This window comes from Ponticoccus sp. (in: a-proteobacteria) (assembly GCF_048381735.1).
Genome location: NZ_JBLXGL010000008.1, coordinates 54,826 through 165,420, shown reverse-complemented (window position 1 = coordinate 165,420; position 110,595 = coordinate 54,826). Strand labels below are relative to the sequence as shown.

Genomic DNA, 110,595 nt, shown 5'->3' with positions numbered 1-110,595 from the left:
CATGTCCGCCATATCCGGTGTGGCGTCCTTCAGGGCGACCACGCGGATCGCTTCCTCGGCGGTAGAGACGGCGCGGGCGAAGATCACCACCCGCTCCGGCTCGCAGGTCTCGCGCAGGACCACCAGCGTGCGCACGAAACCCTCGGGCCGCGAGGCCGAGCGCGGGTTGTAGAAGCCCATGGCGAAATCGCCCTCAGCCGCCAGCCGCAGGCGCTTCTCGATCAGCGCCCAGGGCTTGAGGTTGTCGGACAGGTTGATCGCGCAGAAGTCGTGGCCCAGCGGCGCCCCCGCCCGCGCCGCCGCCGCCAGCATCGCGGTGATGCCGGGCAGCACGCGGATGTCCAGCGCGGCAAAGGCGGGTTCGGCCTCGACCGCCTCGAAGACCGCCGCAGCCATGGCGAAGACGCCGGGATCACCGGACGAGACCACGACCACGCGCTTGCCGCCCTGCGCCATCTCCAGCGCGTGGCGGGCGCGGTCCAGTTCCACGCGGTTGTCGCTTTCGTGCAGGGTCAGGCCGGGGCGCGGGGTCACGCGGCGGACGTAGGGGATGTAGCCGACGATATCGGTGGCCTGCGCCAGCGCGTCGGAAACCTCGGGCGTCACCAGCGCCTCGGCCCCGGGACCAAGGCCCGCGATCACCACCCAGCCGGTCATGGCCGCAGTCCTTCGGTCGCGGCACAGGACGAACGCTCCGCAGCCTTCACCGCCAGCGCGCGGGCCGAGACAGAAAGGCCCCGCGCCGCCCGGCTGTCCGCCGCGCGGCGCGGCCTGTGCAAGCAAGCTGCCGCTGGCTGGCGCCTATGCAGGAGAGGGCTCATGGCCGCCGCCCCTGCCCGTGCACGATCACGATGGAGAAATAGGGCGACACCCGGTCAGACGCCTGCGCCAGCGGCATGACCGTCTGGCCCTCCATGCTGGCGTATTCCACCAGCCAGGCCCGGTCCATCTTGCCCGCCGCCGTCAGGGCCTCGCGGATCTTGGGCAGGTTGCGCCCGATCTTCATGACCACCAGCGCGTCGGCATCCAGCGCGCCGCGCGTCAGTTCCGCAAGGGGCAGCGTGCCCATCAACACCGACAGGATGTCGTCGCCCCATGTCACCGGCATCCCCGTCGCGGTCCATGCCGCCGACATGCCGGTGATCGCGGGCACGACGCGCACGTCGGTGTCATCCTTGAGCCGCTCGTAGAGGTGCATGAAGGAACCGTAGAAGAACGGGTCGCCCTCGCAGAGCACCACCACCTCTTCGCCCTGCGCGGCCAGCGCCCGAAGATGCGCCACGCAGTCGGCGTAGAAAGCCGAGAGGATTTCGTTGTAGCGCGGATCGGACAGCGGGATTTCCGTCGTCACCGGGTACTCCATGGCGAACTCGACCGCCTCGGGATGCAACATCCCCTCGACGATGCCGCGCGCGCGGCCCGCCCGTCCCGCCTTGCGGAAGAAGGCCACGTGGCGGGCGTTGCGGACCAGCCGGTCGGCGCGCACGCTCATCAGCTCGGGATCGCCGGGGCCAAGGCCGACGCCGTGGATCACGCCGCTCATTCCGCGCGGCTCGCGATGGCGTTGATCGCGGCGACGGTGATGGCAGAGCCACCCAGCCGCCCCCGCACGATCAGCGAAGGGACCGGCAGCGCCTCCCACAGGGCGTCCTTGGATTCGCGCGCGCCGACGAAGCCGACCGGGCAGCCGATGATCGCCGCCGGGCGCGGGCAGTCCGGGTCCTCCAGCATCTCCAGCAGGTGAAACAGCGCGGTGGGCGCATTGCCGATGGCAACCAGCGCGCCCTCCAGCCGGGGCCGCCACAATTCCAGCGCGGCGGCAGAGCGGGTGGTGCCCAGAGAGGCCGCGAGATCCGGCACGGAAGGATCGCGCAGCGTGCAGATCACGTCGTTGTCGGCGGGCAGGCGTTTGCGCGTCACGCCTTCCGAAACCATGTAGGCATCGCAGAAGATCGGCGCCCCGGCCTCCAGCGCGGCGCGGGCGGCCCCCACCATGCCGTCAGAGACCGCCACATCGCGTTCCAGCCCGACCAGACCGGCGGCGTGGATCATCCGCACCACCACCTGCTCGGCATCCGGGGCAAAGCGGTCAAGCTCCGCCTCTCGCCGGATCGTGGCAAAGGACTCGGCGTAGATCGCGGCGCCGTTTTTCTCGTATTCGTAGGGCATTCAGAGGGTCCGGAGGTCGAGGGTGTCAGGGTCAAGGCCAGGGTGCGCAGGGTCATCCCACGGGGCGCCGCCCCGGACAAGATCGAATGCACCGTCGCGGCCCGTCAGGGTCAGCGGCGCGGGGCCGGGCAAGGCGCAGCCCTTGGCACAGCCAGAGACATGCAGCGGCAGCGGGGTGACGGCGGCAAGGCGCCGGGCGAGCGGGCGGGTTTCGACGCTGGCCTGCGGGCAGAAGGGCGCCCCGGGACAGGCGGTGACCCGCAAGAGCGGGTCGGCGGGGTCGGTGATCAGGTCGGGGTGCGCCGGGGCCTGCGCCAGCCCGGGAACGAAGAGCATGCGGAAGGGTGTGACGCGGATCGGCTGGCCTGCGTCCAGCGCCCCGGCCAGTGTGCGCAGACCCTCGCCCGTGAACTGGCCGAAGGCGGCGGCGACACAGTGCCCGCCGTGCAGCGCACCCGGGCGCGGCGCGGGCGACGCCTGAACCGGGGCAATCGCTCCGGCCAGATCGGCGGGCAAGGGGTGCGCCGAGACATGCCGCGCCATACGCCCGCGCCCGTCCGCCCCGATACCGCCCGAGGCGATGAACCACCGCGTCAGCGCCAGCGCCGTGCCAAGCGCCGCGTCCATGTCGGCCACGGCGCGCCCCGTCGCACAGCCGTCAGCGCGCAGGATCAGCCCCTCGGCCGCGCGTTCGATCCGGATGTCGCCGCTGACATCGGCCAGCCGCCCCGCCCCGGCATCTATGACGAAGCCGAACTTGCCGGGCAGCGCGGAGAACTCCGCGCCCTGCAGCGCATCGGACAGGGCCATGGCCAGCCCCGCCTGCGCCGGATCGCTGCGGAAGGGGTCCAGCACGATATTGCGATGCGCCTCGGCCTCGGGCGTCTCGTCCAGCAGAGCCAGCGCCGACAGGCCCTCGATCACCGCCGGATGCGCCGCCTCGTCGATGCCGCGCAGTTGCAGGTTCGCCCGGCTGGTGACGTCGATCACGCCCGACCCGTGGCGCTCTGCAAGATCCGCCAGACCCAGCGCCTGCGCCCGGTCGATCTGCCCCAGCCAGGGCCGCACCCGCACCACCAGACCGTCGCCCGAGCGCATGGGCCGCCACGCGCCGGGGCACCAGCCCTTGATCTCGGGCGCGCTCATGGCGTCACCGGGTTCGTGCCGCGCGCCCCGCGCCACGTAGGGCTATATCGACGCGCGCTCATTCCGCCGCCTCCAGCGCCGCGCGGATGGCATTGCGCCGGGTCTGCCACAGGCCCGCCGCGTGCAGGGCGGCAAAGCGATCCTTCATCGCCTGCAGCGCCTCGGGATTGGCCTCTGCCATGAAGGCGCTCAGGTCGTCGTCGCCCAGCGTCGCCTCGTAATAAAGGTCAAAGAGATGCGCGGGCACCACCCCCGCAAGCTGCGCGAAGGCGGCCATGTTCTCCAGCGTCGCGGCGATCTCGGCGGCGCCGCGAAAGCCGTGACGGCGCATGCCCGCCAGCCAGCCCGGATGCGCCGCCCGGGCCTGCACGACGCGGGCGATTTCCTCGGACAGGGCGCGCGCGCGGGGCCGCGCCGGGTCGGTATTGTCCAGATGCCAAAGCCGCGCGCTGCCGCCGGTCACCATCTGCGCGGCGGCAAAGCCCGCCTCGTGGCTGGCGTAATCCTCCGACAACAACAGGTCGGTCTCGGGCAGGTCCTGCGCATGGACAAAGGCCTCGGCCCCGCGCACCCGCGCCCGCAGGCCTTCGGGATCGCGCACCGGGTCGGCGCCGTCCAGCGCCCAGGACGAGGCCGCAAGCCAGGCCTCGCCCGCCGCCTGCCGCGCCTCTGCGGTATAGCTGTCGAGCTGCGCGCCCATGGACACGCCATATTGCCCCGGCGCCGGGCCGAAGACGCGCGCGCCCTGCTGCGCCACATAGGGGTTCCAGTCTGCCGCCTCGTCACGCTCGGACAGCACCCGCACCGCCTGCCCGAAAAGCGCGGAGAGCCCCGGAAAGACGTCGCGGAACAGCCCCGAGACCCGCAGCGTCACGTCCACCCGGGGCCGGTCCAGCTCGGCGATGGGCAGCACCTCGAGGCCCGAAACGCGCTCGGCGCCCTTGTCCCAGACCGGGCGCACGCCCATCAGGTGCAGCGCCATGGCGAAGTCCTCTCCGGCGGTGCGCATGGTCGCCGAGCCCCAGAGGTCGACCACAAGGGACCGGGGCCAGTCGCCCTCGTCCTGCAGGTGGCGGCGCACCAGTTCCTCGCCCAGCCGCACACCCTGCGCATAGGCGCTGCGCGTCGGCACGGCGCGCGGATCGACGGCAAAGAGGTTGCGGCCCGTGGGCAGCACGTCGGACCGCCCGCGATAGGGCGACCCCGCCGGCCCCGGCTCGATCCGGCGACCCTGCAGCGCATCCGGCAGCGCGCGCCTCTCGGCCTCGGCAGAGGCAGCGGCATCGAAGGCGCCCTGCCCCTCGGGCATCCGCCCCCAGACATGCAGCCCGTCGCCGAAAACGCTGTCCTTCACGTCGCAGACAAAGCGGTCGATCCGCGTGATCGCCTCGGCCAGAGAGGTCGCGCCATCGAGCCCCAGATCCCCCTCGACCCCCAGCGCCTGCGCCTCGTCGCGAATGTCCTGTTGCAGCCGGTCGCGCCGCCGCGGGTCCAGCCCGTCGGCGTTCGAGAACTCGTCGAGCAGGCTTTCCAGACGCGCCAGCCGGTCCGGCGTGCCCGAGGTCTTCAGCGGCGGCGGCACATGGCCCAGCGTCACCGCGCCGATGCGGCGCTTGGCCTGCGCGGCCTCGCCGGGATCGTTGACGATGAAGGGGTACAGTACCGGCAGGGCGCCGGTCAGCGCCTCGGGCCAGCAGGTGTCGGACAGGGCGACGGATTTGCCCGGCAGCCACTCCAGCGTGCCATGCGCACCAATATGCACCAGCGCATCCGCATGCCGCTGCAGCCAGAGGTAGAAGGCGACGTAGCCATGGCGCGGCACGCGCGACAGATCGTGGTAATCGTCGTCCCGGCTCGCGGCCTCGCCGCGCTCGGGCTGCAGCGCGACCAGCGCAGTGCCCAGCCGCAGCACCGGCAGGGCGATCCCCTCGGGCGTCGCAGTTGCATCGGCCTCGGGCGCGCCCCATGCGGCCTGCAGATCCGCGCGCAGCATCTGCGGCAGGCGCTCCAGCTCCGCCGCGTAATCCGCCCAGGGCCAGACCAGCCGGGCCGCGGCCAATGTTGCCTCGTCCAGCCCGGTTTCGACCGCATGGCCCGCGGCCCGCAGATCCTCCAGCATTGCCCGGGCCGAGGCCACGGCATCCAGACCCACCGCATGGGCCATCTGCCAGTCGCGCCCCGGGTAGGTCGACAGAACCAGCGCCACCCGCCGCGCGTCAGCCGGGACAGCGGCCAGCCGCCGCCACCCCGCCACCCGGTCACAGAAGGCCGCGACACGGCCCGCATGCACCCTGTGCACAACACGCGAGAACTGCAGGTCCGGGTCGCGCTCGCCCGCTTCCTTGAAGGACAGGACGCCGCCGAAGATCCGCCCGTCCACCTCGGGCAGCACCACGTGCATGGCCAGATCCGCCGGGGACAAGCCGCGCTCCGCCGCGTCCCAGGCCTCGCGGTCCGAGGTCGCCAGCGCCGCCTGGAACACCGGCACGCCGCCAGCGTCCAGCGGCGAGGCCCCGCCGCCCGAACGCCCGGAAAAGGCGGTCAGGTTCACGATCACCTCCGGCGCCAGCGCCGCCACCTGCCGCCGCAGCCAGCCCGTGGCCTCCGGCGCCTTCAGCGAGGGCACGAAGAGCGCCGCCACCTCGAAGCCCCGCGCCCGCAGGCCCTCCATCACCGCCTCGACGGGCTCCAGGTCCGCCGCCACCAGGTAAGACCGGTAGAAGACCACCACCGCCCCGGGTTTCTTCTTGGTCAAAATACCGTCGGGGGGGCTCGGCCTGTCCGAGCGGGGGGCAGACAGCCCCCCTCCGGCAATCGCCCCGAAGGCCACCGCCGGACAGCAGACGCCCTCCTCCGGTGTCCATGCGCCGACCTGCGGCAGGCCCTTGGCGCCTCGCACCGGTCCGGCATAAAGCCCCGAGGCCAGCGCCATCTGCGCCAGCGCCGCCTGCGCCGCCACCGCGCCGCCGCTGTCGCAGAGATGCTGCAACCGGCGCAGCGTGGAGACCGGCAGGGTCGAGACCGCGTCCAGCCGCGCATCCACCCGCCCGTCGGCGGGCAGCACCGCCAGCGCGATGCCCTTCTCGCGGCACAGCGCCTCGACCTGTTGCAACCCATAGGCCCAGTAGGGCACGCCGCCGATCAGCCGGATCAGCACGCCCTTCGCCCCCGCCAAGGTCTGCTCGACATAGGTGTCGACCGACAGCGGGTGCTTCAGCGCCGCAAGGTTCGCCAGCCGCAGCGCGGGCATCCGCTTCGCGCCGCCGCCGCGATGCCAGCCCGCCGCAAAGGCCCCAAGGTCCGAGTCCGAGAAGGACAGCACCACCAGATCGCCCGGGTCCTGCGCAAGGTCCCGGGGGGTGTCGGCCTCGTCCAGCCCGTGGCTTTCGCGAAAGATGACATGCATGGGCGTGCGGCGGGCCCAAGGCCCGCCCTACATCAGGCGGCGACCGGCGCCGCGCCAAGGATCGCGCGGATCGCCTCGGGCTTCACGTCGTCATGTTCGGCGATGACCACCACCTTCGAGACCCGCGCCTCGTCGGGCTTCCACGGGCGGTCGTACTGGTGACGCACCCGCGCGCCCACCGCCTGCACCAGAAGGCGCATCGGCTTGCCCTTCACGCTGGCATAGCCCTTGACCCGCAGGATGTTCAGCTCGTTCGCCAGCCGCTCGATGGCGGTGACCAGCTGCTCGGGGCTGTCGAGTTCCGGCAGCTCCACCACGATCGACTCGAAGTCGTCATGCTCGTGGTCGTCGTGGCCGTCATGATGCGAGGGGCGCGCATCCATGTCGTCCTCAGCGGCGGCCTCCAGCCCGAGGATCACGCGCGGGTCGACCACACCCTCGGCGACCTCGACCACCGGCAGCACGCGCGGCGCCTCGGCGGCGATGATCGCCTTGGCCCTGGCCACACCCTCGGGACCGGCAAGGTCGGGCTTGGTCAGCAGGATGATATCGGCGCAGCTGATCTGGTCCTCGAAGACCTCCGACAGCGGTGTTTCGTGATCGAGGCTGTCGTCGGCCAGCCGCTGCGCGTCCACCCGCGCCACGTCGGGGGCGAAGCGGCCCGAGGCCACGGCCTCGGCATCGGCCAGCGCGATCACGCCGTCGACGGTGATCTTCGAGCGGATATCGGGCCAGTCGAAGGCCTTCAGCAGCGGCTTGGGCAGGGCGAGGCCCGAGGTCTCGATCAGGATGTGATCGGGGCGCGGCTCCAGCGCCATCAGCGCCTCGATGGTGGGGATGAAATCGTCGGCCACGGTGCAGCAGATGCAGCCGTTGGCCAGTTCCATGATGTTCTCGGCGGGGCAGTCGGGGATGGCGCAGCCCTTCAGGATCTCGCCATCCACGCCGACATCGCCGAATTCGTTGACGACGACCGCAAGGCGCTTGCCGCCCGGGTTCTGCATCAGGTGGCGGACCAGCGTCGTCTTGCCGGAGCCGAGGAAGCCCGTGATCACGGTGACGGGCAGTTTCGAAAGGTCGGTCATTCGGCAGGCTCCTGCGTTTGCGGGGTCAGGGGTGGGATGCGCGCAATGCAGTTGCGCTTGAAGTGCTCGGGACGCTGGCGCCACGGGATCAGCCCGTCCGCCGTCTGGTGATAAAGCGACGCGCCTTCCAGCAGCATGTCGGAATGCGACGCCTCGTCGACATTGCCGAACACATAGGTCCAGCGGTCGCCGCCCCGCAGCGCGACGGTGCAGCCGGACTCGCAGTTCTGCAGGCATTCGACAGCGGTGACGCGCACGCCCTCGGGCGCGTCCCGCGCGGTGATCTCGTCATACAGACGCTGTCCGGGGCGGCGGTCGTCGGCGGGGACGTCCATGCCCTTGCGGCATTTCACGCAGACAAGCAGTTCGGTCGGGGCAGTGGGCGCGGTCATCGTCTCTCCTGTCCGGGGGGATGACGGGCGCGGCCCTTCGACAGGGACCAATCCCGACACCGGCACACCCCGTCCGGTCTCAAAAGCTCTTCTCGCTGGCAGGTCTCCCGGCTTGCGGATCTCGGGCCTTGCGGCCCAGCGGTCCCCGACCTTCCCGGCGCGATGCCAGTGGCGATGGGGCCCTTTCCGGTTCACGGTCGCGGGGGCGGCTGCGCCTGACCCCGCACGGGGCTGCACATTCCCTTTTCACCTGTTTACACAGGCACCAGCAGGGTGCGAGATGCGCCCATTCGCCCCGAGTTGTCAAGGAGAAGCGCCATGTCCGACACGGTCACCCCCGAAGAGCAGGCCCGCCACGCCGAGAAGATGAAGAAGATCAAGGCGGCGCGCGATCGGATGATGGCAGGCAAGACCGGCGAGAAGGGGCTGATCATGGTCCACACCGGGCCGGGCAAGGGCAAGTCCTCCTCGGGATTCGGCATGGTGATGCGCTGCATCGCCCATGGCATGCCCTGCGCGGTGGTGCAGTTCATCAAGGGCAACTGGATCACCGGCGAGGCCGAGATGATCCGCGAACGCTTTGCCGAGGAATGCCGGTTCTTCGTCTCGGGCGAGGGCTTTACCTGGGAAACCCAGGACAAGGCCCGCGACATCGCCGCTGCTCAGGCCGGGTGGAAGATCGCGAAGGAACAGATCCTCGACCCCGAGATCCGCTTTGTGCTGCTGGACGAGATCAACATCGCGCTGCGCTACGATTATCTCGACATCGACGAGGTGGTCGATTTCCTGCTGCACCAGAAGCCCGAGATGACCCACGTCTGCCTGACCGGCCGCAACGCCAAGCCCGAGCTGATCGAAGCCGCCGACCTGGTGACCGAGATGACGCTGGTCAAGCACCCCTTCCGCGACGGGATCAAGGCGCAGAAGGGGGTGGAGTTCTAGGCTCCCACCGTTCCTAGTGCGGCGTTTCGCGGGCCGGGCAAGGCCAAGCGGGTCGTCGCGCCCCTGGATCGTTTCGCACCAAGGCGCGCAGGGAATCGTCCCGCGCGATCCGGTGGCCTTGCTCCCGGGTCGGCTCTCCCGGCGGCGCTGCCCAAACGATCCGATGGCAATGCCGGAGCGTTGTCCCTGCCGACAGCCCCGTCCGCCCGTCATCTCTCCCGGCGGCCCTGCCCCTGCGTTGTCTCCCCTGCGCGTCTTCCCGTCCGGCGGCGCTGCGCTTGCGTCGCCCCGTCCGGCGGCGGCTGGACGCTGGAGGCAGTCCCGCCGCCCACCGCGCCCCCGGCCCCATGCCGGGATGCGGTGAAGGGCCCGGGATGCGCGGCGGTCAGATGTCCTTCATCAGCCTCAGCGCATCGTAGATCGCCGCGTGGGTGTTGCGGGCGCTCACCGCGTCGCCGATGCGGTAGAGCGCGAAACCCCCGTCCGGGTTGCGCGTCAGCTCCTGCGGCTGGCCGTCGATCAGCGCGTCGTAATCCACCGCGCCGCCGTTCGAGGACAGCGGCTTCAGCTCGAAATACAGCTCGTCCATCGGCAGGGTGCCGTAGTTCACCACCACCTGATCGTAGGTCTTTTCCGTCTTCAGGGCGCTGTAATCGGTGCCGATCACGGCCTTCAGCCGGTTGCCGTCGCGGGTCACGTCCTTGAGGCGGCGGGTGACAGTGAAGGTCACGTCCTTGTCCTGCAACGCGCGCATGTAGGGCACGAGGTTCATCGCCATGATGTCGGGCGCGAAGGTCCGGTCGGGGGTCATGATCTCGACCGTGCTGCCCGCATTGGCGGCAACCTCGGCGGCCATGACACCGGGATGATCGCCGCTTTCGTCGTAGATCAGGATGTTCTGGCCGGGCTTCACGTCGCCCGCGATGATATCCCAAGCGGTGACGACCAGATCCTGCTCCTTGCCGCTCTCGAAGAGTTCGGTGTTGGGCAGCCCGCCGGTGGCCACGATCACCACGTCGGGGTTCAGGGCGGTGACGTCTTCGGCCTCGGCCCATGTGTTGAAACGGAATTCCACGTCGCGCGCCGCGCATTGCGCCATGCGCCAGTCGATGATGCTGATCATCTCGCGGCGGCGCGGGTTCAGCGCGGTCAGGCGGACCTGTCCGCCGGGATCGGGCTGCGCCTCCAGCACCGTCACGGCATGACCGCGCTCGGCGGCGACGCGCGCCGCCTCGAGCCCGGCGGGACCGGCGCCGACGATCACCACCCGCTTGCGGGTCGCCGCCGGTTCGATGGTATGCGGCATGGTCAGTTCGCGGCCCGTGGCGGCGTTGTGGATGCACAAGGCATCGCCCGCCTGATAGATCCGGTCGAGGCAGTAGGTGGCGCCGACGCAGGGGCGGATATCGTCCTCGCGCCCCTCGACGATCTTCTTGACGATATGCGGGTCGGCCATGTGGGCGCGGGTCATGCCCACCATGTCCAGAAGCCCCGCCGCCACCGCATGGCGCGCCGTCGCCACATCGGGGATCTTGGCGGCGTGGAAGGTGGGCATGCCGGTGGCCTGCTTGACCCGACCGGCGAAATCCAGATGCGGGGCGTTCTTCATGCCCTGGATCGGGATCAGGTCGGTCATCGCCGGGTCGCTGTGGATCCGGCCCCGCACCACGTTGAGGAAATCGACCATGCCCGAGGCGGCAAGCCGCCTGGAAATCTCGATGCCGTCCTCTTCGGTGATGCCGCCTGCCTCGGCCTCGTCCGCCGTGTAGCGCAGCCCGACGATGAAGTCGTCGCCCACCCGCTTGCGGATGCCACCCAGCACATCCATCAGCAATTGCATCCGCGTGTCCAGCGTCTGGCCGCCGTAGGGGCCATCGAGGTCATTGGTCAGCGGCGACCAAAACTGGTCCAGCAGGTGGCCGTAGACCTGCAATTCGATCCCGTCCATGCCACCCGCCTTCATGCGTTCGGTGGCGTCGGCAAAGTCGGTGATGATGCGCTCGATATCCCAGTCTTCGGCCCGCTTGGGAAAGGCCCGGTGGGCCGGTTCGCGGTGCTTGGAGGACGACACCGAGGGCAGCCAGGCCCCTTTGTTCCACGCCGTGCGGCGGCCAAGATGCGTCAGCTGGATCATCACCGCGCAGCCGTGGTCGTGGCAGGCGTCGGTCAGCTGGCGGATCCACGGCACCACCTCGTCGCGATAGGCGAGGATGTTGTTGAAGACCGGCGGGCTGTCCTTGGACACCGCCGCAGACCCCGCCGTCATCGCCAGCGCCACGCCCGCCTTCGCCCGTTCGGCGTGATAGGCGGCGTAACGCGCCTTGGGCATGCCGTCCTCGGGGTAGGCCGGTTCATGGCTGGTGGTCATGATCCGGTTGCGCAGGGTCAGGTGCTTGAGCTGGTAGGGCTGAAGAAGCGGATCGCTGGACATGGCTGTGCCTTCTTGCTGAATGGCGGCACTTTTCGGGAAATGTTCACTTGTGTCAACAAAAAGATCACTAGTGTTTATTTCCTTGTATGGACGCGGCCCGGGGGATAATCATCGCGGCCATGACGACACAGGCAGAGCCCCCACTTCCCGAGGAAAAGACCAGCGGCTGGCGCGGCTCGCGCGAGGTCTGGTTGCAGGCCGCGCAGGCGGCGCTGATCGCCTCGGGGGTCGATGCGGTGAAAATCCAGCCGCTGGCCAATGGCTTGCAGCTGTCGCGCACCAGCTTTTACTGGTTCTTCAAGGATCGAAAGGCCCTCTTGGATGCGCTGCTGGAGGAATGGGACGCCAAGAACACCGGCGCCTTCGTCGAGGCCAGCACCGCCTATGCGGAGACGATCTCCGAGGCGATCCTGAACCTGATCGCCGTGTTCCTGGACGAGACGGTTTTCGAGCCGCAGCTGGACTTCGCGATCCGGGGCTGGGCGCATAAGTCCGAGGTCGCAGCGGCGCGAATCCATGCCGCCGACGAGGTCCGCATCGACGCGATCCGGGCGATGTTCGCGAGGTTCGGCTTTGCCGCCGACGAGGCAGAGGTGCGCGCCCGCACCGTCTACCTGACCCAGATCGGCTATATCTCGATGCAGGTTTCGGAAAGCCTTGCCACCCGGATGCAGCGCACGCCCGGCTACGTGAAGACCTTCTGCGGCACCGCCCCGACCGCCAGCGAGCTGGCCCGCTTCCACGCCCGGCTGAGGTTCGACCCGGCGGCGCCCTGACCACGGCGGGCCATGGGCGCGCAAAGCCTGCGGCCATGGCGCGGACGGGCCAGCGGGGCCTCTGGAAAGGCTTCACGGCCCGACGGCTTGACCAGGCCACCAAAGCGGGACGCCACCCTCGGGCAGCTCGGCGCGGACAGGATGCCAGCAGGCCCGGCAGGCGCGCCCCGGCAGGCGGTTTCCGCCGCGACGCGTGTTGTTCCTCCGCCGCCCTGCCGATGAACCTCCTGCCCCCTTGCCGCAGGTTCCGCAGGGCCCGGAATGACCGCCCCGTCGAAAACCGGGCACCGCTGCGCATCCTTGTGGCCGATGTCCTTCAACAGGCTGCCGTCCCGCGTTATAGATACGACGCATGCCGCCAGCTTCGAAGGATCCGCCCCATGCCCAAACGCCTTCTGACCGAATTCGGCATGGGCACCTCGCTCCGCCGGCAGGACTATACGCAGGCCGCCTGCCGGGGCGTCGAGAACGCGCTCTGGCACAATTCGATCAACCTCGCCGAGCTGTTCGGCAAGGAGAAGGCGGATATGCACATCACCGTCGACGTGGGCGTGCAGCAGCCCGAGCGTGTCGACGTGGCGAAGGTCGCGGCGGTCTTTCCCTACGGCACCGTCTCGGTCACCGTGACGAAGGGCGGGCTGGACGTGCCGCGCCCCGATGGCGACGGGCTGCCGACCGTCATGGCGAATGTCGCGATCTCGGTCGCGCTGGAGGGCATCTGATGCAGCGCTTCATCATCGAGATGGGCATGGGCAACGACCTGCACGGCATGGACTATACCAAGGCGGCCGGCCGCGCGATCGAGGATGCGCTGCGGCACTCGTCGATCCCGCTCTTCGGCGCGCTGGGGCTGGACCATGCCGAGATGCGCGTGCAGGTCACCGTCGCCGTGCAGGAACCCGAGCGTGTCGACTGCGCCGCCCTGACCGCCCGCCTGCCGCGCGGCAGGGCCGAGGTCCGCGCGGTGCACGGCGGGCTGAACGTCACCAACCCCGACAGCAAAGAGGTCACGGTCATCGCGCAGGCCGCCGTCGAGGCCTTTCTGTCCAAGCAGGTCTGAGCCGTGATGCCTGCACTGATCGTCTGGGATTTCGACGGCGTCCTGAACGCCAACCTGCGCGGCGGGCGGACCTTCTGGGCCGACAACATGAAGGCCGATCTGGGCATCGACCCGCGCGGCTTCAGCCACGAGATGTTCACGGCGGGCGACTTTCGCGACATCCTGCGCGGGCGGCGGGACTTGCTGCTGCATGTCTCGGACTGGCTGGCGCGGCACGGGCATGACCTCAGCGGCGAGGATTTCCTTGCCTACTGGTTCGAAAAGGACGCCCATCCCGACGCCGAGGTGCTGGGCTGGCTGAAGGCGCATCCGGCGCGCCATGTCATCGGCACCAACAACGAACACCGGCGCTGCTGCTACATCGAGGAGCAGATGGGCTATGCGGCCCATGTGGACCATGTCTTTTCTTCGGGCCGGATGGGGGCGGCAAAGCCCGACCCCGGCTTCTTCGCACAGATCGAGCACTGGGCCGGTCTGGCGCCCGCGCGCATCCTGCTGGTCGACGATGTCGCCGCCAATATCGCCGCCGCCACGGCCCGGGGCTGGCAGGGGTTCCATTTCACCGACACGACCCGCAAGGCGCTGCCCGAAAGGCTGGGGCTATGAGCGCCCCGGCCCGCGTCACCCGCTACCGAATCACCGCGCGCCGCGATGTGCCCGCGCCGCGCCTCAGCCTCGCGCTTGTCGCCGACCTGCATGCCTGCCGCCCCTTCATGGACCTGCCGCGCATCCGGGCGCTGGTGGCGCAGACCAATGCGCTGGGGGCCGACATGATCCTGCTTCTGGGCGACTACGTGGGCCATGTCTATGGCGGCCGCAGCCTGCCGCCGGAACCGGTGACCGAGGCGCTGGCGCAGCTGAGCGCACCGCTGGGGGTCTTCGCCGTCTTCGGCAACCACGACTGGAAGGACGACCGGCAGGCCCGGGCCACCGGCGACCCGACCATATGGCACCGGGCCTTTGCCGCGCACGGCCTGCCCTGCCTGAACAACGACGCGCTGACCATCGAGGCGCCCGGCGGCGCCTTCACGCTGGCCGGGCTCGATTCGCAGCGCGCCTTCCGCAGCTTTTGGCACCGCGACGCGCCGGGGGCGGACCGGCTGGACCAGGTGCTGCCCAAGCTGGACCCGGCCCGCTTCACCCTGCTGATGGCGCATGAGCCGGACATCTTCCCCGAACTGCCCGGCCATATCGACCTGACGGTTTCCGGCCATACCCACGGCGGCCAGATCCTGCCCTTCGGCCAGCCGCTTGTGGTGCCCTCCCGCTTCGGCACGCGCTATGCCTACGGCCATACCGAGGAAGAGGGGCGGCAACTGGTGGTCTCGGGCGGGCTGGGCTGTTCCGGGCCGCCGTTCCGCTACCGCAGGCCGCCGGAACTGGTGCTGCTGGAGATCGCATGACCGCGCTGATGATACAGGGCACCGGGTCGAACGTCGGCAAGTCGATGCTGGTCGCCGGGCTGTGCCGGGCCGCCCGCCGGCGCGGGCTGTCGGTCGCGCCCTTCAAGCCGCAGAACATGTCGAACAACGCCGCCGTGACCGCGGATGGCGGAGAGATCGGGCGCGCGCAGGCGCTGCAGGCGCTGGCCTGCGGGCTGGCGCCGCATACGGACATGAACCCGGTGCTGCTGAAGCCGGAAACCGATGTCGGCGCGCAGGTCGTGGTGCAGGGGCGGCGCATCGCCACCGTGAAGGCGCGCGACTATGCCCGGCTGAAGCCCGACCTTCTGGCTTCCGTGCTAGAGAGCTTTCGCAGGCTCAGCGCCGCGCATGACCTCGTGATCGTCGAGGGCGCGGGCAGCCCGGCAGAGGTCAACCTGCGCGCGGGCGACATCGCCAACATGGGCTTTGCGCAGGCGGCGGATGTGCCGGTGATCCTCTGCGGCGACATCGACCGGGGCGGGGTGATCGCGCAGATCGTCGGCACGCAGGCGGTCATGGACGCGGCGGACAGCGCCCGCGTGGCGGGATTCCTGATCAACAAGTTCCGGGGCGACCCCTCGCTCTTCGACGACGGCTATGCGCTGATCGAGCAGCGCACCGGCTGGCGCGGCTACGGCGTCGCGCCGTGGTTCCCGCAGGCCTGGAAGCTGCCCGCCGAGGACGCGCTGGACATCGGCGCACCGGTGCGGGCCGGGGGGCTGCACGTGGTCTGCCTGCGGCTCTCGCGGATCGCCAATTTCGACGACATGGACCCGCTGGCGCAGGAGGATGGCCTGCGCCTGACCATGCTGCCGCCCGGAGAGGCCCTGCCCGGCGACACCGACGTGGTGATCCTGCCCGGCAGCAAGTCCACACGCGGCGACCTCGCCTTCCTGCGCGCGCAGGGCTGGGACGTGGATATCGCGGCGCATGTCAGGCGCGGCGGCCATGTGCTGGGCATCTGCGGCGGCTTCCAGATGCTCGGGCAGTGGATCGACGACCCCGAGGGCATCGAAGGCCCCGCCGGGCGCGATGCGGGCCTTGGCCTCTTGCGCATCGGCACGGTGATGACCGGCGACAAGCGCCTGACAGAGGTGCGGGCCGTGCACGCGGCCTCTGGCACCGGGTTCGACGGCTACGAGATCCACATCGGGCGCAGCGAGGGGGCGGATCGCGCGCGGCCCTTCGCGCTGGTCGACGGCGCCCCCGAGGGCGCGGTCAGCGCCGATGGCCGGGTGGCAGGCAGCTACCTGCACGGCATGTTCCGCGACGACGGCTTTCGAGCGGCATGGCTGGCGGGCTTCGGGGTGCAGGCCTCGGGGCGCTACGGCGAAACGGTCGAGGCGACGCTGGACGCGCTGGCCGACCACATGGAACAGCATCTGGACGTGGCGGGCCTGCTGGCGGCGGCGCGCTAGGCCATCGCCCGCGTCAGCCAGCGCCACTCGGCCTCTGTCCCGGGCAGGCCGAGACGCAGCCAACGGTCAGAATAGGGAAAGCGGCGGGTCCAGACACGCGCCTGCGCCAGCCGGTCCTGCGCCCTGGCGGCGTCTGGCGTCGCATAGGTGCGAAACAGCGTCGTGCCCCCCACCAGCGACCAGCCCGCCTGCCCGGCCAGCCGGTCCATGCGCTCGGCATCCTGCGCCAGCCGCGCAACGGTGGCCGCCTGCCAGACGGTGTCCGCATAGGCGGCCTGCCCCGCCGCAAGCGCCGGGCCACAAACCGCCCATGGCCCGGCCATGCGGCGCATGTCGTCGACGAGGGGGCCGTGGGACAGCGCAAAGCCCAGCCGCAGCCCGGCGAGACCGTAGAACTTGCCGAAACTGCGCAGCACCACCGCCCGGGCGCCCTCTGGCAGGCGCCCCCAGTGCGGCAGGATGGACAGTTCGGGCGCGGCATCGGCAAAGCTTTCGTCCACCACCAGAAGCCCGACGCGCCCGGCCACCGCAAGCAGCGCATCGGGATCGTGCCGCTGACCGTCCGGGTTGTTGGGATTGACCACGACCGCGACGCCGCAATCATCTAGTGCGTCCAACGTCGCGACCTCCTCGACCGTCCAGCCCATGGCGCGCAGGGCGGCGGCATGTTCGTTGTAGGTCGGCCCCAGCACGCGGGCCAGCCCCGGCGCCCGCAGGCGCGGGACCAGCTGGATCGCCGCGGAAGCCCCCGCCAGAGCCAGGCACTCACAGCCCTGCGGGGCGCCAAAGGCCGCGCGCGCGGCCTTTTCCACCGCCGCGATGTCGCGCCCCAGCGGCAGGGCGGTCAGGGCCTCTGCCGCAAGATCGGGCATCGGGTAGGGCAGGCGGTTGATGCCGGTGGACAGGTCCAGCCAGTCGCCGCCGCCGTAAACCGCGCGCGCGCGGTCGAGATCGCCTCCGTGATCGCGCATCACCCCTCCGTCACACCATCCAAAGCAGCGCCAGCAGCCCGGCCCCCAGCACCATCGTCCGCCGGTAGAGCGCCAGCCCGCGCCGCAGGTCCTGCGGCTCCGGGTCCGGGGCCGCAGCGTTCACATATGGCTCATCGGCGACGGTATTGCCATAGACGCGCGGACCGGACAGCCGCCGGTGCAGCGCCCCGGCCATCGCCGCCTCGGGCCAGCCCGCGTTGGGCGAGCGGTGCTGCCGCGCATCGCGGCGCATGACGGCAATGGCCCGGCCCGGCCGCCCCGAGGCCAGCGCGAAGAGCAGCCCGGTCAGCCGCGCAGGCAGAAGGTTCACCAGATCGTCCAGCCGCGCGGCGGCCTTGCCGAAGTCCTCGTAGCGCTCGGACCTATGGCCGATCATCGAATCCATCGTATTGATCGCCTTGTAGACGGCCAGCCCCGGCAGCCCCGCCACCACCCCCCAGAACAGCGGCGCCACGATCCCGTCCGAGGTGTTCTCGGCCAGGCTTTCAAGCGCCGCGCGGGCGACACCCCGGGTGTCCAGCCGCGCCGGGTCGCGCCCGACGATCATCGCCACGGCCCGGCGCGCCCCGGCGAGGTCTCCGGCGGCGAGGGGTCGGGCAACAGCTGCGACGTGCTGGTCCATCGACCGCACCGCCAGCAAGGGCCAGGCCGCCAGCGCACCCACCAGCAGGCCCGCCCAGCCCCCGGGCAGGGCCGCCTGCAGCAAGAGCGCGGGCACCATCACCGCCGCGCAGACCAGCGCCACGGTCAGCGCCCCCATGGCGCGGCGGCGCCCCGGCGCGCCCCCGTTCAGTCGCGCCTCGAGCATCGAGATCAGCGCGCCGATCCAGACCACCGGGTGGCCGATGCGCCGGTACAGCCGGTCGGGCCAGCCCACCGCCGCGTCCAGCGCCATGGCCAGCAGCATCATCCCCGCGACGCTCATCCCCGGCCCCCGGTCGTGAAGTGGCACAGGCCCGTCAGGCCCGCCTCTGCCATAGGCTCGAACAGGCCCTCCGGCACCCCCCCGGGGGCGAAAATCAACGCCCGGGCAGAGCCTGTGTGCGCGCGGGCGTGGCCCAGGGCGCCCAGGGCTGCGGCAAGCGCCTCTGTCGGGTCGTCCGAGGGGCCGCGCAGGGCGGTGCAGCGCCGCGCGGACTCTGATGCGATCCCTGCGGCCTCGGCCAGCTCCGGCGCACCGCGCCACGCGGCAACCAGATCGGCGACGTCCGGGAAGGCCAGGTCCGCCGGATCGGTGCGCAGCGGCGGGCCGAAGAAGCCGCCCACCACCTCGGCGCGGGGCGGCGGCGCCACATTCTCCAGCACCCGCGCCTGACGCGGCGCCCAGAGCACCGCGTCGGGCGCGGGCAACATCAGCGGATCGGTGGCGCCCTCGACCGCAAGGCAGGCCTCTGCGAGCCCCTCGGGCACGCCCGCCTCCCGCGCGATGGCCACCAGCGCCGCCGTCGACATGCCCGCGCCGCCGCCGACCGGGAAGGCGGCGCGCAGGTCCCATGCCCCTTCGGCATCGCGACCGATCCGCTGTAGCAGCGCCCGGACCAGCGCCTCCGGCAATACGGGATCGCCGGTCAGGGCAAAGGGCGCCGCCGCGCGCTCTCGGGTCACGCGCACGCCCCGGTCCGGGCAGGCCAGCGTCACCAGTGCCAGCGGCCCCTCCGGACCGAGGCGGCCCTGCAGCCACTCGCCGAAATGTCCGGCAACAAAACTCATCCCGCCGCCCGGTTGGTCTGGACGATCGACCAGCCCCCGGCGTGGCGGCGCAGGCGGGTCAGGGACAGCGGCGCGACCTCGAAGGTCAGGCCCGCCGCGACATCGCCCAGCGCATGGCCCAGCGCGGCGCGCACGGTGCCCGCATGGGCGACGACCGCAACCGGCCCCTCTGGCAGGTCCGCCAGCGCGGGCAGCACCCGAGCGGCCATCTGCACAAAGCTCTCGCCACCCGGATAGGCCTGTCGCGCCAGTGTCTCGCGCGGCATCGGGCCAAGATCCGGCAGGCTGTCGACGGGCCTGCCGTCCATGGTGCCGAAGTCCTGCTCCCACAGGCGCGGATCGGGGACCGGGGACTGCCCGGGCCAAAGCGCGCGTGCCGTCTGCACGCAGCGCAGGGCGGGCGAAACACGGATCTGGCGCACCTCCGCCAGAAGGCTGCGCAGCGCGGCAGTTCCGGCCTCTGGCAGGCATGCGGGCACGTCGGTCCGCCCGCACAGGCGCCCGCCATGGTCGGCGGGGGCGTGGCGGATCAGCAAAAGCTCGTTCGTCGCAAACAGGGCCATGCGGTCTTTCCAATCGCGTCGGAACCTGCTTTTTCACGATCCCATGACAAAGTCGATCCTCATCACCGGCGGCGCCCGGTCCGGCAAGAGCACTCTGGCGGAACGCATGGTCGAGGGTTTCGGCCTGCCCGCCACCTATATCGCCACGGCGCAGGCCTTCGATGCCGAGATGGAACAGCGGATCGCGGACCATCAGGCGCGGCGCGGCGCGGGCTGGCACACGGTGGCCGAACCGCTCGACCTGCCCGGCGCGCTGGAGGCCGCCGACCCCGCGCGCCCGGTGCTGATCGACTGCCTGACGCTCTGGCTGACCAACCTGATGCTGGCAGAGCGCGACTGGCGCGCCCCCGCCGAGGCGCTGGCCGGGTCGCTGGCGCGCGACAGGGCGCCGGTGGTGATCGTCACCAATGAGGTCGGCGCCGGTATCGTGCCGGAAAACGCCCTTGCACGGGCCTTTCGCGATGCCGCGGGAAGCCTGAACCAGACCATCGCGCAGGCCTGTGACGAGCTTTGGCTCTCTGTCGCGGGCCATCCTTTGCAAATCAAGTGAACACGGTGACTTGCCCATGACTGCCCTGCCCCTCAAGCGCCTCGACGACGTGGCGGCGCTGGACCTTCCCGGCTTCGACACCGAGGCGGCCCGCGCCGCCGAGGCCCGCCAGATGACCCTGACGAAGCCGCCCGCCTCGCTGGGCCGCCTCGAAGACCTCGCGGCCTTCATGGCGGGCTGGCGCGGCGTGGCACAGCCGCGGATCGACAAGGCGCAGGCGCTGGTCTTCGCGGGCAACCACGGCATCTGCGCGCGCGGCGTGAACCCCTTCCCGCAAGAGGTGACGACGCAGATGGTCGCCAATTTCAAGGCCGGCGGCGCGGCGATCAACCAGCTGTGCCGGGTCGCCGGCGCGGATCTGGAGGTGGTCGCGCTGGAGCTCGACCGGCCCACGGCGGATTTCACCGCAGGCCCCGCCATGACCGAGGCCGAGACGCTGGAGGCCATGGCCACGGGCGCGGCGGCGGTCGACACCGGCGCCGACATCCTGCTGCTGGGCGAGATGGGCATCGGCAACTCCACCGTCGCGGCGGCGCTGGCTCTGGGCGCTTTCGGCGGCAATGCGCAGGGCTGGGTCGGGCGCGGCACCGGGTCGGACGCCGATGGCATGTCCCTGAAGGCACGGGTGATCGCCGAAGGCGTGGCGCTGCATGACGGCCTGTCCGCCATGGGCAAGCTGGCGGCGCTGGGTGGCCGCGAACAGGCGGCGATCTGCGGCGCGGTGCTGGCGGCGCGGATGGCCCGCATTCCGGTGATGCTGGACGGCTTCATCTGCTCGGCCTCGGTGGCGCCGCTCTTCGCGGCCCGGCCCGAGGCGCTGGACCACTGCCTGATCGCGCATCGCAGCGCCGAGCCGGGGCACCGGCAACTGGCCGAGAAGATAGGCAAGGCGCCGCTTCTCGACCTTGGGATGGCCCTGGGCGAAGGCTCCGGCGCGGCGTTGGCGCTGACGGTCCTGCGCGGCGCGCTGGCCTGCCACAACGGCATGGCCACCTTCGCCGAGGCCGGAGTGGCGGGCGCGTGATCCGGCGCCGCCTGTCAGAGATACAGGTGGCGGTGATGCTGATGTCCCGCCTCCCGGCGGGGCAGCTGGGTGACGGGTTTCCCTCGATGAATGCCGCGCGATGGGCCTTTCCGCTGGTCGGCCTGCCGGTGGGCCTGCTGGTCTGGGCGGTGCTTGCAGCCCTGCCCGATGGCCCGGTGGGCGCGGCGCTGGCCCTTGGCGCGGCGACGCTGGTCACCGGCGGGCTGCACCACGACGGGCTGGCGGATTTCGCCGACGGCATGGGCGGGCAGAACCGGGAGCGACGGCTGGAGATCATGCGCGACAGCCGGGTCGGCAGCTATGGCGTGATCGTCCTGATCTTCACGGTGCTTCTGGGCGGGCTGGCGCTGGCCGAGCTGGGCGCCGACCTCTGGGCGATCCTCTTCGTCAGCCTTCTCAGCCGCCTGCTGATGGTCTGTACGCTGGACCTCCTGCCCCCGGCCCGGACCGAGGGATTGGGGCAACAGGCCTCTGGCACGACCTCCCGCATGGCATGGCTGCCCGGCGCGGCGCTGGCGCTGGCCTGCGGCGCGCTGTCCGGCAGCGCTGCGGTCTGGGGCGCCGGGGCCGTCATGCTGGGCACCGCCGCGCTGGTCGGATGGCAGGCCCGGCGCCAGTTGGGCGGGCAGACCGGCGATGTGCTGGGGGCGGTGCAGCTGGCCTCGGAGACCGCGGGCTGGGTCGCGCTGGCGGCGCTGCTGGGCGCGGGCTGACAGTCCGAACACCTTCGTACCCGGGGGCGCACGGGGGCAGCCCGGACAAAAGGGCCTTGCCGCATCGGTGGCCCCAATCCCCCAAGCTCCGCGAAAGCACGGCCCCCACCCGGCCAGCCAGGAACGCGACCGGTGCGGTGGGGAAAGCGCTTTGCCGCCGCGCTGATCCCCCTCGCCCGCGACCTCAAAAGCGCTTTCGGCGCCCCCGCGGCCACGGGCGCGCGGGGTGCGATGGGGGAGAAGCGATTTGGACCCCGGGGCGGTCCGGTCGACACACAGCCCGGAAAATCGCTTCCCCGCGCCCGGCCTAGAAGGCCTGCGCCGCCTCGACCGCGCGCTTCCAGCCGGCGTATTTCGCGTCGCGGCTTTCCGCCTCCATCGCCGGGACAAAGCTGCGGTCCAGATCCCAGGTTTCCGAGAAACCGGCCATGTCGGGATAAAGCCCGGCCCGCTGGCCCGCCAGCCAGGCGGCGCCCATGGCGGTGGTCTCCAGCACCGTGGGCCGGTCGACGCCCGCGCCGATGATATCCGCCAGGAACTGCATCGCGTAGTCCGAGGCGCTCATGCCGCCATCCACGCGCAAGACCGACTCGGCCTCGGCTTTCCAGTCGGCGCGCATCGCGTCCAGCAGGTCCCGGGTCTGGTAGCCCACCGATTCCAGCGCCGCGCGGGCGAATTCCTCGGGGCCCGAGTTGCGGGTCAGCCCGAAGATGGCGCCCCGGCAATCGGCGTTCCAGTAGGGCGCGCCAAGGCCGGTGAAGGCGGGCACCAGCACCACCTGCTGGGCATCGTCGGCGGCCTCGGCCAGCGGCTGCGTCTCCTTGGCGTCGCGGATGATCTTCAGCCCGTCCCGCAGCCATTGCACCACGGCACCGGCGATGAAGATCGAACCTTCGAGCGCATAGGTCGGCTTGCCGTCCATCTGGTAGGCGATGGTCGTCAGCAGGCGGTTCTGCGAGACCACCGGTTCCGCCCCGGTGTTCATCAGCGCGAAGCACCCGGTGCCATAGGTCGATTTCAGCATGCCCGGCTGGAAACAGGCCTGCCCGATGGTGGCCGCCTGCTGGTCGCCCGCAACGCCGAGGATCGGGATCTCTTCGCCGAAGAGGTCGGCGCGGGCCATGCCGAAGTCGGCGGCGCAATCCTTGACCTCGGGCAGCAGCGATTGCGGGATCCGCAGCATCTCGCACATCTCGTCGGACCATGCGCCGCGCCGGATGTCGTACAGCATCGTGCGCGCCGCATTGGTGGCGTCGGTGACATGTTCGGCGCCGCCGGTCAGGTGCCAGATCAGCCATGTGTCCACGGTGCCGAAGGCCAGCTCTCCGGCCTCGGCCCGGGCGCGCGCGCCCTCGACGTTGTCCAGCAGCCAGGCCAGCTTGGTCCCCGAGAAATAGGGATCGAGCAGCAGGCCGGTGGCCTGTGTCACCGCCGCCTCGAGGCCCCGTTTCTTGAGATCGGCGCAGAAGGCAGAGGTGCGGCGATCCTGCCAGACGATGGCATTGTGCAGGGGCTTGCCGGTCTTGCGGTCCCACAGCAGCGTCGTCTCGCGCTGGTTGGTGATGCCGATCCCGGCGATGTCGCCCGCGCGCACGCCGGCCTTTTCCATCACGCCCCGGCAGGTGGCGGCAACCGTGGTCCAGAGGTCCGAGGCCTCGTGTTCCACCCAGCCGCTGTCGGGATAGTGCTGGGCGAACTCTTCCTGTGCGACGGCCGCGACTTTCATGGCCTCGTCGAAGAGAATGGCGCGACTGGATGTCGTGCCCTGGTCGATCGCCAGGATATAGGGCATGGGGTCTCCTCCCGGTTGCGGGGTCTTGCCGCCCCGACGCGGATCACACAGTGGCCCGGAATGCGCCGAAAGGTCAAACGGATGCGCGGGCGGCGGCCTCGGAATTCTCTGGCCTTGCGGCGCACCGCCGTGTGAAGGTGACGGCGCAGCCGCTGGGGGCGCAGCGCGATCGCGAGGGGAAGCGTGGCCAAGATCCTGATCCTTGAAGACGATACGGTTTTTGCCGGCCTTGTGCGGCGCGATCTCGAAGCCTTCGGCCACACCGTCTCGCTGGCCGCCACCGGGCACGAGGCGCTGGAGCTGGTGATCGCCGAGGCCTTCGATGCCGCCATCGTCGACGTCTACATCAAGGTCGACGGGCGCCTGACCTCGGACGGCGGGGTCCTGTTCATTTCGCGGTTGCGGACGCTTCTGGCGGAAACCCGCAACGCCACGCGCACGGATATCCCGGTGCTGGCCATCTCCGGCGCGGCGCGGGCCGGCATGCCCTACGACATTCTGGGCACCACCCGGAAGCTGGGCGCGGACGATGTGCTGCCCAAGCCCTTCGCGCCCCAGGTCCTGCGCGAGAAGCTGGACGCGCTGCTGTCCGGCCAGGGCGGGGATGGCGGGGCGCCGTGATCGCGCTCTTTCGGCCCCTTGCTTTCGCACTGACCCTGCTTGGCGCGGCGGGGATGGCCACGGCGCAGGACGCGGCGCCGCTGGTCTCGGGCTGGACGCCGACGCCGGGGTTCTTCACGCCGGTCGAAGGGGATGGCCCGCCGTCGGGGTTTTTCGGCGATATCGGGCAGGAGATCGCCGCGCGCAGCGGGATCGACATCGCCTTCCGCAAGCTGCCGGACGTCATCTCGATCATCGAACAACAGGCCAGCGGCGAGGCGCAGATCCTGCCCGGCGCCGCCCGGATTCCGGCCCTGGCGGACAGCAACATCTTCTCGGCGCCGGTGGCGGAAAGCGAGGTGCATCTGTTTGTCCGCGCCGACGCCCCGCCCGAACGCACCCGCGACAGCTTTGACGGCCTCAGCCTTGGCGTGGTGGACCGCACCGCGGGCGCCGACATGGCGCAGGGCATCGGCGCGGATAACACCGTCATCGCCTATCCCGACTTCGGCGCCGCGCTGGGGGCGCTGCTGTTCGGTCAGATCGACGGGCTTGTGGCGGTCTATCCCGGTGTGATGGGCGTGTTGCGCGCCAACGGGCTGGAAGCCGAGGTGCGCCGCCTTGGCCCTGCCCTTGCAACGACCCGCCACGTGGTCGCCCTGCACGACTCCCGCGCCGATCTCATGCCGCGCGTGCAAGAGGCGCTGGACGCGATGGAGGCGGACGGCACGCTGGCGGGGCTGCGCCGGAAGTGGGCCATGGACGTGCCCGCGCCACCGCCGCAGGTCTACGTGGTCGGGGTGCCGGACTTTCCGCCCTACCAGATGCAGGCGGAGAACGGGCGCTTCACCGGCTTCGGCGTCGAGGTGCTGCGCGATCTGGCGGATCGCGCCGGGATGCCGCTGCGCTTCGTCCCGATCACCAACGAGCAATTTGCCGAAGGGCCGCGCAGCGGGCAGATCGACCTGATCTCTCTGGTCGGCTTCAGCGACGACCGGCGCAACCGGATGGATTTCACGCTGCCGCTCGATTCCGCCGCTTTCTCGGTCTTCGAGCGGCGCGGCGGGCCCCGCGTCCTTGCCGAGGGCGAAAAGGTCACGCTCGAGGCTCTGGACGGGCTGCGTGTCGGCATCGAGGGCTCGACCGTGGTGCGCGCGCTGATCCCCGCGGCGGCGGGGCTGGATCTTGTGACGTTCGACGGTCACGAGGCCCTGTTTCGCGCGCTTGTCGACAAACAGATCGACGTGGCGCTGTACCTGACGACGACGGGCACGCGCGCCCTTGGCGATCTTGGCCTTGACGGCCGGATCACCCTGCGCCAGCCGCCGCTGCTGACCTCGGAAGGCGGCATCGCGCTGCGCTTCGGCCTTGCCGGCACACGCGAACGGCTGAATGCCGTGATCCCCGGCTACCTCAGTTCGCCGCGCTACGAGGCCCTCCGCCGGGAATGGTACGGCGCGCCGCAGTTCTGGACGCCCGAGCGCATCCGCACGGCCGGATATGCCATCGCCGCGGCCGCCGTTCTGTCGGCCCTGTCCATCGCCCTGGTCAGCCTGCGCGGGCGGCGACAGGCCGAGGCGCTGAACCGGCAGATCGCCATGGCCCATACCCGCATGGGCGCGCTCCTCGACGCCACGCGCGGCGCCGTGCTGGGGCTGGCGCGCGGCGGCGAGATCCTTGTGGCCAACCCCAGCGCGCAGGAGATGCTGGCCCTTGGTCCGGGCGACCTGCCGAAACCCTGGCCCGACGCGGTGACCTTTCTGGACCGCGAGGATCTTGCGCCGCTGGAAGCCTCGCACGATCCCATGCAGCGCGCCCTGGCCGGACAGATCCTGAAGGGCGAAGTGGCGCTGCTGCAGGTGCCGGGGGCGCGGTCGAAGCGCTATGTCCGCGTCTCCAGCGCGCCCGTGGGGGCGGGCGATCCCGGGGGCCTGCATTCGGTGCTGATCCTCGACGACGTGTCCGAGCAGGAGGCCAACCGCCAGCAACTGGAGCGCGCCACGCGGCTGGACGCGCTGGGGCAGCTGACCGGCGGCGTCGCGCATGACTTCAACAACCTGCTGGCGACCATCGAATACGCGGTGCAGCTTGCCGCCCCCGAGGCCTCGCCGCGCGCGCAGGGCTTTCTGGATACCGCGCTGCAGACGATCCACCGCGGCGCGGCGCTGACCAAGCGGCTTCTGGCCTTTGCCAAGCAGCAGCCGGGGCTTGCGCGCTCCTACCCCGTCGAAACCGTGCTGAAGGACTTCGAGGCGCTGTCGCGGCCCTCGATCGAGAAGAGCATCGCGCTGGAGTTCACGGTCGACGAGCCGGACCTTTACGTGCACTGCGATGCGCTGCAACTGGGCAACGCGCTGCTGAACCTCGTGCTGAACAGCCGCGACGCGATCCTGCGCAGCGGCACCGGCGACCGGATCACCGTTCTGGCCCGCGCCGCGCTGCACAGCAAGGCCGCGCCGCTGGCACCCGTGGAATCCGCCCGCGTCGTCACCACCGAGGGGCTGAAGGCCGAGGGCGCGGTCACCGAGACCGGCAAGGTCTATCGCTACGTCGAGTTCTCGGTCAGCGACAACGGGCCCGGCATGACCGACGAGGTCAAGCGGCGCGCCGTCGACCCCTTCTTCACCACGCGCGAAAGCAACTCTGGCACCGGGCTGGGCCTGTCCATGGTCTACGGCTTCGTGCAGCAGTCGAACGGGGAACTGCGGATCTATTCCGAGGTCGACAAGGGCACCAGCGTGCGCATCCTTCTGCCGCGTGGCACGGCAGAGGGCGGCGGGCGCGAGAAGCCGGTGCCGATGGACGACCCCGAAGAGGGGCGCGGCGAAACCCTGCTGGTCGTCGAGGACGACGAGGGCCTGCTGCGGATGATCCGCGACATGCTGGAACAGATGAACTACCGGGTGATCTCTGCCGCCTCGGGCAACGAGGCCATCGCGATCATTGACGAAGGCGTGCCCTTCGACCTGATGCTGAGCGACGTGGTCATGCCCGGCCGCATCGGCGGCTTCGAACTGGCCCGGCACCTGCGCGACAGCCGCCCCGACATGCCCATCGTCTACATGTCGGGCTACACCGGCATCGCGCGCTCGGAAATGGGCGAGGTCCCCGCCCCGCTGGTGCAGAAGCCCTGCCCGCGCCGGGTTCTGGCCGAAGTCCTGCGCCGCCAGCTGGACAGCGCCGGGACGCAATAGCCGAACGGCCCCACCCGCCTGCGGGACAGCGGGCCGCATGCCACAGGCTGCCCCCCGGCACCGGCATTTTCTCCGCAGCGGTTCCGACGCGCGGGACAGCGCACGGGACGCGACCGGCCCCGACCCGCCGGATCAGGGCGCGCGTTGCAGGGTGATCGTCAGCCCCTGCAGGATCTTTTCCTTGATGAAATAGGGCGTGATCCGCATCTCTGTCTTCTCGCCCTTCAACTGGAAGACCTCGCTGCGGCTTTTCTGCCGCGTCAGCACATCGTGGCAGATGTCCACCAGCGCCGGGAAGGGCGTTTAGGGCAGGAAGACCTGGCTGATGTGGCCCAGATGCGCGCCGCGCTCTGTCAGGGAAAACAGTTCGATGGCGTTCTGCGAGGCGCTCTTGATGTTGAGAGAGGTGTCCAGCACCAGAAGCGGCAGCGGCAGCGCCACCTGGATCGCGTTCTTCTCGGCCACCAGACGGTTCAGCTCGTCCGAGTTGATCAGCAGTTCCTCGTTGACGGTGATCAGTTCCTCGTTGGTGGACTGCAACTCCTCGTTCGAGGTCTCCAGTTCCTCATTCGTGGACTGAAGCTCTTCGTTGGTGGACTGCAGCTCCTCGTTGGTGGATTGCAGTTCCTCGTTCGAGGTCTGCAACTCCTCCATGGTGATCTGAAGCGCCTCGCGCGAATCCGCCAGCTCGTTCTCGACATGGGTGAGGTAGCTCGACGCCTCCTCGCTGCCCCGGTCCAGTTCGGTGCTGCCGTCGACCATCGTCGTGTCGATGGACAGAAGCGCCAGCCGCCCGTGGTTGCCCGGGTCGATGTTCAGCGGATAGGCCCGCAGCCGCACCCGGTTGAAATCCGGCCCCTTGACGTCGCGCCACAGCCCGTCGCGCGGGCGCCCGTGCTTCAGGCACAGCGGGATCAGGCTGCTGGCATCGGCGGCCAGTTCCGCCTTCAGCACCATGGTGTTCAGCCGCCCCCTCAGGTCGTCGGTAACCCGCGTGAAGGGGCTGATGTCGCCGAAGATGCGGATGATGTCCTTGTGCACGTTCACCAGCACCCCCTGAGGCGCCACGGATTCCGCCAGCGCCTTGAAGGTATCCGTCTCCAGCACGTCGCTGCCGGCCCGCGCCTTGTCCGGGCGCTGGCGCACGCCGTCTGTGATCTTGGAATTGCCGAAGCGCACCAGCGCCTTGTGGTCGAAGGTCGTGTCCAGCCGCTTGCGGAACAGCCGGGCGCCGTCGCGGACGCGGTGGAAATAGGGCTCCATCGCGCCGATGCTTTCCGAGGCGCCAAGGAACAGGATCCCGCCCGGCCTCAGCGCATACAGCAGGCGTGACATGACCTTTTCCTGCAGGGGCGTGTCGAAGTAGATCATCGTGTTGCGGAAGCTCACGAGATCGATGTCGCTGAACGGCGGGTCCTGAAAGACGTTGTGGCGCGAGAACAGCACCTGATTGCGGATCTCGGGCTTCACCCGCAGCACATCGTCCGACAGGGTGAAATACTTCTGCTGCACCGCATCCGGAATGCCCGAAGAGGCCGCCGCCGGATAGGCCCCGTTGCGCCCGCGGGTCAGGGCGGAATCGTCAAGATCGGTGGCAAAGATCTGCACCGCCCGGTCGCGCGGCATGCCCCGCCGGTCCATCAGGTCGTTCAGCATGAAGGCAATGGAATAGGCTTCCTCGCCGGTTGCGCAGCCCGGCACCCAGATGCGGAACGGGCGGTCCTTGACGCCCTCCACGTAGTCCGCCAGCTCTGCCTCCAGCGCGTCGAACTGTTCGGGGTCGCGGTAGAACCGGGTGACCGAGATCAGCAGGTCGCGATAGAGCGCGTCCAGTTCCTCGGGGTTGTCGCGGCAGAACTCGACGTAGCGGGCGTATTCCTCGAACCCCAGCGCGATCAGGCGGCGCTGGATGCGGCGGCTGACGGTGTTTTCCTTGTAGTGGCGGAAATTGACCTTGGTCCGGGCCTGAAGCTGGTGGAACAGGTCGTCGTATTCCGTCGGCTGTTCGAGGATCGCCTGCAGGGCCGTGAAATCACGCGGGCGCGACAGGATATTGGACAGCTGCTCGCCCATCTGGCGCGGCGACAGCACAAGATCGACGCAGCCGGTTTCCACCGCCGAGGCGGGCATGGTGTCGTATTTCGAGGATTCCGAATCCTGCGCGATGGTGATGCCGCCGACCTCGCGGATCGCCTGCACGCCATAGCTGCCGTCGCTGCCGGTGCCCGACAGGACGATGCCCATGCTGCGCTCTCCATAGGTTTCGGCAATCGAGGTGAACAGCCGGTCGGCCGAGGGCTTGGGCTCTGCCGGGCGGCCAGAGGGCTGCTTGACCACCACCCGGTCGCCCTCGACCACCAGATCGGTCTTGGGCACCGGCACGTAGATCGTGTTCGCAACCAGCACTTCCTCGCGTTCCACCGCCTTCACGGCCAGCCGCGTCTCATGCGACAGAAGCGTCGGCAGCACGCTGGCGTGATGCGGCGACATATGCTGCGCCAGCACGTAGACACAGGGCAGGTCGTTCGGCAGATGCCGCGCAAGCAGCGACACCGCCTCCAGCCCCCCGGCCGAGGCGGCAATCCCCACCACGGTCATTTCGCCCTCTACCCGGGTATCCGGAGTATCGGCTTGCTCGGCATCCGTCGCGGTCATCCACCCTCACACGCATTGGCTGCGATCTTAAGACATTCTTCACCAATATCGTTTACAGACAATTAACGACTGATGGAACGGTTGCCTGCGGTGCGCAGGGTCCTTCCCTTCTGGCAACGGGCATCGCACCCCGGGGGGCTTCGCGGCTCTGACCGGCGCCCTCCAGGCGCGGGCACCTGCCGGCGGGTGGGCTGCGCCGAAATCCCTGCGGCTTCGGGTGTTTTTCTGCGCACCTCTTGACATGTCACCGCGTTCGGGCTGCTCTCGGCGGCGCCTGGGCGGCGCTTTTCTTCCGCCCCGGCGCCTTACCGGACGCGACAGGAGGACGCCCCACCATGGATTTGCCCGTCAACCGCTTCAAGGCCGCCCTGAAGGAGGGTCGCCGCCAGATCGGTGTCTGGAACACCATCCCGGACCCCTCGGTCGTGGAACTGCTGGCGGGCTGCGGCTACGACTGGCTCTTGATCGACACCGAACATTCCCCGGCAACCGACGTGATGACCCTGCCGCTGATGCAGGCGGCGGCCCCCTACCCGGTCACGCAGATCCTGCGCCCCGGCTGGAACGATCCGGTCGAGATCAAGCGCCTGCTCGACAGCGGCGCCCAGACGGTGCTCGTGCCCTACGTGCAGACCGCCGAAGAGGCCGCGAAGGCCGTGGCGGCCTGCCATTACCCGCCCAAGGGGATGCGCGGCGTCTCGGGCCTGACCCGGGCCAGCCGCTACGGCGCCATCGCCGATTACGGCCCCCGCGCCGGAGAAGAGATCTGCGTGCTGGTTCAGGTCGAAACCGTTGCGGCGCTGGACCAGATCGAGGAGATCGCGGCGGTCGACGGTGTCGACGGCATCTTTGTCGGACCCGCCGACCTTGCGGCCTCCATGGACCTGATGGGCCAGACCGCGCATCCGAAGGTGCTCGAAGCCGTCACCGGCGCGATCCGCCGCATCCGCGCCGCGGGCAAACCCGCGGGCGTGCTCTCGGCCAGCGACGCCTTCCTGCGCCCCTGCGAAGAGGCCGGCGCGGTCTTCATCGCGGTGGACATCGACGTGGCCATGCTGCGCCGCGCCGCCGTCGCCCGGCGCGAGGACTGGCGCGACTGAGCCTGCCGCCGGGGCGCCGCGCCGCAGGTCGCGCGCGCCCCGCGGACGCTCTGTCCCCACAGGGCAAGACCAGGCAGACACACGCCCTTCCTTGAGCATCTGCCCCCCTTTGCGCATCGCCCCCTTCTTTGGTCCGAAAATACCTCGGAGAGCGCGAGAGGCAGCGCCTCTCGCACCTTCGAAGAAGGTCCCGATGCGCCGAGGGCGGCCTCAGCCCATCCGCTCGGAGACCAGCGCCTCCAGCTTCTTGTGATCGGCGTCGAAGTTGCGGATGCCCTCCGCCAGCTTCTCGGTCGCCATGGCGTCGGCGTTCATCTCCCAGCGGAAGGTCGCCTCGTCCATCTCGACCTTCGGCGCCCCGCTTGCCTTCTCCGGCGACAGCACGCGCGGCAGGTCGCCCGTGTCCTTCGCCAGCTCGTCCAGCAGCTTCGGCGAGATCGTCAGGTTGTCGCAGCCCGCCAGCGCCTTGATCTGGTCGATATTGCGGAAAGAGGCCCCCATGACCACCGTCCCGATGCCGTTCGACTTGTAGTAGTCGTAGATCCGGCGCACCGACTTCACGCCCGGATCCTCGTCCGGCGCATAGCTGTCGACACCTTCGGCCTTCTTGTACCAGTCGGTGATCCGGCCCACGAAGGGCGAGATCAGGTAGGCGCCCGCATCGGCACAGGCCACCGCCTGCGCCATGCTGAACAGCAGCGTCAGGTTGCAGTCGATGCCGTCCTTCTGCAGGATCTCGGCGGCGCGGATGCCCTCCCAGGTCGAGGCGAGCTTGATCAGGATGCGGTCCTTCTCGATGCCGCGCGCCTTGTAATCGGCAATGATGGCCCGGGCACGGGCGACAGAGGCCTCGGTGTCGAAGGACAGCCGCGCGTCCACCTCGGTGGAGACGCGTCCCGGCACCAGCGTCGTCAGCTCGGCGCCCACGGCGACGGTCAGGGTATCCACCACCTCGGCGGCGGATTTGCCCGCCTTGCGGCCCGCCTCGATCTCGCGCGCGATCAGCGCCTCCGAGGCCGGATCCTTGATGGCGTTCAGCACCAGCGAGGGGTTGGTGGTGCAGTCCACGGGCTGCCAGGTCTTCACCGCCGCCACCTCTCCGGTGTCGGCAACGACGGTGGTCATCTGGCGCAACTGATCGAGAACATTGGTCATGGCAACAGTCCTTCGCTGGGGCATGGGTCTTCGGGGGAATCTGGCCCTTGCCTGACAGGAAAGCGCCGATTGGTCAATGTCATGCCGTTAGCGATAACTTTCCCCAGCGTCAGTCGCCCGCGGGCCGCGCATGGCCCGAGCGGTGACTATAGCCATAACCTATGAACGGCGGATGGTTTTCTAATTGAACTGCCGCCCGCCACCATGAGACATATAGCCCAGACTTACCGAGGAGCTCCCCCATGTCCGCACCCAAGACGGCGCTTGTCCTGTCCGCCCATGCCGCCGATTTCGTCTGGCGCTGCGGGGGCGCCATCGCGCTGCACGCCGAAATGGGCTACGAGGTCACCGTGGCCTGCATGTCCTTCGGCGAACGCGGCGAAAGCGCCCGGCTGTGGAAAGAGGGCAAGACGCTGGACGAGGTCAAGGCGATCCGCCGGGCCGAAGCCGAGGCCGCCGCAGAGGCGCTTGGCGTGCACCGGTTGGAATGCTTCGACCTTGGCGACTACCCGCTGGAACTGGACCGTGACGACAAGGGCCGGCTGGTGGACCTGATCCGGCAGGTGCAGCCCGCCTTCATGCTCAGCCATTCGAAATACGACCCCTACAACACCGACCACATGTACATGACGCAGGTCGCGCTGGAGTGCCGGATGATCGCGCAGGCCTGGGGCCATAACCCGGGCGAGACGGTGCTGGGCGCGCCGCAGCTCTATCTGTTCGAGCCGCACCAGACCGAACAGATGGGCTGGAAGCCCGACACCTTCCTCGACATCACGCCGGTCTGGGAGAAGAAGCGCGCGGCGATGGAGGCGATGAACGGGCAGGTCCACCTGTGGGACTACTATACCCGCGTGGCCCAGCAGCGCGCCAACCACTTCAAGCGCAACTCGGGCGGCATGTCCGGCGGACGCGATTGCAAATATGCCGAGGGCTTCGAGTCCGTCTTCCCGCGCACCGTCGACGCCTTGTAAGCCGCAAGGGCCTTCGAAGGCCCTTGCAAGCGGTTTCCAAACCGCTTGCCCCCGACAGCCACAGCGCGAAGGAACCGCCATGCATATCGTCAGACAGACCATCGACCGCGCCGACCCCGCCGTCATCGAGGCCCTCGGCCGCGCCGGGGTGGCCACGGTCCACGAGGCACAGGGCCGCATCGGCTGCCTCGCCAGCCACATGCGCCCGATCTACGCGGGCGCGCAGGTGGCGGGCTCCGCCGTCACGATCTCGGCGCCCCCGGGCGACAACTGGATGGTCCACGTCGCCATCGAGCAGCTGCAGGAGGGCGACATCCTCGTGCTGGCCCCCACCTCGCCCTGCGACAACGGCTATTTCGGCGACCTGCTGGCCACCTCTGCCATGGCGCGCGGCTGCCGGGGTCTGGTGATCGACGCGGGTGTGCGCGACGTGCGCGACCTGACCGCCATGGGCTTTCCCGTCTGGTCCAGGGCCGTCAGCGCACAGGGCACCGTCAAGGAGACACCCGGCTCGGTCAACGTGCCGGTGGTCTGCGCCGGGCAGGCGATCGAGGCGGGCGACGTGATCGTCGCCGATGACGACGGGGTCTGCGTGGTCCGCCGCTCCGATGCCGCCGAGGTGCTGAGGAAGGCCGAGGCCCGCCTTGCCGCCGAGGACGCCAAGCGCGCGCGGCTGGCCGCCGGAGAGCTGGGCCTCGACATCTACGACATGCGCGGACGGCTGGCCGCGAAGGGCCTGAAATACGTCTGAACCGGAGGGTGACATGAGCGACGAGGGCATTCCCTGCCTCTGGATGCGCGGCGGGACCTCGAAGGGGGCCTGTTTCCTCGCCGCCGACCTGCCCGCCGATCCCGCCGCGCGGGACGCGCTGCTGCTGGAGATCATGGGCTCGCCCGATCCGACGCAGATCGACGGCATCGGCGGGGCGGACCCGCTGACCTCGAAGGTCGCGGTGCTGTCGCCCTCGACCCGGGCGGATGCGGATGTCGATTACCTCTTTCTGCAGGTCTTCGTCGATCAGGCGCTGGTCAGCGACAGGCAGGGCTGCGGCAATATCCTCGCCTGCGTCGGCCCGGCGGCGATCGAGCGCGGGCTGGTGGCGCCCTCGGGTGACGAAACCCCCGTGCGCATCCACATGCGCAACACCGGCGAGGTCGCGGTCGCACGCATCGCCACGCCCGGCGGGCGGGTGTCCTACCGGGGTCCGGCGCGCATCGACGGCGTGCCGGGCCACCATGCGCCGGTGCCGCTGATGTTCCAGAACATCGCCGGGTCGATGAGCGGCGCGCTCTTGCCCACCGGCAAGCCCGTGGACGTGATCGACGGCGTCGCCTGCACCCTGATCGACAACGGCATGCCCTGCGTGATCCTGAAGGCAGAGGACTTCGGCATCGACGGCAGCGAAAGCCGCGAGGCGCTGGAGGCCAACGAGACCCTGCACGCCCGGGTCGAGGCGATCCGCCTTCAGGCCGGGCCCCTGATGAACCTCGGCGACGTGGCCGACAGCACGGTGCCGAAAATGACGCTGGTCTCTGCCCCCCGCGCGGGCGGCGTGATCGGCACGCGCAGCTTCATCCCGCACCGCTGCCACGCGACCATCGGCGTCTTTGCCGCCGTCTCGGTGGCGACGGCCTGCACGCTGCCCGGCTCTCCGGCGGCGGCGGTCTGCGTGCTGCCCGAGGGTGAGAGCTTTGCCGTGGAACACCCGACCGGCGCCGCCGAGGTGCTGCTGGAGCGGGACGCAACCGGCGCCGTCACCCGCGCGGGCACCCTGCGCACCGCGCGCAAGCTGTTCGACGGGCGCGTCTTTCCGCGCTGAACGGCCCGGGGCCGCAAGCGGCCTCGCAGAACGCCCTGCCCGCGATGTCATCCGCTCTGGCGATGCGCTTGGACGCGCCTGCCCCGCTGCCGCCCCCTGCCCCGTCAGCCCGTCAGCGGTCAGCCTTCCCGCGGGACCGTCAGCGCCCGGACCACAGGTCCGTCACGCCGGCGTAGATCAGCCGCGCCGAGAGCAGCAGAAGCACCGTGTCCAGCGCATAGCGGAAGCGCCTGTCGTCGATGCGGTGCAAGAGTTGCAGGCCCACGGTGGTCCCGGCAAAGCCCGCCAGCATCATCGCGACGATAAAGGGCCACCACTCGGCAAAGGCAAAGCCCAGCAGGCCGAAGGTCACGCTTTTGACCCCGTGCTGCACGGTCATCAGCGTGGCATGGGTGGCGACATGGGCGTGGCGCGGCAGCTCTTGCGACTTGGTGTAGGTGGCCACGAACAGCCCCGTCGCGCCGAAGAACATGGTCAGGAAGCTCGATACCGCGCCCACCAGCAGCGGCCAGTCGCGCACCCCGCGCGGCGGCCTGCCCAGCACCGACCACATGACAAAGGCGCCGATGCCGATCTGCACCCATGCGGCGGGCAGGTTCACCACCACCGCGCCGCCCGCAAGCGCGCCCACCAGAGAGCCCAGCGTGAACATCGGCAGGGCGGGCCAGAAGATGTAGCGGAAGGTCATCGCCGCCCGCCCGAGGTTCGACGCCACCTGGATCACCCCATGCGTGGGGATCAGCGCAGAGACCGGCACCAGCGTCGCCATGACCGCCAGAAGCAGGCCGCCGCCGCCGATGCCGAAGGCCACGGTGATCAGCGACCCGAGGAAGCTGGTGGAGATCAGCGCGAGGAAGACGAGATCCGTCATGCCCTCGGGCAGCAGCAGGTCCGGTATGGCGATCAACGGTTTGCCTCCCTCGGGGCTTGGGATAGGGTCCGCGCGCAATAAGCGAAAGGGCCCTGTCGATGCGGGTGGATTATCTGGGGCTCGAAGCCTTCGTGGCGATTGCCGACTACGGGTCGTTCCAGCGCGCGGCAGAGGCGCTGCACCTCAGTCAGGCGGCGCTGAGCCACCGTCTGCGCAAGATCGAGGACGACCTCGGCAATGTCCTGCTGACCCGGTCGAGCCGCGAGGTGTCCCTGACCGCGCTGGGTCAGGGCCTGCTGCCCGAGGCCCGGCGCCTCTTGAAGGAATTGCAGGACACCTATGAAAGCGTGCGCGCGGGGGCCCAGCGGCAGGCCAAGCGGCTGTCCTTTGCCTGCCTGCCCTCGATCGCCAACACGATCCTGCCCGCCGTGCTCTCCGACCTGATGGCGGAACGCCCCGACATGGGGTTCCACATCCTCGACATCCCGGTCACGCGCATTGCCGAGACGGTACGCAGCGGCAAGGCCGAATTCGGCATCACCATCGTCTCGGCGGAACTGTCGGACCTGCGCCTGCGGCCGCTTTTCGTCGAGGACTACGTGCTTTTCGTGCGCCGCGACCACCCGTTGGCGCAGAAGGGGAGCGTGGCGCTGACCGACCTGCTGGGCGTGCCCATGGCGCGGATCTTCTCGCAGTCGCGCAACCGGCAATTGCTGGACGTGGCGATGGGCGAGATGAAGGACAAGATCCGCTGGCACTTCGAGGTGCAGAACGCGATCATGGCGATGCGGCTGGTGAACGCGGGCGCGGCGCTGACGATCCTGCCGCGCTCCTCGATCACCATGGCCCCGGCGGACCTTGTGGCCGTGCCCTTCGAGGGCATCCGGCTGGACCGCACCATCGGCATCGTCTCGCGCCGGGCGGTGCCGCTGTCGACCAATGCGACAGAGACCCTTGCCCGGATCGAGGCGGAGCTTCTGAACCGCTTCGCCGATCATCTGGAATTCAACACCGAGCCCCAGTCCAGACCCCGGGGTTGATCATGTGGATCGGCGTCCCGTCGGCATAGGCATTGATCTGGTCGTAGATGTCGGCGAATTGCAGGTCCAGCTCGTCCTCGGTGACGTAGCCGATATGCGGCGTGCCGATCACCGCAGGATGATTGACCAGCGGGTCGGCGGCATCGGTCAGGGGTTCCCTGTCGAAGACGTCCAGCGCAAGGCGCCCGGGGCGGCCCGCCGCCAGCGCCTGTTCCAGCGCGCCCTTGGCCACGAGGCCGGAGCGCGCGGTGTTCACGAAGCTGGCCGAGGGCTTCATGGCCAGCAGGTCTTCGGCGGTGACGATGCCGCGCGTCTCGGGCTTCAGCCGGACGTGGACAGAGACGAAATCCGCCTCTGCAAAGAAGGCGTGGCGGCTGTCGGCGACGGTCTCTCCGTCCGCCTTGGCGCGGGCCCGGCCCGCCTCGGAGGCCCACCAGACCACCCGCATCCCGAAGGCGCGCGCGTAGCCCGCGACCTGCCTGGCGATGCGCCCGTAGCCGTAAAGGCCCAGTGTCCGCCCCGCCAGCGTCTGGCCAACGCCCATCTGCCAGCGCCCGGCCTGCAAAGAGGCCATCTGCTGCGGGATCTGCCGCGCCGAGGACAGGATCAGCGCGAAGGTCAGTTCCGCCGCCGCGATGGAGGGCGTGTCGGAATGCATGTTAGAACACAGCAGCACGCCGTTCGCGGTGCAGGCAGGCACGTCCACATGCGGGTAGACGCTGCGCTGGGAAATCAGGCGCAGGTTCGGCAGCCGCTCCAGCAGCGGCGCGGTGATGGCCGTGCGCTCTCGGAACAGCACAAGGCAGTCGGCGGGGGCAAGGCGCTCTGCCAGCGTATCGACGTCTTCGCTGTGGTCGATCCAGACGGTGACGTCATGGCCCTTCAGCAGGTCGAAGCTGGGCAGGGTCCGAAGGGTGTCGAACCAGTCGTCGAGGATATGGATCTTCATAGCAGCTCCGTGATGTCTACCGGGTGTTCGGTGCCGATGTGGCCGCCCGGATGGGCGCGGCGCACAACCGGGTTGGCGACCTTGTCGGAGATCGGGAAGTCCCAGACCGCAAGGCCGCCCCTGTAGCCCGCCACGAGGTCGGGCAGCGCCGAGAGGTCGTCGACGCGCGCGCCCTCTCCGCCAAAACCGCGGGCGATGGCGCCAAGGTCGACATGGCCGAAGACAGCACCCTCGGTCGACAGGCCCTCGTCGCGCAGCTTGTGGATTTCAGAGCCATAGGCGCCGTCGTTCAGTACGCAGACCACGATGTTCAGCCCGTGGCGGCGCATGGTTTCCAGCTCTTGCACATGCATCAGAAGGCTGCCGTCTCCGTCCAGCAGCACCACCGTCTCGCCCGGGCGCGCGGCGGCGACGCCCATGGCGTAGGAGGTGCCGTTGCCGATGGCGCCGAACTCGCGGATCGTCAGGAATTTCTCGAAGGGGCGGCGCATATGGGCGAAGTAGAAGGAGCAATGCCCCGAGGAATTGACCATCTGCCAGTCGCCGGGTAGCGCCGCGTCCAGCGCGCTGACCACCTCGCGCGGGTCGAGAAGCCCCGCCTCGGGCGGGAAGCTACAGGTGTCAGAGGGCGCCCCGGAGATGCGGCGCGCCATGGCCTCGGTGCGCCAGCCGGCTTGCGGCGGCAGGCGGTCGAGCAGCACCTCGACGCTCAGCTTCGCATCGCCGCGCAGGTGGTCGGTGGCCACGGCAAGGCCCTGGTTCATGGCACGCATGGCGGTGTCGATCTGCAACACGCGCGCTTTGGGGAACAGCTTGCCCTTGTCCATATTGTGCTGCGTCAGGCTGCACCCGACGGCGATCACCAGATCGGCTTCGGCAAAACAGGCGCGGGCGAAGGTGCTGCTGAAGCCGCCGCAGACCCCCATGTCGAAGGCATCGCCGTGAAAGGTCCCGCGCGCGGGCAGCGAGGTCGTGACCACCGCGCCGATGTGCTCTGCCAGCGCACGGCAGGCCCCGGCGGCGCCAGAGGCCTCGGCCCCCAGACCGCCCAGCACGACGATGCGCTTGGCGCCCGCGATCAGGCCGCAGGCCCTGGTCACGTCTTCGGGGTGCGGCGGCATCGGCGCGGGGCGCGGCGCCAGATCGCGCGAGGGCATCGGCTGTTTCAGCGTTTCGGGCGCGATCTGGCCCTGAAGGTCGAAGGGCACGCCAACCACCACCGGGCGCCGGGTCTCGCGCGCCTCGACAAAGGCATCGCGGATGGCGGCGGGCATCCGGGCCACATGGTGCAGGCTGTGGTAGCTGGCGCCGGTCGCCTCGACAAAGGGCGCCTGATCGATGGCTTGATTGTACCAGGCGGCCCCCAGCGGCGCCTCTCCGGCGAAGATCACCAGCGGGATGCCGGCGCGCACGGCGGCGGGCAGCGCGGTCAGCACCTGCGTCAGCCCCGGCCCGCAGGTCACGGTGGCCACCCCGATCCTGCCGGACTTGCGGGCATAGGCGGTGGCCGCCGCGACGGCGCAATGTTCGTGCCGGACGTAGACCATCGACGTCCCCAGCCCCGCCAGCGCCGTGGCCCAGTTCATATTGGCATCGCCAAGAAGGGCAAAGCAGGTCTCGACCTGCTCATTCGCGACAGTCTCTGCAAGGTGTTCGAATACATGTCTGGTCACGGGCATCTCCTCTCTCGTCGCGCCCCCGTCAGCGGAACGCTCGCGACACGCCCGACCGCCCCTGCGGGCCGCCGCCTCCGGCGTGTCGCCATCTGTATCCCCGAGTATACAATTACCCGAGGCAAGAGAAAGCCCGCCGAAGCGGGCTTTGCATCATTCTGCGGCGAAAACCCGGGTCGGCACCATGACCTCGCCCCGGGCAATCAGGCGCGCGGTGCGCTCCAGCCCGGCGGATTTGATCTGCGGGCCCTCGGGGGTGGCGTCGAAGTCGATCAGCACGTCCAGCAGCCCGGCGGGATGTTCGACCTGCACCAGAAGCGGCGCATCGCCATCCACGCCCTGCGCAAGGCCGTCGGCCACGGTGCCCGGGGTGATCGCGCAGGCGGCGATGCACTGGCCGCCGGTCACCGCCATCGAGGGGTGGCAGGCCCAGGGCATGAAGTAGCGCGAGCCGATGGTGCCGCCCTGCGAAGGCTTGGCAAGAATCGCGATCTTCGGCGTCACGGACTTGGACACGTCGCCAAGGCCCATCAGTTCGCCCGCCTTCAGGCGGATCGCCTCGGCGCGCTCGAAGAAGGCGGTGTTGGCGTCGAGCTCGGCGGCGGTCTCGGTGGCGGTCAGGCCGAAATCCTCGGCCCGGGCCATCATCACCGGCATGGCGACGTCCATGCAGGTGACCTCGACCCCGTCGATCACGTCGATCTTGTTGCCGGTCGGGAACAGGGCGCCTGTGACCGAGCCTACGGTGCCCATGAAGGCCAGCCGCACCGGAGCGGCGGTGCCGGGCACACCGGCAATCGCGGTCTCGCCCTCGTAGCTGACGGCGCCCTCGGGGGTCTGGATCACCGCCTCGATCACCGCGCCGGTATTGACCGCGTGGATGCGCACGATGGTTTCCGGCCCGGTGATCGGCACGAGGCCCATCTCGAGCGCGGCGGGGCCGACACCGCACAGGATATTGCCGCAGGTCGGCTTGAAGTCGACCTCTTCCTTCTCGACCGCGACCTGCGCGAAGAAATAGTCGACGTCGCAGTCGTCACGCTCGGACTTGGACAGCATGGCGACCTTGGTGGTCACCGCATTGCCGCCGCCGATGCCGTCGATATTCAGCGGATGGCCCGCGCCGACGGCGGCAATCAGCACCCGGGCAAGGTGGTCGCGGTCCTGCGGCAGGTCCTCGCGGCGGAAGTAGGGCCCACGCGACGTGCCGCCGCGCAGGAACAGGTAGGGAATGCCGGTCTGGGACATGGTTATCGAAAACCTCAGGTAAAGGGCCAGGGCAGGTCGATCAGCGTCTGCAGGTAGCCCGGCGGGAAGTCACGCCCGAGGATGGCCGCAAGACCCATGATGAAGGCCAGCCCGATTGCGGTGGAGAGGATGGTGGTCTTCCAGCCGAACCGACCGCGGCTGCGGAAGAAGGCGACAAGGAAGAGCACCAGCGCGATGATGTAGCCGAAGACAAAGGTCATCACGACCAGAGAGGCGAACCAGGCCAGCGTCGTCCACAGCCCGTGCGGCGCCTCGCCGTCCTCGCCCTTTTCAAGGTCGATGAAGACGTCGTCGGTGGCCGGTTTCACCGCCATGCGGATCAGCAGCACCACGGCACCGAGAAGGGTCACGAGGCCCACGGTCAGCGGGAAGATCTTGTCCTGCAGGCGGCCGACACCCCAGGCGTCGAAGATCGACACCACGAGGTACAGCGTGATCGCGCCAAGGAAGATCGCCGGCGCGGTCTTGGACACGGCGGGCGCGTCCATGTTCTCGCGGATGTTCTTCGAGGCGCGGATGCCGACGACCACCGAGATGACGGTCAGGATCAGCAGGCCGATGGTGATGGGCGACAGGATGTAATCCCAGCCCGCCTCTGCCGAGCGCCGGAAGCGCGCCCCGGCGATCTGCACCGCCTGGTTGACGAAGATCTCCGTCTGCGTCGACAGCACGAAGCCGATCAGGAAGGCGGGCCGCGAGTAGTCGAAGCGGCGCAGCAGGATGCCGAAGATGCCGATGGCCACCAGCGCCGCGAGGTCCAGCGCCGACTGGCGCGACTGGAAGGCCGCGAAGCCGATCAGCATGAAGAGGAAGGGCGCGAGGATGGTGAAGCGGATCGTCGTCAGCCGGGCGATCTGGTTCGACAGCAGGATGCAGAGCCCGGCGCCGAAGATGTTGGCCAGCGCCAGCGACCAGACGATGGTATAGGTGATGTCGAGGTTGTTGCGGACCATCTGCGGCCCGGGCGTCATGTTCAGCAGCGCGAGGCCGCCGAGGAAGATCGCCATGGACCCTGACCCGGGGATGCCGAAGATCAGCGTCGGCACGAGGCCCCCGCCTTCCTTGGCGTTGTTGGAGGATTCCGGCGCGATGACGCCGCGGATGTCGCCCTTGCCGAACATCGACCGGTCCTTGGCGGTCTGCACGGCGGAGCCATAGGCCAGCCAGTCCACGACCGATCCGCCGAGGCCGGGAATGATGCCGACAACCACGCCGATCACGGCGCAGCGCAGCGACAGCCACTTGTTGCGCCACCAGTCGCTGACGCCCTGCGACCAGCCGTCGCCCAGCGAACCGCCCTCTGCAATCGGGCGGTCCCGGCGCAGCAGCGAGGTGATTTCCGGGATCGCGTAGATGCCGAGGCCCACGATGACCAGTTGCAGCCCGTCCACGAGATACGGCAGCTCATAGCTCGACATGCGCAGCGACCCGCCCGCCGGGGCAGAGCCGACGGTGCCGACCATCACGCCAAGCCCGGCGGCGACGACACCCTTCAGCGGCACGCGGCCCGCAAGGATCGCCACGACCGACAGGCCCAGCACGGTGATCATCAGCATCTCGGGCAGGCCGAAGGCAAGGATCAGCGGGCGCGCGGCCAGAATGATGAAGGTCAGGATGAAGGCGCCGAAGAGGCCACCGAACAGCGACGAGGTGAAGGCCGCCGAAAGCGCCCGCGCCGCGTGGCCTTGTTTCGCCAGCGGAAAGCCGTCCAGCACGGTGGCCTGGCTGGCGGAAGAGCCGGGAATGCCCAGCAGCACCGAGGAGAAGGTGTCCGAGGTCGGGATGACCGCGATCAGGCCGACCATCAGGGCAAGGCCCGCGACCGGGTCCATGCCGTACATGAAGGGCAGGACAAGGGCGAGCCCGGCGATGCCGCCAAGCCCGGGAAGAACGCCGATGGAGAGACCGAGAAGCACGCCTCCGAGAAGGTACATGATCTGGGCTGGCTGGAAGATGAGGGCAAAGGCCTCTCCCAGCTCGGGCAGGGCTTGCGCGAACATGGCTGTCTCCGTTCGGCTGGAATTGGGAAAATCCCGTCCGGCACGCGGGCCGGACGGGACGAGGTGTCCCGGAGGACGGGGTTACTGGACGGAGATGCCGTAGTCTTCCATCAGCCAGTCAAGCACGTACTGCTTGGCCTCGTCAGAGATCGAGGTCGCCTGACGCGTCGCTTCGACAGCGGCGGCACCGGTCATCTGCGGGTAGACGCCCAGCGTGGTCTCTGCCTCTTCGGCGAAGCCCTCTGCGCTGACCACCGCCTTGGCGGCGGCGACATAGGCGTCATAGACCTCCTGGCTGGCCGACTGCGGCAGGAAGATCGTCTTCTGGTTGGCGAAGCCCGCCACGAAGAAGGCCTTCCACGCGTCCCATGCCACACCCGAGGTTTCGCAGCCCTCGGTGGCCTCGCAGACCTCCTTGAAGGTCGGCATGTCCGGGAAGGTCGGGTCGCGCACGATCACACCTTCCTCGTCCAGCGCACCCCAGGTGAAGATCGGCACCGCAAGGCCGTCATCCACCAGCGGCTGCACGTTGGCGAGATAGGCCGAGGAGGTCTGATAGTCGATATTGGCTTCGCCGCGCTCGAACATCAGGCGGCCGTCGCCGCGCCCCTCGACGCCGAAGACCGGATCGACCTGCATGCCAAGCATCTTGAACGCCAGCAGCGGAACCAGGTCCAGCGTCGTCGCGCCCTGCGAACCGTAGAGGTAGAAGGGATCCTTCAGGTCGTCCATGTCGCCGTCGAACTTCTCGCCCAGATCCGGCGGAAGGTAGACCACGCCACCGGTGGCCGAGGCCACGACCGGCTGCCATTCCTCGTACTTGTAGCGAACCCGCGGGTCGCCCAGCAGGTAGGGGAACTTGGTGGAACCGGAATCGCCGAAGAGCAGCAGGCCGTCACCTTCATCCTGCTGGCTCTGGAACCAGTTGGCACCCTCGGTCGAACCGGCGCCGGGACGGTAGCGCACCACCATGGTCGGGCTGCCGGGCAGCGCCGCCGCCAGCTTGGGCGCGTAGAAGTTCGCCCATTTCGCCGAACCGCCGGATTCCGAGAAGGGGATCACGTATTCGATGGTCTTGCCTTCGTAGGATTGCGCATGCACCGCCGACGCGGACGCGACCGCACCTGCCGCAAAGGCCGCGGTCGACAGAATCGAAGAAAGTTTCATGGATGTCCTCCCGTTGTTCATCCGCCCGGAACGTCGGTCAACTGTACAGCGAACCGACACAACCGGGCTGCCTGTTGAAAATGTCACCCGGCGCCAAGTTAATCAAACTCATTTATGGAATGGTCTGATGCAGAATATTCATTCTACCCTGGCGTGTCGCCGCCCCTTCCACGCACCTTGAAGAACGCCGCGAAGATCGGTGCGCCAAGAATGACGAGCACGATCCGCGTCAGGTGATGGACCACGATAAAGCCGAGGTCGGCGCCCGCCACGATGGCCAGCACGGTCATTTCGGCCTGCCCGCCCGGCGCGAAGGACAAAAAGCCCTCGACCGGATTGGCGAAACCAAGCACGACCACGATCTCTGTCACCATGACGGTGAGCACGGCAAGGATGCCGACGAAGGCGATGCCCGCCAGCACGTCCTTACGGATCTCGAGCAGCGTCACGCCGACGTAGCCCACGCCGATCCCGATGCCGATGAAGTACTGCGCGGCGACGATGGCCTCGCGCGGGGGGCGGTGTTCGATCACGCCCGACAGCGACAGCACCGCCGTCACGATCATCGGCCCGAGGATGCTGGCCCCGAAGAGGCCGATGCGCTCCCCGCCCTTCCAGCCGATCAGCGCCGCCGCCACCATGACCGCCAGCTCGACGACGGGAAGATCCGCCGCCGGGGCGCCGATGGGCTGGATCAGCGGCCGGTCGAACAGCTGTGTCAGCACGATGGGCGCGATGGTGACGATGATCAGCACCCGCGTCGCGTGGATCAGCGACAGCGCCCGCACGTCCGCCCCCGCCTCTTGCCCGAAGACAACCATGTCCTGCAGCCCGCCGGGCATCGCGGCATAGTAAGAGGTCGGCAGGTCGAAGCCGCAGATGCGGTGGAAGTAGGGCACCCCGACAAGCCCGATCACCGCGACATAGAGCGGCACGAACATCACCGATGCCATCATGTTCGGGATCTGGTGGACCACCTCCGGGGTGATCGAGGCCCCCACCGCGACGCCGAGGATCGTCCGCGCGCCCTTGGAAATCGGCCCCACCCCTTTCAGCGGCGCGCCCAGCAGCGCCGCCAGCAGGCAGGCCGTCATCGGACCGAAGAGAAAGGGCAGCGGCAAGGACAGCGACCAGAAAAACAGCGTTCCGGCACCGGCAATGGCCAGCGTCCCAAGCCAATGGGCCATCGGGGTAAAGCGGGGGGAAGGTGTGTCTTGACGCATTTGTATCCAAGTGTATTCTATCGGATGCAGAAAGGGAACAGGAATCTTACGGCACCGCCGCCCCTGCCCCGTCACGACGGACCACAGCCGCCACGAGGCGGCAAGGACGAAGGGGCCAGCCGCGGAACCCCGCAAAGGCCAGCACCCGGAGGAATGGAATGAACGCTACACAGGCAGCCGCGCGCGCGTGGGATGTCGTCATTGCAGGGGGCGGCAATGCCGCGCTCTGCGCCGCCATCGAAGCCGCCGAGACGGGGGCCAGCGTGCTGATCCTCGAAGGCGCGCCCAAGGCATACCGGGGCGGCAACTCGCGCCACACCCGCAACTTTCGCTGCATGCACCACGGCGCGCTCGGCCCGCTGGTGGAAACCTACGACGAAGAGGAGTTCTACGACGACCTCCTGCGCGTCACCAAGGGAGAGACCGACGAGGGCCTTGCCCGCATGGCGATCCGCTACTCGCAGGACTGCCTGCCGTGGATGCAGGACCACGGCGTGCGCTTCCAGAAATCGCTGTCGGGCACGCTGTCGCTGGACCGGACCAATGCCTTCTTCCTCGGCGGCGGCAAGGCGCTGGTGAATGCCTACTACCTGACCGCGCAGGACCTGGGCGTGCAGGTGCTCTATGAGGCGCAAGTGAAACACATCGGCATCGAGGGCCGCGCGGCGACCCATGTCGAGGTCGAGGCCGAGGGCGCCCTGCACAGCATCAAGGCCCGCGCGGTGGTGCTGGCCTCCGGCGGCTTCCAGTCGGACATCGACTGGCTGGCCCGCGCCTGGGGCGAAGCGGCGCGCAACTTCCTGATCCGCGGCACGCCCTACAACCGCGGCGTCGTGCTGAAGGACATGATCGACCAGGGCGCGCAATCCGTGGGCGACCCGACGCAATGCCACGCCGTCGCCATCGACGGTCGCGCGCCGAAATACGACGGCGGCATCGCCACACGGCTCGACTGCGTGCCCTTCTCGGTTGTGGTGAACAAGAACGGCGAACGCTTCTACGACGAGGGCGAGGACGTCTGGCCCAAGCGCTACGCGATCTGGGGGCGGCTGGTGGCCGCGCAGCCCGATCAGGTGGCCTATTCGATCATCGACAGCCGGTCGATCGACCTCTTCATGCCCTCGGTCTACCCGCCCTTCTCCGCCGATACGCTGGAGGGGCTGGCGCAGAAGCTGGACCTGCCGGTGGACCGGCTGACAGCCACCGTCGAGGCCTTCAACGCCGGTTGCCGCGACGGGGCCTTCCACCCGCAGCAACTGGACGGGCTGGCGACCGAGGGGGTCGAGCCGCCCAAGACCAACTGGGCGCGCGCCATCGCGGAACCGCCCTTCTACGCCTATTCCCTGCGCCCCGGCGTGACCTTCACCTACCTCGGCCTGAAGGTCGATCAGCGGGCGCGGGTCTCGGGGGCCGAGGGGCAATATGACAACATCTGGAGCGCGGGCGAGATGATGGCCGGTTCGATCCTGGGCCAGGGCTACCTGGCCGGATTCGGCATGACCATCGGCACCGTCTTCGGCCGCATCGCTGGACAGGAGGCTGCCAAACATGTCGCTTGACGTGACCCTGCAAACCGACCCCGAGCTGATCTCGGACGATCCGATCACCGAGGCCCGCCGCCAGGTCGAGATCTGCAACGCCTGCCGCTACTGCGAGGGCTTCTGTTCGGTCTTTCCCGCCATCACCCGCGAGAAGGTCTTTGCCGACGGGGACATCACCCAGCTGGCCAACCTCTGCCACAACTGCCGGGGCTGCTATTACGCCTGCCAGTACACAGAACCCAACGAATGGGCGCTGAACCTGCCGCGCGCGCTGGCCGATGCCCGCGTCGACAGCTGGGAGCGGCTGGCCTGGCCCGGCGGGCTGGCACGGCTGTTCCAGCGCAGCGGCCCGGCGGTGGCGGGCGCGCTGGCGGTGGGGTTCGCGCTGATGATCCTCGCGGTCACCGCCCTGCCCGGCGATGGCGAAGGCTTCTACGCCTACCTCTCGCACAACGCCATGGTGGCGATCTTCCTGCCCGCCTTCCTCTTCCCGCTTCTGTCGATCGCCGTCTCGATCCGGCGCTACTGGCGCGAAGTCGGCGGCGGGCGCGTCACATGGGGCATGATCCGCGAGGCGGGCGCCTCGGCGGCGCGGATGAAGAACCTCGACGGCGGGCAGGGACAGGGCTGCAACTTCGAGAAGGAAGACCGCTTCTCGAACGGGCGCCGCCATGTGCATCAGGCGATCATGTACGGGTTCCTGCTGTGCTTCGCCTCGACCTCGACCGCGACCATCATGCACTATGTCTTCGGGATGCAGGCGCCCTATGGCTTCTTCTCGCTGCCGAAGCTGCTGGGCGTGTCCGGCGGGCTGCTTCTGGTCGTGGGCTGCATCGGCATGGTGATGCTGAAGCGCAAGGCCGATCCGAACCTTGGCGCCCCCGCACGCGAAAGCGGCGCCGCCGCCTTCATCTGGCTGCTGGGCTTCGTCGGGCTGACCGGGCTGGTGCTTTACGCCGTGCGCGGCACCGGGCTGACCGGGCCGCTTCTGGCGGTGCATCTGGGCGCGGTGCTGGCCTTCTTCCTGCTGACGCCGTTTTCCAAGATGGCGCATGGCTTCTACCGCTTCACCGCGCTGGTGAAGGACGCGGGCGACAGGGGGTTCAAATGACCACGATCCTGACACTGGACGGCGACGGCATCGGCCCGGAAATCACGGCAGCCACCCGCGCCGTGATGGAGGCCGCCGACAGGCGCTTCGCCCTCGGCCTGCACATCGAGCGCGCCGAGATCGGCTTTGCCGCGCTGAAGGCTTCGGGGACGACCATCCCCGAGGCGGTGATCAAGGCGGCGCTGGCGGCGGATGGCGTGGTGCTGGGGCCGGTCTCGCACAACGATTACCCGCCGGTGGCCGAAGGCGGGCTGAACCCCTCGGGCGTGCTGCGCAAGCGGCTGGACCTCTTCGCCAACATCCGCCCCGCCAAGACGCCCCCGGGCGCCTCGGGCGCGACCGGCAAGCCGGTCGATCTGGTGACGGTGCGCGAGAACACCGAGGGCTTCTACGCCGACCGCAACATGGCCGAGGGCTCGGGCGAGCTCTTGCCCGACGCCGACATGGCGCTGGCGGTGCGCAAGGTCACCCGCCGCGCCTCGCGCCGGATCGCCGAGGCCGCCTTTGCGCTGGCCCTGACGCGCGAGGCGCGCCACGTCACGGCGGTGCACAAGGCCAATGTGCTGCGGGTCTCGGACGGGCTGTTCCTGGAAGAGGTGCGGGCGGTGGCGGCGCAGCACCCCGGCGTGGCCTATGACGAGGTGCTGGTGGACGCGATGGCCGCGCATCTGGTGCGCGACGCCGGGCGCTACGACGTGATCTGCACGACCAATATGTATGGCGACATCCTGTCCGACCTCGCGGCGGAACTGGCGGGCGGGCTGGGCCTCGCGGCCTCGCTGAACGCGGGCGAGACGCATGCCATGGCACAGGCGCAGCACGGCTCGGCCCCCGACATCGCGGGCACCGGGCGGGCCAATCCGGCCTCTCTGGTGGGTTCGGTCGCAATGCTTTTCGACTGGCTGGCGGGGCGCAAGGACACTGCCGCCTTCAGCGAGGCCGCGCAGGCGATCCGCGCGGGGCTGGACGCGGCGCTTGCCAGCCCGGACACCTGCACCCCGGATCAGGGCGGCCGCGCCGACACCGCCGCCATGGGCGCGGCAATCGCACGGCATGTGACCGGCTGATGCAAAAGGAAAGGCCCTGTGAAGGGCCTTTCGAAACGCTCTTCGAAGAGCGTTGGAAGCCGCTTCGAAGCGGCTTCCCCCTCACCCCCGGCGCAGCGCCGCGATCTCGCCCACGGCGGCTTCCAGATCGCCTTCGGGGATGTCGTCCGCCGAGAGGGTGCCCATCAGCGACTGCACCCGCGCCACCTCTGCCGCCAGCGCGCCGTTCAGGCCGAGGTCGGTCAGGGTGGCGGCGCTTTCCTCCATCTCTGCCGCGCGGCGCTTGCCGTGGCGCAGCGTGCGCTCGAAATTGTACGACACGTTGTTGGGCCAATCGAGCCCCGGGAAGCTGCCCGAGAGCGAGGTCAGCACCCGCTCGAAGCAGCCCGAGGCCTTGGCGGCCAGCATCGCCTCGACGGTGATCGCCTCCAGCCCCTTCACGAAGAGCGAGCGCACCATCTTGATCGCCGTCGCCGCGCCCGGCGCATCCTCGACCACCTCGCCCTTGAAGCCCGCCTCGAAGAACTCCGGCCCCAGCGTGCTGGCCTCGTGCCCCGCCAGCAGCACCGGCGTCGCGTGGCCGCGCGGGTGGACGGGCGCCATCACCGCCATGTCGATGTAGCGCGCCCCGGCCTCCTCGACCTCTGCCGCCGTGGTGCGCTTGCGGTTCGGCGAGACAGAGTTGATGTCGATGTAGACCTGCCCCTGCACCAGGTGCGGCAGCACCGAGCGCGCGGCGTTCAGGCTCTGGTCGGCGGTGACGGCGGCGATCACCCAGCGCGCGCCCTCGATGGCCTCGGCGGGGCTCGCGGCGGCGCGGATGCCACGCGCGGTCATGGCCTCTTTCATCTCGGCGCTGTCGATCAGGTCGTAGGCGGCGATGCTGTGACCGGCGGGCAGCAGCGTGTCGGCAAAGGCGCGACCGGCCTCGCCGAAGCCGATGAAGGCGATGTTCATGGTCTGGGTCTCCTGTAGGCGGGCGGTCCTTGCGCCGCCCGGTGGTCTAGGGGGTCAGACCGCCGGACAGGCCGGCGGTCTTGAGGATCACGGATTTCAGCAGATGCACGGCGGGCGGCAGATAGGCGTCGCGCCGGGTCATCAGGGCAAAGTTGCGCGGCATGGTGACCTGCGGGCAGGGCAGTTCCACCAGCGCGCGCCGCATGTAGCGGCCGCAGAAGGTCAGAAGCTGCATCTCTTCGACCATCCGGTGCAGCATGATCATGGAATCGGATTCGATCAGCGGGGTCGGCGCCGGGAAGCCATGCGTGGTAAAGGCGGCGTCCAGCCAGGCCCGCAACGAAAGCGACTGCGACTGCAGCGCCCAGCGGGCCTCGGCCAGGTCCTCTATCCGCAGCGTCCCGCGCTGCAGCAGCGGGTGGCGCGGGCTGGTGGCAAGGATGACCTCGTCGCGCAGCACCACCTGGGTGTCGAACTCGGTCTCGTCCTCGCCGTGGCAGGGCGAGACGATGATGTCCAGCTCGTCGCGCCGCAGCTTGTCCTTCAGCGCGTCGGCCATGCCGATGGACAGCTCGAAGCGCACACCCGGCGCCTGTTCGTTCAAAGCCCGGAAGGCGGCGGGCAGCAGGTTCTCGACCGAGGTGGTGCCGCCGCCGATCCGCACCACGCCCGCCAGCCCCTGCGCATGGCCGCGCAGCTCGCGCTCGATATCGCTGACGGTCAGGCGCAGGCGGCACGCGCGTTCCAGCAGCACCTCGCCCAGCGGGGTGATCGCCTTGCCCCGCCCCTCGCGCAGGAAAAGCGGGCCGCCCAGGTCCTGTTCCAGCCGCCGCACCGCCTTGGTCAGCGCCTGCTTGGTCAGGCCCAGCCGGTCCGCCGCCTCTTCGTAGGTGGCGGTGGTCGCGATGGTCTCGAAATAACTCAGGTCGCGCAGATCCATGCCCCTGTCCCTTTTTCCTAGCCCCGGGAAGGCCCGGTCAAGAACGGCGCGGCAGGTGGCAGCAACGGCCCGCAGGGGCGCCTGCCGACCACCACGAAAGGCGCGGATGTGCTGCGTGCATGGGTTTGTCCTCCCGAAACGACCGCCGGAACGGACCAGCTGGGCCATGCCTATACAGCGCGCCCCCTGAAGTGTGAACTGCAGTTGAACATTTTTCGATCACTGTAAACTACAGGTCGCTCATTGGTGCGCGGCAGGCAACGAATGCCGCCGCTGGCAGGTGAACACACGCCGCAAGACGTCCCGCCGCCCGGGTCACGGGGCAGAAACGCCCCGAACAGCCCCGCCAAAGCCCTCCTTGCCACGCCACAGCCCCCTTCTCACCCTGACCGTTTCCGCCGCTCCGCGCGCCTGTCGAAAAAATTTTACAATTCCGTCTCTGGGGGCCTTGCGGACCCCGGAGGAATACAATAGTTCACCCAAACATTGGCGCGGGGTGGAGCAGCCCGGTAGCTCGTCAGGCTCATAACCTGAAGGTCGTAGGTTCAAATCCTACCCCCGCAACCAAAAAACAAGGGCCCCGAGGCGATAGCGCCCGGGGCCCTTTTTTTCGCCTCAACGCCACCTTACCATTTCAACCGACTCGCGGGCGGGCCGCACGGATTGCCGCCCGCCGCCTGGGATGCCAAAGCCACCCGAAGGTCTCGGCGCATCGCGGGCACCGCTTCGCGGGCGCAGAGCGGGCAGTGCACAGGCCGGGCGATCCCCGCGGCGGAGATGACGCACGACCGGGGGTGTTGACGGCAGGCGCCACGGCCCGAGGTCCGCGCCGCCGCCCTGCCCGGCCATCGGAAAGCGCAGGACGGGACGGCGCCGCACCGGCTCGCCCCTGACACGGGTATCGGCACCGGCACATGCGCAACCACCCCGGCGATTCGCGGCGGAGCGGCGGCGCGCGGACGTCCGCCCTGCGCGCCGTTGGCCGAGCCTTGACGCCCCCCCCCTGCACGCGCGAAGCATCGCCCCGGGGCAAAGCGCCCTGCCCTCAGGAAAAGGCCCGGATCGCGGCAGCAAGGCGCGCGTCGTCGCGCGCGGCCTGTTCCAGCGGGATCCCCGCAACCGCAGCCTCCCAGGCGGCGCGCAGCGCGTGCACCCCGGCGGCGACCCCGTCGGGATGCGCCACGACGCCTCCGCCCGCGCAGAAGATCAGGTCGGTCGAGCCGATGGCGCGGTAGGTCGCGTCCGCCTGAAGCACGGTCTGCCCCGAGGAGAAGACCGGCATGACCGTGCGGGGGTGGTCGGGATGCAGCGGCGTCAGGCAGGCGCGGGCCGAGGCGACAGAGCTTTCGTCCGGCTCCCAGAACTTGTTGGCAATGCCGTTGACATGCATGTGGTCGACCCCCGCCACGCGCCAGAGCGTCGCCCATGCCGGGTAGGACCAGCCGCTGTCCGAGGGGCGGCCCAGCATGCCCCAGCCGTTGCGGTGGGCATGGATTGGCAGGCTGCAATGGCGCCGGAGCGCCGTCAGCCCCGCCAGCCCGACCGAGTTCAGGCTGGCCATGACACAGGTGCCGCCGCGCGCGGCCACGATGTCGTGGCGGCGCTTCATCTCGTCCACCTCGCCGGTGATATTAACCGCATACATGACCTTGCGGCCCAGCCGGTCGGCATGGCGGTCGATGACCTCCATCACCTTCGCGAAACGGTCCTCGAAGGGGCAGAAGGGGCCGTCCGCCTGCAGCTCGTCGTCCTTGATGAAATCGATGCCGCCGGCGCAGAGCGCATCGACCAGCGTGGCGGTGCCCTCGGGCGTCAGCCCGACCGAGGGCTTGACGATGGTGCCGATCAGCGGGCCATCCGCGACCCCGGTCAGGCGGCGCGTGCCAAGGGTTCCGAAACCCGGGCCGGGGTAGGCCTTCAGGAAGGCCTCGGGCAGGTCCAGCGCGGTGATCTTCAGCCCGGCCACCTGCTTCAGCTCGGAAAGGTTGCCCGCCACCGTCGCCACGAGGTTCGGCAGCGAGGGGCCGATGTTTTCCAGCGGCCAGGAAATCCGCATCCTCCAAGAGGTCACCGGCCCGTCGCCCGCGCTGCCGGTCTGCACCGGCGTGCCCGGATCCTCGACCTGCTCCAGCAGCTCGACCCGGGCGGCGGACCGCTCTTTCAGCGCCGCGTCCTCGCCGGGGATGGCGACGAAGGTGCCCGAGGATTGCTCGCCGGCCGCGATCTCGGCGGTGCGGGCGGCGTCGCCCCGGGTGCGCAGGATGTAGTCGGCGGAAAAGCGGTCGGACATGGGGGCCTCAGCGCAGCAGCAATTGCGGGACGATCAGGGAGATCTGCGGCACGAAGGCCACGATCAGCACCGCCACCAGCAGGATGGCGAAGAAGGGCCAGATGGCGCGCAGGTAGTGCCGCAGAGAGATCTTCGCGATCGACATGACGATGAACATGTTCATGCCCACGGGCGGCGTGACAAGCCCCAGCATCAGCACCAGCACCATGACGGTACCCATGTGGACCGGGTCGAAGCCGGCGCTGAGGCCGATGGGCACCAGCAGGGGCGCCACGAGGATCAGCGCCGCGTTGCTTTCCAGAAAGCAGCCGATCACCAGCAGGAAGCCGATCATGACCAGCATCAGCAGCGCGGGCGTTTCTGCCAGCCCGGACAGGCTGGCGGCCAGCGATTGCGGCACGCCAAGCCAGGTCAGCAGCCAGGACACGGCGGCGGCGCCCGCGATGATCAGGAAGATCGCGCCCACGGTCATGGCGCTTTGCCACAGCACGGTGCAGAGGCCGCGCAGCGACAGCTCGCGATACCAGAAGCAGGCAATCAGGATGGCATAGGCGGCGGCCACGGCGCTGGCCTCGGTCGGGGTAAAGACCCCCATCAGGATGCCCCCGACCAGCAGCACCGGCGCAAAGAGCGCGGGGGCGGAGCGCGCGAAGGTCACCAGCAGGTGCCGGACCGTGGCGCGCGGCCGGGTCGGCAGGTTGTCCCGGCGCCCGATGTAGGCGACCAGCAGGCACATGGCAGCGGTCATCAACAGGCCCGGCAGCAGCCCCGCCACCAGCAGTTGCGAGATCGAGGTATTGGTGATGGCGCCGACGATCACCAGCGGGATGCTCGGCGGCACGATGGGGCCGACCGTGGCAGAGGCGGCGGTGACGGCGGCGGCAAAGCCCGGGTCGTAGCCCTCTTTCTTCATCACCTCGATTTCCACCTGCCCAAGGCCCGAGGCATCGGCCACGGCAGAGCCGGACATGCCCGACATCAGCAGACTAGCGACGATGTTCACCTGTGCCAAACCGCCGCGAAAATGGCCGACCAGCGCATTGGCGAAGTCGAAGATGCGGTTGGTGATGCCGCCGGTGTTCATCACCTGCCCGACCAGCACGAAGAAGGGCACCGCCATCAGCGGAAAGCTGTCCATGGCACCGAACATCTTCTGCGGGATCACCAGCATCGGCGTGCGGATGGTCGGATCGGCAAAGAGGAAGACCATCGGGATGGCGACCAGCGCCAGCGCCACGGGGATGCCGAGCACAAGCAGAAGGAAACCTGTGACGGAAGACAGGGCAACGGGCATGGGGAAACCTCAGTGTGCGGCGGGCTCGGCGGGCGCGGGCTCTTCGGGAACGAAGAGACCCAGAAGCTGGCCGAGGATCATCAGGGCAAAGCCGGTGGGCAGGGCGGCATAGATCCAGGACATCGACAGGCCAAGGCCCGGCGTGCGCTGGCGGATGGCACGCTCTGCCAGGTCCCAGCCGTGCCAGAACAGGACAGAAAGGATCGCGCAGGCGATCGCCGTGCCGATCAGGCGCAGCGGCAGGCGCAGGCGCGGCGGCAGCATCTCTGCCCCGATCAGCGCCAGGTGCTGGCCCTTGCGCGCACAGAGCGCCGAGGCCAGCATGGCCAGCCAGACCATGGTGTAGCGCGCCAGCTCCTCGGACCACGACAGCGGCGCCGAGAAGGCGTAGCGCATCAGGACCTGTCCGAGGATCGCCACCAGCATGACGGCGAACAGCAGCCCGCAGAGCGTGGCAAGGCCGCGCACGAAGAAGGCATCGAGAAAGCGGAGGATGGACATGGATCGGCCCCTTGCGGAAGCGGCGGCCCGAAGCCGCCGCCTGCGTTGTCAGTAGTCCTGACCCGCCTCGACGATGCGGGTGTACAGGTCGGTGAAGCCCTCGACGTCCGAGAACTGCTGGTAGACCTCCGCCGTCGCGGCGCGCCATGCCGCAAGGTCGGGCCGGGTCACGGTCATCTTCTCGCCGGCCTTGGCCATGCCCTCCTGAACCGAGGCCTCGACAAGCTCGTCGTTGTAGGCGGCAGCCTGTTCGGCGGCCTCGGTGAAGATCGCGCGGTCGCCCTCGGGGATGCTGTCCCATGCGCTTTCGGCGGCAAGCAGGAACATGAAGCCGTACAGGTGCTTGGTGTCGGCAAGGTAGTCGACGGCCTCGTCGATGCCGGTGGAGGTGATCAGCCCGATCGGGTTTTCCTGACCGTCGATGGTGCCCAGCTGCAGCGCCGGAACCACCTCGGGGAAGGCCATGGGCGTCGGCTGCGCCCCCAGCGCCTTCCACAGGGCGATGCGGGCGGGCATTTCCGGCACGCGGACCTTCATGCCCGCGATGTCACCCAGCTCGTTGACCTCGGCGTTGGTGGTCAGCAGCCGGGGCGAGCGCATCAGCGTCGCGATCTTGCGGGCGCCAAGGTTCTGGCTAAGCCGGTCCGAAATGTCGTCACCGATGGGGCCGTTCATGACCGCGCGCACGTGGTCGTTGTTCTTGAACAGCAGATCCCATTCCACGATCATCAGCGCCGGGTCGAAGTTCTGCACGATACCGCCGAGGATGGCGAAGTCCGAGGTGCCGAACTGAAGCCCCTCCGCGATTTCGCGCTCGCCGCCCGCCTGGCCGGAATGCAGCACGTCGACGCGGTATTCCCCTTCGCTCTGCTCGGCCACGATCTCGGCGAAGCGCAGGGCCGCGTCGACCTCGGGTGTCCCCGGAGAGCCGACAGCCCCCAACTTGAACACGGTTTCGGCGGAAACCGGGATCGCCAGCGCCCCCAACAGGGTGGCGGCGAGGAAGGCATTGCGAAGTGTCATGGTCTCTTTCTCCTCCATGGTTGCGGATACGAACCTCCAAATCCGCATCGCTTGACATTTCACTGACATTTCATAAAACCGGAGTCAAGGCGGTTGATGACGCGGCCCGGCGCCCGGGCCCTGCTCGCCAAGGGATTTCGGAGGAGAAGCAAGATGCTGAACAACAAGATAGCCACGGTCACCGGCGCGGGGCGCGGCATGGGCGAGGCCATCGCGCGGACCCTGTCCGCCAAGGGGGCGGCGGTGGTCGTGTCCGATATCGACGGCGCCGCGGCAGAAACCGTCGCGGCCTCGATTCGCGACGGTGGCGGCAAGGCGGTCGGCCTCCGCATCGACGTCTCCTCCGAGGACGACGCGGCCCGGCTGGCCGAGACTGCGGTGCAGGAATTCGGCGGGCTGGACATCCTCGTGAACAATGCCGGGATCTCGACCACGAAGCTGTTCCTGGAAACCACGAAGCAGGACATGGAACGCATCATCGGCGTCAACCTGATCGGCGCCTTCCTCTGCGCGCAGGCGGCGGTGCGGCACATGCTGCCGAACGGGTCGGGGCGGATCATCAATATCGCGTCCCTGTCCGGCCAGCGCGGCGGCATCGGACGCTCGGCCTATGGGTCGTCCAAGGCCGGGCTGGAACTGCTGACCAAGGTCATGTCGGTGGAACTGGCCGCCAAGGGCGTGCTTGTGAACAACGTGGCGCCGGGCGCCATCGCCACGCAGATGGCGGTGGAACAGCATGACACCAAGACCCGCGAGGCCTATCACTACCTGATCCCGCAGCGCCGCTACGGCACCCCCGAAGAGGTCGCCTTCATGGTGGCCTTCCTGGCCTCGGACGAGGCCTCGCATGTCAGCGGGACCACGGTGAACGTCGACGGCGGCTTCCTTTCCGCCGGCCTGATGTTCGAGCGCGAGGGCGTCGAGGCGGCCCCCACGCCCCGGGCATGACGTCACGGCGGCGTGACCTTTCGGACCCAGACACCCCCGGTCCTGCCCGCCGCCTCTTGATCCCGAGGGCAGGCCCGGCGCAGGCTGGGCCACCCCGCCCGACCGGGCAGAAGACCGAGGAACCATGACAGATCCGGCGCGCAAACCGCTGAAGAAAGACCAGGCCTACCAGACGATCCGCCAGCTGCTGCTGGATGCGGACGATCCGGAGGTGATCTATTCCGAACGCTTCCTTGCCGCAGAGCTGGACATGGGGCTGGCGCCGGTGCGCTCGGCGGTCGAGCGGCTGCGGTCCGAGGGCATCGTCGAGATGATCCCGAAATCCGGCGTGCGCATCCCGCAGATCACCTATCGCGAGGTGATGGACTTCTTCGAGGTGCGGATCCTGCTGGAGCCCTTCATCGCCGGCCGTCTTGCCGGACAGGTGCGGCCGGTGCAGGCCCAGGCGCTCAAGACCCTGATCGCCGACCAGCGCCGCGCGGCGACGACCGGCGACACGCTGGAGTATCACCGCCTCGACCTGGCCTTTCACAGCACGCTGGCCGAGATGTACGGTAACCGCGAGATGGTCCACGCGCTGGCGCAGATGCGGGACAAGATGTACCGCCTGTCCAAGTATATCCACCGCACCCACCCGGACCGGCTGGCCACCAACGTCGAACAGCACGAGAAGGTGGTTCTGGCGATCCTCGACGGGTCCTGCGCAGAGGCGCGGCAGGCGATGGAAACCCACCTGCAATGGGGTCGGGACGTCAACATCGCCCCCGCCGACCGGCGCTAGCCTCCGGCGGGGCGCGGTTCGGGCGCGGCAAAGTGCAAGGGCGGGAACCGCCCGGTGCGGATCGTCCCGCCGGATGTCGCGGAAGGCCTGCGCCAGCCTCTTGCCGCCATGCAGCCCACGGCCTTCACCCTGAACAACGGCCCTGCGCAGGCGCTTGGGCGCTGGCGCCCCCGGCGTGAAAACTGCGGCGGCACCGGGCCTTGCCGCTTGAGAAACACCCGGCACTTGCCTAGCCTCACGCTATCATTTGCAGGAGCTCGCATTGCTTTTCTCCATCTCACGAACAAGGGCCGCTGTCCGGCACCTGAAGTATGCCCTCTGGATTTCCGGCACGGTCGCGGCGCAGGCCGCCGTGGCCCAGAGCATTTCGCTTGAAGATTTCGAGGCGCAGGTCAACCAGCGCGCCGGCACGCTCTCTGGGTACGAGTCCTATCTGACAAACCCCGACCCCAAGCGCGCCATGGCGGCCTTGCAGATCATGCTGGAATCCGGCGACCCGACGCTGGTTCAGATGGCCCTGTCCGTCGGCATCTACAGTGCGGACGCCAATCTTCGGCAGACTGCGCTCGAGGCATTCCTTGCAGGCACGCCGTCGCTGGATCTTTTTTTCGATGGATCCGAGACCGTCAAAGACGATCAGATCGAGACCTACAACGCCCTGATGCGCGGCTATCGCGGGTCGGTCGGCGCGAAGAACCGCGCAAGCCTGAGCCTGAAGATCGGCGCGTGGAACGACGAAAAGGGCTGCTATCTGAACCTCGATGCGCCCGATTTCTGCCTGCTCCGGGTCAATGCGACGACGGTCAGCCTTCAGCTCGTCAGCTCGGACAACAACACGCCGCGCCAATGGGTCGTGCTCGAACTTGGGGATGACGGCGCGCTTGGCGGGACCATGACAGCACGCTACGGCCGGGAAGACCTTGGCCCGCTGGGCTTGACGATGCGGCTGAGCGAGTGAGGCCATGACCATGAAAGCAATTCTTGCCGGACTTCTGATTGCCTCCGGGACACTGGCGGGCGCGCAGTCCCTGTCGGTGGCCGAGATCACCAGCCAGATCGACGCGGAAATGTCCGGGCTCGACGAATATGCCGCGCTTCTGAATGACCCCGACCCGCGCCGCGCGCTCAAGGCGATGGAGATCATGCTGGGCTCGGGCGACCCGGAGCTGGAACGGCTGGCGCTGGATTTCGGGATTTACAGCACCGATGCCCGGGTGAGGCGGACAGCCTTTGAAACATGGATCAAGACCGAGCCAACCCTCGTGTTCCGCTTCATGGCCGGGAAGGACCGCGCCGAAGAGGTCGCGCGCTACATCGGGAATTTCAAAGGCACGATGAACGCTGAGGGCATCGGAACAACAAGCTACGTGGTCGGGGCCTTCGACGCTGACCGCAACTGCTACATCTGGAAGTCCTATTCCAACTGCGCGGTTTCAGTCTCGGACGATGCCATCATCCTCAATTTCGACAACAACTGGAGCGAGCTGACCATTTCGGACGATGCGAAGCTGGTTGGCGTTGTTCAGCTCAATCGCAATATTGCACCGGTTCCGGTCGAAATCCCGATATCGCGCTGATCCTATTTGGCGGTCACACTGTCCAGGCGCACGGGGCCCGCGGTCCAGGCGCTGGCGATGGTGATGCGCAGGCGGCGTGCCGAGGTGCCAAGCCGGGGTCCGGTGTCCAGCACGCCATCCAGCGGCATCTCGCCCGACCAGAAGGTCCGCCAGCGTCCGCCCTCGGGACTGGCGTTGACCTGTATCAGCACCCGGCGCGGCACGGCCTGCCCCTCTTCGACCCCGGCCAACAGCTCCAGCTGCGACAGCGCCTCTGCATCCCGCAGCAGCAGATCGATGACCGCGGGGCCCTTCGGTTCGAACACATAGGCCGCCTCGGGCAGCAGGATGTTTTCGGCCATGTGGCCGGGGCCGATGGCCACGGCGCTTGCCGAAACGAGGTCCAGGGCCAACCCCGACCGCGCGGTCGCCGCCTCGGGTGACGCAGCCGGCGCCGTGGTGGTGGTGGCGAAGACCGCCTGCGTCGACAGCAGCCGCGACAGGTTCATGTGGATTTCCTCGACGCGCATGAAGCGCAACGTGTCGCCCCCCGTCGTATCGATAGCCATGCCCACGGGCACCCCGTCGACCAGCAGAAAGCCCCCGCTCATGCCCTGTCTGGCTGTTGCGGCCCCGGCAGAGGCAAACCGCGCCTCGATGTCCAGGTAGCCGATCCGGGTGATGTCCATCGGCAGCCGCTCGACCCGGCCATCCGTGCCGACCAGCACCAAGGCCCCCGACGTCTTGTGGGCCACCGCTCCGCGCGGCCCCGCAAGATCGCCCAGCTGCGTCTCGCAAAGACCTCCGCCGCGACTGAGAATGCCAAGGGCAAGGTCCACTCCGGGCCAGAACGGCGTGCGAATGCTGGCCCGGGCCGAGCGCCCCTTCTCTGCGATCACCTGGGCGCGGAACTCGCCCCGTGCGACATGGCTGGGCAAAACGACGTAGCAGGTGCCCGCATGCGCAAACAGGAAACCCTGCCCGGTCTCGCCCGACCGCAGGGCGACCGGCTGCGCCGAGACACCGCTTCCCATCGCGAAAAGACATGATATCATCAAAAACATACTGGAAAGCGCATGTTTCAGGCGATTGGGCATGGGGAGATTTCGATGCGGCATGGGGCACTCCTGAGCATCGCGATAGTTGCGGCTCTCGGGTCACCGTGCAAGGCTGAAACCGTCGTTTTGAAGGACTGGCAGGAAACCCTGCGAGAGGCCGCAACCGTGTCCGGCGTCGTCGTTGTCGGTGCCCTGCTGCTTCCCGAAAGCACGGATCCGGAGCCCCGGCTTGCCGTCGCCCTGGACCCGGCCTGGTCGGGGCGGACCCTGTGCGTGGAAGTCATCAGCGCAGACGGCCTGTACCAGTCGCGCAGGCTTTACGACCTTGCCGACGTGCCCGGGGGGCTGACCGGCCTGCCCTACCCGACCGACTACCCCGACCGCCTGCGCGAAGCCGCAGAGGGCGAGATCTCGGTCCGGGGGCGGCTGGACAGTTGCGAGGCGAATACCGGCCTGGTGCCGGTGGCCTGGCGCCCGGTCGAGGATCAGAGACCCACCTCGGTCGCGCTGCAGATCAACGCGTTCAGGGCGGACACCGTGCATATCTTCGTCGGCGACGATCCGATGGCCGCCGCGATTGCCTGCGACCCGGTCGCGGCAGAGGTGCGCACCGCCTTCGACACGATCTGCCGCTTTGCACTGCCGGACCCCGCGCCGGGCACACTGAGCATTGAAATCCTCCGCGTTTCGGACGGCGTGGCAGCCCCTCCGGAATTCGTCGACCTGATCCTGGTGGAATAACCATGCGATGGCTTGACGCTGTCGCAGCGAGCCTGATCCTGTCGATCCTCGCCGCCCTGCTCTGGCTCAATCAGGGGGTCTCGCGCACCTACATCCTTTCCGCGCAAACCCTTGGCGCCGACATCACCTTCGATGGCCGCAACTCCTGGTTCCTGGGCGCCGCTACGCTTTGCACGCCGCGCCAGACCGCCCTGCGGCGGTCGCCCGATCCGGCCACAGCGGCACAATGCGATGGCCGGATCTACGAGGAGAGCGAAGAAACCTCGCTGACCCTGGAATGGCAGGGCGGCAACCAGATTTCCCTGCGCCATGACGGCAGCCGGGTCCTGCTGGTCATCCGGGACGCGCAGGGCCAATACCCCAAGGGCACGATTCTTGTTCTTCCGGCGGCGTCCCTCGCCGGTCTCGGCGCAATGACCTTTGCCGGAACCATGCAGATCGGCGAGGCCATGGCGCCGGGGGCGCGTGGTCTCTTGCTAGAGGGGGACTACACGGTCAGGGAAAGCAACCGCCTGTCCGCATGGTTCGGGCGCCGGTCCGATGTCGTCCGCAGCGGCGCGCTGACCTACGGCGATACCGCCACGATCGTCTCGGACAATCGCGATATGCAAGCAGCGCAGGGGTTCGGGCAGGTGGTCCTGATCGACGGAGATCGGTTTCAGGCGGTTTTCCGCAGCGCAGAGGACGGGGCCGCGATCCGCATCGACGCCCTTGGCGTCAGCGAGGCGATTATCAAACCGGACGTCATCGACACCCTGCTGGCCAGCCCCTACCTCATCGTCATCGGGGGTATCCTGGGCGTTTTGGCCAACCTCATTTCGCTGAGCTTCCAGTTCATCGACCGGGCCCGGAAAGATCGCGGCGGCAGCCCCTGATCCCGGCCCGCCAGGCCGCACCGATTCTTCCAAAGACGGCAGGCCGGTCGAGCGAGCCCCCTCGTCTTCCGACCCGGCGCGGCAGCGGTTTGCCCTCTGCGCGGCGCGCTCATGCGCCGAACCGCAGGGGACGAGCGTTCCGCACCCGCCCCGCGTGTCGACGATTCCCGCTCCACCCGGGAAGCCCGGACCAAGCGCCCGCCGCCCGCTTCGGCGCAGGAGGCAGCCCCACCGGCGCAAACCTCTGGATTGCCTCGGGTTTTCCCGGCCCCTCCAAGTTCGGACGGATCGAGACGCTCGGACGGATGCTTGCGCATCCGTCCGTGTATTCGAGCGATTTCAGGTGTACAGTGGTGAGCCGTGCAGGATTCGAACCTGCGACCCACTGATTAAAAGTCAGTTGCTCTACCAACTGAGCTAACGGCCCACTGTGGCGGCCTGACTATGAGGATGGCCCGGTATGGTCAACCCATAAAATCACGTTTTTTGCCACCTTTCTGCAAGGCGGGTGCCGCGACACTGGAAAGCCGCCCGCTTCGCACGTATATCCGCGCCATGAAACACTCTGCCCCCTCCCTGCCGTTCATGAAAATGCACGGCCTCGGCAACGATTTCGTCGTGATCGATTCCCGTGCGCGGGAGGCGGGTCTGACCCCTGCGCGCGTCACGGCCATTGCCGACCGGCACCGGGGTGTGGGCTTCGACCAGCTGGCAGTGATCTCGGGCGCGGGCAATGCGCCGCACCTGACCTTCTACAACGCCGACGGCTCGACCTCGGCGGCCTGCGGCAATGCCACGCGCTGCATCGCCCGCTACCTGATGGACGAGAGCGGCGCCACGGCGCTGGAGCTGACGACCGACCGGGGCACCCTGTCGGCGCGGGATGCGGGCGACGGGCTGACCTCGGTCAACATGGGGCCGCCGCAGGTCAACTGGCAGGAGATCCCGCTGGCCGAAGCCATGGACACGCTGGAGCTGCCCATCGAGGGCGCGCCGGTGGCGACCGGCATGGGCAACCCGCATTGCACCTTCTTCGTCGAGGATGCCGAGGCGATCCCGCTGGAGCAGTTCGGCCCGCGCTACGAGCACCATCCGCTCTACCCTCAGCGCACCAATGTGCAGGTGGCCAGCGTCATCGGCCCCGATCACATCCGCATGCGCGTGTGGGAGCGCGGCGTGGGCGTGACGCTGGCCTCGGGCTCTTCCTCCTGCGCGACCGCCGTGGCGGCGGCGCGGCGCGGGCTGACCGGGCGCTCGGTGCGGATCGACCTCGACGGCGGCAGCCTGAAGGTGGACTGGCGCGAGGACGGCGTCTGGATGACCGGCGGCACGGCCCATGTCTTCGACGGCGCCTTCACCGCCGCATGGCTGGAGCAGAACCCGTGAGCGCGCCGAAATTCACCACGCTGGGCTGCCGCCTGAACGCCTACGAGACCGAGGCGATGAAGGCGCTGGCCGAAGAGGCGGGCGTCGACAACGCCGTGATCGTGAACACCTGCGCGGTGACCAACGAAGCGGTGGCCAAGGCCCGCAAGGAAATCCGCCGGTTGCGGCGCGAGAACCCCGAGGCCCGCGTCATCGTCACCGGCTGCGCCGCGCAGATCGACCCTGACAGCTTTGCCGCCATGGCAGAGGTCGACCACGTCATCGGCAATACCGAGAAGATGGCGCCCGAGACATGGGCGGGACTGGGCCGCGATTTCATCGGCGAGACCGAGCGCGTGATGGTCAACGACATCATGTCGGTGACGGAAACCGCCGGCCACCTGATCGACGGCTTCGGCTCGCGCTCGCGCGCCTATGTGCAGGTGCAGAACGGCTGCGACCACCGCTGTACCTTCTGCATCATCCCCTATGGGCGCGGCAATTCGCGGTCGGTCCCCGCCGGGGTCGTGGTCGATCAGGTCAAGCGGCTGGTGCAGCAGGGCTATAACGAGGTGGTGCTGACCGGGGTCGACCTGACCTCCTGGGGGGCCGACCTGCCGGGCACGCCACGGCTGGGCGACCTGGTGATGCGGCTTCTGCGGCTGACCGATGTGCCGCGCCTGCGGATCAGCTCGATCGATTCGATCGAGGCGGACGAGAACCTGATGCTGGCCATCGCGACGGAACCGCGCCTGATGCCGCATCTGCACCTGTCGCTGCAACATGGCGACGACCTGATCCTGAAGCGTATGAAACGCCGCCACCTGCGCGACGACGCGATCCGCTTTACCGAAGAGGCGCGGCGCCTGCGCCCCGAGATCACCTTCGGCGCCGATATCATCGCGGGCTTCCCGACCGAGACAGAGGCGCATTTCGAGAACTCGCTGAAGCTGGTCGAAGACTGCGACCTGACCTGGCTGCACGTCTTCCCCTATTCGGCCCGCCCCGGCACCCCCGCCGCACGCATCCCCTCGCGGGTGGATGGCAGCGTGATCAAGGAACGCGCCGCCCGCCTGCGTGCCGCAGGCGATCGCGCCGTGACCCGCCACCTGGCCCAGCAGCAGGGACGCGCGCACCGCGTCCTGACAGAGGCGCCGGACATGGGCCGGACCGAGCAGTTCACCGAGGTGCGCTTTGCCGCACCGCAGCCCGTGGGCCAGATCGTTCCGGTGACGATCACCGGCACCTCGGGCACCCAGTTGACCGCCTGAGCGATGCATCCGAACCCGACCTTCCGAAAGGCCGACAGCGCCCTCGCCCTGAAGATCGCGCGAGAGCGGGCCTTCGGCATGCTCTGCGTCTCTGCCGAGCCGGTGCCGCTTCTGGCGCATGTGCCCTTCCTGCTGTCGGAGGATGGCGCCGGGGTCGACCTGCATCTCGTGCGCTCCAACCCGATCTGCCGGGCGACCGGCCCGGCGCGGCTGGCGGTGACCGGGCCGGACGGCTACGTCTCGCCCGACTGGTACGGGATCGCGGACCAGGTGCCGACATGGAACTATACCGCCGTCCACCTGTCCGGGCGGCTGGAGGCGCTGCCTGCCGACCGGCTGCCGGAGATGCTGGCGCGGCAGTCGGCCTTCTTCGAAGCGCGCCTGCTGCCCAAGCCGCCATGGACCATGGACAAGATGAGCACCGAGGTCACCGCGCGGTTCCTGCGCATGATCCTGCCCTTCCGGCTGCATGTCGAGGATGTGCAAAGCACCGTGAAGCTGGGCCAGAACAAGGACGCGGCGGTGCGCCTTGCCGCGGCCGACCGGCTGGAAACGGGGTTCGGTTCGGACCTGGGGGCGCTGGCGGCACTGATGAAAGAGCCCCCGGCCTGACCGGCGCCCGGCCTGCAGCCGGGGTGGGCGCGGCAGCGGCGCCAAGAGGTATTTGGACCAAGAAGAAGCACAAGGTGCGCGCCCTGCCGATGCCGGGCGCGGGATGCTGCGGGACGGCGGGCGGGGCCACTTTCGCGCGGCCAAACGACCTTGGTGGGCCGGGCCATGGCGGGACGGTTTGCGCTTGTGACCAGAATCGGTCATGACGTGCCGATGAAACTCCAGCAGCGCGCGCTTTTCGTTCATCTCTTCACCGCCACCGGCGCCGTCTTTGCCATGCTTGCCATGCTGGCGGCGGTGCAGGCGCAGTGGCCGGTCATGTTCCTGTGGCTGGTGGTGGCCTTCGTGGTCGACGGAATCGACGGGCCTCTGGCCCGGAAATACGACGTGAAGTCCAACGCCCCCCGGTTCGACGGGGTCCTGCTGGACCTGATCATCGACTACCTGACCTATGTCTTCATCCCGGCCTTCGCCCTGTTCCAGAGCGGCCTTCTGCCCGGCTGGACCGGCTGGTTCGCGATCATCGTGATCACCTTCGCCAGCGCGATGTATTTCGCCGACAACCGGATGAAGACCACCGACAACTCGTTCCAGGGCTTCCCGGGCTGCTGGAACATGCTGGTGCTGGTGCTCTTCGCCATCAAGCCGGGCTTCTGGGTGATCCTGCTGCTGGTCACCGTGCTGGCCGTGGCCATGTTCCTGCCGCTGAAATTCATCCACCCGGTGCGCACCGAACGCTGGCGGGCGCTGTCCCTGCCGATTGCCCTGGCCTGGACCTTCTTTGCCGGATGGGCGGCCTGGGTGGATTTCCATCCCCAGAGCTGGGCGCACTGGGGGCTGGTGGCGACCTCGGTCTACCTGATCTTCGCCGGCATCGCGCAGCAGGTCATCCCGCCGCGCCGGTCCTGAGCCGCGCCGCCCCGGGGGCGGCGCGCGGCCTGTCAGCCGTTCAGCTTGGCCTCGAGCGCGGCGAGCCGCGCCTTCAGCGCCTCGTTCTCTTCGCGGGCCTTCTGGGCCATGCCGCGCACCGCGTCGAATTCCTCGCGGGTCACAAAGTCGCGATCGGCCAGCCAGCGGTCGATCATCGAACTCATGGCGGTCTCGGCCTCCTGCCGGGCGCCCTGCGCCACGCCCATCGCGTTGGTCATAAGCTGCGAGATGTCGTCGAACACCTTGTTGCGGGTCTGCATGGGTCACTCCCCCGTTTCATTCCCCCCCTATATGGGCTGCGCGGGCCTTCCGCTCAAGGTTGACTTCGCCCCGAAACACGAGGCAACAGGACGCATGATCGCCGCCATCCCCTTCCCCGACCTTTCCTCCGAGATCTTCTCGATCAGCCTCTTCGGGCTGGAGTTCGCGCTGCGCTGGTACGCCCTGGCCTATATCGCGGGCATCGTGCTGGGCTGGTGGCTGGCGGTGCGCTGCCTGCGGCGGCCCGCGCTCTGGCACGCGGACACGCCGCCGATGACACCCAAGCAGGCCGAAGACCTGCTGACCTGGGTGATCCTCGGCATCATCGCGGGCGGGCGGCTTGGCTTCGTGCTGTTCTACATGCCCGGCTACTACCTGTCGAACCCGCTGGAGATCCCGATGATCTGGACCGGCGGCATGTCCTTCCATGGCGGGCTTCTGGGTGTGGTCGTCGCCGTGGCGGTGTTCTGCTGGCGCAACGGCATCGCGCCCGCGCCCACCGCCGACATGATGGCGCTTGCGACCCCGCCCGGCCTGCTGCTGGGGCGGCTGGCCAACTTCGTCAACGCCGAGCTTTGGGGCCGCCCGTCGGACCTGCCCTGGGCGGTGATCTTTCCCGGCCAGCGCGCGCAGGACTGCGGCCAGCCCGCCGGTGAACTTTGCGCGCGGCACCCCTCGCAGCTGTACGAGGCCGGGCTGGAAGGGCTGGTGCTGGGGCTGGCGATCTGGATCCTCGTGCGGCGCGGCTGGCTGAAGACGCCGGGCGCCGTGGCGGGCGTGTTCTTCGCCGGCTACGGGCTGGCGCGCTTCTTCGTGGAGTTCTTCCGCCAGCCGGACGCGCAGTTCCAGACGCCGGGCAACCCGCTGGGCCTTGCGCTGCATGTGAACGGCTACGGGCTGACCATGGGGCAGGTCCTGACGCTGCCGATGATTCTCGGCGGTCTCGCCCTCGTGTTCTGGGCGCGCCGGAGGATGGCGACGCCGGTCGCCCCATGACACCCCTGGGCGTGCTGCTGTCCCGGCAGATCGCGGCGACCGGGCCAATGACGCTGGCCGACTACATGGCCGCCTGCCTGCTGCACCCCGAACACGGCTATTACGCCACCCGCGACCCGCTTGGCGCCGCCGGGGATTTCACCACCGCGCCCGAGATCAGCCAGATGTTCGGCGAGATGCTGGGCCTCTGCCTTGCGCAGGCCTGGATGGATCAGGGCGCCCCCGCCGCCTTCGTGCTGGCCGAGCTGGGCCCCGGGCGCGGCACGCTGATGGCCGACGTCCTGCGGGCCACCGCGCGCGTGCCCGGCTTTCACGACGCGCTTCGGCTGCATCTGGTCGAGGCCTCGCCGCCGCTGCGCGCCGAACAGGCCGCGCGCCTGCAGGGCCGGGCGCCCACCTGGCACGAGACCGCAGAAAGCCTGCCCGAGGGGCCGCTTTACCTGCTCGCGAACGAGTTCTTCGACGCGCTGCCGATCCGGCAGTTCCTGCGCAGCGACGGCGGCTGGCGCGAACGCATGGTCGGCCTGACGGACGGCGCGCCGGCCCTGGGGCTGGCCGCTGCCACCCCGGTCGCCGCGCTGGATCACCGGCTGGCGGATACCGCCGCCGGGCACCTGGTGGAAACCTGCGCCCCCGCCGCCGCGCTGGCGCAGGAGATCGGCGCCCGGATCGCCCGGCACGGCGGCGCCGCGCTGGTGATCGACTATGGCGGCTGGCGCTCTTTCGGCGACACCTTTCAGGCCCTGAAGGACCACCGGCCCGCCGATCCCTTCACCGCCCCCGGCGCCGCCGACCTGACCGCCCATGTGGATTTCGAGGCGCTGGCCCGGGCCGCCGCGCCGGCCCGGACCTCGCAGATGACGCCGCAGGGCGTCTTTCTGGAACGGCTCGGGATCACCGCGCGGGCCGAGGCACTGGCGCAGGGGCTCAGCGGCTCCGCGCTGCACAGCCATGTCGCCGCACATCGCCGGTTGACGCACCCCGATGAAATGGGGTCACTGTTCAAGGTAATGGCCCTGTTTCCCGACGGGGCTCCACCGCCACCCGGACTGGAGCCGCGCGTATCGCACGATGACCCTTGAGATCCTTTCCCACAGCGCCCTGCTGCCGTTCCGACATGGGTTCTTCACCCGGCGCGGGGGGGCCTCTTCGGGCATCTTCGCGGGGCTGAACTGCGGGCCGGGCTCGTCCGATCAGGCCGAGATCGTCAGCATCAACCGCACCCGCGTGGCCGAGGCCATGGGCGTCGGCCCGGGCGCGCTGAACTCTGTCCACCAGGTGCATTCGGCGGATGTGGTGACCCTGACGGAACCGCTCTCCGGCAAGCCCAAGGCCGATGCCATGGTGACCGCGACGCCGGGTCTGGCGCTGGCGGTGCTGACGGCGGATTGCCAGCCGGTGCTTTTCGCCGATGCCCGGGCGCAGGTGATCGGCGCCGCCCATGCGGGCTGGCGCGGGGCGCGGGACGGCGTGCTGGAGGCGACGGTCGAGGCGATGGTCGCGCTTGGCGCCACGCGCGGATCGATTCGCGCCGTCATCGGCCCCTCCATCAGCCAGCGGGCCTATGAGGTCGGCCCCGAGTTCCTCGAGGATTTCATGGCCGAGGACCCGGACAACAGCCGCTTCTTCGCCGGGGGCGCGGGCGATCGGGTGCACTTCGACCTGCCCGCCTACGGGCTGGCAAAACTGCGCGCCGCCGGGGTCGAGGCGGAATGGACGCGCCACTGCACCTATGCGGACGAGGGTCGCTTCTATTCCTACCGGCGCAGCACCCACCGCAAAGAGGCGGATTACGGGCGGCTGATCTCTGCCATCCGGATCTGACCGCCCACCCCGCCACCGCGCCGGAAACAATTCTGCGGCCCACCCAAGATTATCCGCCTTCGGTCACAAGTCTGCCCCATTTTCCCGGCAATCTGGCGCCTGCCCCGACCAGAGCGCACGGCGCCCCGGGACCAATCAGAGCAGAGGACAGCAGGCCGCCATGAAAACCCGTTTCATCAAGTCCATCGTGGAAACGGCCCGGACCACCCGCGCCCCCCTTCCCTGGGATCGCGGCACGCCGCGCAGCGCGATGATCACGCGCCGCAAGGACCGCCCCCAGCCGCAGCGCCAGCGCGCCTGAACCGCCGCCGATTCGGCGCGGCCCAGAGACGGCGCCGCCCAATTGAGGCAGCGTCGTCCACCACGATAGAACAATCAGACCACGAAGCCGGGATTTACCCCGGCTTTTGCCGTTTCGGGGCCGGGATTTTGACGGCGCCCGGTCAAACGGGCTTTATGGCGTTCGATAAAAACAAATCTGCTCACTTGTCCTTCTGGCGTTGTTGGTGGGGGCCAACACGGATGTGACCAACCTTTTCGGGGTGTTCACATGTCCTCTATCCGCCACGGCCTTGCAGGAACCGGCTCTCTTTCCACGCCCGTCGCCCCGGCGCGGGTGCCGTCTCCTGCCCGGCCCCCGGCCCGCGCCGTCTCTTTCATGCGCCGGTTCGAGGTTGCGGCGCTGCTGCCCGACCTCTCTGTCACCACCAAGCAGGTCATCGCCCCGGCGACGCCGCTGTTCGAAGGCTGTGCCAGCGCCTTTGCGCGCGGCACCCTGATCGAGACCCTGCACGGTGCCGTCGCCATCGAGGACCTGGTGCCCGGCGACTACATCCAGACCGCCGCTGGCACCGAGCCGGTGACATGGATCGGATCGACGACCTATGTGCCGGGCCACGCGGTCGAGGCCACCACGCTGACCCATATGACCCGGATCACCGCCGAGGCCTTCGGCCTTGGGCATCCGCCGGTGGATACGCTTGTCGGTCCCGCCGCGCGCATGATCGTGCGCCACCCCCGGCTGCGGTCTCTGCTGGGGGAAGAGGCGGTGCTGGCACCGGTCTCCGACTACGTGGACGGCGACCGTTACCTGCAGGTGGCCCCTGCCGGAACCGTGCAACTGTACCACCTGATGGTGCCCCGGCACACGATCATCACCGTCGGCGGCATCGAGATGGAGACCTATCACCCCGGCAAGGCCATCGGGCAGGGGCTGGGACAGAACCTGCGCGCGCTCTACCTGTCGATGTTCCCGAACCTCTCCGGTCTCGAGGATTTCGGCCAGACCACGCTGACGCGCACCGCGCGCGAGGTGATCGACAGCCTGCTCGACGCCTGAGGCCAGGGGAGGACGGCGGGGGCGCCCCCTCGCCTCGCGCGCCCCCGCGCGGCACGATCACGCCAGCCGTTCAATCGGCGCGGGCCCGGTCGGGGCGGTATCGGAACGCGGGGCGGGGCACACAACAGGGCACCTGCAAGACAGAGGCCGGGGCAGACCGATTGCCCGCGCACCCCAGACCCCGCCCGCGCGGAGATGCCGGGCCTAGTGCAGTGACCGCAGCATCGACGTGTTGCCCTGAATGATAGAGTTGAGCTCTACCACCCGGGCAAGACGCTGTTCGATTTCGTTCTGACAGGCATCAAGCTGCTCCACGATCCCGACCAGGGCAGCCCCCGACTCGGACAGCGCGGCGCTTTCGATCTTGCACATCATCCGGGTCGAGCTGAGGCCGGTCACATAGCGTTTCATGTCCAGCACCGACCGGGCGAAACGCTTTGCCTCTGCCTCGACGGCGGTGAGCGAGGCAGCGGTCTGGTCCATGAAGTGCCTGCGGTGGACTTCGACCTCCTCCACCTCGCGCGCGGGGACCACCGCTGGCGGGTAGGCCTCGGGGAAGTTGCGGATCTCCTTGCCGAAAACCCCGATCATCTCTTCCTCGATCGCCGAGGCGAAGCCGAGGAACTGCCCGGTGAAGATCGCGTCGCGGATGCGGGCAAAGACGCAGGCCTCGCCATCGACAAAGGTCTTCACCCAGGTCGCCATCTCTTCCAGCATCTGGCTGTAGTTCACGGAGATCGCGCTGATCGGACCGCCCGCGTTTTCCAGCCGCGAGGCGATGATGCGCATGTTCATCGGCACCGTGCGGATCGCCCGGAACGCCTCTGTCATTTCAGAGGTTTCGACCTGCACCTGCGCAATGGCCTTGGCCATGTCCAGGAACCGCTTCTGAAACGGATCCAGCGGCTGGCCAAGCTGCCGGGCCCGCGCCTCGAACTCTGTCGCAAGCGCGTGGCTCTGGAAGGTCTCGTAATTGGCGTAGCCCGCCGCGCGGATGTCGGCCAGCAGGGCCTCGGCGCTGTCGGCGGGGGACAGGGCGCCGCCCGCCTCGCGCGCCAGCGCGGCCTGATAGATGTCGCGCAGGGCATCGAACAGCGGCGAAGACGGTTTCAGCCGGGTCGAGATGAACCCGCCCTCCGCCGGAGAGACCAGGGCGAAGACCCAGTAGTACCGCCCGGTCTTGCAGCGGTTCTTGACGTAGGCCCCGGTCGGCTTGCCCGCCCTGATCCGGTCCCACAGCAGGTGAAACACGGCCTTGGGCATGTCGGGATGGCGGATGATCTTGTGCGGCGCGCCGATCAGATCCCCCCATTCGAAGCCCGCGATACGCTGGAACACCGTGTTGCCGGCCCTGATCACCCCCCGGTCGTCGGTGCGCGAATAGAACAGTTCCGCCAAGTGGAACTGCGCCTCGGACGCGGCATAGGCACTGTCAGCTTCGATTCGCGGCCTGTGTTCGGTCATGGATGGTCCTCGGGTCAGCCTCTGCGAGGACTTTCAGCCCGAAGCCTTGTAAAACCGTGAACACCCGCGGCAACAGCGCAAATTGTCGGGAAAAACCCCGTTCAGGCAGAGCGGTTCAGCCGATCCTCAAGCACGTCGAAGGGCACGCCGGGGTTGTCCTTGGCCACCCGGATCACGAGGCTGGTCTTCACGCTGGCCACGTTGGGCGCGGTCAGAAGCTGCCCGGTCAGGAAGCTCTGGAAGGTCGACAGGTCCGGCGCCACGCATTTCAGGATGAAATCCACCTCGCCGTTCAGCATGTGGCACTCGCGCACCAGCGACCAGTCGACACAGCGCCGTTCGAAGGCGCTCAGGTCCGCCTCGGCCTGGCTTTGCAGGCCGACCATGACAAAGACCTGCACCTCGAACCCCAGTTCGCGGATGTCGACGTCGGCGTGGTAGCCCTTGATGAAGCCCTGTTCCTCCAGCACCCGCACGCGGCGCAGGCAGGGCGGCGCGGAAATGCCGACGCGGCGGGCCAGCTCCACGTTGGTCATCCGGCCGTCGGTCTGAAGCTCTGCAAGGATCTTGCGGTCAATCGGATCGAGCCTGTGCGACGGCATATGTCCCCCCGGGTGTGATTTCGCGAATGTTATAGCAGCGCGGGCGCCACGCGCAATTATGTTTCACGCAACGGCAAGATTCTTTCTTCCCTTCGCGCAAGTCCTGCAACGACCGCATGGCCGCCCGGCGCCCTCTTTCACAGGCGGCGCCGCGCGGCTATATCACCGCCAAAGCGCAGGTTGGAAGGAAAGATCATGCCCGAGACACGGCACACCAAGGTTCTGATCATCGGCTCTGGCCCCGCGGGCTACACCGCCGGGGTCTATGCCTCGCGCGCCATGCTGGAGCCGATCCTCGTGCAGGGGCTGGAGCCCGGCGGCCAGCTGACCACCACCACCGAGGTCGAGAACTGGCCCGGCCACACCGAGATCCAGGGCCCCGACCTGATGGTCCAGATGGAGGCGCACGCCCGCGCCATGGGCACCGAGATCATCGGCGACATCATCCAGAAGATCGACTTCGACGTGCGGCCCTTCGTGGCGCATGGCGACTCTGGCACGACCTACACCGCCGATTCCATCATCCTCGCCACCGGCGCCCGGGCCAAATGGCTGGGCCTGCCCTCGGAAGAGGCCTACAAGGGCTTCGGCGTCTCGGCCTGCGCGACCTGCGACGGCTTCTTCTATCGCGGCAAGGAAATCGTGGTGATCGGCGGCGGCAACACTGCTGTCGAAGAGGCGCTGTTCCTGACCAATTTCGCCAGCAAGGTGACGCTGATCCACCGCCGCGACGAGCTGCGGGCCGAGAAGATCCTTCAGGACCGCCTGATGAAGCACCCCAAGATCGAGCCGCTGTGGTTCCACCAGCTGGAAGAGGTCGTCGGCGAGGACAACCCCAAGGGCGTAACCGGCGTGAAGGTGAAGAACGTCAAGACCGGCGAGCTGTCCCAGATCCCCTGCGCCGGTGTCTTCGTCGCCATCGGCCACGCGCCCGCCAACGAACTGGTGAAGGACGTTCTGGAAACCCACATGGGCGGCTACGTCGTCACCAAGCCCGATTCGACCGAGACCTCGATCCCCGGCATCTTCGCCGCGGGCGACCTGACCGACCACAAGTACCGGCAGGCGGTGACCTCTGCGGGCATGGGCTGCATGGCGGCGCTGGAAGCGGAACGCTGGCTGGCGGAACAGGACCTCGACAGCGGCAAGGACGAGACGCAGCCGCTGGGATACGGCGCCCCCGTCGCCGCCGGTCACTGAGATGGCGCACGATTTCGACGCGCAGCGCGCCGAGACGCAAAGGGCCTACCGCGAGATGCGCGACGAGGGCGACCTGCCCGAGGTCGCGGACGTGGATTACTTCCTTGTCCCCGAGGCCGACGGCGCCGACTGGCGTCCGCTGGCCGAGGCGCTTTCGGTGGAGGGCTTCGACTGCGAATGGATCGAGCCCGACGCCGAAGACGACGCGGATAGGCCCTACCTCGTCGCCACCCTGCCCGACCAGCTGATCTCGGCAGAGGGCATCTGGATCGGCGAAGAGATCGCCGCGCGCTGCGCCCTTGACCACGGTTTTGCACCCGACGGCTGGGGCCTGCTCAGCGACTGAGCCCCGAAGCGGGCAAAAAGAACCGCGTTCCGGCCCATGGCGCCGGAAGCCCAAACCAGTCCACACCACCGCAAGGGGGCCGGGCCGCTTTTCGCGCCCGGCCCATTTCCGTGGACAGAACGCCCGGCAAAAAGGGCACCATCGGGGCCTTTTCTTCTGTCGGCGGGACAAAAGGGCTTTGCTGCGCCTGCAAAGAGTGACATATGTTCATCCGTGAACACAGATTGAGTCACCGGAATGTCCGACCCCGCCCCCCTGCCCGCACGCGCCGAGGACGCGCAGCTCTTCGAGCTGCTGCGCCAGCTTGCGCATGCGCCAGAGGCCAGCCAGCGCGCCACCGCCGAGGCGCTTGGCGTCTCTCTGGGGCGCCTGAACGCGCAACTGCGGGCCGCCGCAGAGGCCGGGCTGGTCACGGTGAGCAGGCGACAGGGCCCGGATCGCCGCCAGCGCTTTGCCTACGCGCTGACCGATCACGGCCACGCCGCCAAGGAGCGCCTCGTGCGGGCCTTCCTGTCCCGGAAATTCGCCGAATACGCCGCCCTTCATGCAGAGCTGACCGGCTCTGTCACCGATCTCATGCCTTTGAAATACAGGAGTAGCCTGATGCAATCCAACCTCGCCCCGATCCCGGAGCTGTATGTTTCCTATGACAGCGCCCAGAAGCTGAAGGTCGAAGCCGCCGAGCTGACCTCGCTGGACCTGACCCCGCGCCAGATCTGCGACCTCGAACTGCTGATGAACGGCGGCTTCAACCCGCTGAAGGGCTTCCTGAGCGAAGAAGACTACAACGGCGTCGTCGACAACATGCGCCTGTCCGACGGCACGCTCTGGCCGATGCCGATCACGCTGGATGTCAGCGAGAAGTTCGCCGAAAGCATCGCGGCCGGGCAGGACATCGCCCTGCGCGACCAGGAGGGCGTGATCCTCGCCACCATGACCGTCACCGACAAGTGGGAGCCGAACAAGGCACATGAGGCCGAGAAGGTCTTCGGCGCCGACGACCTCGCGCACCCGGCGGTGAACTACCTGCACAACCAGGCCGGCAAGATCTACCTCGGCGGCCCGGTGACCGGCATCCAGCAGCCCGTGCACTACGACTTCCGCGCCCGCCGCGACACGCCGAACGAACTGCGCGCCCACTTCCGCAAGCTGGGCTGGCGCAAGGTCGTGGCCTTCCAGACCCGCAACCCGCTGCACCGCGCACACCAGGAACTGACCTTCCGCGCCGCCAAGGAAGCACAGGCCAACCTGCTGATCCACCCGGTCGTCGGCATGACCAAGCCGGGCGACGTCGATCACTTCACCCGCGTGCGCTGCTACGAGGCGGTGCTGGACAAGTACCCCTCGGCCACCACCTCGATGAGCCTGCTGAACCTCGCCATGCGCATGGCCGGCCCGCGCGAAGCGGTCTGGCACGGGATCATCCGCAAGAACCACGGCTGCACCCACATGATCGTCGGCCGCGACCACGCGGGCCCCGGCAAGAACTCTGCCGGAGAGGACTTCTACGGCCCCTATGACGCGCAGGACCTCTTCCGCGAGCATCAGGCCGAGATCGGCATCGAAATGGTCGACTTCAAGCACATGGTCTACGTGCAGGAGCGCGCCCAGTACGAGCCCGCCGACGAGATCGCGGACAAGGACGACGTCACGATCCTGAACATCTCGGGCACCGAGCTGCGCCGCCGTCTGGCCGAAGGGCTGGAGATCCCCGAGTGGTTCTCATTCCCCGAGGTGGTCGCCGAACTGCGCAAGACCAAGCCGCCGCGCTCCAAGCAGGGCTTCACGGTCTTCTTCACCGGCCTCTCGGGGTCGGGCAAGTCGACCATCGCCAACGCGCTGATGGTCAAGCTGATGGAGATGGGCGGACGCCCGGTGACGCTGCTGGACGGCGACATCGTCCGCAAGAACCTGTCGTCCGAGCTGGGCTTTTCCAAGGAGCACCGCGACCTGAACATCCGCCGCATCGGCTATGTCGCCTCCGAGATCACCAAGAACGGCGGCATCGCGATCTGCGCGCCCATCGCGCCCTATACCGCGACCCGCCGCGCCGTGCGCGAGGACATCGAGCAGTTCGGCGCCTTCCTGGAGATCCACGTCGCGACCTCGCTGGAGGAATGTGAGCGCCGCGACCGCAAGGGGCTCTACAAGCTGGCGCGCGAAGGCAAGATCAAGGAGTTCACCGGCATCTCGGACCCCTACGAAGAGCCCAAGAACCCCGAGCTGCGCGTCGAGACCGAGAATGTCGACGTCGACAACTGCGCACATCAGGTGATCCTGAAGCTGGAAAGCATGGGCCTGATCGCCGGCTGACACGGGCGTTTCAAGTGACGGACAGGGCCGGGAGGGATCTTCCCGGCCCTTTTTCGTTCAGCATTTCTTCAGGTTTGCCGCCTATGCCAATCCCGAGGGGCGGCACATGGCAGACACGCAAACATGGGGCTGGTTGCAGCCCGGCAGGCTGCCGGGGTTCAGCCTGCTGAAGCAGGACAATCTGGGATCCGGGCTGAATGGCACCGCCATCACGACGGATGCCTATACCGAATATGCCCTGCGCGACCTCGACGGTGACGGGATCGTCCATGACAGCGACCTCGACGACTGGTCCCACCCCGCCCGGGGGGAGGGGATCGTCATCGACGGAACCCTCTCGAAGGCCCATGAATTCGCGGTCTACGAGAACTCTACCATTGCCGCGAACGGGGTCACGGAAACCCTGCGCCTTGTGGTCACGGTCACCGCCACCGGCAGCTGGGCCGTGCGCATTCACGATGCGGACATCCAGCCGGGCTGGTCCCCCGCAGACATCACCGGCGCGCGCCTCGGCAGCTTCTTTCCCACCGAATACAGCGGCGCCCACCTGACCTCCATGGACGGGATGCTCTGCTTTGCCGCAGAAACGCCGATCCTGACGCCCGGCGGGTGGCGACGGGCGGACCGGCTGCGGCGCGGCGACCCCGTGATGACGGCAGGGCGCCGGTTCGAGCCACTGACATGGACCGCGCGCATGACCGGCCCGGCGCTGGACGAGGCCTCGGCGCCGATCGTGCTGGATGCGGGGGTGCTGGGCCTGACGGTGCCGATCCGGCTCTCGCCGCAGCATAGGGTCATGATTGCCAGCCCCGAGGCCAGCCTTGTCTTCGGGTCACGCCGGGTACTGGTGGCCGCCCGGTACCTGCTTGGCCTGCCCGGGGTTTCCCGCCAGCCGCTGGACCGCATCACCTATGCTCACCTGAAGACGCGCCGCCACTCTGTGCTGCGCACCCCGGGGCTGTGGTGCGAAAGCTTCCTTCCCGGCCCGATGGGCAAGGCGGCGATGCCGCCCTCCGCATGGCGCGGCCTGATGGCTGCCACGCGCTCGGCGCCAAGGGAAAAATCCTTCTGCCGCAGCCTGACCGCGACAGAAGCCAATGTCTTGTTGTCGAGGATGGGCCTGCTGCCCGGATCGCGCAGACAGCGCGGAAAGACACCCTCTCCGCGCCGCGATCCTAGTGCACCGTCACCGGCGCAAAATCGTTCTGTCGCGCCAGCACGAAGGCCAGCGAGCGGTCCTTGACCAGCGCCAGACGTTCCCCGTCAGAGCGGTGCACCGCATAAAGCGTGTCCCGCGGGCCGATCTGGGAGCGCACGTCTTCCGGCAGGTCCTGCGCCTTCACGGCGCGGACATAGACCACCTGGCCCTGCTCGAACTGTCCGAAATCATACTTGGTATGCATGGCATCACCCCTTCTTGATCTTGATCGTCTGAACCACCGTCTCCGGTCGGCTCATGGTCAAATCCACGTGCAGCAACCCGTTTTCCAGGGCCGCCTCTCCGACCTCAACGCCGTCGGCCAGCACAAAGCTCCGCTGGAATTGCCGCGCCGCGATGCCGCGGTGCAGGAAAACCCGCTCGGCGCCGTCATCGCGCTGGCGTCCGCGGATCACCAGCTGACGGTCTTCCACGGTGATCGAGAGATCGCCCTCGGAGAAACCGGCAACGGCCAGCGTGATGCGATAGGATTGCTCGGAGGTCTGCTCGATATTGAACGGCGGATAGCCTTCGCTCGACTTGGCGGTTCGTTCCAGCAGGCGCTCGAGCTGTTCGAAGCCGAGCATATGGGGATAGGATCCCAGGGTCAGTTTGGTCATCGACACGTCCTTCAACAAGCGACCGTCTTGCCCGGGCCCCGTGCGGCGACCCGGACACCTGAAATATGGGAGCGCGACGAAGCCCGTGCAAGAGCCTTTGCGCGAAGCATCGGATTTGGCTATCCTGTAGCTCGCCACTCCTTGCCATGGAAACCAGCATGAACGCGCCCTCGGATATCTCCATGAAAACCGACGAGGTTCTCCGGGTCGAGCTTGAGGTCTTCAAGCGCGAACACCGCGATCTCGACGAGGCCATCCGCGCCATGCAGGGCACCGGCACGGCGGATCAGATCACGCTTCAGCGCCTGAAGAAGAAGAAGCTGGCGCTGAAGGACCGCATCGCGCTGATCGAGGACCGGCTGCTGCCCGACATCATCGCCTGAGGCCCCGTTGCGCTTGGGCGCAGAGCCCCTATAAACAAAGGCCTTGAAACAGCCGGGGGACGCGATGACGGTCAGGACGGGCATCATCATGGGCAGTCAGTCAGACTGGCCCACCATGAAGGAAGCGGCAGAGATTCTGGACGAGCTGGGCGTGCCCTACGAGGCCAAGATCGTCTCGGCCCACCGCACGCCGGACCGGCTGTGGGACTACGGCAAGACCGCCGTGGACCGGGGCCTTCAGGTCATCATCGCGGGCGCCGGAGGGGCGGCGCACCTGCCGGGCATGATGGCGTCGAAGACCCGCGTGCCGGTGATCGGCGTGCCGGTCCAAACCAAAGCGCTGAGCGGCGTCGACAGTCTGTATTCCATCCTTCAGATGCCGCGCGGCTTTCCCGTCGCCACCATGGCCATCGGCGCGGCGGGCGCGAAGAACGCGGGCCTCATGGCCGCCGGAATCCTCGCCCTGAACGACCTGGCGCTGGCGCAGCGGCTGGACGACTGGCGCGCTGCGCTTTCCGCCTCCATCCCCGACGCCCCGACCGACTGAGGCCTTCCAATGACCACTCCCCTGCCCACCGGCGCCGTGATCGGCATCCTTGGCGGCGGCCAGCTTGCCCGCATGTTGTCCGTGGCCGCCAGCCGCCTCGGCTTTCGCACCCATGTCTTCGAGCCCGGCGCCAACCCGCCCGCCGGCCATGTCGCCGAACGCGTGACCACCGCGCCCTATGAGGACGAGGCCGCCCTGCGCGCCTTTGCCGAAACCGTGGACGTGATCACCTACGAGTTCGAGAACATCCCGACCTCGGCGCTGGACGTGCTCGAGGCGCTGCGCCCGATCCATCCCAACCGCGAGGCGCTGCGGATCAGCCAGGACCGGCTGACCGAAAAGACCTTCCTCACGGATCAGGGGCTGACCGTGGCGCCCTACGCCGACATCCCCGACGCCGCGGCGCTGGAGACCGCGCTGGAAACCATCGGCACACCCTCGATCCTGAAGACCCGCCGCTTCGGCTATGACGGCAAGGGGCAGGCGCGGCTAAAGGCGCCCTCGGACGCCGCCGGGGCGCTGGAGGCCCTGGCCGGTGCCCCCGCCGTTCTGGAGGGCTTCGTCGACTTCTCCTGCGAGATCAGCGTGATCGCGGCGCGCGGCACCACGGGTGAGGTCGCGGCCTTCGATCCGGGCCAGAACGTCCACCGCGAGGGCATCCTGCGCACCACCACGGTGCCCGCCAAGGTGCCGCAGCGGCTGCTGACCGACGCGGTTCTGGCCGCCGCCAAGGTGCTGAACGCGCTGGATTACGTGGGCGTTCTGGGGGTCGAATTCTTCGTCACGCCGCAGGGGTTGATCGTGAACGAGATCGCCCCGCGCGTCCACAACTCGGGCCACTGGACGCAGAACGGCTGCGCCGTCGACCAGTTCGAACAGCATATCCGCGCGGTGGCAGGCTGGCCCCTGGGCGACGGCAAGCGCCACGCCGACGTGGTGATGGAGAACCTGATCGGCGACGACATGGACCGCCTGCCCGAGCTGGCCAAGACCCCGGATTGCGCGCTGCACCTTTATGGCAAGGCCGATGTCCGACCCGGTCGCAAGATGGGTCACGTCAACCGCATCACGCGCGGCTGACGGCGGAGGGGGCCGGGGGAGATCCCTCCCCCGGGGCCTGCGTGGCCTGAACGCAGACCACCCTGCGCGCAGGGCGCCCCGGCAGGGAGGGTCAGAAGAACCGTTCCGCCACCGCGCCGCTCATCCAGGCCACCTGCCCGCCCGCGATACTCGCCACGATGCGGCGCGTCTCACGCTCCACCACCACGAGATCCGCGCGCAGCCCGCTGTCCAGCCGCCCCCGGTCGGTCAGGCCCAGCAGGCGCGCCGGACCGTCAGAGACCAGCGCCCAGGCATCCGCCGCGTCCAGCACCCCCAGTTCGACACAGCGCCAGGCCGCCCGCGCGGGCGAGGGGTAGTGGTAGTCCGAGGCCAGCGCGTCGCAAAGCCCCGCCTCGACCAGCGACAGGGCAGAGACATTGCCCGCGTGGCTGGCCCCGCGCACCACGTTGGGGGCGCCAAGGATCACCGGCTCGCCCGCCGCCTTCGCGGCCTCGGCGGCCTCGAGGGTCTCGGGGAACTCCGAGATCGTCACACCGCGCGCCCGCCAGTCGGCGCGCATGGCGCCGTCGCGGTCGTCGTGGCTGCCCATGCGCACATCCCGCGCCGCCAGCGCCGCGCAGACCGCATCCAGCGCCGCCGGAACCCCTGCGCCCTCGGCATGCAGGCGCTGCATCAGGGCCAGATGCGCCTCGGGGCTGCGACCGGATTTCAGCGCCTGCCCGGTCAGGCGCCGGGGTGTCCGCCCCTCGGCGAGGCGGGCGTGCGGCAGGTGATCGTTGAACACGACATAACCGATGCCGAACCGCTCCACCGCCGCCAGGGCCTGCGGGAAACTCTCGACGAAGTAGCTTTCCAGGCGCAGTTGCAGGCGCAGGTCGATGGGCACCGAGGGGGCCACCGCATCCACGGCGGCAAAGACCTCTGCCGCAAAGTCGGGGCCGCGCATGCCGCCCTCCCAGGACCAGAACTGCGCCAGCACGGCGGTGGTGATCCCGCTGGCCGCCAGCTCCGCCGCGCAGGCAACCATGCCGCTGTCCCGCTCGCGCAGCGCGCCCCGGCGCGGTGCCATGTGGCGCTCGAAGCCGTCGCCATGCGGGTCCACGATACCGGGCAAGACGTCGTAGCCCGACAGATCGACGCGGCGGCCAACCGGGTCGGCCCGCAGCTGCCCCCCGGCCATGGCCAGCGCGCCGGAGTCCCAGCCGCCCGGGCGCAGCACCCGCGCCCCCGTGATCGTCAGTTCCAGCATGCGCCGAAGACCTCTGTGGTTGCGCAGAGGGGCATAGCCCCGCACCGCGCCGCCGAAAAGCCCGGAATGGCGCGATGCCCGGCGGCGGGCCACCCTGCCCCCGCCCTGGCCCTGCCTCGAAGGCCGGGCAGCCTTCCCGGGGCAGGGCCCGGGCGGCTCAATCCCAGACGAGGGGCATCAACACGTCTTCCAGCGCCTGCGCCGCCTCGTGATGCGCCGCCGGACCCAGCAGTTCCGCCGCCGCGCAGGCCTCGAAATCGCTGAAGACCATGCCCCGCGTGCCCTCTGCCACCGCCCGGTCCGACGCCACCACCTCGACCACCGCCTGCACCCGGGGGCGCAGCGTCTCGATCATGTCGCGCGTCACGAAAAGCGGATCGCGCGCCGCCGGGCCGGTGATCCCTGCCGGAACCGCATGATCGGCAAACCAGAACAGCACGACCCGACCGCGGATCTGCGTCAGCACATGTTTCATCCGGGCAATCCAGGCCATGCGCAATTCGTCGGTCACCGCCGCGAAACGCCCCGCCGAGATCGCCTGCAACCGGCCAAGCATGTGCCGGACGAAGTGGAACTCGGTGAAATCCACCTCGGGGTAGAGCGCCCCGAGGCGGTCCGAGGCCCGCAGGAAGCGGTCGTTCCGCCGGGGATGCACGGCATAGAAGCGGTTGGACAGAGTCTGCGCGCCCATGACCTGAACGACCTTGACGCGGGCCCCGGCCACAAGATCCATGACAGCCGGATCGTTGAGATACAGGTCGACCCCGGCGTTCACCACGCCGAAGTTCACGCAGGAAACCGTCAGCCGGTCCTCCAGCAGCGCCGGAAACGGCTGTTCCACGAAGCGGCCGTAGGTTTCCGTCGCGCCGAGGAAGGCCACGTAGGCACCGTCCAGCAGCCTGCGCGGGCCCCGGAACAGGATCCGCGACGTGCCGTAGCGGCACGGATGATATTCAAGGGCGCCCTGGCCCCCATCCTGTACGGACATTGCGTCCACCCCCTTTTCACCCGAGGGGGAGAATCACAAAATCCCCTTGCCAAATCGCTAATGCGACAATGCCTGTCGAACTGTTCCGGCCTGCCCTTGCGAATGCCCGGACAGCGGCCCTATGTTGTGCCCCGGACGGGCAGAAGGGAACGGACATGGAAATCAAGTCGGTCGGCGTCGTGGGCGCCGGGCAGATGGGCAACGGCATTGCCCACGTCATGGCTCTGGCCGGGTACGACGTCCGCCTCAATGACATCAGCCAGGAGGCGCTGGACAAGGCCTCTGCCCTGATCCGCAAGAACATGGACCGGCAGGTCAGCCGCGAGGCGATCACCGCCGAGGAGCGCGACGCGGCGCTCGACCGCATCCGGACGACGCTGGAACTGTCGCAGGTCGCCAAGACCGACCTGGTGATCGAGGCCGCGACCGAGCGCGAGGAGGTCAAGCACAAGATCTTCGAGGCACTGGTGCCGGAACTCGCCGAGAACACGATCCTGACCTCGAACACCTCGTCGATCTCGATCACCCGGCTGGCCAGCCGGACCGACCGGCCCGAGCGCTTCATGGGCTTCCATTTCATGAACCCGGTGCCGCTGATGCAGCTGGTGGAACTGATCCGCGGCATCGCCACGGACCAGGAGACCTACGAGGCCTGCCTGAACGTCGTCGAGACCCTTGGCAAGACCGCCGCCAGCGCCGAGGATTTCCCCGCCTTCATCGTCAACCGCATCCTGATCCCGATGATCAACGAAGCCTGCTACACGCTGTACGAAGGCGTCGGCAACGTGCGGTCGATCGACATGGCGATGAAACTGGGCGCCAACCATCCCATGGGGCCGCTGGAACTGGCGGATTTCATCGGGCTGGACACCTGCCTTGCGATCATGAACGTGCTGCACGACGGGCTGGCGGACACCAAGTACCGCCCCTGCCCGCTGCTGACGAAATACGTCGAGGCGGGCTGGCTGGGCCGCAAGACCAAGCGCGGTTTCTACGACTATCGCGGCGACAGCCCGGTGCCGACGCGCTGAGATCTGGCGGGGGCGTCGATGCGCCCCCGAAACGCGCCCCATGGCGTGGTTTCGGGCTGGCGGTCTTGGGGCTCTGCCCCAAACCCCGAGGGTTTTGGGACCAAGAAGAAACAGGGGCGCCCGCGCGGGTGGCGGCGCCGGGTCAGTCTTCGCGCAGCGACAGCACCCGATCGCGCAGCCATTGCACGAAATCGCGGGTGCCGCCGGTGAAGGCCCTGACCTCTGCCGGGGAGATCGGCTGGCCCACGACCGGCTTCTGGTCCCTGCCGCAGGCGTGCACGACCTCGTGGATCAGCAGCCCCTGCCGGATCGTCGGAGAAACCTTGTTGGCGATCTGGTAGGCGCGCGAGTTCTGGCCCGGGAAGAAGACCGGCACAACGGTCGCCCCCGAGCGCTGGATCATCCGCGCCGTGAAGGGGTTCCAGCCGGCCTCGACCGCCGGGCCGAACCATGTTTCGGACGAGGCGACCACCCCCGATGGGAAGAGCACGATCACGCCGCCGTCGGCGAGGTGATCCATGGCGCGGGCGCGCATGTCCAGGCTTTGTTCCTTGGCGTTCTCTTCGTGCGGGAAGGGCACCGGGATCATGAAGGGCTCGATCTCCTTGACGCCGGTCAGCAGCGACCGGGTCAGGATCTTGTAGTCCTCGCGCACGCGACCGATCAGATCGGCGAGCACCATGCCGTCCACCAGCCCGTGCGGGTGGTTGGCCACGACGATCACCGGCCCCGTCTTCGGGATGCGGGCAATCTGGTCCGCCGGGGTGTTCAGCCCGATCCGCATGATGCTCAGCGCCTGCCGCCAGAAGGCCTGACCCTCGGCCGGGCCGATGCGTTCGAACCGGCGCACCATGCGAAGCAAGGGGATCTTGCCCGTCGCCCATTCCATCGCGCGGATGGTATTGGCCTTCCACGGATTGGTGAAGGTATTGGCGTAGCTGATCTTGCGCTTGTCGTAGGGCGCGGGGGCCGCCGGTCTGCGCGCCTGGGCCTTGCGGCCCGTTGCCTGGGTGCTGTCGACCATGCGTCTCTCTGCGATCCCGTGCAAAGGCTGGCCCATCCGCATCCGTCAGCCGGGCCTAGCGATCCTCTCCGAAGCGGTTGGCCACAAGCGCCTCGACCGCATCCGCCAGTGCCTCGGCATCCGGTCCCGAGGTCTGGACCTCAATAGTGGTTCCTTTGGCGGCTGCCAACATCAAAAGCCCCATAATGCTGTCGCCACTGGCGGACATTCCGTCGCGACAGACTTCTGCCGTCGCGTCAAATGCCTCTACCACTTCGACCAGCCGGGCCGAGGCGCGGGCATGCAGGCCCTTCTCATTGACGATCTTCATGTCGCGGCGCAGGGGTGAGGTCATGGCGAAGGCCTTCCTTGGGTCTTTGGCGGGGCGCAGGCCCCGATGTCAGGAGGGATGCGCCGGGACGTTCTGCGCGTCAATATACTTCCGCCCCGCCTCGAGCGCCGCACGCACGGCCTCGCTGACCGACAGGTGGCGGCTTTTGGCCAGCTTGATCAGCATCGGAAGGTTTGCGCCGTACAGGATACGGCGGTCGTCGTGTCGGCAGGCGTCCAGCGACAGGTTGGACGGAGATCCGCCGAACATATCGGTCACGATAACGACCCCCTGCCCCTGGTCCACGGCATTGGCGGCGGCGCCGATCTCTGCCTTCTTGCCGTCGCGGTCGCAGTCGGCCTCGATGGCGATGGCGGTCATGCCCTTCTGTTCGCCCACCACATGCTGCACTGCAGCCAGGTATTCCCTGGCCAGGCCACCATGCGCGACGATAACGATCCCGATCACTCGGATGCCTTTCCGGTATGGCTGGCCGGCCCTGCCGCGGGTTGCCCGCGGCGCTCCAGCTCGCGGTGCCGAATAGACACCCGCCAGCCTTCCTGTGCAAGAGCATCGGCCAGGTTTTCTGCAAGTGCAACAGAGCGGTGCTTGCCGCCGGTACAGCCGAAGCCGATGGCGAAATGCGCCTTGCCCTCTTCGACGCAGGCCGGCAGCACCAGAAGCGACAGATCGCGGACCTTGTCGAGAAACGGGCTGTAGCGCGGATCGGCGGCGACGTATTGCGCCACCTCCGGTTCGAGCCCGGTATGGGGCCGCAGCTCTGGCACCCAATGCGGGTTCGACAGGAAGCGGCAGTCGAAGACCATGTCGAGGCCCTGCGGCAGCCCGCGCTTGTAGGAAAAGCTCTGCACGGACACGGCCATGCCCTGCGCGCCGGCGCGGGCGAACCAGCCCTCCATCTCGGCCTTGAAGTCGTGGATCGACAGTTCCGAGGTGTCGATCAGGATGTCGGCGCGCCCGCGCAGGTCTTCCAGGATGGCCTTCTCGCGCAGGATGCCGTCTGTCGGCGTCTCGTCCGGGGCCAGCGGGTGGCGGCGGCGGGTCTCGCTGTAGCGCCGCGCCAGCACCTCTGTGCTGCAATCGAGGTAGAGCAGATCGACGGAACGCGCGGCATCCCCGGCCAGAACCCTGCGCAGCTCCAGCAACCGCTCGGTGCTGAAGTCGCGGTTGCGCACATCGATGCCTAGGGCCATCGGGCGCAGCTGCGCGCCGTCGCCCTCGATCAGGCGCGGGATAAGGCTGAGGGGAATATTGTCGATTGCCTCGAACCCCTGATCCTCCAGCACGTTGATGGCGGACGAGCGTCCGGCCCCCGAAGGGCCGGTGACAAGCACGATGCGGCTGGTATTGGCGATGGTCTGGTCCATGATCACAGTCTCCGACCCTGGCAAAGATATTGCACCAGGGCTGCGGACAAATAGGGGGACGCGGGATTGTGAAGCAACGGGAATTCGACCCCCAGCAGGCGCCTTGTCCGGAAAGGCGGCAAACGTTCGGTTTCCGGGGTGTCGAGATCGAGGATCGCGGCCAGGGCCGTGTCGCCCGCGGGGGTCGCGTTCAGCAGGCCGATGCCGCGCGCCTCTATCATGCCGCGAATCGCCTCGGGGGCGGTCAGGCGGACCGTGTCGCCCTGCCGCGTGGCAATCACCCGGTCGTCGGCGATCAGCGCCGCACCGCGCGCCATCAGCTCGAGCGCCAGCCCCGACTTGCCAGAGCCGCTGGCCCCGCAGATCAGCAGGCCGCGCCCGCGCAGCGCGACCGCAGAGGCATGCAGAACCTCCGGCACCGGGATCAGACCGGCAGGCCCACCACGAAGCGGGCGCCAAGAGGTTCAGAGGTCACGTCCGCTTCGGTCGGGCGGATGTTCTCGGCCCAGATCACGCCGCCATGCGCCTCGACGATCTGCTTGGAGATCGCCAGGCCGAGGCCCGAGTTGTTGCCGAAATCCTGTTGGGGGCGCGAAGTGTAGAAGCGCTTGAAGATCTTGCCCAGCGATTCCTCGGGGATGCCGGGGCCGGTATCCTCGACCACCACCAGCACGCGGTTGTCGCGCTTGCGCGCCCAGACGCGGATCGCGTCGCCGTCCTCGCAGAAGGAAATGGCGTTGGAGATCAGGTTGACGAAGACCTGCGCCAGCCGCGGCTCCAGCCCGTTGATGGTGATCGGGCGCTTGGGCAGGTCCGAGATGAACTCGATCCCCTTGGAGCGGGCGTCCTGCCCGAGGAATTCACCGAGGTTGCCCAGCATGTCCAGCAGGTCGAATTCCTGCTCGTCTTCCTTCACAAGCTCGGAATCCAGCCGCGAGGCGTTGGAGATGTCGCTGACCAGCCGGTCGAGGCGGCGCACGTCATGCTCGATCACGTCCAGCAGCTTGTTGCGATGCTCTTCCTTCTTGACGATGCGCAGGCTGCCGATGGCCGAGCGCAGCGAGGCAAGCGGGTTCTTGATCTCATGCGCCACGTCGGCGGCGAACTGTTCGTTGCTGTCGATCCGGTCGTAAAGCGCGCCGACCATGCCGCGCAGGGCGCCGGACAGGCGGCCGATCTCGTCGGGGCGCGCGGTCAGGTCGGGGATGCGGATGCGGCCCACGCCCTTGTGCTTGCGGTTGCGGTCGCGGCCGATTTCGGCGGCGTCGGCAAGGTCCGAGATCGGGTTGGCAATGGTCGAGGCCAACACGAGGCTGAGACCGATGGACACCAGCGTCGCGATCACGAACATCTGCAACACGCGCTCACGCTCTGCGCTGACGGCGGCGTCGATCTCGCGCGCCGGAGAGACCAGCGCCACGGTGCCGAGGATCACGTCGCCCTGCCGGATCGGGCTGAACGCGTGGAACAGGGTTTCGCCCTCCGGCCCGGTGCCGGTCTCGACCCGGGTCTCGGCGGGATCGCCCGCTTCGATCAGGCGGCGCAGCCTGTCTTCAAGCACCAGCTCGGGCTCGGCGGCGTAATAGGTGAAAAGGCCGGCCACGCCCTGCCAGACGGTGTCGAGGAAATCCGTGATCAGGGTGGGCTTGGTGTCCCCCGGCGCGGCGGGGATCGCGGGTGCCAGAGCGCCCGTGGCCTCGCCCACGAGAAAACCTGCACTGTCGTAGACCAGCAGCTGTGCGCCCTGGCGCAGCTCGATCCCCGCGACGGTCGCGGCAATATCCGGCCCCCCGACGCGGCCGGGGCCGCTGTCCGGCGCAGCCTCCAGCCCGGCCTCGAAGACGTCGGCGATCAGCTCCACCTGCGCCTGCAACCCATTGATGCGCTGCACAGCAAGCGTGTCGCGCGACGAGTTCAGCCAAAGCACCCCGGCCACCAGAACGTTCAGGGCGATCAGGTTGAAGGTGATGATCTTGCGCGTCAGCGGAGAGCGGTTGAGCGTCGACAGGCCGCCGCGCCGCGCGCGGCTGTCGCGCAGCTCTTGTTCCACCGTGCTGTCCGGGGCAACCCAATCGTCGCCCAGAACAACATCGGCATCGCGGCGATCCACCTCGCCTTGGTTCGGGACCCGCTCGGCCAGGGCCATGACCTACTCTTCGTTGTAGCGGTAGCCGATGCCGTACAATGTCTCGATTGCCGAGAAATCGGTATCGACGCTGCGCATCTTCTTGCGCAGACGCTTGATGTGGCTGTCGATGGTGCGGTCGTCGACGTAGACCTGATCGTCATAGGCCACGTCCATCAGCTGATCGCGCGACTTGACGAAGCCGGGACGCTGGGCCAGCGCCTGCAACAGCAGGAATTCGGTAACGGTCAGCGACACGTCCTTGCCCTTCCACGATACCGCGTGGCGCAGCGGGTCCATGGTCAGCGAACCGCGGGTCATCAGCTTGGTCTCTTCGGTGTCGCCCACGACCTCGCCGGCCACGGCCTCTTGCCGGCGCAGCAGGGCGCGGATGCGTTCCACCAGAAGGCGCTGACTGAAGGGCTTCTTGACGTAGTCGTCGGCACCCATGCGCAGGCCCAGAACCTCGTCGATCTCGTCGTCCTTGGAGGTCAGGAAGATCACCGGCATCTTGGATTTCTGGCGCACGCGCTGCAGCAGGTCCATGCCGTCCATGCGCGGCATCTTGATGTCGAAGACGGCCATGTCGGGCATCTTCTTGTTGAACGCTTCAAGCGCCGCCTGTCCGTCATTGTAGGTCTCGACCTCAAACCCTTCTGCCTCAAGAGTCATCGACACCGATGTCAGGATGTTCCTGTCATCGTCCACAAGGGCGATCTTAGACATTCTACTTGTCCTTATACTGCTCTGGTTGCCTTATTTTTTTCCGAACTATCGGCGATTTCCCGCTTTCCGACAATGTAAAAGTGCGAATCGGGCCAGCCCGCGCCCCTCATCGGACCCGAATTTCGCAAAGGAATGGCTAAAAAGCCTCACCTGTTTCCGATGCATTGCAGCGGCTGCCCATTGGTTCCGCTAACGGCATTTTGGTTGCGCTAAACCCTGCCTGATAACGCTAACCGCGCGATTGCGTCCTGTTCCATTCCAAAACCCCCGTGTTAAAGCATCCGCCATCGGCGCGGCTCTGCGCCGCAGTTTTATTACGCGTGATCACGCGTGCGACAGGAGCAAGACAGATGGCATCTGGACGGGTCAACCCGAACTTCCGGCTTGAGGATCAGGGGATCGAGGGGCTGGGCAATGTCTACTACAACCTCATGGAGCCCGCGCTGATCGAAGCCGCCCTGAAGCGCGGCGAAGGCACGCTGGGCAAGGGCGGCGCCTTCCTCGTCACCACCGGCAAATACACCGGCCGTTCGCCGCAGGACAAATTCGTGGTCCGCACGCCTTCGGTCGAGGACACCATCTGGTGGGAAAACAACCAGCCGATGGACCCGGACGCCTTCGACCGGCTTTACGACGACATGATCGCGCACATGAAGGGCAAGGACCTTTACGTGCAGGACCTCACCGGCGGCGCCGATCCGCAGAACGCCATCGACGTGCGCGTGGTGACGGAACTGGCCTGGCACAACCTCTTCATCCGCCACATGCTGCGCCGCCCCGACCGCGAGGATCTGGACAGCTTCACCGCCGATTACACGATCATCAACTGCCCCTCCTTCAAGGCCGACCCGGAAAAGCACGGCTGCCGGTCCGAAACGGTGATCGCGCTGAACTTCGACCGCAAGCTGATCCTGATCGGCAACACCGAATACGCGGGTGAGAACAAGAAGGGCGTGTTCACGCTGCTGAACTACATCCTGCCGGGCAAGGGCATCATGGCGATGCACTGCTCTGCCAACCACGCCCCCGGCAACCCGGTCGACACCGCGGTGTTCTTCGGCCTGTCCGGCACCGGCAAGACCACGCTCTCGGCTGACCCCGACCGGGTGCTGATCGGCGATGACGAACACGGCTGGTCGGATCGCGGCACCTTCAACTTCGAGGGCGGCTGCTACGCCAAGACCATCAACCTCAGCCGCGAGGCAGAGCCCGAGATCTACGCCACCACCGAGAAATTCGGCACGGTGATCGAGAACATGGTCTTCGACCCCGAAACCTTCGATCTGGATTTCGAGGACGACAGCCTGACCGCGAACATGCGCTGCGCCTACCCGCTGCACTACATCTCGAACGCCTCGAAGACGGCGCTTGGCGGGCACCCCAAGAACATCATCATGCTGACCTGCGACGCCTTCGGCGTCCTGCCCCCGATCGCGCGGCTGACTCCGGCGCAGGCGATGTACCACTTCCTGTCGGGCTTCACGGCCAAGGTGGCCGGGACCGAGCGTGGCGTGACCGAGCCGCAGCCGACCTTCTCGACCTGCTTCGGCGCGCCCTTCATGCCGCGCCGCCCCGAGGCCTATGGCAAGCTGCTGCAGGAAAAGATCGCCAAGCACGGCGCGACCTGCTGGCTGGTCAACACCGGCTGGACCGGCGGCGCCTACGGCACCGGCTCGCGCATGCCGATCAAGGCGACCCGCGCCCTGCTGCACGCGGCCCTGAACGGCTCGCTGGCGGATGCAGAGTTCCGCAAGGACGCGAACTTCGGCTTCGAAGTCCCGGTTTCGGTCGAGGGCGTGCCGGAACTGCTGCTGGACCCGCGCAAGACATGGGACGACAAGGCCGCCTATGACGCGCAGGCCGAAAAGCTGGTGGGCATGTTCGCCGAGAACTTCGCCCAATACGTGCCCTACATCGACGACGACGTGAAGGCCGCCGCCATCGGCTGAGCCCGCAGTCATCGCTGACAACCCTGACGCCCTCGCCATCGCGGGGGCGTCTTCATATGCGGCAGCGGGATCGGCGGCCCGCCGCTCTCACGCCGCCGTGCGTTCCCGGGCGGATCGCCGCGTGATAGCCTGCACCGGACCCGCGACCGATCCGGAGACATGCATGATCCGCACCGCCACGCTTGCCCTGCTGCTGTCCGCCAGCGCCCTTGCCGCCGAGACGGCCACCGGCGCCTTCTCCAACACTCCGGTCGAGCTGCTGGGCTTCGGCGTGATCTGCGAGGTCGAACTGCAGGGCCAGCGCGAGGCGCCGGACACGCTGTCCGGCATCCTCAATATCGTCGATCAGGATCGCGAGATCGACGTGACCACGCCCCGCGTCCCCGCCGACCTCGGACTCAGCTTCGGGGTCCGGGCGGGTCTCTTGCCCGGCACGGCGGTCCCGGGAATGGTCGATATCGTGGTGACCCACCCGCCCATGGGCGACAGCGGCATCACCGTCGAGCGCTGGCAGGCGGTGATGAGCGGCGGAGAGACGACGATCAATCTCTTCACCTTCGAGCACGCCTTCGAGATGGTCGAGGGGCCCTGGCTCTTCCAGATCGTCAAGGACGGCGAGGTGCTGCTTCAGCAACCCTTCGAGGTCACCCCCTCGGGCAGCGTGCCGCCGGTCCAGAAGGCCTGCTTCGGCGCGCGGCTGATGTCCTGACGACCGGGGCGCGGCCTGCAGGCTTTCGGGTTGCGCCCGAGGCCCCGTGACACGGCGGCCCGGCAAGGCCGGCGGTGCGGCAAGCCCGTCGCGCCCCATGCGAAGCGGTCTAGAACTTCACCTCGACCCCGGGCAGCTTCAGCGTCTTCAGAAGGTCCCGCAATTCCTGCCGCGCCGCGACGTTCGAGATGTTCAGCTGCCGCACGCCGATGTCCTTGAGGTCCAGCAGGGTCAGCCCGCGCGGGAACAGCTCGCGGAAGACCACGCGCTCGGAAAAGCCCGGCGCGATGCGGAACCCGATCCGCTTGGACAGGGCCGCGATGGCGCGTTCGATCTTCATCTTGTTGACCATCTGCTGCACGCCCAGACGGTTGCGCAGCACGACCCAGTCGATTGCCGGAAGCCCGGCCTGCGCGCGCTGCTGGCGGGCCGCCCAGACCATTTCCGAATAGACCGAGGGGCCGATGATCCGGTCGCCGTCGCTGTCGATATGCGCCAGCAGGTCGAAATCCACGAAGCTGTCGTTCAGCGGCGTCACCAGCGTATCCGCCAGCGCATGCGCCACTTCTGCCAGCCGGGTATGAGAGCCGGGACAATCGATGATGATGAAATCCGAGACCGGCTTCAACGCCGTCACGGCCTGCGTCAGGCGGTGGGCCACGGGATCCTCGCCGGGCGGCAGGCTGGCCTCGTCGATCTCGGGCAGGTCCATGTAGCTGGGCGTGGGCAGGTCGACCCCGACCTCATCCAGATGCTTGCGCCGGTTTTCAAGATAGCGGGCAAGGCTCTTCTGGCGCAGGTCAAGATCGATGGCGCCGACGCGGTGCCCCAGCCGGGCCAGCGCCGTTGCGATATGCATCGAGACGGTGGATTTGCCCGCGCCGCCCTTCTCGTTCCCGATGACGATGATATGTGCCATGTCGCCCCTGCCTCTGCCCCGTCTGTGCGGTGGCTGCTGCCGTGCAACATGATCCTGCGACCGGCGTCAAGAGGCGCCGTGACTGTCGGGCAGGACGGAAGCAATACCGCCCTGCCCCTTTGGGATTCGGCCTTTCCTAGCCCAGCACCTCGGCAACCGCCGCCGCCGTCTTGGTGGCGATCTCGTCGGCCTCTTCGCGGGTCAGGCAGAAGGGCGGCGCAAAGCCGAGGATATCGCCCTGCGGCATCGCCCGCGCGATCACGCCCCGGTCGAGAAGCGCCGCCGCGATGCGCGCGCCGACCTTCTCGGAGGCGTCGAAGAACACGCGGTCCTCGCGCTCCTGCACCAGTTCGACGGCACAGAGCAGGCCCTCGCCGCGCACCTCGCCGACGTTGCGGTGTGCCCCCAGCGCGTCGGTCAGCGCGGCCTTGAAATAGGCCCCGGTTTCGCCCGCGTTCTGCACGAGGTTCAGCTCGTCGATGAGCCGCAGGTTCGCGACACCCGCCGCCGCGCCGATGGGGTGGGCCGAGTAGGTCCAACCATGGCCTATGGGGCCGTTTTCATCCGTCCCCTGCTCCAGCACCTTCCACATCTTGTCCGACACGATGGTCCCCGACAGCGGCGCATAGGCCGAGGTCAGACCCTTGGCGATGGTGATCAGGTCCGGCTTCAGCCCGTAGTGGGTCGAGCCCATCATGGTGCCCAGCCGCCCGAAGCCCGTCACAACCTCGTCGGCGATCAGCAGGATGTCGTGCTTGGCCAGCACCTCCTGAATGGCGGCCCAATAGCCCGCGGGCGGCGGCACGAGGCCCCCGGTGCCCAGCGCGGGCTCGCCGATGAAGGCGGCGATGGTGTCGGCGCCCTCGCGCTCGATCAGCGCCTCAAGCTCGGCCACGCAATGCGCGACGAAATCGGCCTCGGACATCGCCAGATCGGGGCGGCGGTAGTAATAGGGCGCCTCGGTGTGGATCACCTGCGCCAGCGGCAGGTCGAACTTCTTGTGGAACAGCTCCAGCCCGGTCAGCGAGCCGGTCATCAGGCCCGAACCGTGGTAGCCGCGCCAGCGCGAGATGATCTTCTTCTTCTGCGGCAGCCCGCGGATGTTGTTGTAGTACCAGACCAGCTTGATGTTGGTCTCGTTCGCGTCCGACCCCGACAGGCCGAAGTAGACCTTCGACATGTGGTCCGGCGCGCGGTCCAGCACCATCTTGGCCAGCGTGATCGAGGCTTCGGTGCCGTGGCCCACATAGGCGTGGTAATAGGCCAGTTCCTTCGCCTGCGCGGCGATGGCCTCGGCGATCTCGGGGCGGCCATAGCCCACGTTCACGCAGTAGAGACCGGCGAAGGCATCCAGCAGGCGGGTGCCGTCACGGTCCTCGATATGGCAGCCCTGCCCGCCCTTGATGATGCGGCTGGGCGCCTCGCCCCGGGCGAATTGCGCGAGGTGGGTCGAGGGGTGGAAGAAGTTCTCGCGGTCCCACTGGTCGAGTTGGTCGTCGTTTCTAAGCATATGTAGTCTCCTTTCAGCCCCAGTCGCGGCAGACGTATTTGATATCGGTGAAGGCCTCGAGCCCCTGACGGGCGCCTTCGCGGCCCAGCCCCGACTGCTTGACCCCGCCAAAGGGGATCGGCGCGCCGGTGACCTTGGTGCGGTTGACCGCGACCATGCCGAACTGCAACGCGCGGGTCATGCGGTAGATCCGGCGCGGATCCTGGCTGTGGACATAGGCCACAAGGCCGTATTCGGTGGCATTGGCCCGCGCGATGACCTCTTCCTCGGTGTCGAAGGGGGTCAGCGGGGCGACGGGGCCGAAGTTTTCCTCGGACATGATCGCGGCCTCATCGGGCACATCGGCCAGCACCGTCGGGCGGAAGAACAGCGGGCCGAGGCCCTCATCCACCGTGCCGCCGGTCAGCAGCTTCGCGCCCTTGGCGACGGCATCCGCGACCTGTTCGACCTGCTTGGCCACGGCGCGCTCGTGGATCAGCGGGCCGATGTCGGGGTCGTTCTCGCCCACCCCCATGCTCAGCGCCTCGACGGCACGGGTGAACTTCTCGCAGAAGGCGTCGTAGACCTCGCGGTGGATGTAGAAGCGGTTCGCGCCAAGACAGTCCTGCCCCGAGGTGGCGAACTTGGCCTTCACCGCCTCGCTCACCGCGCGGTCCAGATCCGCAGAAGGGAAGACGATGAAGGGCGCGTGGCCGCCAAGCTCCAGCACCAGCCGCTTCACGGTGTCGGCGGACTGGCGATAGAGCAGCCGCCCGACCTCGGTCGAGCCGGTGAAGGACAGGGCGCGCACGCGGGCATCCGCCGTCCATTCGCCCACGATGGTCGCGGCATCGCCGATGACGGTGGACATCACGCCCTCGGGGAAGCCCGCGCGATGGGCCAGCACCGCCAGCGCCAGCGCCGACAGCGGCGTCTCGGCCGAGGGGTGGATGACCACGGAACAGCCCGCCGCCAGCGCGGCGGCGGCCTTGCGGGTGATCATGGCACAGGGGAAATTCCATGGCGTGATCAGCGCGGCCACGCCCACCGGCTCGCGCCACAGCTCCATCTCGGCATCGGCAAGATGCGAGGTCACGCCCTCGATGTTCGGGCGCAGCGCCTCTTCGGCGTAGAACTGTACGAAGCTCGCGGCATAATCGATCTCTCCGCGCGCCTCGCCGATTGGCTTGCCCTGCTCGGCCACCATGATCCGGGCGAGGTCTTCCTTGGCCTCGACGATCAGCGCGTGCCAGCGGTGCAGGATGGCCGCGCGGTGCTGCGGCAGCGTCACCGACCACCCGGCAAAGGCCTTGTGCGCGGCCTCCACGGCATCCCGAGCGCCGGTGGCGTCGCTCATGGCGACCTGCGCCACCACATCGCCGGTGGCGGGGTTGCGCACCGCAAGCCGCCCGTGTCCGGGAAAGTCGCCCGCGAGCTGCACAAGCGCCGCATCGGTGATCCAGGGCTTTGGTCCGTTCGACATGTCACTCATGGCAAATCTCCTTCTTCGAAGGATGGATCGCATGGGCATGGCAGAGGCTTTGCCTGTTTGCAGGTCACGCGGCAGAGGATTCCTCTGTTCCGACCACCCAAGGCAGAGAAACTGCCTGCCGGACCGCGCAGGCGGGGCGAGCGCTGCGCCCGGTGCGACCAGAGGCATGACCTACGATCAGCGTGTACCCGGTGCGACCAGAAGAACGGTCTTCGCCCCGAATGCGATCTGCCCGACCCAAAGGACGGCCTGCGCCCCGATTTCACCCTGCGCGGTCAGAAGGACGATCCGACCGGAATACACCCGGCACGGCAAGAGAACCGGCCCCGCAACCAGACCGCACCCCGGTCTTTTTCTGCCCAAATACGCCGAAGGCATCCCAGCGCGCAAACCGGCGCGCCGCCGCGAGCCTGCCCGCCTAGCCCAGAAGCCCCAAGGCGGGCGGCAGATCCTTCACCGGCTTGGTGACGATATAGCTGTAATAGCGCCGCACCCCGGCGCGGCTTTCCAGAAGGCCGTCCATAAGCGCCTGAAAAGAGGCCACATCTTCGGTGACCACCTGCATCAGGTAGTCGTAGCCGCCGCCGATGGCCCAGCAGCCGGTGACCGCCTGCATCCGCGCCACCGTGCGCTCGAACAGCTGGAAGCTCTCGGCCCTGTGGCTTTCCAGTTCCACGGTGACGAAGACCTGCACATGCGGCCCCAGCGCCTCGAGGTCGATCTCGGCCCGGTAGCCGCGGATCAGCCCGGCCTTTTCCAGCCGCTTCATCCGTTCCCAGCAGGGCGTCGGCGACAGGTTCACCCGCGCCGCCAGTTCGGTCTTGGCGATGCGGCCCTCGCGGCAAAGCGTGGCAAGAATGGCGATGTCCCGGTCGTCTAGGCGGTTGTCCATGCGGACTTGTTCCGTCCCGGCACCGCCTTGTCAATCGGCAGGGGGTTGCCCCAACGCACCGGTGTTGGCAGGCTCTGGCCATCGCCCCTGCCGGCAAACCCCGAAAGGTCCCCATGAACAAGCTGCAACGCACGCCCGAACGCTACACCACGGAAGAATACCAGGAACGGCTGGTCCATATCCGCGCCCGGATGGAGCGCGAGGGCTACGACATGCTCATCCTGTCGGACCCGTCGAACATGTCCTGGGTCTCGGGCTATGGCGGCTGGTCCTTCTACGTGCATCAATGCGTGATCATCGGCCCCACCGGCAATCCGATCTGGTTCGGGCGCGGGCAGGACGCGCAGGGCGCCTATCGCACCGTCTGGGTCGGGCGCGACAATGTCATCGGCTACCCCGACCACTACGTGCAGTCGACCGAGATCCACCCGATGGAATATCTCTGCGACAGGCTCACCGACATGGGCTGGAACAAGGGCACCATCGGCGTCGAGATGGACAACTACTGGTATTCGGCCCGCGCGCATGAACGGCTGACCCACGGGCTGCCGGACGCCAAGTTCAAGGATGCCACCGGCTTCATCAACTGGCAACGCGCGGTGAAATCCGAGAAGGAACTGGAATACATGCGGCAGGCCGCCCGCATCGTGGAACGCATGCACCGCCGCATCGCGCGCGAGGTCGACGTGGGCGTGCGCAAGTGCGATCTGGTGGCCGAGATCTACGACGCCGGGCTGCGCTATGACGAGTGGTACGAACACGGCGGCGACTACCCCGCCATCGTGCCGCTGCTGCCCTCGGGGCCGGATGCCGCCGCGCCGCACCTGACCTGGGACGACCTGCCGATGAAGGCAAACGAGGGCACCTTCTTCGAGATCGCGGGCTGCTACCAGCGCTACCACGTGCCGCTGTCACGGACGATCTTCCTTGGCAAACCGCCGCAGGATATCCTCGACGCGGAAGAGGCGGTTCTGGAAGGCATGGACGCGGGGCTCGACGCCGCGCGCGCGGGCAACACCTGCCACGACATCGCCGACGCTTTCTTCAAGTCGCTGGAAAAGCGCAACATCGTCAAGGACAACCGCTGCGGCTATTCCATCGGCCTCAGCTACCCGCCCGACTGGGGCGAGCGCACCATGTCGCTGCGCCGGGGCGACCGGACCGTTCTGAAACCGGGCATGACCTTCCACTTCATGACCGGCCTCTGGATGGAGACATGGGGCTACGAGACGACCGAAAGCATCGCCATCACCGACGGCGAGCCGGAGGTCTTCTGCGACCTGCCCCGCAAGATGCTGGTGAAGGGCTAGGCGCGGCAACGACCGGCCTCCCGGCGCCGTGACCCACAAAAGGGGCCGTCGCGACATCGCGGCGGCCCGTATCCTCCGCGCCTCGTGGCAGGTCGTCGTCTCTCTGAGAAAAGGCGGCGACCGTCGTCGCCCGGCCTTGTTACAGCCCGCGGTCTCCGGGCGCCGCTTCGACAGGCGCCTGTCCCGTACAGCCCCGCGCCGTGTCCCCCCGCCATTGCAGCGGCCCGCGTCTTTGCTTACCCCTTGGGCAAACCGGATGGAGGCGTCATGAAAGACGGAGAGATCGCGCAGCGCGGATTGGTGCTGCTGGGCTGCGGCAAGATGGGATCGGCCATGCTGGAAGGCTGGCTTGGGCGCGGGCTGCCGCCTGCATCGGTCTGGGTGCAGGACCCCAAGCCCTCTGACTGGGTCACGGCGCAGGGCGTTCACGTCAACGAAGATTTGCCCGCCGACCCGGCCATCGTACTGATCGCGGTCAAGCCGCAGATGATGGCCGAGGCGCTGCCGGTGCTGGCCTCCATGGGTGGCGGTGAGACGCTGTTTGTCTCGGTCGCCGCCGGGGTCACCATGGCCTCTTACGAGGCGGCGCTGGGGACGAAGGCGCCCATCGTGCGCGCCATGCCCAACACCCCCGCCGCCATCGGGCGCGGCATCACTGCGGTGATCGGCAACGCGCAGGCGACAGTGGCGCATATCGACATGGCCGAAAGCCTGCTGACCGCCGTCGGAGAAGTGGTGCGGCTGGAATCCGAAGACCAGATGGACGCGGTAACCGGGGTCAGCGGCTCTGGCCCGGCCTATGTCTTTCACATGATCGAATGTCTCGCCGCCGCCGCTGAGGCCGAGGGCCTCGCCCCCGACCTCGCGCTGTCGCTGGCCCGCGCCACCGTCGCGGGGGCCGGCGCGCTGGCACAGGAGACCGGCGAGGATCCGGCGCAACTGCGGCGCAACGTGACCTCTCCGAACGGGACCACGCAGGCGGGGCTGGAGGTGCTGATGGATGCGGACAAGGGCCTGCCGCCCCTGATGCGCGCCACGGTACGCGCCGCCGCCGCCCGGTCGAAGGCGCTGGCCAATGGCTGAGATCACATTCGACGACTTCCTGAAGGTCGACATCCGCGTCGGCACGGTCGTTCAGGCCGAACCCTTCCCCGAGGCGCGCAAACCCGCCATCAAGCTTTGGGTCGACTACGGCGCCGAGATCGGCGTCAAGAAAAGCTCGGCACAGATCACCCTGCATTATGCCCCCGAAGAGCTGGTCGGCAAACAGGTCATGGGCGTGGTGAACTTTCCGCCCCGCCAGATCGGCCCCTTCATGTCCGAGGCGCTGGTGCTGGGGCTCTACGACGACGCCGAGGCGGTCGTGCTGCTGACCCCCGACAAGCCCGTCCCCAACGGATCGAGGATGCTGTGACCCCCGCCCCGGTCCCCCGCCCTAAGCCTTTGGCGCGGGACCGGACCCTTCCCAACGCCGGGGCCGCCCTCCCGGCAGGCCCCGGCCTGACCGCCCCCAGAGAGACGAGAGTGCTTTGCCCAAGGTTCTGATTGCCCGAAACTTGCCCGACGCCGTGGTCGCAGAGGCCCGCGCGCTCTTCGACGTCACATACCGCGACCGCCCCGACCCGATGACCCGGGCCGAGATGGAGGCCTCTCTGCGCGATTACGACGGCGTGCTGCCGACGCTGGGCGACCTCTACGATGCACAGGTCTTCGCCGCCGTGCCGGACCCGCGCTGCAAGCTGCTGGCCAACTTCGGCGTGGGCTTCAACCACATCGACGTAGAGGCCGCCAAGGCCGCAGGCATCGCCGTCACCAACACCCCCGGCGCCGTCACCGACGCCACCGCCGACACCGCCCTGACGCTGCTGCTGATGTCGGCGCGCCGCGCCGCCGAGGGCGAGCGGCTGGTCCGCACCGGTGCCTGGGAAGGCTGGCACCCGGTGCAGATGCTGGGCCATCACGTCACCGGCAAGCGGCTGGGCGTGCTGGGCATGGGGCGGATCGGGCAGGCCATCGCGCGGCGCTGCCACTTTGGCTTTGGCATGAGCGTGGCCTATGCCTCGCGCTCGGAGAAAGAGCTGGAGTTCCCCGCGACCCGCTGCGACAGCCCGGAGGCGCTGGCCGCCCAGGTCGACTTCCTCGTCGTCGCCCTGCCCGGCGGCGCCGCGACCCGGCACACGGTGAATGCCAGCGTGCTGAAGGCGATGCCCGCGCATGCGCATCTGGTCAATATCGCCCGGGGCGACGTGGTGGACGAAACGGCGCTGATCGAAGCTCTGGAAAACCGCAGCATCGGCGGCGCCGGGCTGGACGTCTACGAGAACGAGCCGCAGGTGCCGGAGCGGCTGAAGGCGCTCGATACGGTCACCCTGCTGCCGCACCTCGGCACGGCGACGCTGGAAGTGCGCGAGGGCATGGGGCGGCTGGCCGTCGCCAACCTGCGCGCCTTCTTCGCCGGAGAGCCGCTGCCGAACCCGGTCTAGGAACGGCCCGGCCAGGAAAACGTGGCGCGGTTGGCGGGATCCCTCTGCGCCGACCGCTTCTGGCTGTGCAGGGTGACGGCCACGAGGCCTTTCCGGCGTGATGCAGCCACAGGCGCGGCGCGCAACCCGCGCGCCGAAACCTCCCGCAAGGACCGGTTCAGTAGCTTTCCGGCGCCTGCGGGTCGGGCAGGATCCCCTTGCTGGGGGGGTGGGTTGAACGCCGGATCGCGGGTCTTGATCCGGCGCGAGATCAGCTTGGCCAGCGGCCATGCCGCCACCACGCCAATGACCACCGCCACGGCGATCGCCTGCCAAGAATAGTACCCCATGGCGAGGAAGGCGACGATCAGCGACCCGGTCACGACCGTATGGGTCAGCAGGCTGATATAAAGCGAAAGTCTGTCCATCTGGATGCTCCCTTCCGAAGGGGAAACCCCGCAGGGACCGCCACGGTTCCGTCACGCTGCGCTTGACCTCCGCGCCCGACTGCGGTTCCGTCACCGCACAGAAGGAGCCGCGCATGTACCAGCCCGCCATCTCGGGACACGGGGTCTTTACCCCCGCCCAGAGCATTTCCAACGACGAACTGGTCGAGGCCTTCAACGCCTATGCCGAAGGCTGGAACGCCCGCAACGCAGAGAAGATCGCCGCCGGAGAGGTCGAGGCCAAGACGCCTTCCAGCGCCGATTTCATCTTCAGCGCCAGCGGGATCGAGCGGCGGTTCGTCATGGACAAATCCGGCGTGCTGGATCCCGACCGCATGTATCCCGCCCTGCCCGCAAGGCCCGACGATCAGCCCGGCATCATGGCCGAGATGGCGCAGGAGGCCTGCACCAGGGCCCTGGAGATGGCGGGCCGCACCGGCGCAGACATCGACCTGATCATCTGCGCCGCCTCGAACCACGAACGCGCCTACCCGGCGGTGGCCATCGAGATCCAGCAGTTACTGGGCGCGCAGGGCTTTGCCTTCGACATGAACGTGGCCTGTTCCTCGGCCACCTTCGGCATTCAGGCGGCGGGCGACATGATCCGCGCGGGCAGCGCCCGGCGGGCGCTGGTGGTCTGCCCCGAGATCTGCTCGGCCCATCTGGAATGGCGCGACCGCGACTGCCACTTCATCTTCGGCGACGTCTGCACCGCGCTGGTTCTGGAACGCGCCGAAGAGGCGCAGGGCGCGCGCTGGGACGTGGTCTCGACCCGCTGCGCGACGCAGTTCTCCAACAATATCCGTAACAACGACGGCTTTCTGCGGCGCACCCACGACCAGATGGAGGACCGGCGGGACATGCAGTTCATGCAGAACGGCCGCAAGGTCTTCAAGGAGGTGCTGCCCATGGTCTCGGCCCATATCCTCGGGCATCTCGGCGAGGAGGGCTGGCAGGCCGATGACCTGAAACGGCTCTGGCTGCATCAGGCGAACAAGACGATGAACGACTTCATCGGCAAGAAGGTCCTGGGCCGCGAGCCGGAGGCGGGCGAGCAGCCGAATATCCTGCAGGACTACGCCAATACCTCTTCTGCCGGGTCGATCATCGCCTTTTCACAGAACTCAGCGGACCTCGCGCCGGGCGACCGTGGGGTGATCTGCTCTTTCGGGGCCGGGTATTCTGTCGGCTCGGTGCTGGTGCAACGCGCCTGAGGGCCTCCCTTGCCCCAGCCCCCTGCCGGGCGATGCGCGGGCGGCAGGGTTTGCCTGCCCCGTTGCCTGCCCCGTGCAAGGGCGTTCAGCGCATCAGGCCTCGCGCATGCCGCAGGACCGCGACGAGGAACAGCGCCATGGACAGAAGCGCCAGAACCGAGCCGCCCTTGGCCAGCGCCTCGCCCGTGCCCCTCAGCGCCATGACGATGCCCGGGACCAGCACGATCACCGCCGCCAGCGTCAGCGCGTAATGCACCATCGCCAGCCGCGACGCGGCGGCCAGCGGGTTCAGCGCGTAGTAGCCGCCAAAGACCGCCATGGCGACGAAGCCGATCAGGTTGAGGTGGCCATGGGCGGGCGACAGCGCATGGTCCTGCGAGGCCGACATCTGGATGCCCCAGGCCATGCCGATCAGGGCAAACAGGGCCGCCGTGGCGAAAAAGAGCGTGGGAATGCGGGTCATGCGGAACTCCTTGCACCATGGGCCGGGCGCCTGTCGCCCTGCCCCTGCGTCAAGCCTAGCCGCAAAAGACCTTCCGCCGCAAAGGTTTCACTGATCCGGCAGCCCCGGGCGCTTGCAAATTTCATGCATGAAATTTGCAAGCGTTTTCGAAAACGCTTCCCGCCTGCCGCTAGCGAAGCCGCGCCTTCATCGCCGCTTCGGGGAAGCAGGTGGCGCGCTGGCCCGTGGCCTCCTGCCAGCGCCCGATCGAGCGGCGGGTCTTGAACCCCGGCAGCCCGTCGGCCCCGCCCACGTCGTGCCCCATGCCTTCCAGCGCGCGCTGCATCACCGCCACATCCGACCGGTAGAGCCCGCCGACCTGCCCCCAGCGCGCGGTGAAATCACCCATGCCGTACTGGATCCGGTCGCCCACGTGGCCCACGAAAAGCGCGTAGAGGTCGGACATGTTGTAGTCCTTCAGCACGTAGAAGTTCGGCGTCACGATGAAGGCGGGGCCCGACCGGCCCGCGGGCATCAAGAGAAAGCCCTGCTGCCGCGCCTCGCTCTCGGGGAAGGCTTTGCCGCCGACCCGCGTGATCCCCATGGCGGCCCAGTCGCGGATGCGTCGGCCCTGGTCCGGCCCTTCCAGCGTGCAGGACACGCCCTCGGGTACCTGCACCTCGAAGCCCCAGTCCCGGCCCTTCTGCCAGCCGTGTTTCGCGAGGTAATTGGCGATCGAGGCAATGGTATCCGCCTCGGAGCGCCAGATGTCGGCGTGGCCGTCCCCGGTCCCGTCGGCGGCGTATTTCAGAAAGCTGGTGGGCATGAACTGCGGCTGTCCCAGCGCCCCCGCCCAGCTGGATTTCATCGCCCCCGAGGGCGCGTGGCCGGCCTCGGCGATCTGCAGGGCGGCGACCAGTTCCTCGGTGAAATACCCGGCGCGGGTGGACATGAAGCCCTTGGTGCCCAGTACCCGGAAGACGTCGTGCGTGATCGCGACCCGCCCATAGCCGGACTCGCGGCCCCAGATGCCCAGAACGATCCGGCCCGGAACACCCGTGCGCGCCTCTGCCCGCGCAAGCGCCTGCGCATGGGCGCGCGCCATCTGGCGCCCGACCGCCGTGGCGCCCTCGACCGAGCCCCGGTTGAAATACTTGCCCGGGCTGCCGAATTCGGCCTGCCGCTGGCGTTTCGGCGTCTGCGCCCGGGTGCCCGGCGGCACCAGGTCGGGCAGGTCCCAATCCAGCGAGACCCCCTGAAACGCCCGGTCGAAGGTCGCCCGGCTGACCCCCTTGCGGCTGGCCTGCGGCCAGACGGTCTGTTCCAGCCAGCCCCGGAACTGCCGTTCCACGCCCGCGCGATCCTGCGCCGGGGCCTGCACCGCCCAGCCCAGAACCAGCATCACCGCCACACACATCGCCCTGACACGCATCCGCTCACCCCTGCCTTTGCCCGAAACCTAGCGCGTTTCGGCCCTCAGATGAATCGGTTATTGGCGCCCTCCGCGCCGGGCCCAGGGGCATGAGCCGATCCCCGCCAGCCTCCGGCCCGGCGGGCCGACACCGGCCAGCGCGCGGATCGCGGCGACCTCAGGCCGCCGGGTCGCCCATCGCCTGCCGCCAATGGCGGCGGCAGAGGCTGACATAGGTCTCGTTGCCGCCGATCTGCACCTGCGCCCCGTCGCGCAGCGCCTGCCCGTCCGGCCCCTGCCGCACCACCATCGTCGCCTTGCGGCCGCAGTGGCAGATGGTGCGCACCTCGCGCATCACATCGGCCAGCGCCAGAAGCGCGGCAGAGCCGGGAAACAGCGCGCCGCGGAAATCCACGCGCAGCCCGTAGGCCATGACCGGCAGCTTCAGATCGTCCACCACCCGCGCCAGTTGCCAGACCTGCTCGTGGGTCAGGAACTGCGCCTCGTCGATGAAGACGCAGGCCACCGGCCCCTCGGCCAGCCGCGCCGCGATCAGCGCCTGAAGGTCGGTTTCCGCATCGAAGGTGCGCGCGGGCTGCGACAGCCCGATCCGAGAGCCGATCATCCCGGGCCCGGCACGGCTGTCCAGCGCGGCGGTCAGCAGCAGCGTCTGCATCCCGCGTTCGTTGTAGTTGTGCGCGGCCTGCAACAGCAGCGTCGACTTGCCCGCGTTCATGGTCGAATAATGGAAATGCAGCTTGGCCATGGGCGAACCCTTTGCCCGAAGACCGCCGCCCTCGCAACCGGGCAGGGGCGCGCCCGGGACAAGGCCGGACAGACACCACGAAGACGACCCGCCTGCCGCGCCCCCCCACGGCGCTTTCCGGGCGGCGATCCCGCGGCAGAACGCATCGGCAGGGGCACGTGCGGAACACAGGGCGAAAACGGGCCGGGCACCGCCTGTCGCGCGGCGCGCGGCGGGACAGAACCCGGCCAATCCGGACCCAAACGGCCCGGCACTGGTACGGCCCGGCACAGCCCGGACTGGATTTAAGCATGACATTTCTGACAGGTTTGGCTAATGGGAAAGCGATTTGCAGGTTCCCCTCCCGTTCCGGAGCCGGGCCGGATGGAGAAGCGATGGCGATTGTCGGACGATACCTGAAGAAGCACACAGAGGCGCTGGTCAAGGACGTCGGCATCGAAGCCGCCTGCGCGCTGACCGGCAAATCGAAGGCGACGCTGGGGCGCTACTACTCCGACTACGACGAACACGCCGAGCGCTTCATGCCCGTGGATGCTGTGGCGGCGCTGGAAGAGGCCGCAACCTTTCCGCATGTCACCGCGGCGCTGGCCGAGCTGAAAGGCATCTCGCTGGAGTTCACCGAGACGCGGTCCAACGACCGCAGCAAGGGCGGCGTGAATTCCGACGTGATCGCCCTGTCGCAGCGCTTCGGCATGCTGATGGCCGAATACCACCAGTCGATTGCCGATGGCGTGATTTCCGCGACCGAGGCAAAGCGCCTGCTGAAAGAGACGCTGGCGCTTCAGAAGGTGCTGATCGACATGAAGCTGCACCTCGAAGATGAAGGCGCCTGAAGGCAACCAGCCGCAGGGCGCTGCCCCGCGCGGCGCCTTCGGGGCCGAGAGCTTCTTTCCGCCCCGCATGCAAAAATTCCTGCGCCGGCTGGAACAGACCACCCACTCCGACGAGGTCTGGGCGCTTCTGAAGGCCCTCGGGCAGGACGTCGGACTGCCCTGCATCGACTTCATCGCGGCGACGGATTACGGCGACTGGCGGCGCACCATGTTCGTGCGCACCTCTTACGACGCAAGCTGGCTGCACGATGCCAACACCGACCCGGACCTGTACCGCTGGTCCTATTTCCGCAGCCATGGCATCGCCTGCCTGACACCCATCGTCGTCGGGCTGGAGTTCCTGCGCGAGTACCGCACGCTGCCCGATGGCCGCATCAAGGTCCTGCGAGAGGCGGCGCGGCGGGGCATGCGCGCCGGGATCTCGATCCCACTGCGGCAGCACGCCCCGCGGCAGGCGGCGATGATGAGCTTTCTCGGCGATCATGACCGCGGCGCCCTGCTGGACATCCTCGCCGCCGAGGGCTGGACCCTGACCCATTGCGCGCAGGCGGCGCACCAGCGCTACCTGCTGCACTTCACGCAGGAATACGTGGAACGCAACCGCATCACCGACAAGCAGCTGGAGTTGATGGAACTGATCGGGCGCGGCTATCTCGACAGGCACATCGCCAACCACCTGGAGATTTCCGTCTCGGCGGTGCGGCAAAGGCTGAACGCGCTGATGCAGAAGACCGGCACGACGAACCGGGTAGAGCTTGCGGCGCTGGCCATGTCGATCGGAATGCTGCCCGACCCGCTCTACAGCCCCGGCAGCGCACCCGCCGTTCTGGTCCAATCCGGCGACCGCGAGGACATCCGGACGCAGGAATACGGACCGGAACCCTGACAGAGGGGCGGAACGCGGAAGCGGGCCAAACGACGGTTGGCCGTGCGGATTGCCTTGGCCGTCGCCGCCGGTGCTTGGGGCCCCATCTGCGCGGTTATGCGGAGGAACGGGCGGGGAGCCGGTTTGCGGCGGGTGCATCAGACATCGCTTGTGTGCGTCGAAGCAGACCTTGGCACACAGCTAGAGGCCACAAAGAGGCCAGAAACGCGCGTGCATACCCGGTCAGAAACAAAGCAGGATGCCTTTCAAATAGATAAGCGTTATATCCGCATCGAGATCCTGTTCAGATATCTCATAGATTGAAGGCGCGTCGCGATCCGCCTTGACCGATCCTCAAAGGTTTTTCACTCAACTACCTCACTCGCGGCTCTCGTCGCCCATGGGTGAAGCATCTCCGCCGATGGTACCGCCGCAACACCTGCTGAAGTAGCCTTGCCGTTCGCGGAATTCTCTTTTTGAGTCGATGTCGCATGCATTGCCGGACAAAGTCGGATGTTCCGTTGAGGATCAGGGCACTTTTAACAGAGCGACTATACCGACAAACCTTCTACATCCCCATGTTGGGCAAAACACTCACCCAATGGAGGAGTTACAGAGGAAGGTGCAAACGGGGATAGGCTATTCGCATCTTATAGATCAGGGCTGGCGTTATCTGGAATAAAACCGGCAGCGGCAGCGGACACAAGCATCACTGGGATGGACATTGGCACGCATCTTTGAAAACATCGGCATGACGCGCTTCTGGATTGGCAACGAAAGATGACGTTCCGCACGAACTTTCAAAGATCCCGGAATGCAGAGAGGCTCCAAATCCCGACGTTGACCCCGATATTGCGCGAGAACTGATCGAAGATCATGGAATAAATTGAGAATGAGAGACTTTTATCGCTGCAATTTTGACGTTGGAAACGTTCGGGATGTCGTCAGTTTTGGCCCAAGTTGGCTAAAGAACGAATTCTATGGTGAAGACTTGGGGCCTTCGGAAAACGGCCCCTTGGACATGGAGCTTGCCGAGCTTGCCTTTGATGACAGTCAAAGCCTCCCGGTAGCCGACTTCAACAATGTGATGATGTTGCCTTCTTGCAGTGAGGAGATCTACACTTGCCATCTTGCTGAGCTCATTCATGATTGGGTTGTTATCTTTCCGTGCAAAATTGAGGGCGAAAGGCATATTCTCTTCCGGCCAAAACGGTTCTTTGATTTGGTGGACCTGAACCGCTCAAGGTATCTTGCGCGACCAAGCCGCGGCCCCTACGCCTTCAAGGAAGTCGCGATAAAAGCGGAGCCACCGCTAGAAGTTCCAATTTTTGCGCTGGATCCGCCAAGATCCTTGAAGTTCGAAATTTTTGTGGATTCTCGGTTTCGAAATATTGTTGCGGAGAGAAACCTGTCAGGATTTCTTTTTCAAAAAGTCTCACCGCCAATCAGGCCAAACTGACGGCACCACAGTGTCACAATGCAAGCCTGACCTTGGGGCTCTCCAAAACTTCAATCTGCTGCGAAAGTCAGGTCTGGCACGCCGCAATGCAGTATCAGGGACGTATCTCGATCGGCAGCTACGGGCCGGTCGCGGCAGGGCCACGCATATTGCACCCGCGTCGCGTTCTGCAACCGTCGCGGTTGCTCGGATCTCGACGCCAACGGTCGCCGCGTCTGCCGTAACCGTCGGTTTCCTTCACCCGGATATCAGCCGCGCCGCGGGCCCCTCAGGGGCGCCCGCCTTTCCAGGCCCCGCCCGCTAGACCAGCCGTCCCCAGAGGTCGTATTCCCCGGCCTCGTCCACCTCGACGCGGACGATCTGGCCCGGGGCCAACGCCTCTGCGCCTTCGTCGATGAAGAGGTTGCCGTCGATTTCGGGCGCGTCGGCCTTGGTGCGGCAGGTGGCGATGCCGTCCTCGTCGACCTCGTCGACGATCACCTCGATCTCTTGTCCGACCTTGGCCGCCAGCTTGGCCTCGGAGATGGCCTGCGCCTTCTCCATGAAGCGCGCCCAACGCTCGGCCTTGACCTCTTCGGGGACGTGATCGGGCAGCGCGTTCGAGCGGGCGCCGGCGACGTTCTCGTACTGGAAGCAGCCGACGCGATCCAGTTGCGCCTCGTCCATCCAGTCGAGCAGGTGCCGGAACTCGGCCTCGGTCTCCCCGGGGTATCCGACGATGAAGGTCGAGCGCAGGGTGATATCCGGGCAGGCGGCGCGCCAGGCGGCGATCTCGTCCAGCGTGCGCTCGGCGGCGGCGGGGCGGGCCATGCGGCGCAGCGTGTCCGGGTGGCTGTGCTGGAAGGGGATGTCGAGATAGGGCAGGAGGCCGGTTTCGGCGCGCTGCGCCATCAGCGGGATCATCTCGCGGACATGCGGATAGGGGTAGATGTAATGCATCCGCACCCAGACGCCTAGCGCCCCCAGCGCCTTCGACAGGCCCAGGATCGGGAACTTCTCGTCGCGGTCCTTCCAGTCGGTGCCATAGGCCGAGGTGTCCTGGCTGATCACCAGCAGCTCCTTCACCCCAGCCTCGACCAGCTTTTCGGCCTCGCGCATGACGGCGCGCTGCGGGCGGCTGACGAGGCGGCCGCGCATGTCGGGGATGATGCAGAACTTGCAGCTGTGGTTACAGCCCTCGGCGATCTTGAGGTAGCTGTAGTGGCGCGGGGTCAGGCTGACGCCGCTGGCGGGCAGCAGGTCGATGAAGGGATCGGGGCTGGGCGGCACGGCGGCGTGGACCGCGTCCAGTACCTGTTCGTACTGGTGCGGGCCGGTGACCGCCAGAACCTTGGGATGGGCGCCGGTGATATACTCGGGTTCGGCGCCAAGGCAGCCGGTGACGATCACCCGCCCGCTCTCGGCCAGCGCCTCGCCGATGGCACCGAGGCTTTCGGCCTTGGCGCTGTCGAGGAAACCGCAGGTGTTCACGATCACCGCATCGGCGCCCGCGTAATCGCCCGAGATGCCGTAGCCCTCGGCCCGCAGGCGCGTCAGGATGCGCTCGCTGTCGACCAGCGCCTTGGGGCAGCCGAGAGAGACCATGCCGATGGTCGGCTGGCCGTCGCGGACGGTGTCGGAAATGCGGGCGCGGGCCAGGTCGGGGCGAAGATCGGGCGGATTCTGCATGGGCGGCATATACGCGCGGATCGGGCGCACGGGAAGAGGGTTCCGTAGCCGCCACGGGGTTTCGCCTGCCCCGGGTCAGGCGACCGGGCGGGGGCGCTGCCCCCCGGCCTGCGGCCTCCCCCCGAGGTATTTGGAAGACCAAAGAAGGGGGGGAGCGCAGCGGCGGACGCCCGGCCATGAGGCCCGCGTCTGGGTCGCGGCCTCAGCGGCGGCGGTCGCGGCGCGAGGACATCGGCTGGAAGGCCACGCCCACATGCGCCTCGCAGTAGGGCTTGCCCTGCTGAACCGGCAGGCCGCAGAACCAGAAGTCGTCGGTCGCCGGATCGCCCACGGGCCATTTGCAGGTGCGCTCGGTCAGTTCCATCAGGGTCAGGCGCTTGGCCTTCTTCTCGATCTCGCTGACCTTGGCCAGCGCCTCGGGGCTGATCTCGTTGGTCGAGGGCTGCGGCGGCAGGGGCTGGCCCGCCGGGATGATCTGCTTGCGCGCCGGGGTCGGCGCGGGCGCGGCCGCCACGGGTTCCGGAGCGGGCGCGGGTTCCGGTTCCGGCTGCGGGGCGGGTGCCGGGCGGGCCGCCTTGGCCGCCGGGGCAGGCTTGGCGGCCGGTTCCGGCTTGGGCGCGGGTTTTGCCTCGGCCACCGGGGCGCCGCCGGCGCGGTTCGACAGGCCCAGGCGGTGGACCTTGCCGATCACCGCGTTGCGCGTCACGCCGCCCAGTTCCTTGGCGATCTGACTTGCGGACTGCCCTTCCGTCCACATCTTCTTGAGCAGTTCTACGCGTTCATCGGTCCAGGACATGCGGCTTTCCCACTGAAAAAAGCGGCCACGGATGTCGGGGCCGCCGGAAATTTGCTTGGTGCCCCCTATTCTAATCATCACAGGGCGAGATACAAGGCGCCCGACACCGGACAGGAGGACACATGCACAGCCCCACCCAATACGCCCAGGGCGACCGCCGCTTCGGCCGGATCAACTGGCTTGGCCTCCAGACCCTGGCCCGCCGCGAAATCCTGCGATTCCTGAACGTCTGGACCCAGACGCTGGCCGCGCCGCTGGTGACCGGCGGGCTGTTCCTGGTCATCTTCTCGATCGCCATCGGCCCGCAGCGCGGCGAGGTCATGGGCGTGCCCT

The 110,595-nt window shown here is 68.2% G+C and carries 108 protein-coding genes, 2 tRNA genes and 1 riboswitch (2 of these 111 cut by a window edge); of the genes, 55 read left to right on the top strand and 55 right to left on the bottom strand.

From position 1 onward, the window contains the following. The 7 genes from cobJ to ACN5KJ_RS14690 all read right to left on the bottom strand — a co-directional run. Positions 1-657 carry the 5' portion of a precorrin-3B C(17)-methyltransferase gene (cobJ, locus tag ACN5KJ_RS14720; protein WP_418594791.1) on the bottom strand. The gene continues 93 nt to the left of window position 1, outside the view, so only the first 657 of its 750 coding nucleotides appear in the window; its start codon is at positions 655-657; its stop codon lies beyond the left edge, outside the window. A 160-nt stretch (positions 658-817) separates the two neighbouring features. Next, a complete protein-coding gene (locus ACN5KJ_RS14715) occupies positions 818-1,543 on the bottom strand; it encodes a precorrin-2 C(20)-methyltransferase (protein WP_418594790.1) in 726 nt (241 codons plus the stop codon). After that, positions 1,540-2,169, bottom strand: coding sequence for a precorrin-8X methylmutase (locus ACN5KJ_RS14710; RefSeq protein ID WP_418594789.1), 630 nt, complete (start codon positions 2,167-2,169; stop codon positions 1,540-1,542). The genes ACN5KJ_RS14715 and ACN5KJ_RS14710 overlap by 4 nt, the downstream gene beginning before the upstream one ends. Then, on the bottom strand, positions 2,170-3,315 hold the full coding sequence (cobG, locus tag ACN5KJ_RS14705) for a precorrin-3B synthase (protein ID WP_418594788.1): 1,146 nt from the start codon (positions 3,313-3,315) through the stop codon (positions 2,170-2,172). It lies immediately after the preceding gene. 58 nt (positions 3,316-3,373) lie between these two features. Continuing rightward, positions 3,374-6,721, bottom strand: coding sequence for a cobaltochelatase subunit CobN (cobN, locus tag ACN5KJ_RS14700; protein WP_418594787.1), 3,348 nt, complete (start codon positions 6,719-6,721; stop codon positions 3,374-3,376). Between the two features lie 32 nt (positions 6,722-6,753). After that, positions 6,754-7,806 carry a cobalamin biosynthesis protein CobW gene (gene cobW, locus ACN5KJ_RS14695; RefSeq protein ID WP_418594786.1) on the bottom strand — a complete coding sequence of 351 codons (1,053 nt, stop codon included), beginning with the start codon at positions 7,804-7,806 and terminating at the stop codon, positions 6,754-6,756. Then, positions 7,803-8,198: a DUF1636 family protein gene (locus tag ACN5KJ_RS14690; protein ID WP_418594785.1), complete on the bottom strand. Its 396-nt coding sequence runs from the start codon at positions 8,196-8,198 to the stop codon at positions 7,803-7,805. Before ACN5KJ_RS14690 ends, cobW begins: the two co-directional genes overlap by 4 nt. Positions 8,199-8,277: 79 nt before the next feature. Beyond that, positions 8,278-8,483, bottom strand: a riboswitch (cobalamin riboswitch). Between the two features lie 33 nt (positions 8,484-8,516). Here ACN5KJ_RS14690 and cobO point away from each other — a divergent pair. After that, complete coding sequence (gene cobO / locus ACN5KJ_RS14685; RefSeq protein WP_347165952.1) at positions 8,517-9,140, top strand: cob(I)yrinic acid a,c-diamide adenosyltransferase; 624 nt, start codon at positions 8,517-8,519, stop codon at positions 9,138-9,140. Positions 9,141-9,525: 385 nt separating this feature from the next. Here cobO and ACN5KJ_RS14680 read toward each other — a convergent pair whose 3' ends face one another. Then, on the bottom strand, positions 9,526-11,571 hold the full coding sequence (locus ACN5KJ_RS14680) for an FAD-dependent oxidoreductase (protein ID WP_418594784.1): 2,046 nt from the start codon (positions 11,569-11,571) through the stop codon (positions 9,526-9,528). Between the two features lie 119 nt (positions 11,572-11,690). Between ACN5KJ_RS14680 and ACN5KJ_RS14675 the strand changes: the two genes are divergently transcribed. The 6 genes from ACN5KJ_RS14675 (at position 11,691) to ACN5KJ_RS14650 (ending at position 16,249) form a co-directional block, all read left to right on the top strand. Continuing rightward, entirely contained in the window at positions 11,691-12,347 is a 657-nt protein-coding gene (locus ACN5KJ_RS14675; RefSeq protein ID WP_418594783.1) for a TetR/AcrR family transcriptional regulator, read from the top strand. 380 nt (positions 12,348-12,727) lie between these two features. Then, complete coding sequence (locus tag ACN5KJ_RS14670) at positions 12,728-13,069, top strand: Lin0512 family protein (RefSeq protein WP_206566249.1); 342 nt, start codon at positions 12,728-12,730, stop codon at positions 13,067-13,069. Next, a complete protein-coding gene (locus tag ACN5KJ_RS14665) occupies positions 13,069-13,407 on the top strand; it encodes a Lin0512 family protein (RefSeq protein ID WP_418594782.1) in 339 nt (112 codons plus the stop codon). The genes ACN5KJ_RS14670 and ACN5KJ_RS14665 overlap by 1 nt, the downstream gene beginning before the upstream one ends. A gap of 6 nt (positions 13,408-13,413) precedes the next feature. Next, positions 13,414-14,013, top strand: a complete 600-nt coding sequence (locus ACN5KJ_RS14660) for an HAD family hydrolase (protein ID WP_347165955.1) — start codon at positions 13,414-13,416, stop codon at positions 14,011-14,013. Beyond that, positions 14,010-14,810: a metallophosphoesterase gene (locus ACN5KJ_RS14655; protein WP_347165956.1), complete on the top strand. Its 801-nt coding sequence runs from the start codon at positions 14,010-14,012 to the stop codon at positions 14,808-14,810. The genes ACN5KJ_RS14660 and ACN5KJ_RS14655 overlap by 4 nt, the downstream gene beginning before the upstream one ends. Then, entirely contained in the window at positions 14,807-16,249 is a 1,443-nt protein-coding gene (locus ACN5KJ_RS14650) for a cobyric acid synthase (RefSeq protein WP_418594781.1), read from the top strand. Before ACN5KJ_RS14655 ends, ACN5KJ_RS14650 begins: the two co-directional genes overlap by 4 nt. On the opposite strand, the gene cobD is transcribed toward ACN5KJ_RS14650, so the two are convergent. Genes cobD through ACN5KJ_RS14630 form a run of 4 tightly spaced genes read right to left on the bottom strand, consistent with a single transcriptional unit; the run spans position 16,246 to position 19,514 of the window. Further along, positions 16,246-17,220 carry a threonine-phosphate decarboxylase CobD gene (cobD, locus tag ACN5KJ_RS14645; RefSeq protein ID WP_418594780.1) on the bottom strand — a complete coding sequence of 325 codons (975 nt, stop codon included), beginning with the start codon at positions 17,218-17,220 and terminating at the stop codon, positions 16,246-16,248. The two genes, ACN5KJ_RS14650 and cobD, sit on opposite strands and share 4 nt — an antisense overlap. 10 nt (positions 17,221-17,230) lie before the next feature. Then, positions 17,231-18,166 carry an adenosylcobinamide-phosphate synthase CbiB gene (gene cbiB, locus ACN5KJ_RS14640; RefSeq protein WP_418594779.1) on the bottom strand — a complete coding sequence of 312 codons (936 nt, stop codon included), beginning with the start codon at positions 18,164-18,166 and terminating at the stop codon, positions 17,231-17,233. Next, positions 18,163-18,951 carry a propanediol utilization protein gene (locus ACN5KJ_RS14635; protein ID WP_418594778.1) on the bottom strand — a complete coding sequence of 263 codons (789 nt, stop codon included), beginning with the start codon at positions 18,949-18,951 and terminating at the stop codon, positions 18,163-18,165. The genes cbiB and ACN5KJ_RS14635 overlap by 4 nt, the downstream gene beginning before the upstream one ends. Next, positions 18,948-19,514 (bottom strand): histidine phosphatase family protein, encoded by a 567-nt coding sequence (locus tag ACN5KJ_RS14630; protein WP_418594777.1) that lies wholly within the window; start codon positions 19,512-19,514, stop codon positions 18,948-18,950. Before ACN5KJ_RS14630 ends, ACN5KJ_RS14635 begins: the two co-directional genes overlap by 4 nt. Before the next feature lie 43 nt (positions 19,515-19,557). On the opposite strand from ACN5KJ_RS14630, the gene cobU reads away from it, so the two are divergent. From cobU to cobS, 3 genes are read left to right on the top strand one after another with little or no spacing between them, the layout of a single operon-like run. Further along, a complete protein-coding gene (gene cobU, locus ACN5KJ_RS14625) occupies positions 19,558-20,064 on the top strand; it encodes a bifunctional adenosylcobinamide kinase/adenosylcobinamide-phosphate guanylyltransferase (protein WP_418594776.1) in 507 nt (168 codons plus the stop codon). A gap of 16 nt (positions 20,065-20,080) precedes the next feature. Then, positions 20,081-21,088 (top strand): nicotinate-nucleotide--dimethylbenzimidazole phosphoribosyltransferase, encoded by a 1,008-nt coding sequence (gene cobT / locus ACN5KJ_RS14620; RefSeq protein WP_418594775.1) that lies wholly within the window; start codon positions 20,081-20,083, stop codon positions 21,086-21,088. Further along, complete coding sequence (cobS, locus tag ACN5KJ_RS14615; RefSeq protein WP_418594774.1) at positions 21,085-21,822, top strand: adenosylcobinamide-GDP ribazoletransferase; 738 nt, start codon at positions 21,085-21,087, stop codon at positions 21,820-21,822. The genes cobT and cobS overlap by 4 nt, the downstream gene beginning before the upstream one ends. A gap of 307 nt (positions 21,823-22,129) precedes the next feature. On the opposite strand, the gene glpK is transcribed toward cobS, so the two are convergent. Continuing rightward, positions 22,130-23,614, bottom strand: coding sequence for a glycerol kinase GlpK (gene glpK, locus ACN5KJ_RS14610; RefSeq protein WP_418594773.1), 1,485 nt, complete (start codon positions 23,612-23,614; stop codon positions 22,130-22,132). Positions 23,615-23,797: 183 nt separating this feature from the next. On the opposite strand from glpK, the gene ACN5KJ_RS14605 reads away from it, so the two are divergent. Further along, on the top strand, positions 23,798-24,235 hold the full coding sequence (locus ACN5KJ_RS14605) for a response regulator transcription factor (protein ID WP_418594772.1): 438 nt from the start codon (positions 23,798-23,800) through the stop codon (positions 24,233-24,235). Next, a complete protein-coding gene (locus ACN5KJ_RS14600) occupies positions 24,232-27,408 on the top strand; it encodes a transporter substrate-binding domain-containing protein (protein ID WP_418594771.1) in 3,177 nt (1,058 codons plus the stop codon). The genes ACN5KJ_RS14605 and ACN5KJ_RS14600 overlap by 4 nt, the downstream gene beginning before the upstream one ends. Positions 27,409-27,540: 132 nt before the next feature. On the opposite strand, the gene ACN5KJ_RS14595 is transcribed toward ACN5KJ_RS14600, so the two are convergent. Both ACN5KJ_RS14595 and ACN5KJ_RS14590 read right to left on the bottom strand, forming a co-directional pair. Then, complete coding sequence (locus ACN5KJ_RS14595; RefSeq protein ID WP_418594770.1) at positions 27,541-27,693, bottom strand: hypothetical protein; 153 nt, start codon at positions 27,691-27,693, stop codon at positions 27,541-27,543. A gap of 18 nt (positions 27,694-27,711) precedes the next feature. Continuing rightward, entirely contained in the window at positions 27,712-30,063 is a 2,352-nt protein-coding gene (locus ACN5KJ_RS14590; RefSeq protein ID WP_418594769.1) for a chemotaxis protein CheB, read from the bottom strand. Between the two features lie 335 nt (positions 30,064-30,398). On the opposite strand from ACN5KJ_RS14590, the gene ACN5KJ_RS14585 reads away from it, so the two are divergent. Then, entirely contained in the window at positions 30,399-31,163 is a 765-nt protein-coding gene (locus ACN5KJ_RS14585; RefSeq protein WP_347165968.1) for an HpcH/HpaI aldolase/citrate lyase family protein, read from the top strand. A gap of 210 nt (positions 31,164-31,373) precedes the next feature. Here ACN5KJ_RS14585 and tal read toward each other — a convergent pair whose 3' ends face one another. Continuing rightward, positions 31,374-32,318: a transaldolase gene (tal, locus tag ACN5KJ_RS14580; RefSeq protein ID WP_418594768.1), complete on the bottom strand. Its 945-nt coding sequence runs from the start codon at positions 32,316-32,318 to the stop codon at positions 31,374-31,376. Between the two features lie 242 nt (positions 32,319-32,560). Here tal and ACN5KJ_RS14575 point away from each other — a divergent pair, with 242 nt between their 5' ends. From ACN5KJ_RS14575 to ACN5KJ_RS14565, 3 genes are all read left to right on the top strand, one after another. After that, entirely contained in the window at positions 32,561-33,292 is a 732-nt protein-coding gene (locus tag ACN5KJ_RS14575) for a PIG-L deacetylase family protein (protein WP_347165969.1), read from the top strand. A gap of 79 nt (positions 33,293-33,371) precedes the next feature. Beyond that, positions 33,372-34,043 carry a 4-carboxy-4-hydroxy-2-oxoadipate aldolase/oxaloacetate decarboxylase gene (locus ACN5KJ_RS14570; RefSeq protein ID WP_418594767.1) on the top strand — a complete coding sequence of 224 codons (672 nt, stop codon included), beginning with the start codon at positions 33,372-33,374 and terminating at the stop codon, positions 34,041-34,043. A 13-nt stretch (positions 34,044-34,056) separates the two neighbouring features. Beyond that, positions 34,057-35,112: a 4-oxalomesaconate tautomerase gene (locus ACN5KJ_RS14565; protein WP_418594766.1), complete on the top strand. Its 1,056-nt coding sequence runs from the start codon at positions 34,057-34,059 to the stop codon at positions 35,110-35,112. Positions 35,113-35,251: 139 nt separating this feature from the next. Here the strand turns inward: ACN5KJ_RS14565 and ACN5KJ_RS14560 are convergent, their stop codons facing one another. Next, complete coding sequence (locus ACN5KJ_RS14560; protein WP_418594765.1) at positions 35,252-36,019, bottom strand: sulfite exporter TauE/SafE family protein; 768 nt, start codon at positions 36,017-36,019, stop codon at positions 35,252-35,254. A 62-nt stretch (positions 36,020-36,081) separates the two neighbouring features. Between ACN5KJ_RS14560 and ACN5KJ_RS14555 the strand changes: the two genes are divergently transcribed. Further along, complete coding sequence (locus ACN5KJ_RS14555; RefSeq protein ID WP_347165973.1) at positions 36,082-37,023, top strand: LysR family transcriptional regulator; 942 nt, start codon at positions 36,082-36,084, stop codon at positions 37,021-37,023. Here the strand turns inward: ACN5KJ_RS14555 and ACN5KJ_RS14550 are convergent. The 6 genes from ACN5KJ_RS14550 to ACN5KJ_RS14525 all read right to left on the bottom strand — a co-directional run bounded on the left by ACN5KJ_RS14550 (position 36,989) and on the right by ACN5KJ_RS14525 (position 45,268). After that, on the bottom strand, positions 36,989-37,972 hold the full coding sequence (locus ACN5KJ_RS14550; RefSeq protein WP_418594764.1) for a D-2-hydroxyacid dehydrogenase family protein: 984 nt from the start codon (positions 37,970-37,972) through the stop codon (positions 36,989-36,991). The genes ACN5KJ_RS14555 and ACN5KJ_RS14550 overlap by 35 nt on opposite strands. After that, positions 37,969-39,645, bottom strand: a complete 1,677-nt coding sequence (locus ACN5KJ_RS14545; protein ID WP_418594763.1) for a thiamine pyrophosphate-binding protein — start codon at positions 39,643-39,645, stop codon at positions 37,969-37,971. The genes ACN5KJ_RS14550 and ACN5KJ_RS14545 overlap by 4 nt, the downstream gene beginning before the upstream one ends. 153 nt (positions 39,646-39,798) lie before the next feature. Next, positions 39,799-40,893, bottom strand: coding sequence for a 4-oxalomesaconate tautomerase (locus ACN5KJ_RS14540; protein WP_347165976.1), 1,095 nt, complete (start codon positions 40,891-40,893; stop codon positions 39,799-39,801). Between the two features lie 14 nt (positions 40,894-40,907). Continuing rightward, the gene (locus tag ACN5KJ_RS14535) at positions 40,908-42,914 is read right to left on the bottom strand and encodes a tripartite tricarboxylate transporter permease (protein WP_418594762.1); all 2,007 of its coding nucleotides are present in this window, start codon (positions 42,912-42,914) and stop codon (positions 40,908-40,910) included. A gap of 81 nt (positions 42,915-42,995) precedes the next feature. Further along, entirely contained in the window at positions 42,996-44,081 is a 1,086-nt protein-coding gene (locus ACN5KJ_RS14530; RefSeq protein ID WP_347165978.1) for a tricarboxylate transporter, read from the bottom strand. A gap of 143 nt (positions 44,082-44,224) precedes the next feature. Then, the gene (locus ACN5KJ_RS14525) at positions 44,225-45,268 is read right to left on the bottom strand and encodes an AbrB family transcriptional regulator (protein WP_418594761.1); all 1,044 of its coding nucleotides are present in this window, start codon (positions 45,266-45,268) and stop codon (positions 44,225-44,227) included. Between the two features lie 194 nt (positions 45,269-45,462). Between ACN5KJ_RS14525 and tcuA the strand changes: the two genes are divergently transcribed. The 3 genes from tcuA to ACN5KJ_RS14510 are packed head-to-tail and all read left to right on the top strand — an operon-like array spanning position 45,463 to position 49,023. Beyond that, entirely contained in the window at positions 45,463-46,863 is a 1,401-nt protein-coding gene (tcuA, locus tag ACN5KJ_RS14520; protein ID WP_418594760.1) for an FAD-dependent tricarballylate dehydrogenase TcuA, read from the top strand. After that, positions 46,853-47,956, top strand: a complete 1,104-nt coding sequence (tcuB, locus tag ACN5KJ_RS14515) for a tricarballylate utilization 4Fe-4S protein TcuB (RefSeq protein ID WP_418594759.1) — start codon at positions 46,853-46,855, stop codon at positions 47,954-47,956. Before tcuA ends, tcuB begins: the two co-directional genes overlap by 11 nt. Then, on the top strand, positions 47,953-49,023 hold the full coding sequence (locus ACN5KJ_RS14510) for an isocitrate/isopropylmalate dehydrogenase family protein (protein WP_418594758.1): 1,071 nt from the start codon (positions 47,953-47,955) through the stop codon (positions 49,021-49,023). Before tcuB ends, ACN5KJ_RS14510 begins: the two co-directional genes overlap by 4 nt. Before the next feature lie 81 nt (positions 49,024-49,104). On the opposite strand, the gene ACN5KJ_RS14505 is transcribed toward ACN5KJ_RS14510, so the two are convergent. Both ACN5KJ_RS14505 and ACN5KJ_RS14500 read right to left on the bottom strand, forming a co-directional pair. Continuing rightward, the gene (locus ACN5KJ_RS14505) at positions 49,105-49,959 is read right to left on the bottom strand and encodes an NAD(P)-binding domain-containing protein (RefSeq protein WP_418594757.1); all 855 of its coding nucleotides are present in this window, start codon (positions 49,957-49,959) and stop codon (positions 49,105-49,107) included. A 46-nt stretch (positions 49,960-50,005) separates the two neighbouring features. Beyond that, positions 50,006-50,899, bottom strand: a complete 894-nt coding sequence (locus ACN5KJ_RS14500) for a LysR family transcriptional regulator (RefSeq protein WP_418594756.1) — start codon at positions 50,897-50,899, stop codon at positions 50,006-50,008. Positions 50,900-51,389: 490 nt separating this feature from the next. On the opposite strand from ACN5KJ_RS14500, the gene ACN5KJ_RS14495 reads away from it, so the two are divergent. Next, positions 51,390-51,466 (top strand) — tRNA-Met (locus tag ACN5KJ_RS14495). Positions 51,467-51,944: 478 nt separating this feature from the next. Here the strand turns inward: ACN5KJ_RS14495 and ACN5KJ_RS14490 are convergent. The 4 genes from ACN5KJ_RS14490 to ACN5KJ_RS14475 are packed head-to-tail and all read right to left on the bottom strand — an operon-like array spanning position 51,945 to position 56,007. Then, positions 51,945-53,189, bottom strand: coding sequence for a ribulose-bisphosphate carboxylase large subunit family protein (locus ACN5KJ_RS14490; protein ID WP_418594755.1), 1,245 nt, complete (start codon positions 53,187-53,189; stop codon positions 51,945-51,947). A gap of 7 nt (positions 53,190-53,196) precedes the next feature. Continuing rightward, on the bottom strand, positions 53,197-54,483 hold the full coding sequence (locus tag ACN5KJ_RS14485; protein ID WP_418594754.1) for a TRAP transporter large permease: 1,287 nt from the start codon (positions 54,481-54,483) through the stop codon (positions 53,197-53,199). Positions 54,484-54,492: 9 nt separating this feature from the next. Beyond that, positions 54,493-54,984: a TRAP transporter small permease gene (locus ACN5KJ_RS14480; protein WP_418594753.1), complete on the bottom strand. Its 492-nt coding sequence runs from the start codon at positions 54,982-54,984 to the stop codon at positions 54,493-54,495. Positions 54,985-55,032: 48 nt separating this feature from the next. Then, positions 55,033-56,007: a TRAP transporter substrate-binding protein gene (locus tag ACN5KJ_RS14475; RefSeq protein ID WP_347165987.1), complete on the bottom strand. Its 975-nt coding sequence runs from the start codon at positions 56,005-56,007 to the stop codon at positions 55,033-55,035. Between the two features lie 153 nt (positions 56,008-56,160). On the opposite strand from ACN5KJ_RS14475, the gene ACN5KJ_RS14470 reads away from it, so the two are divergent. The 4 genes from ACN5KJ_RS14470 (at position 56,161) to ACN5KJ_RS14455 (ending at position 59,313) form a co-directional block, all read left to right on the top strand. Then, positions 56,161-56,955: an SDR family NAD(P)-dependent oxidoreductase gene (locus tag ACN5KJ_RS14470; protein ID WP_418594752.1), complete on the top strand. Its 795-nt coding sequence runs from the start codon at positions 56,161-56,163 to the stop codon at positions 56,953-56,955. 124 nt (positions 56,956-57,079) lie between these two features. Next, positions 57,080-57,736, top strand: coding sequence for a GntR family transcriptional regulator (locus tag ACN5KJ_RS14465; RefSeq protein ID WP_418594751.1), 657 nt, complete (start codon positions 57,080-57,082; stop codon positions 57,734-57,736). A 262-nt stretch (positions 57,737-57,998) separates the two neighbouring features. Continuing rightward, positions 57,999-58,694 (top strand): hypothetical protein, encoded by a 696-nt coding sequence (locus ACN5KJ_RS14460; protein ID WP_418594750.1) that lies wholly within the window; start codon positions 57,999-58,001, stop codon positions 58,692-58,694. A 4-nt stretch (positions 58,695-58,698) separates the two neighbouring features. Beyond that, on the top strand, positions 58,699-59,313 hold the full coding sequence (locus ACN5KJ_RS14455) for a hypothetical protein (protein WP_418594749.1): 615 nt from the start codon (positions 58,699-58,701) through the stop codon (positions 59,311-59,313). A gap of 2 nt (positions 59,314-59,315) precedes the next feature. Here the strand turns inward: ACN5KJ_RS14455 and ACN5KJ_RS14450 are convergent, their stop codons facing one another. Beyond that, entirely contained in the window at positions 59,316-60,347 is a 1,032-nt protein-coding gene (locus tag ACN5KJ_RS14450) for a hypothetical protein (RefSeq protein ID WP_418594748.1), read from the bottom strand. Between the two features lie 129 nt (positions 60,348-60,476). Between ACN5KJ_RS14450 and ACN5KJ_RS14445 the strand changes: the two genes are divergently transcribed. Continuing rightward, complete coding sequence (locus tag ACN5KJ_RS14445; RefSeq protein ID WP_347165993.1) at positions 60,477-61,091, top strand: hypothetical protein; 615 nt, start codon at positions 60,477-60,479, stop codon at positions 61,089-61,091. 2 nt (positions 61,092-61,093) lie between these two features. Continuing rightward, a complete protein-coding gene (locus ACN5KJ_RS14440; protein WP_418594747.1) occupies positions 61,094-61,966 on the top strand; it encodes a hypothetical protein in 873 nt (290 codons plus the stop codon). 351 nt (positions 61,967-62,317) lie between these two features. On the opposite strand, the gene ACN5KJ_RS14435 is transcribed toward ACN5KJ_RS14440, so the two are convergent. After that, positions 62,318-62,393: transfer RNA gene (locus tag ACN5KJ_RS14435), tRNA-Lys, on the bottom strand. Between the two features lie 128 nt (positions 62,394-62,521). Here ACN5KJ_RS14435 and dapF point away from each other — a divergent pair. From dapF to ACN5KJ_RS14415, 4 genes are all read left to right on the top strand, one after another. Next, complete coding sequence (gene dapF / locus ACN5KJ_RS14430; RefSeq protein WP_418594746.1) at positions 62,522-63,352, top strand: diaminopimelate epimerase; 831 nt, start codon at positions 62,522-62,524, stop codon at positions 63,350-63,352. Then, positions 63,349-64,602 (top strand): tRNA (N(6)-L-threonylcarbamoyladenosine(37)-C(2))-methylthiotransferase MtaB, encoded by a 1,254-nt coding sequence (mtaB, locus tag ACN5KJ_RS14425; RefSeq protein WP_418594745.1) that lies wholly within the window; start codon positions 63,349-63,351, stop codon positions 64,600-64,602. Before dapF ends, mtaB begins: the two co-directional genes overlap by 4 nt. 3 nt (positions 64,603-64,605) lie before the next feature. Then, positions 64,606-65,214, top strand: coding sequence for an FMN-binding negative transcriptional regulator (locus ACN5KJ_RS14420; RefSeq protein WP_418594744.1), 609 nt, complete (start codon positions 64,606-64,608; stop codon positions 65,212-65,214). Positions 65,215-65,427: 213 nt separating this feature from the next. Then, complete coding sequence (locus ACN5KJ_RS14415) at positions 65,428-66,123, top strand: CDP-alcohol phosphatidyltransferase family protein (RefSeq protein WP_418594743.1); 696 nt, start codon at positions 65,428-65,430, stop codon at positions 66,121-66,123. A 32-nt stretch (positions 66,124-66,155) separates the two neighbouring features. On the opposite strand, the gene ACN5KJ_RS14410 is transcribed toward ACN5KJ_RS14415, so the two are convergent. Next, positions 66,156-66,404 (bottom strand): accessory factor UbiK family protein, encoded by a 249-nt coding sequence (locus tag ACN5KJ_RS14410; protein ID WP_023851954.1) that lies wholly within the window; start codon positions 66,402-66,404, stop codon positions 66,156-66,158. 94 nt (positions 66,405-66,498) lie between these two features. On the opposite strand from ACN5KJ_RS14410, the gene lgt reads away from it, so the two are divergent. The 5 genes from lgt (at position 66,499) to ACN5KJ_RS14385 (ending at position 70,564) form a co-directional block, all read left to right on the top strand. Next, positions 66,499-67,401 carry a prolipoprotein diacylglyceryl transferase gene (gene lgt / locus ACN5KJ_RS14405; protein ID WP_418594742.1) on the top strand — a complete coding sequence of 301 codons (903 nt, stop codon included), beginning with the start codon at positions 66,499-66,501 and terminating at the stop codon, positions 67,399-67,401. After that, positions 67,398-68,483 carry a class I SAM-dependent methyltransferase gene (locus tag ACN5KJ_RS14400; RefSeq protein ID WP_418594741.1) on the top strand — a complete coding sequence of 362 codons (1,086 nt, stop codon included), beginning with the start codon at positions 67,398-67,400 and terminating at the stop codon, positions 68,481-68,483. The genes lgt and ACN5KJ_RS14400 overlap by 4 nt, the downstream gene beginning before the upstream one ends. Then, a complete protein-coding gene (pgeF, locus tag ACN5KJ_RS14395; protein WP_418594740.1) occupies positions 68,473-69,225 on the top strand; it encodes a peptidoglycan editing factor PgeF in 753 nt (250 codons plus the stop codon). The genes ACN5KJ_RS14400 and pgeF overlap by 11 nt, the downstream gene beginning before the upstream one ends. Before the next feature lie 160 nt (positions 69,226-69,385). Next, positions 69,386-69,526 (top strand): hypothetical protein, encoded by a 141-nt coding sequence (locus ACN5KJ_RS14390; protein WP_418594739.1) that lies wholly within the window; start codon positions 69,386-69,388, stop codon positions 69,524-69,526. A gap of 249 nt (positions 69,527-69,775) precedes the next feature. Beyond that, on the top strand, positions 69,776-70,564 hold the full coding sequence (locus ACN5KJ_RS14385) for a Hint domain-containing protein (protein ID WP_418594738.1): 789 nt from the start codon (positions 69,776-69,778) through the stop codon (positions 70,562-70,564). A gap of 204 nt (positions 70,565-70,768) precedes the next feature. On the opposite strand, the gene ACN5KJ_RS14380 is transcribed toward ACN5KJ_RS14385, so the two are convergent. Both ACN5KJ_RS14380 and ACN5KJ_RS14375 read right to left on the bottom strand, forming a co-directional pair. After that, a complete protein-coding gene (locus ACN5KJ_RS14380; protein WP_418594737.1) occupies positions 70,769-72,028 on the bottom strand; it encodes a PAS domain-containing protein in 1,260 nt (419 codons plus the stop codon). Between the two features lie 101 nt (positions 72,029-72,129). Then, positions 72,130-72,630, bottom strand: a complete 501-nt coding sequence (locus ACN5KJ_RS14375) for an Lrp/AsnC family transcriptional regulator (protein ID WP_206566516.1) — start codon at positions 72,628-72,630, stop codon at positions 72,130-72,132. 195 nt (positions 72,631-72,825) lie between these two features. Here ACN5KJ_RS14375 and trxB point away from each other — a divergent pair, with 195 nt between their 5' ends. The 4 genes from trxB (at position 72,826) to ACN5KJ_RS14355 (ending at position 77,732) form a co-directional block, all read left to right on the top strand. Then, the gene (gene trxB, locus ACN5KJ_RS14370) at positions 72,826-73,830 is read left to right on the top strand and encodes a thioredoxin-disulfide reductase (protein ID WP_347166002.1); all 1,005 of its coding nucleotides are present in this window, start codon (positions 72,826-72,828) and stop codon (positions 73,828-73,830) included. Between the two features lies 1 nt (position 73,831). Further along, the gene (locus ACN5KJ_RS14365; protein WP_418594736.1) at positions 73,832-74,176 is read left to right on the top strand and encodes a ribonuclease E inhibitor RraB; all 345 of its coding nucleotides are present in this window, start codon (positions 73,832-73,834) and stop codon (positions 74,174-74,176) included. A gap of 237 nt (positions 74,177-74,413) precedes the next feature. Then, positions 74,414-76,489, top strand: coding sequence for a bifunctional sulfate adenylyltransferase/adenylylsulfate kinase (locus ACN5KJ_RS14360; RefSeq protein WP_418594735.1), 2,076 nt, complete (start codon positions 74,414-74,416; stop codon positions 76,487-76,489). Between the two features lie 106 nt (positions 76,490-76,595). Continuing rightward, positions 76,596-77,732, top strand: coding sequence for a Hint domain-containing protein (locus ACN5KJ_RS14355; RefSeq protein ID WP_418594734.1), 1,137 nt, complete (start codon positions 76,596-76,598; stop codon positions 77,730-77,732). Here ACN5KJ_RS14355 and ACN5KJ_RS14350 read toward each other — a convergent pair. Beyond that, the gene (locus ACN5KJ_RS14350) at positions 77,665-77,892 is read right to left on the bottom strand and encodes a DUF1150 domain-containing protein (RefSeq protein WP_347166007.1); all 228 of its coding nucleotides are present in this window, start codon (positions 77,890-77,892) and stop codon (positions 77,665-77,667) included. The two genes, ACN5KJ_RS14355 and ACN5KJ_RS14350, sit on opposite strands and share 68 nt — an antisense overlap. A 4-nt stretch (positions 77,893-77,896) precedes the next feature. Beyond that, positions 77,897-78,307, bottom strand: a complete 411-nt coding sequence (locus ACN5KJ_RS14345; RefSeq protein ID WP_023851941.1) for an Hsp20 family protein — start codon at positions 78,305-78,307, stop codon at positions 77,897-77,899. Between the two features lie 158 nt (positions 78,308-78,465). On the opposite strand from ACN5KJ_RS14345, the gene ACN5KJ_RS14340 reads away from it, so the two are divergent. From ACN5KJ_RS14340 to ACN5KJ_RS14330, 3 genes are all read left to right on the top strand, one after another. Beyond that, a complete protein-coding gene (locus tag ACN5KJ_RS14340; protein ID WP_347166008.1) occupies positions 78,466-78,690 on the top strand; it encodes a YdcH family protein in 225 nt (74 codons plus the stop codon). Positions 78,691-78,754: 64 nt separating this feature from the next. Continuing rightward, entirely contained in the window at positions 78,755-79,237 is a 483-nt protein-coding gene (gene purE, locus ACN5KJ_RS14335; RefSeq protein ID WP_418594733.1) for a 5-(carboxyamino)imidazole ribonucleotide mutase, read from the top strand. 9 nt (positions 79,238-79,246) lie between these two features. Continuing rightward, positions 79,247-80,317 (top strand): 5-(carboxyamino)imidazole ribonucleotide synthase, encoded by a 1,071-nt coding sequence (locus tag ACN5KJ_RS14330; RefSeq protein WP_418594732.1) that lies wholly within the window; start codon positions 79,247-79,249, stop codon positions 80,315-80,317. 91 nt (positions 80,318-80,408) lie between these two features. Here ACN5KJ_RS14330 and ACN5KJ_RS14325 read toward each other — a convergent pair whose 3' ends face one another. Together ACN5KJ_RS14325 and ACN5KJ_RS14320 are read right to left on the bottom strand one after the other, a co-directional pair. Beyond that, positions 80,409-81,548, bottom strand: a complete 1,140-nt coding sequence (locus ACN5KJ_RS14325; protein WP_418594731.1) for an alpha-D-ribose 1-methylphosphonate 5-triphosphate diphosphatase — start codon at positions 81,546-81,548, stop codon at positions 80,409-80,411. 157 nt (positions 81,549-81,705) lie between these two features. Then, positions 81,706-82,536 (bottom strand): DUF6473 family protein, encoded by an 831-nt coding sequence (locus ACN5KJ_RS14320; RefSeq protein WP_418594730.1) that lies wholly within the window; start codon positions 82,534-82,536, stop codon positions 81,706-81,708. Between the two features lie 155 nt (positions 82,537-82,691). Here ACN5KJ_RS14320 and ACN5KJ_RS14315 point away from each other — a divergent pair, with 155 nt between their 5' ends. Beyond that, a complete protein-coding gene (locus ACN5KJ_RS14315; RefSeq protein ID WP_347166011.1) occupies positions 82,692-83,567 on the top strand; it encodes a 3-hydroxybutyryl-CoA dehydrogenase in 876 nt (291 codons plus the stop codon). 142 nt (positions 83,568-83,709) lie between these two features. Here ACN5KJ_RS14315 and ACN5KJ_RS14310 read toward each other — a convergent pair whose 3' ends face one another. Genes ACN5KJ_RS14310 through ACN5KJ_RS14280 form a run of 7 tightly spaced genes read right to left on the bottom strand, consistent with a single transcriptional unit; the run spans position 83,710 to position 89,140 of the window. Continuing rightward, on the bottom strand, positions 83,710-84,591 hold the full coding sequence (locus ACN5KJ_RS14310; protein WP_418594729.1) for a lysophospholipid acyltransferase family protein: 882 nt from the start codon (positions 84,589-84,591) through the stop codon (positions 83,710-83,712). 55 nt (positions 84,592-84,646) lie between these two features. Continuing rightward, complete coding sequence (locus ACN5KJ_RS14305) at positions 84,647-84,925, bottom strand: HPr family phosphocarrier protein (protein WP_347166012.1); 279 nt, start codon at positions 84,923-84,925, stop codon at positions 84,647-84,649. Between the two features lie 45 nt (positions 84,926-84,970). Further along, a complete protein-coding gene (locus tag ACN5KJ_RS14300; RefSeq protein ID WP_418594728.1) occupies positions 84,971-85,369 on the bottom strand; it encodes a PTS sugar transporter subunit IIA in 399 nt (132 codons plus the stop codon). Continuing rightward, a complete protein-coding gene (gene rapZ, locus ACN5KJ_RS14295) occupies positions 85,366-86,289 on the bottom strand; it encodes an RNase adapter RapZ (protein WP_418594727.1) in 924 nt (307 codons plus the stop codon). Before rapZ ends, ACN5KJ_RS14300 begins: the two co-directional genes overlap by 4 nt. Positions 86,290-86,291: 2 nt before the next feature. Further along, the gene (locus ACN5KJ_RS14290; RefSeq protein WP_418594726.1) at positions 86,292-86,708 is read right to left on the bottom strand and encodes an HPr kinase/phosphorylase; all 417 of its coding nucleotides are present in this window, start codon (positions 86,706-86,708) and stop codon (positions 86,292-86,294) included. A 5-nt stretch (positions 86,709-86,713) separates the two neighbouring features. Further along, positions 86,714-88,435: an ATP-binding protein gene (locus ACN5KJ_RS14285; protein ID WP_418594725.1), complete on the bottom strand. Its 1,722-nt coding sequence runs from the start codon at positions 88,433-88,435 to the stop codon at positions 86,714-86,716. 3 nt (positions 88,436-88,438) lie between these two features. Further along, positions 88,439-89,140 (bottom strand): response regulator transcription factor, encoded by a 702-nt coding sequence (locus ACN5KJ_RS14280; protein WP_347166017.1) that lies wholly within the window; start codon positions 89,138-89,140, stop codon positions 88,439-88,441. A 350-nt stretch (positions 89,141-89,490) separates the two neighbouring features. Between ACN5KJ_RS14280 and ACN5KJ_RS14275 the strand changes: the two genes are divergently transcribed. Both ACN5KJ_RS14275 and ACN5KJ_RS14270 read left to right on the top strand, forming a co-directional pair. Further along, positions 89,491-91,089, top strand: a complete 1,599-nt coding sequence (locus ACN5KJ_RS14275; RefSeq protein ID WP_418594724.1) for a phosphoenolpyruvate carboxykinase — start codon at positions 89,491-89,493, stop codon at positions 91,087-91,089. Between the two features lie 163 nt (positions 91,090-91,252). Further along, positions 91,253-91,798, top strand: a complete 546-nt coding sequence (locus ACN5KJ_RS14270; RefSeq protein ID WP_418594723.1) for a DUF3859 domain-containing protein — start codon at positions 91,253-91,255, stop codon at positions 91,796-91,798. A gap of 109 nt (positions 91,799-91,907) precedes the next feature. Here the strand turns inward: ACN5KJ_RS14270 and ACN5KJ_RS14265 are convergent, their stop codons facing one another. The 4 genes from ACN5KJ_RS14265 to ACN5KJ_RS14250 form a co-directional block, all read right to left on the bottom strand. Then, entirely contained in the window at positions 91,908-92,717 is an 810-nt protein-coding gene (locus tag ACN5KJ_RS14265) for a division plane positioning ATPase MipZ (RefSeq protein ID WP_418594722.1), read from the bottom strand. Positions 92,718-92,853: 136 nt separating this feature from the next. Next, the gene (locus ACN5KJ_RS14260) at positions 92,854-94,227 is read right to left on the bottom strand and encodes an aspartate aminotransferase family protein (RefSeq protein WP_418594721.1); all 1,374 of its coding nucleotides are present in this window, start codon (positions 94,225-94,227) and stop codon (positions 92,854-92,856) included. Positions 94,228-94,240: 13 nt separating this feature from the next. Next, the gene (locus ACN5KJ_RS14255) at positions 94,241-95,698 is read right to left on the bottom strand and encodes an NAD-dependent succinate-semialdehyde dehydrogenase (RefSeq protein WP_418594720.1); all 1,458 of its coding nucleotides are present in this window, start codon (positions 95,696-95,698) and stop codon (positions 94,241-94,243) included. Positions 95,699-96,116: 418 nt separating this feature from the next. Continuing rightward, the gene (locus ACN5KJ_RS14250) at positions 96,117-96,590 is read right to left on the bottom strand and encodes an Lrp/AsnC family transcriptional regulator (protein ID WP_347166021.1); all 474 of its coding nucleotides are present in this window, start codon (positions 96,588-96,590) and stop codon (positions 96,117-96,119) included. A gap of 113 nt (positions 96,591-96,703) precedes the next feature. Between ACN5KJ_RS14250 and doeA the strand changes: the two genes are divergently transcribed. The 4 genes from doeA (at position 96,704) to ACN5KJ_RS14230 (ending at position 100,383) form a co-directional block, all read left to right on the top strand. Continuing rightward, positions 96,704-97,900, top strand: a complete 1,197-nt coding sequence (gene doeA, locus ACN5KJ_RS14245) for an ectoine hydrolase DoeA (protein ID WP_418594719.1) — start codon at positions 96,704-96,706, stop codon at positions 97,898-97,900. 267 nt (positions 97,901-98,167) lie between these two features. After that, a complete protein-coding gene (gene proC, locus ACN5KJ_RS14240) occupies positions 98,168-98,983 on the top strand; it encodes a pyrroline-5-carboxylate reductase (protein WP_418594718.1) in 816 nt (271 codons plus the stop codon). Next, positions 98,976-99,314: a tRNA-binding protein gene (locus tag ACN5KJ_RS14235; protein ID WP_418594717.1), complete on the top strand. Its 339-nt coding sequence runs from the start codon at positions 98,976-98,978 to the stop codon at positions 99,312-99,314. Before proC ends, ACN5KJ_RS14235 begins: the two co-directional genes overlap by 8 nt. A 115-nt stretch (positions 99,315-99,429) precedes the next feature. Then, positions 99,430-100,383 carry a 2-hydroxyacid dehydrogenase gene (locus ACN5KJ_RS14230; RefSeq protein ID WP_418594716.1) on the top strand — a complete coding sequence of 318 codons (954 nt, stop codon included), beginning with the start codon at positions 99,430-99,432 and terminating at the stop codon, positions 100,381-100,383. Here ACN5KJ_RS14230 and ACN5KJ_RS14225 read toward each other — a convergent pair. Continuing rightward, positions 100,380-100,790 (bottom strand): hypothetical protein, encoded by a 411-nt coding sequence (locus ACN5KJ_RS14225; protein ID WP_418594715.1) that lies wholly within the window; start codon positions 100,788-100,790, stop codon positions 100,380-100,382. The genes ACN5KJ_RS14230 and ACN5KJ_RS14225 overlap by 4 nt on opposite strands. Positions 100,791-100,903: 113 nt before the next feature. Here ACN5KJ_RS14225 and ACN5KJ_RS14220 point away from each other — a divergent pair, with 113 nt between their 5' ends. Then, entirely contained in the window at positions 100,904-102,022 is a 1,119-nt protein-coding gene (locus ACN5KJ_RS14220; RefSeq protein WP_418594714.1) for a beta-ketoacyl-ACP synthase III, read from the top strand. Between the two features lie 85 nt (positions 102,023-102,107). Here ACN5KJ_RS14220 and ACN5KJ_RS14215 read toward each other — a convergent pair whose 3' ends face one another. The 3 genes from ACN5KJ_RS14215 to ACN5KJ_RS14205 form a co-directional block, all read right to left on the bottom strand. Continuing rightward, the gene (locus tag ACN5KJ_RS14215) at positions 102,108-102,485 is read right to left on the bottom strand and encodes a hypothetical protein (RefSeq protein WP_347166029.1); all 378 of its coding nucleotides are present in this window, start codon (positions 102,483-102,485) and stop codon (positions 102,108-102,110) included. Between the two features lie 169 nt (positions 102,486-102,654). After that, complete coding sequence (locus tag ACN5KJ_RS14210) at positions 102,655-103,896, bottom strand: lytic murein transglycosylase (protein WP_418594713.1); 1,242 nt, start codon at positions 103,894-103,896, stop codon at positions 102,655-102,657. A 157-nt stretch (positions 103,897-104,053) separates the two neighbouring features. Next, positions 104,054-104,641: a thymidine kinase gene (locus ACN5KJ_RS14205; RefSeq protein WP_418594712.1), complete on the bottom strand. Its 588-nt coding sequence runs from the start codon at positions 104,639-104,641 to the stop codon at positions 104,054-104,056. A 374-nt stretch (positions 104,642-105,015) separates the two neighbouring features. On the opposite strand from ACN5KJ_RS14205, the gene ACN5KJ_RS14200 reads away from it, so the two are divergent. From ACN5KJ_RS14200 to ACN5KJ_RS14190, 3 genes are all read left to right on the top strand, one after another. Next, a complete protein-coding gene (locus ACN5KJ_RS14200) occupies positions 105,016-105,474 on the top strand; it encodes a hypothetical protein (protein ID WP_418594711.1) in 459 nt (152 codons plus the stop codon). After that, positions 105,461-106,360, top strand: coding sequence for a helix-turn-helix transcriptional regulator (locus tag ACN5KJ_RS14195; RefSeq protein ID WP_418594710.1), 900 nt, complete (start codon positions 105,461-105,463; stop codon positions 106,358-106,360). Before ACN5KJ_RS14200 ends, ACN5KJ_RS14195 begins: the two co-directional genes overlap by 14 nt. A gap of 871 nt (positions 106,361-107,231) precedes the next feature. Continuing rightward, positions 107,232-107,798, top strand: coding sequence for a hypothetical protein (locus tag ACN5KJ_RS14190; RefSeq protein ID WP_418594709.1), 567 nt, complete (start codon positions 107,232-107,234; stop codon positions 107,796-107,798). A 300-nt stretch (positions 107,799-108,098) separates the two neighbouring features. Here the strand turns inward: ACN5KJ_RS14190 and rimO are convergent, their stop codons facing one another. Then, on the bottom strand, positions 108,099-109,475 hold the full coding sequence (gene rimO, locus ACN5KJ_RS14185) for a 30S ribosomal protein S12 methylthiotransferase RimO (RefSeq protein WP_418594708.1): 1,377 nt from the start codon (positions 109,473-109,475) through the stop codon (positions 108,099-108,101). A gap of 193 nt (positions 109,476-109,668) precedes the next feature. After that, on the bottom strand, positions 109,669-110,262 hold the full coding sequence (locus tag ACN5KJ_RS14180; protein WP_229245950.1) for a GcrA family cell cycle regulator: 594 nt from the start codon (positions 110,260-110,262) through the stop codon (positions 109,669-109,671). 122 nt (positions 110,263-110,384) lie between these two features. On the opposite strand from ACN5KJ_RS14180, the gene ACN5KJ_RS14175 reads away from it, so the two are divergent. Further along, positions 110,385-110,595, top strand: the 5' end (the start) of a protein-coding gene (locus ACN5KJ_RS14175) for an ABC transporter permease (protein ID WP_418594707.1). It continues 599 nt past the right edge of the window; 211 of the gene's 810 nt are visible here — the first part of the coding sequence; it begins with the start codon at positions 110,385-110,387; its stop codon lies beyond the right edge, outside the window.

Coding starts and splice junctions, on each gene's coding strand:
- ACN5KJ_RS14715 (WP_418594790.1), bottom strand. CDS start 1,543: ATGAGCGGCGTGATCCACGGCGTCGGCCTTGGCCCCGGCGATCCCGAG.
- ACN5KJ_RS14710 (WP_418594789.1), bottom strand. CDS start 2,169: ATGCCCTACGAATACGAGAAAAACGGCGCCGCGATCTACGCCGAGTCC.
- cobG (WP_418594788.1), bottom strand. CDS start 3,315: ATGAGCGCGCCCGAGATCAAGGGCTGGTGCCCCGGCGCGTGGCGGCCC.
- cobN (WP_418594787.1), bottom strand. CDS start 6,721: ATGCATGTCATCTTTCGCGAAAGCCACGGGCTGGACGAGGCCGACACC.
- cobW (WP_418594786.1), bottom strand. CDS start 7,806: ATGACCGACCTTTCGAAACTGCCCGTCACCGTGATCACGGGCTTCCTC.
- ACN5KJ_RS14690 (WP_418594785.1), bottom strand. CDS start 8,198: ATGACCGCGCCCACTGCCCCGACCGAACTGCTTGTCTGCGTGAAATGC.
- cobO (WP_347165952.1), top strand. CDS start 8,517: ATGTCCGACACGGTCACCCCCGAAGAGCAGGCCCGCCACGCCGAGAAG.
- ACN5KJ_RS14680 (WP_418594784.1), bottom strand. CDS start 11,571: ATGTCCAGCGATCCGCTTCTTCAGCCCTACCAGCTCAAGCACCTGACC.
- ACN5KJ_RS14675 (WP_418594783.1), top strand. CDS start 11,691: ATGACGACACAGGCAGAGCCCCCACTTCCCGAGGAAAAGACCAGCGGC.
- ACN5KJ_RS14670 (WP_206566249.1), top strand. CDS start 12,728: ATGCCCAAACGCCTTCTGACCGAATTCGGCATGGGCACCTCGCTCCGC.
- ACN5KJ_RS14665 (WP_418594782.1), top strand. CDS start 13,069: ATGCAGCGCTTCATCATCGAGATGGGCATGGGCAACGACCTGCACGGC.
- ACN5KJ_RS14660 (WP_347165955.1), top strand. CDS start 13,414: ATGCCTGCACTGATCGTCTGGGATTTCGACGGCGTCCTGAACGCCAAC.
- ACN5KJ_RS14655 (WP_347165956.1), top strand. CDS start 14,010: ATGAGCGCCCCGGCCCGCGTCACCCGCTACCGAATCACCGCGCGCCGC.
- ACN5KJ_RS14650 (WP_418594781.1), top strand. CDS start 14,807: ATGACCGCGCTGATGATACAGGGCACCGGGTCGAACGTCGGCAAGTCG.
- cobD (WP_418594780.1), bottom strand. CDS start 17,220: ATGCGCGATCACGGAGGCGATCTCGACCGCGCGCGCGCGGTTTACGGC.
- cbiB (WP_418594779.1), bottom strand. CDS start 18,166: ATGAGCGTCGCGGGGATGATGCTGCTGGCCATGGCGCTGGACGCGGCG.
- ACN5KJ_RS14635 (WP_418594778.1), bottom strand. CDS start 18,951: ATGAGTTTTGTTGCCGGACATTTCGGCGAGTGGCTGCAGGGCCGCCTC.
- ACN5KJ_RS14630 (WP_418594777.1), bottom strand. CDS start 19,514: ATGGCCCTGTTTGCGACGAACGAGCTTTTGCTGATCCGCCACGCCCCC.
- cobU (WP_418594776.1), top strand. CDS start 19,558: ATGACAAAGTCGATCCTCATCACCGGCGGCGCCCGGTCCGGCAAGAGC.
- cobT (WP_418594775.1), top strand. CDS start 20,081: ATGACTGCCCTGCCCCTCAAGCGCCTCGACGACGTGGCGGCGCTGGAC.
- glpK (WP_418594773.1), bottom strand. CDS start 23,614: ATGCCCTATATCCTGGCGATCGACCAGGGCACGACATCCAGTCGCGCC.
- ACN5KJ_RS14590 (WP_418594769.1), bottom strand. CDS start 30,063: ATGACCGCGACGGATGCCGAGCAAGCCGATACTCCGGATACCCGGGTA.
- ACN5KJ_RS14585 (WP_347165968.1), top strand. CDS start 30,399: ATGGATTTGCCCGTCAACCGCTTCAAGGCCGCCCTGAAGGAGGGTCGC.
- tal (WP_418594768.1), bottom strand. CDS start 32,318: ATGACCAATGTTCTCGATCAGTTGCGCCAGATGACCACCGTCGTTGCC.
- ACN5KJ_RS14575 (WP_347165969.1), top strand. CDS start 32,561: ATGTCCGCACCCAAGACGGCGCTTGTCCTGTCCGCCCATGCCGCCGAT.
- ACN5KJ_RS14570 (WP_418594767.1), top strand. CDS start 33,372: ATGCATATCGTCAGACAGACCATCGACCGCGCCGACCCCGCCGTCATC.
- ACN5KJ_RS14565 (WP_418594766.1), top strand. CDS start 34,057: ATGAGCGACGAGGGCATTCCCTGCCTCTGGATGCGCGGCGGGACCTCG.
- ACN5KJ_RS14555 (WP_347165973.1), top strand. CDS start 36,082: ATGCGGGTGGATTATCTGGGGCTCGAAGCCTTCGTGGCGATTGCCGAC.
- ACN5KJ_RS14550 (WP_418594764.1), bottom strand. CDS start 37,972: ATGAAGATCCATATCCTCGACGACTGGTTCGACACCCTTCGGACCCTG.
- ACN5KJ_RS14540 (WP_347165976.1), bottom strand. CDS start 40,893: ATGTCCCAGACCGGCATTCCCTACCTGTTCCTGCGCGGCGGCACGTCG.
- ACN5KJ_RS14535 (WP_418594762.1), bottom strand. CDS start 42,914: ATGTTCGCGCAAGCCCTGCCCGAGCTGGGAGAGGCCTTTGCCCTCATC.
- ACN5KJ_RS14530 (WP_347165978.1), bottom strand. CDS start 44,081: ATGAAACTTTCTTCGATTCTGTCGACCGCGGCCTTTGCGGCAGGTGCG.
- ACN5KJ_RS14525 (WP_418594761.1), bottom strand. CDS start 45,268: ATGGCCCATTGGCTTGGGACGCTGGCCATTGCCGGTGCCGGAACGCTG.
- tcuA (WP_418594760.1), top strand. CDS start 45,463: ATGAACGCTACACAGGCAGCCGCGCGCGCGTGGGATGTCGTCATTGCA.
- tcuB (WP_418594759.1), top strand. CDS start 46,853: ATGTCGCTTGACGTGACCCTGCAAACCGACCCCGAGCTGATCTCGGAC.
- ACN5KJ_RS14510 (WP_418594758.1), top strand. CDS start 47,953: ATGACCACGATCCTGACACTGGACGGCGACGGCATCGGCCCGGAAATC.
- ACN5KJ_RS14505 (WP_418594757.1), bottom strand. CDS start 49,959: ATGAACATCGCCTTCATCGGCTTCGGCGAGGCCGGTCGCGCCTTTGCC.
- ACN5KJ_RS14500 (WP_418594756.1), bottom strand. CDS start 50,899: ATGGATCTGCGCGACCTGAGTTATTTCGAGACCATCGCGACCACCGCC.
- ACN5KJ_RS14490 (WP_418594755.1), bottom strand. CDS start 53,189: ATGTCCGACCGCTTTTCCGCCGACTACATCCTGCGCACCCGGGGCGAC.
- ACN5KJ_RS14485 (WP_418594754.1), bottom strand. CDS start 54,483: ATGCCCGTTGCCCTGTCTTCCGTCACAGGTTTCCTTCTGCTTGTGCTC.
- ACN5KJ_RS14480 (WP_418594753.1), bottom strand. CDS start 54,984: ATGTCCATCCTCCGCTTTCTCGATGCCTTCTTCGTGCGCGGCCTTGCC.
- ACN5KJ_RS14475 (WP_347165987.1), bottom strand. CDS start 56,007: ATGACACTTCGCAATGCCTTCCTCGCCGCCACCCTGTTGGGGGCGCTG.
- ACN5KJ_RS14470 (WP_418594752.1), top strand. CDS start 56,161: ATGCTGAACAACAAGATAGCCACGGTCACCGGCGCGGGGCGCGGCATG.
- ACN5KJ_RS14465 (WP_418594751.1), top strand. CDS start 57,080: ATGACAGATCCGGCGCGCAAACCGCTGAAGAAAGACCAGGCCTACCAG.
- ACN5KJ_RS14455 (WP_418594749.1), top strand. CDS start 58,699: ATGACCATGAAAGCAATTCTTGCCGGACTTCTGATTGCCTCCGGGACA.
- ACN5KJ_RS14450 (WP_418594748.1), bottom strand. CDS start 60,347: ATGATATCATGTCTTTTCGCGATGGGAAGCGGTGTCTCGGCGCAGCCG.
- ACN5KJ_RS14440 (WP_418594747.1), top strand. CDS start 61,094: ATGCGATGGCTTGACGCTGTCGCAGCGAGCCTGATCCTGTCGATCCTC.
- dapF (WP_418594746.1), top strand. CDS start 62,522: ATGAAACACTCTGCCCCCTCCCTGCCGTTCATGAAAATGCACGGCCTC.
- ACN5KJ_RS14420 (WP_418594744.1), top strand. CDS start 64,606: ATGCATCCGAACCCGACCTTCCGAAAGGCCGACAGCGCCCTCGCCCTG.
- ACN5KJ_RS14415 (WP_418594743.1), top strand. CDS start 65,428: ATGAAACTCCAGCAGCGCGCGCTTTTCGTTCATCTCTTCACCGCCACC.
- ACN5KJ_RS14410 (WP_023851954.1), bottom strand. CDS start 66,404: ATGCAGACCCGCAACAAGGTGTTCGACGACATCTCGCAGCTTATGACC.
- lgt (WP_418594742.1), top strand. CDS start 66,499: ATGATCGCCGCCATCCCCTTCCCCGACCTTTCCTCCGAGATCTTCTCG.
- ACN5KJ_RS14400 (WP_418594741.1), top strand. CDS start 67,398: ATGACACCCCTGGGCGTGCTGCTGTCCCGGCAGATCGCGGCGACCGGG.
- pgeF (WP_418594740.1), top strand. CDS start 68,473: ATGACCCTTGAGATCCTTTCCCACAGCGCCCTGCTGCCGTTCCGACAT.
- ACN5KJ_RS14390 (WP_418594739.1), top strand. CDS start 69,386: ATGAAAACCCGTTTCATCAAGTCCATCGTGGAAACGGCCCGGACCACC.
- ACN5KJ_RS14385 (WP_418594738.1), top strand. CDS start 69,776: ATGTCCTCTATCCGCCACGGCCTTGCAGGAACCGGCTCTCTTTCCACG.
- ACN5KJ_RS14380 (WP_418594737.1), bottom strand. CDS start 72,028: ATGACCGAACACAGGCCGCGAATCGAAGCTGACAGTGCCTATGCCGCG.
- ACN5KJ_RS14375 (WP_206566516.1), bottom strand. CDS start 72,630: ATGCCGTCGCACAGGCTCGATCCGATTGACCGCAAGATCCTTGCAGAG.
- trxB (WP_347166002.1), top strand. CDS start 72,826: ATGCCCGAGACACGGCACACCAAGGTTCTGATCATCGGCTCTGGCCCC.
- ACN5KJ_RS14365 (WP_418594736.1), top strand. CDS start 73,832: ATGGCGCACGATTTCGACGCGCAGCGCGCCGAGACGCAAAGGGCCTAC.
- ACN5KJ_RS14360 (WP_418594735.1), top strand. CDS start 74,414: ATGTCCGACCCCGCCCCCCTGCCCGCACGCGCCGAGGACGCGCAGCTC.
- ACN5KJ_RS14355 (WP_418594734.1), top strand. CDS start 76,596: ATGGCAGACACGCAAACATGGGGCTGGTTGCAGCCCGGCAGGCTGCCG.
- ACN5KJ_RS14350 (WP_347166007.1), bottom strand. CDS start 77,892: ATGCATACCAAGTATGATTTCGGACAGTTCGAGCAGGGCCAGGTGGTC.
- ACN5KJ_RS14345 (WP_023851941.1), bottom strand. CDS start 78,307: ATGACCAAACTGACCCTGGGATCCTATCCCCATATGCTCGGCTTCGAA.
- ACN5KJ_RS14340 (WP_347166008.1), top strand. CDS start 78,466: ATGAACGCGCCCTCGGATATCTCCATGAAAACCGACGAGGTTCTCCGG.
- purE (WP_418594733.1), top strand. CDS start 78,755: ATGACGGTCAGGACGGGCATCATCATGGGCAGTCAGTCAGACTGGCCC.
- ACN5KJ_RS14330 (WP_418594732.1), top strand. CDS start 79,247: ATGACCACTCCCCTGCCCACCGGCGCCGTGATCGGCATCCTTGGCGGC.
- ACN5KJ_RS14325 (WP_418594731.1), bottom strand. CDS start 81,548: ATGCTGGAACTGACGATCACGGGGGCGCGGGTGCTGCGCCCGGGCGGC.
- ACN5KJ_RS14320 (WP_418594730.1), bottom strand. CDS start 82,536: ATGTCCGTACAGGATGGGGGCCAGGGCGCCCTTGAATATCATCCGTGC.
- ACN5KJ_RS14315 (WP_347166011.1), top strand. CDS start 82,692: ATGGAAATCAAGTCGGTCGGCGTCGTGGGCGCCGGGCAGATGGGCAAC.
- ACN5KJ_RS14310 (WP_418594729.1), bottom strand. CDS start 84,591: ATGGTCGACAGCACCCAGGCAACGGGCCGCAAGGCCCAGGCGCGCAGA.
- ACN5KJ_RS14305 (WP_347166012.1), bottom strand. CDS start 84,925: ATGACCTCACCCCTGCGCCGCGACATGAAGATCGTCAATGAGAAGGGC.
- rapZ (WP_418594727.1), bottom strand. CDS start 86,289: ATGGACCAGACCATCGCCAATACCAGCCGCATCGTGCTTGTCACCGGC.
- ACN5KJ_RS14285 (WP_418594725.1), bottom strand. CDS start 88,435: ATGGCCCTGGCCGAGCGGGTCCCGAACCAAGGCGAGGTGGATCGCCGC.
- ACN5KJ_RS14280 (WP_347166017.1), bottom strand. CDS start 89,140: ATGTCTAAGATCGCCCTTGTGGACGATGACAGGAACATCCTGACATCG.
- ACN5KJ_RS14275 (WP_418594724.1), top strand. CDS start 89,491: ATGGCATCTGGACGGGTCAACCCGAACTTCCGGCTTGAGGATCAGGGG.
- ACN5KJ_RS14270 (WP_418594723.1), top strand. CDS start 91,253: ATGATCCGCACCGCCACGCTTGCCCTGCTGCTGTCCGCCAGCGCCCTT.
- ACN5KJ_RS14265 (WP_418594722.1), bottom strand. CDS start 92,717: ATGGCACATATCATCGTCATCGGGAACGAGAAGGGCGGCGCGGGCAAA.
- ACN5KJ_RS14260 (WP_418594721.1), bottom strand. CDS start 94,227: ATGCTTAGAAACGACGACCAACTCGACCAGTGGGACCGCGAGAACTTC.
- ACN5KJ_RS14255 (WP_418594720.1), bottom strand. CDS start 95,698: ATGAGTGACATGTCGAACGGACCAAAGCCCTGGATCACCGATGCGGCG.
- ACN5KJ_RS14250 (WP_347166021.1), bottom strand. CDS start 96,590: ATGGACAACCGCCTAGACGACCGGGACATCGCCATTCTTGCCACGCTT.
- doeA (WP_418594719.1), top strand. CDS start 96,704: ATGAACAAGCTGCAACGCACGCCCGAACGCTACACCACGGAAGAATAC.
- proC (WP_418594718.1), top strand. CDS start 98,168: ATGAAAGACGGAGAGATCGCGCAGCGCGGATTGGTGCTGCTGGGCTGC.
- ACN5KJ_RS14235 (WP_418594717.1), top strand. CDS start 98,976: ATGGCTGAGATCACATTCGACGACTTCCTGAAGGTCGACATCCGCGTC.
- ACN5KJ_RS14225 (WP_418594715.1), bottom strand. CDS start 100,790: ATGGACAGACTTTCGCTTTATATCAGCCTGCTGACCCATACGGTCGTG.
- ACN5KJ_RS14220 (WP_418594714.1), top strand. CDS start 100,904: ATGTACCAGCCCGCCATCTCGGGACACGGGGTCTTTACCCCCGCCCAG.
- ACN5KJ_RS14215 (WP_347166029.1), bottom strand. CDS start 102,485: ATGACCCGCATTCCCACGCTCTTTTTCGCCACGGCGGCCCTGTTTGCC.
- ACN5KJ_RS14210 (WP_418594713.1), bottom strand. CDS start 103,896: ATGCGTGTCAGGGCGATGTGTGTGGCGGTGATGCTGGTTCTGGGCTGG.
- ACN5KJ_RS14205 (WP_418594712.1), bottom strand. CDS start 104,641: ATGGCCAAGCTGCATTTCCATTATTCGACCATGAACGCGGGCAAGTCG.
- ACN5KJ_RS14200 (WP_418594711.1), top strand. CDS start 105,016: ATGGCGATTGTCGGACGATACCTGAAGAAGCACACAGAGGCGCTGGTC.
- ACN5KJ_RS14195 (WP_418594710.1), top strand. CDS start 105,461: ATGAAGGCGCCTGAAGGCAACCAGCCGCAGGGCGCTGCCCCGCGCGGC.
- ACN5KJ_RS14190 (WP_418594709.1), top strand. CDS start 107,232: ATGAGAGACTTTTATCGCTGCAATTTTGACGTTGGAAACGTTCGGGAT.
- rimO (WP_418594708.1), bottom strand. CDS start 109,475: ATGCCGCCCATGCAGAATCCGCCCGATCTTCGCCCCGACCTGGCCCGC.
- ACN5KJ_RS14180 (WP_229245950.1), bottom strand. CDS start 110,262: ATGTCCTGGACCGATGAACGCGTAGAACTGCTCAAGAAGATGTGGACG.